The sequence below is a fragment of the Cupriavidus sp. FW305-F7 genome, assembly GCF_058782875.1.
This window is the reverse complement of record NZ_JBYSYC010000014.1, coordinates 1-109,848: the sequence shown is the minus strand read 5'-3', so window position 1 is coordinate 109,848 and position 109,848 is coordinate 1. Positions and strand designations below refer to the sequence as shown.

Sequence of the window (109,848 nt, the reverse complement as noted above, 5' to 3'; positions counted from 1 at the left end):
CGTGGTGTCCGGCCACAGCAGCAACAGGAAGAAGCCGCCGGCCAGCAGCAGCATGCCGGCCGAGACCCGCCCGCGCGCCACCCGCGACGACACGCCGCGCGCCAGCAGCCGTTCAGAGAACCACGCAATGGCCAGCGTCAACGGCAGGTTGGTGCCGATGATCAGCGCGAACAGCTTGCCGCTGACGGCGTGGCCGAAGCCCAGCCCGCTCTGCAGGTAGGCCGGGATCCAGGTCAGGCACAGCGCCAGGCCCCAGTATGCCGCCAGCCGCAGCGCGAAGCAGCCGAGCACCGTGGGATCGCTCAGCAATACGCGGTATGGCAGGCGCTGCGGCGCGCCGGCGGCCGCGGGGGCGTGGGGGGCGCCATGCCCCGCCGGGTGTTCGTCGAGCGTCCCTTCGCGCCCGAGCGTCAGCCAGGCCACGGCCCACAGCACACCCAGCGCCGCCAGCACGTAGAAGTTGGCGCGCCAGCCCCAATGCACGGCGACCGCCGGGATCAGAAAGCCCGCCAGCACGATGCCGATCCCGGCCCCCTGCGTCAGCACCGCCACGGGCAGGTTGCGCCGGCGGTCCGGAAACCACTTGTAGCAGGCGTGGATCGCCACCGGCGCAGCCGGCCCTTCCATGAAGCCCAGCAGGATGCGCGAGATGATCAGCACCGCCAGGCTGGACGACAGCGCCAGCGGGATCTGGCACAGCGACCATGCCAGCGCCATGCAGACCAGCAGCCGCGAGGTCGGCGTACGGTTGGCAAGAAAGCCGCCCAGCACGCCGGACACCGCGAACAGCCAGAAGAAGCTGCTGCCGACCAGGCCGAACTGCGCCGGCGTCAGCCCCAGTTCATCCATCATCGGCGCGGCCAGCAGGCCCACCACCATCTTGTCCATGGCGTTGACCACCAGGAAGAAGAACAACAGCACTGCGGTCAACCACGCGCGGCGCGGCTGGTAGGACATGGTCATGCGAGGTCTCCCTAAGGGCGGACATCGGTCTCCGGGCGGCACCTGATAGGCACGGCGCCGCTCAATTCGTAATATGGATTACGTTTTCGGGCCAGTATGTTGGCCGGATACGGTTCACGACATCCGTAAAAACACGGACATGCCGGGGCGGGCCCAAGCCACGCCCTGCGGGGAGAAAGGGTCGTCATGGAAAACAAGCTGACCGGGCTGGAAGGCCACGCCGGCTATGCCGCACCGCGCTATTCGCGTGGCCTGCGCACCACGCTGCTGCTGCTGGAAGCCGGCCGCCGGCTGCTGCGCGAGCGCACGCTGGAACAGGTCTCGATCCAGGAAATCTGCGCGCACGCCGGCGTCACGACTGGCGCGTTCTACAGCCGCTTCGAAGGCAAGGAGAGCTATTTCAAGGCTTTGCAGGCCCTGGTGCTGACCACGCTGCGCAAGGCCATGGCCGAGCGCCTTGCGCAACTCGACACATGCCCGCCGACGCTGGAAGACGCCGTGTGCACGCTGGCGCGCGACAGCCGCATCTGGGCCTACCGCAATGCCGGGGTGCTGCGTGCCTCGCTGGTGGCCCGCGTCACCAGCGGCGAGGATCCGATCCGGCAGCTCAACCGGCAATACATGGACGACCTGGCTTCACGCCTGGCGCGGCTGCACCCGGCGGGCGCCTCGCCGGAACTGGAACTGCGCATCCGCTTTGCGCACCAGGCCCTGGCCGGCACCCTGCTGTACGCGCTGATCAACCGCGACAGCACCTTTGCGCTGTCGGACCGGCGGCTGGATATGGAGATGGCGCGGGCGTTCCTGCTGTACGCGGCATAACGGCCGGCCCTCGCCACGGAGCACGACGCACAAGGGCTTGAGCCGCGACTACTTTGGCCAATTGGCCTCACACAGGTTGGCAATGAGCGGGCACAGGACCTCATCGCGATTGTCGCGGCATTGCCCAACAAGACTTCTCAACTCGGTCCGCAGCATCCGCAAATCGCGCAGCCGTTCCTCGACGACTTGCAGCGTTTGTTCGGCCAGCGCACGCGCAGTTCCGAATTTGCTGCCGTCGTTCAGTTGCAGCAGCGTACGAACCTCGTCCAGGGTGAACCCAAGTGCCTGGGCCCGGCGAATGAAATGATGCCACTGCAGGCTGTCCCCGGAATACTGACGAATGGCGCCATGCACGCGTTCGGGTATCGACAGCATTGCGCATCGTTGGTAATAGCGAACCGTTTCCACGCCAACGTTGGCCACCTTGGCCAACTACCCATTTATCAGGGTCGACTCCATCACTTGACTCCGTACTCAGAGGGCGATGCAGTGCCCTGCATACGGCGAAGGAATCATCGAAGACCGCGAACTCCGCCATGCAGTCGGCGAGCCCCGACGTCATGAATTGGCATGGGAAAGCCCCCAAACGTGACAAGCGCGGAGAGACCAGGCTGGCATTCCGGCTAACCTGCGCTCTCCGCAAAGCTCCTGCACTCAGGCTTCATCGCCACGGCTTTCGCCCTGGCAACGGCCCCTCGGTACGCCCGATAGGAGCAGCTTACTGGTTCTTCGTCTTGTCCACGCTGGCCGCGGCCTTCGCGGCGTCGGGCTGCGCCACAGGCTTCGCCACATCCGCCTTGGTTTTCGCCGTGTCGGAATCATTCTTTGCGTCAGCCTTCGCCATACCAGCCTCGGTATGGGCGGCCTTCGTCTTGCTCGCATTGTGGTGGCTGCCCTTGGCGGCTGACTTACTGGCATCGGCCTTTACGTCAGCCTTCTCCTTATTGGTGCTGGCTTGGGCCTTTACTTCATGCGCACCGGCACTCTTGTGGTTCTTGTCGGCCTTTGCCTGCGTGGCGCTCTTCTCCTTGACGACCTTCGCCTGGTCTTTCGACGCCCCGCCCTGCGGCTGAGTCGCGGAAGCTGGCACAGCAGTCTGCGCGAAAACGGTACCGACGAGGGCGGCGGAAGCGAGTGCAGCGAACAGCTTCTTCATGACGTGGACTCCTGGGAAAAATTCAGCAGCTCGGCGATGCGCCTTGCTTACCGGAACAAACGGTACGGTCGGCGTCCGAGTTGACCCACAAGTCGTGACAATCCGTAAGTTCTGCAACCAGCAAACTTGAATCACGAGCCCATCAAACTCCACGAGCAATTTGCTGGCCGGAAACCTCAACCGCTGTCGGCCGGCGGATGTCGAGGCTTCCTTTCGCCTGATAGTCCACGGGATGGTGCGTACGACCTACTATTGCTTCGTGGCGTCCTTGCTCATGGAATCCTTTTCCATCGTACCTTTGCTCATGCCCTCCTTCTTTTCGTGGGGCTTCTTGGCGTGACTCTTGCTCATTTTTTCTTTTTTCATGTCCATATCGTCCTTCCCCATGGACTCTTTCGCCATGCTGCCGCTGGCACCCATGGCGCCCTTTCCCATCTCGTCCTTCTTCATCGCGCCCTGTGCCCATGCATGGCTGGCAAGCAACACCGCGGAGGAAAGCAGCAAAACCAGGCGTTTGTTCATGTTGTACCCCTTGATTGGATTGGTAGGGAGAAGCCGGCAGACTTGCCGGTCAGGTTTCGGGGGGTCAGGAGCCCCCAAACCAGTTGTATCCCTGGTCTTCCCAGTAACCGCCGGGATACTTGTTTGTGACGTAAATCGCGACAATGTGCTTCGGGTTCTTGTACCCAAGCTTGGTGGGCATGCGCAGCTTTATCGGAAACCCATACTTCGGCGGCAGGCGTTCGCCATCGTAGGTGAAAGTAAGCAAGGTCTGTGGATGCAGCGCAGTGGGCATGTCGATGCTTGTGTAGTAGTCATCGGCGCAGAGAAAGCCCACGTATTTTGCAGTGGTATCGGCTCCGACGCGCTGGAGAAAATCAGAGAAGCGTGTACCGCCCCACTTGCCGATGGCACTCCACCCCTCGACACAAATATGGCGAGTCACCTGCGCCGTCTGCGGTAACGCGTAGAGTTCTTCGAGGGTCCATGCCGTCCTGCGCGAGACCAAGCCACCGACTTCCAGTTGAAACGCGTTGGCATCTACCTCTGGTACATCAGCGAGGCCGTAGTAGGCATTGAAAGGAAACGGCCGCGTCAGCCTTGACTCGGGATAGGTCGGCGCCAGCCGGTTAGGGTCGAACAGCCAGCCCTGCACGCGGTCATTGAAGCGCGAAACTGCCATCAGAAAGGACTCAACCGACGGTTTGTCGGTAATGCTGCAGCCCGTCAGCAGTAGCAAGCCACCAAGCGTAATGGCACGCTTTCCGAACAGTCGGCGAGATGGCATGCTCAGCTCGCGCGTTGCATCGTGCAATATCAGCTTGCGGTCGAGCCTGACGATTTGCTCAGCTTTGCTCATGACCATTCTCCGCATCGAGAACTAGCGTCCGCGCAACATGATGATGAGTGTGCGTGGTACCAGCAACACCATCACCACATGGATGACAAGGAATAGCGCAATCGCGCTCATGCCGATGAAGTGCACCCAACGCGCAGCGTCGTAGCCTCCCATCAATACACGCAGCAAGGGAAATTGAACCGACTTCCAGATTGCAAGGCCAGACAGCACCGTCAGCACAATCACCACCACCACGCCCACATAGAAGAGCTTCTGGGCAGCGTTGTATTCGGCCAGATTGGGGTGCGCGAGCTTGCCACGCATGGCTGCTGCAATGTCACGCAGTGCCGCTGGGACGGAAAGCGGAAAGAAGCGCCGCCGGAAACGGCCCGTGACGATATTCATCACCAAATAGAACAGGCCATTGGCGACAAGGAGCCACATCGCTGCAAAATGCCACTGCAGGCCCCCGGCAAGCCAGCCGCCCAGAGTGATTGCATTGGGAAAGTGGAAGCCGAACAGCGGCGATGCGTTGTAGATGCGCCAGCCGCTAAGCATCATGATGAGCACAGCGATGAGATTCAGCCAGTGCGTGATGCGAACCCATGCAGGCTGGATGGACTGGCTGTGCGGCGCCAGCTTATCGGGCGGCACATGGTGGGCATTCTTCACTTGCTTTCTCCGACGCCAGGCGGCACATCGGTGACCGCCTTCTTCACCACGTTCGTCGTCCCAGACGCCGAGACCTTACAAGGTCAGTGCATGCTTGCCCTGCCACCCTAGGTTCCGCTGCTGGCGAATGCGGCAAACGACACTTGTCAGCTCAGGAAATCCACACCGGTTCGGCTTTTGAAATAAGAGCGACACGCACATTCACGATAGGAGCAAATCCCGGAGGAGGCAAAGCAGGCCTTCGCTCTCCGTCCGGCCCTGCATGGGGTGTATCGACCGTGGACGCGAAGCCCCGATCGGAGGAAGCAGAACCGACGTATTGGCGGCCCCGAAACTGAAGCCTCGCTCGCCCGCGGCCGGGCTGGAAGATTCCCGAACTCGTTCCATGCTGGTAGAGCCAGCGCCGCTGCTGTCAGGGAATGACCAGTCGGTTCCCGCCTTCGGAGGGTACATCTGGTACTCAGCGCCGGCGTCGACGATGAGCGCCTCGGCGCTTCACGTTGAGCACCACGCTTGCCTTTGACGCTTTGTCGAAGTTACTGAAGTCAGGAACGAATGCTATCGGCCTTCTCCCGACAGGATGTGGTCGGGAGTCAGATGAGGCGTCGTTGCAGGAGGCCCCCATGCCTGCGTGGATTTCGAAGCCGGAGGATACGGCCGGCGACGCAACGCTAAAAGAATGGCGAGTGCTGCAGACCTATAGCGGGAGCCGGCACTTTGTTGGCATTTGCACTCGTACTGGTCCTTACCGCGTCACCCCGCCTATTACGTCTTTCAATTGGGATACGCGGACAGGTGTTACCGAGCAGGGGCTTCGCTTTGTTCTAGCCGGTCCCCCGGGTCGGGAGAATGGGCTATGGTCGCTCTTCTGGCTGGTGGCGACATGGGATAACAAAGTCACGGGCACGAAAGATATTACGGGCGAGTATGTGTGGATGTAACGCTGCACTATTGCTGTAGTGCGGTCCTCTTTTTGCATCCATGGGTGCAGGACGTGAAAGAGGGCGAACCAGGAGTTTCAGCATGCCGACGGTCATTGCATTGCGGTCGGCCCAGGTCAAGCAGAGGTATGTCGAAAATTGGCGCTTGCTGGAGACCTACCGTGGCGAACGGCATATTGTTGGGAGATTCTCAGACACCGGCAGATACTGGGCAACCCCTCCAATCAGTCAATTGGACTTCGCTCGCCGCAGGGGCTTCACGCTTGATGGACGACAGTTCCTGCTTGTCGGAGCGCCCGGGCCCGCGGCAGCAGCCGAGTACTTCGTCTCGCTATGTGCGGTGTTTGATGAGTGCCTCTTGACAACAAAGGACGTCACTGCGGAGCTTCTTTCGCATGCTCGAGGTATTTGAGCCGAACCCAACGGCGCCGCATGACACCTCCACGCTCGGGCATGTCACCATGATTATGCCGCTGCCCCTCGATGGCATCCGGTCCGTGGTCGGCGAGTTGTGCCTCGAACCAGTTGTGCAATGCCGCAACCAACTTGGCATCTGATGTTCGGTAGTCGAGTTCGGCGCCGTCGGCGACCTCCCGGTACCCAATGGTAAATTGCCCCGGTTTTGCTGAAGCTCTTCAATCTGGAACCGGAGTTCCGGCTCGACGGGTCGCAGTTCGACCACCTGTTTGAAGACGGAGAGACGTTTGCCATCGGTGGCCTGACCGGCAGGGCGATTCATGTGCCAGGGCATACACCCGCCGACATGACTTACCAGATTGGGGATGCCTTCTTTGTCGGCGATACGCTGTTCATGCCGGACGTCGGCACGGCTCGCTGCGATTTCCCGGGCAGCGACGCGCACGAGTTGTATCGCTCCATCCGCAAGCTGCTGGACTTGCCGGCCAATACCCGGCTCTATATGTGCCACGATTATCCGCCCGAGGGCCGTGCCCCGACATGGGAAACCACGGTCAGTGCCCAGCGCGGACGCAATATCCACGTGCACGACGGGGTGAGTGAAGAGCAGTTCGTAGCCATGCGCCAGGCACGCGATGCGACGCTGGCGATGCCCACCCTGATACTGCCGTCGGTGCAGGTCAACATTCGGGCCGGAGAGTTGCCGCCGCCCGATGCGAATGGCATGCGCTATCTAAAAATCCCGCTTAACGTCATCTAAGCCAAGTCAGTGACCGACCATACCGATGGGTGGCGGATGAGAGCAGCACCTCGATGGGCGACAGTGGACCGGTCCGCGTTGAGGCGGGCTGTTTTCAATTGTTGTCTTGCATCAACTCTCTTTGCCTGAGGAGACTATCCTTTGCATAGGAGAAGGGACGCTCATATGTTTTGAGCTTTGTCCTGGCTTCGAATCAGTAGCCTTGAGACTGACCGACGCCGTCGACTGGGGTAGAAAGGCCAATAGGAGAGACAAGATGAAGAAGGAACTCATAGGGGCAGCGTTATCCGCAATCGTGCTTTGCGTTACTCCTGCGCTAGCTCAACAAAGTAAGCCTGCTGCCAAGAGTGCCCCAGCAAAACAGGAGCAACCCAACGTCGCCGAGTTTGATAAGCAGGCGGCGCAAATTCAGGAAAACATGCGGAAGATGCAGGAGCAGATGGACAAAATCCGCCAAACGCAGGACCCGCAAGAGCGCCAGAAGTTACTTCAGGAGCACTGGGCGGCCATGCAGAGCACGATGGGCATGATGCACAGCATGTGGGGGCCTGGGATGATGGGCGGGCACATGATGGGCGGCCCCATGATGGGCGGCCCCATGATGGGGTGGGGACAGATGGGCGGCTACTATTCGAAGCTCACCCCTGAGCAGATGAAGCAGCGGCAGTACATGACGGACCAGTACATGGGCATGCAGCAGATGATGATGAACCACATGATGATGCACCAGAACTGGATGCAGCCGCGCCAACCTTGAGGGCTACCGCGATTTCTCAGGGGGAGATATTGTGAAATAGCGCGTTCTAAAACGCGCTATTTCATTAGGGCGGCACACATTTGCCCCCATTGACCTGCCATGGTCAAGACGGGCAGCCTTCCAGACTGCTCGATTTCGTCAAGGGCTTCCCAGTCCTCGACAGGCTAGCCCGCCAACGCGGGCACGACGTACCCACCGCAGCGCCGACTTGCGCGCTGGCGAGGGTGGCCATGCCCAGCGACCGCGTCGTGCCTCGCAGGGGTTACGACCATCTGCCAGAACTACGGAATGTTGATGGCCATCATCTTCCTCAGCCACGACAGCTAAAGCTGGGCATGGTTGAGGCCCTGGGAAGAGCACGGAACAGCTGGCTATGAGAGTTTGGCAGATTCTGAGATGGGCCAGTACCGTGCTGGCCACGGTGGGCGTCATTGCAGCATTGATTTCCACGCTGAACTGGAGGGGCGGCGGAGAGGGCTTCCCAAAGCTAGACGCCGGGGACAGAGTGCTGGTTGGCAGAGGGAAAGTCGTCTACGCAAGCCATTGTGCCGCGTGTCATGGCGCAAATCTCGAGGGCCAGCCGGACTGGCGCAATCGCCGACCAAACGGACGATTGCCGGCGCCGCCGCACGACGCCAGCGGCCACACCTGGCACCATCCGGACCAAATACTATTTGCCATTACCAAGGATGGCCTGGTTCCTGGCGTAACAGTGCCAGCTGGCTATGAAAGTGATATGCCAGCATTCAAAGCTTCCTTGTCGGACGCGGACATCGCCGCCGTCCTTGCCTATATCAAGAGCACGTGGCCTGCTGAATTGCGGGCTGCCCAGCAAGAGGCAACCACGGAATACCGGAACCGTTAGGTCTCGTAGTTATCGCCATTGTCAGCTGAGCTCGCGCTGCCCAGCCTTGCAACGGCGTGTGGCACATCGGCTCGTTGATGCAAATCAACTTCTCTCGAGAGCAATATCGTACCTTCGTTAAAGGGCGAATCAGCCTAATCCTAACCAGCAAAGGAATATCATCATGGCGAAGAATCGGTGCGCTTCTCTCCTTGTTACGCTCGCCGCCGTGGTCTGGACTCCATTGGTTTTCTCCGCACCGCCTGCCAAAGACGCCGCCCACGAGAAGCACCATGCCCCGGAGCGTCCTGAGTCGCCGGCCGCAGCGCCTCAGGGGAACCCTGACCTTGACGCCCAGATTGCCCATCTGCGCGCAATCCGGGAGCGGTTGTCGCGGGCTAATACTCCGGAAGAGCGGCAAGCGCTCATGGCCGAACGGGCAAAGGTCATGCAGGAAGCCATGGCTACCGTGCACAAGGCCAGCGGAATGCCCGGGCGCGCTGGAATGCGCCCACCAACGGGTACGAGCAAGGTGAGGACCGCTCAGGCGGGCATGTGCAATGAGATGACGGAGCAGCACGTGGCCCTGATGCAGGAAATGATGCAGGCGATGACGGACTACCAGGGGATGGGCGGTGGAATGGGGCCTGGGATGGCCCAGCCGATGGGCGGCGGCATGATGAGGAAGTAGCAAGCCGGTTCGCAGCAGAGGCCCACACCCTCCCACAGTAGGAGGGTCAAGTCTTATATTGACTGTCCCACGGGAGTGGCGTGTTGCGAACGATTCCTATTGGAATGCCGGGCCACGTTCGCTAAACTACGAGTCCGCAGTCACAGGGCTGCTACCGCCCCCGATGCTTCGACTCGTCACACGTTTCCTTCTCTTGCTCCTGATTGCTGCGCTTCCGCTGCAAGGAGTGACTGCGGCCACGATGATGGCAAAGGGCGTGACGCAGGCTTACGCGGGCGGGGTGCAGGTGCAGTCTGATGGCCAAGAAGGCGTCAATTCAGTATCTTCAGATGAAGACGACGACCACTGCATCGCGCACATGAGCGATGCAGATACTAAGCAGCAAGGCAAATCTGGAAAGCATGCAGGCCATGCGTGCTCAGGCTGCGCCGCTTGTTCGCTTTGCTCGGTCGTCCCCTACGCTACCCCGCTTTTTGTTCACCTCGACAATGCGCCAGCTCAGGCTCCTTCTGGCCTGACGGAAGCATTCGTCAGTCATATCTCGGACGCGCTCCAGCGTCCGCCTGCCTCGGTCGTTTGATGCCCTAGGTGCGTCCATTTTTGGGCGCACACACCGGGCGTTGCCACAGCAGTGGCTAACGCGACACTCCAAGCTTTCCATTTGTAAGGATTGACATGTCTCTGACACGCATGCTGGCCGGCGCCAGCCTGGCGGTTGTCTGGGCTTCCGTATTTGCGCAGGCCGTGGCCCTCGGGGGGCACAACCGATTCTTTGAAATGCCTCGCTTATTGGAGTCGCTGCAAAACTGGTCATCAGTATCGCGCACTCGATACATCAAGCGCTTTGCCGCTGTCTTACATGTGGAGTCCTGGGTGCTCGCGGGGGTGTTGGTTACTGCTGCAGTGCTTGCAGCAAGCCCGCTGCCTGGTACGACCTGAGATATGCCTACGCTTTTTACAATCAGACATTGAAGGAGGGGTTCAATGAAGCTATTGATGAAGCTCCAACTGGCTGCCTTTATCGCTGCCACAGCGCTGTCAAGCGTGGTGTTGGCAGCCGGCGAGCAACCGGCATGGTGGCACAGCCACGGGCACGGTGGTGGTGGAGTGACAGCCTTCGGAAAGCCGGGCGACCCGGAAAAAGTAAGCCGGACCGTCAATGTGGACATGACCGATGACATGCGCTTCACCCCCTCCAAGATAACGGTTAAGAGAGGCGAGACAATCCGCTTCATCTTGAAGAACTCTGGAAAGGTAAAGCATGAGATGGTGCTCGGGACCGAGGGCCAGTTGGAAGAGCTCTATCACACCAGGATGCAAACGCCGGAAAAGGAATATGCGACCCCAAGCGCCCTCACAGTTGAGGCGGGTCAGTCCGGCCACATCATTTGGCAATTTACAAAGCTTGGTACGGTGTCATTCGCCTGTCTATTGCCAGGCCATTATGATGCGGGTATGAGCGGCACGGTCATTGTAAAGTGAAGCTGCGGCCTACCGCAAATGGAAACGCCGCCCTCAAGGTACCCCTTTTTCAGGGTTCCTCGTAGGCAAGACGTAGTTCGACCAGCCTGCTCGTGGGCAACGCCGGGCAATATCGAACCCCATGCAATCATAGGCCTCTGGTCTGGCTCTCAGCGTGCGCAGTTGCACGTTGTGGGGTTGTCCCGTTGAGCCGGCAGGTATGACCATGGTTGTCCATATAGCCATAGAAATGTTGCCTTGGCGACTGAATCACGTGTCGAGTCGTGCGACCTCTTAGACAAATGTGCGCAAAGCATGGAGGACATCTCCGATGGTCTGTCCAGGGCACGCAATCGGGAAGAAGATTACGAAGTAGACGGGGTGTCCTTCGGCGAGTGCCATGTCGACTTCGGAGTCAGGAAGCCTCCGATACCAGGGACGTGACCAGCACGTGGGTCGATGATAATGACTGGCGTTGCGTCAAGTCGTACGAGTTCCTCCAAATGGTCCGTGCCACAGCGCGTGATACGGAGCAGCGCGTAGTTAGCCGGGCGCTCGAACGTTCTGGCATCGAGCAACATCTCGTAGTCGAAGTGCAGCAATGGTGGAAGTCGGCCTCGGCCTCTTCATGAGCGAGCATATTGTTTGCTCGCTGCCGCAGGATATCCACGAAGAGTATCCAGCGCTGAGCCAAATCGGTGGAGTAGTCCCACCACTGCCGCAATGCATCCACGGCTGGAACGGAATGTTGCGAGGCATCGTCAATCAGTGGGCAGCGACTAATTCCCCTTCCTGTGCCCCGCTGGGCGACGAGGGACGCACTTGGCGTCGATTACGCAGTATCGTGTCTTCGGCCATGAGGCTCCTAGTCACTCTTCTTTGAGCTTCCGGCATTGGAATGCGGCTCATCCGGCAATCGGTGCAGCTACATCCGTGGACGGCACCGGCGGCAATGTGGCGCGGATGCCGGCCAGCTTGGTGCGCTTGAGCAACAGCGCATTGACTGCCACTAAGGCGGAGCTACCCGACATGGAGAGTGCTGCAATCTCGGGGCTTAAGGTGAAGGGATAGAGCAGACCCGCTGCCAGCGGAAAGGCGACCAGGTTGTAGGCCACAGCCCACCAGAGATTCTGGTGCATCTTTCGCAAGGTGGCGCGCGACAACTCGATGGCGCCCACCACGTCGAACGGGTCGCTCTTCATCAAGACGATATCAGCGCTCTCCATTGCGACGTCGGTGCCTGCGCCGATAGCAAAGCCCACGTCCGCCTGAGTTAGCGCAGGAGCGTCGTTGATTCCGTCGCCGACCATACCAACCTTCTTGCCTTGCGCCTGTAACTCCTTGACCTTTTCTGCTTTTTCCCCGGGGAGAACATCGGCAAGCACCAGTTCGATGCCGAGGCCGGCTGCGATGCGTTCTGCAGTGGCCTTGTTGTCCCCTGTCAGCATGGCTACCCGTACACCTCGCTCGCGCAGTTTTTTTACTGCCGCTGCTGAGGTTGGTCGTGGTGCATCGGCGATGGCAATCAAGCCAATCAATTTGCCACCGTGTGCGACATAAATGACCGTTCGGCCTGCGCCTTGCATCAGGTCCGCCTTCGCGGTAAGGCCGCTCATGTCCACCTCTTGTGTGGCCATCAGCTTGCGGTTGCCAAGCAGAGCTAGCCGCCCGTTGACCTCCGCTTTGGCTCCCATTCCATCGATATTGGTAAAGCCGGTAGAGACCGGCCTGGCCAGGGTGCCACTCCGCTTGAGGATAGCTTGGGCTAATGGATGCTCAGAGCTCTGCTCGACAGAGGCCGCGAGTGCGAGCATCGCATTCACGTCCACATCCTGCGGGGTAAAAATGTCCACCACCTCAGGTTCACCCATGGTCAGCGTGCCAGTCTTATCGAAGACGACAACATCCAACTTAGTGGCGTCCTCCAAGGCTGAAGCATTCTTGAACAGAATGCCGTTCATTGCACCAAGCCCCGTTCCGACCATCACCGCCATTGGAGTTGCCAGTCCGAGTGCGTCGGGGCAGGCAATGACGAAGACTGTAATCGTAAGCGTAAGAGCGAAAAGTAAAGGCTGGCCTAACCACCAATACCAGGTAACAAACGTCACTATGCCAATACCAAGCGCCGCGAGCACCAACCACTGCGAGGCGCGGTCCGCCAGCAATTGCGCAGGTGCCTTGGAGTTCTGCGCCTCCTGCACCAGCTTGACGATTTGCGCGAGTGCGGTGTCACTGCCGACTCTTGTGGCGCGATAGCGGAAGCTGCCACTCTTGTTAATCGTCGCGCCGATGACGTTATCGCCTGGCCCCTTTCGAACAGGCAGGGACTCGCCGGTCAGCATCGATTCGTCCACTTGGGAGACGCCATCGATAACAGCACCGTCCGCCGGAATCTTATTGCCCGGGCGAATGATGATGACGTCGCCTACTTGGACTTCTGCTGTGGGTATCTCGATTTCGCGACCATCGCGCAGCACTGTGGCCTTTGGCGGGGCCAGGTCCATTAGCGTGCGGATAGCGTCTGAGGCGCCGGCCCGTGCGCGCATCTCCAGCCAATGCCCTAGCAATATGAACACCAGGAGTACCGCCGATGCTTCGTAGAACTGCTCGCCGGCAAAGAAGAAAGTGGCCCCGACGCTGAACAGATAGCCTGTGCCGACAGATAGGACAACCAGCGTCGCCATGTTGAGCGTGCCATCCCGGAGTGCTCGCCAGGCGGAAACGAAGAAGGGCCAGCTTGGGTAAAGAATGGCAGCGCTTGCCAGCAGAAATAGCCACTGGTTCATTGCTAGGCCAAATGGCGGAGCCGGCATGGGAATCTGCATTCCCATCGGCGCGTAGAGAAAGATGGGAATCGTGAATACCAGGCAAATCCAGAAACGGTTACGCATATCGCGAACCATCTCCTTCATGTCCATACCGGCCCCGTGACCCATCTCGTGGGCCATCTGGTCGTGTGCCGCGTGCGCGTGGGCTCTCCCTTTGGCATCGTGGGCGGCCGGATGTACATGGTCCCGCCGTCTGCCAAGCGCAGCCAGCCGGGGTGTAGTGCTTGCTGCGAGTTCGACAGGCGGGTCCTCGGGCATGCAAATATGCCGTGGAACCAGCTCGCCATGGCAATGATGACCGCACTCCTCCAATCTCGCCTTTATCTCCATCAGGCTGGTTACGGCTTCGTCATACTCCACCGTAGTGCTGCCAGTGACGCAGTTAACCTCCGCCCTGACAACGCCGGGTAGTCTGGTAAGGCGCTTCTCCACCCCGCGAGCGCTCAGAACGGACAGCAGGCCTCCAACTTCAATGATGCTGGTCTTCATCTCATCCATCCTTGCAGTTCACAGGCCCGTGGTGGACTATCGCCTCATTTCGCCATCGCGCCGCTCAGCAGATGTTCCTCTGCATAAGGAAACACAACTTCCGGATTAGGGCGAATCAGTTCAGCGTCCTTGTGCGCATAGTGAAGATGGGTCAGTAAATCCTTGATGACACTGAGGCGCGCGACGCGCTTGTCGTCGGCGCGCACGACGTTCCATGGCACGATGTCGCTGGTTCGAGCAAACATTTCGTTCCGTGCCTTGCTGTATTTCTTCCAAAGCGATACCGCTTGTTCGTCAATGGGGCTGACTTTCCACTGCTTTAGCGGGTCCCGGTGACGCTCTTCGATGCGCTTCTTCTGTTCGGCCTTGCTGATGTCAAGGTAGTACTTGATAAGACGTATTCCTGAACGTACAAGCATCTTTTCGAACTCCGGGACGCTTGCCATGAACTCCTCATGCTCATCATCGGTGCAGAAGCCCATCACATGCTCCACTCCCGCGCGGTTATACCAACTGCGATTAAAGAGTGTGAACTCGCCGGCCGCAGGCAGTTCGGCCGCATAGCGCTGGAAGTACCATGAGTCTCTGTCGCGGTCGGACGGCTTACCAAGCGCGACGACTCGGGTTTCACGAGGGCTGAGATGCTCGACAATACGTTTGATGGTGCCGTCCTTCCCGGCGGCGTCCCTGCCTTCGAAAATCACCAGAATCCGGTCGTCGCAGGAAATGAAGTGCTTCTGTAGTTTGACCAGCTCAATTTGAAGCAGGTGGAGATTCTCCTCGTAGGCCTCATGGGAGATTGCGCTCACCTCAGACGGAGCATCCTTTTTACTTGTCTTCATTTTCATGGTTCACCTTCCGCGAATCGGGCACATTGGGCGTGCCTGGGTGAGGCTTTCCGGGGGTGAGCGGCGTGACCTTTTCGGAGAGCAGCAACTCCAGGGCAGGTCGGTCTACGACCTCCTGTTCGAGCAGCAGCTTTGCCAGCGCGTCCAGCTTATGCCGGTTTGCCAGCAGCGTCCGCTTCACTCGCTGGCTCGCGTCGCCCAGAATCGTCCGGACTTCTGCATCGATAATTTGCGCCGTACTCTCGCTATATTCCTTGCGTTGCCGAGGCATCAGTTCTGGTCCAGTAAAGAGCGGGTTCGGCCTGTCCTCGTAAGTGGCAAGTCCAAGCTGCTCGCTCATGCCGAACTGCGTAATCATCTGGCGGGCCATGTCTGTTGCGCGTTGCAGGTCATTTTGCGCGCCAGTCGAAACGTCTCCGTAGACAATTTGCTCGGCAATGCGGCCACCGAGCAGGACATCGAGCCGGTCGAGCAGCTCGCTTTGCTTCAGGAGATAGCGGTCCTCTGTCGGGGTCTGCTGCGTGTACCCCAATGCCGCGACGCCTCTGGGAATGATAGAGACCTTGGAAACTCTGTCAGCATGTGGCCGCGACTCAGCCACGATGGCATGACCGGCCTCGTGGTAGGCGATGGTTTCCTTCTCCTGCGGATTCATCACGCGGTTCTTCTTCTCCAAGCCGCCTACGATGCGGTCCAGCGCCTCGTCAAAATCAATCATCTCCACGGCATCCTTGCCCTTCCGGGCCGCCAGGAGTGCGGCCTCATTGACAAGGTTGGCGAGGTCGGCGCCCGCGAATCCGGGCGTGCGCCCGGCCAGCTTGGTCAGGTCGACGGTCGGGGCAAGAACGACATTTTTGATGTGTACCTTGAGAATCTGCTCGCGCCCTTTCAGGTCAGGGCGGTCCAGGGCGATATGGCGGTCGAAGCGGCCGGGGCGCAGCAACGCCGGGTCCAGGATTTCTGGCCGGTTGGTGGCCGCCATGATGATGACGCCCTTGTTGGTATCAAAGCCGTCCATCTCAACTAACAACTGGTTCAGGGTCTGTTCGCGTTCGTCATTGCCGGTAACTGCACCGAGGGCACGGGTCTTGCCTAGCGCGTCGAGTTCGTCAATGAAGATGATGCAGGGTGCCTTGGTTTCGGCCTGGTTGAATAGGTCGCGCACCCGCGCCGCCCCTACGCCAACAAACATTTCAACGAACTCCGAGCCGCTCAAGCTAAAGAACGGCACGCCAGCTTCCCCGGCGACTGCCTTTGCCAGCAATGTCTTGCCTGTGCCGGGAGCCCCCAGGAGCAGTACGCCCTTTGGAATCTTTCCACCCAGGCGCCGATAGCGTTGAGGGTCTTTCAGAAAGTTGACGATTTCAGCAAGTTCTTCCTTGGCTTCGTCGATGCCGGCGACGTCGGCAAACGTCACGCCGGTTTCTTTCTGCATGTAGACCTTTGCCTTGCTCTTGCCTATTTCCATCATCCCGCTGGCAGCCCCGCCCATACGCTTAATCATGAAACTCCAGATTGCAAAGAACAGGAGGGCTGGCACAATCCACGAGAGCAGGACACCAATCCACTTATTGTCAGCTTGCCCAACGAAGCGCACTTTGGCCGCTTCGAGGTCTTGAACCAGATTGGGGTCATTTACCCGGAGCGTGGAAAACTGATGGTCGCCTTTCCCCTCGCGCAGCATCTCGTCGACCTGCTGCTTGGGAAGTAGCTTCTCGATGCCGTCGGTGCTGAGCGTACCGGTAATGGCCGCCTCCCCAAGCGCGACGTTCTTGAGCTTGCCAGCCTTGAGCAGCACTTTGAAATCGCTGTACGGCAGCGTTTCGACATGAGAGGTGCCTACGTAGCTCTGTATGGCGAGCATCATCAGGACCGCCGCAAGTACATACAAGAGGGAGAACTGTTGTTGACGCGGTTCCATTGGGGCCTTTCAAGTTAGCGGGTAAAGGCAAGAAGAATCGGCGGTCGCTGCTGTTCGCAGCCGGCCGCCGGTCGGGGCGCGGTGCTACACCTTGCAGTCATACACTCCAGGCCCCGGGGTCAGTTTTCTCCTCGGAGGTTGTTGTGCAGCCACGCAAAGAATGCACCGGCAGCAAAGAACCACACTGCAAACACAAAGGCCGGGTAGATGATGGACCACCACGACAACGGTTCACCCGTCTGCAGGCGCCGGAAGTCGAGACCGTGAAACAGCGCGTTCATGAAATTCATGAAAGGCTCAGGAAGAGCCATCCATACAACCGTGCATAGAGCGTAGAAAAGCACGACCGTGGCAGATAGCGTCACACCTGTTTTGAAGGGCTTCATAGCAGCCTCCGTGTGCAGGGAAGATAGCGATTGACTTCAATGAGGGCGTGTCCGAGGAACATCTCCGCCAGAGATGTGCGAAATGAACGCTGGAGTCTTTCGGCGGTATTCGTAATACTCCTGCCCGAATTCGGCTAGCGCGTCGTGCTCCTCCGCCTTGGCGAGCCGAACGTACATCCAGACCAGGATAGGGAACATCACCAGGGTGACTATCGTCGGCCATTGCAGCAGGAAGCCGAACATAATCAGGACGAAGGCGACATACTGGGGGTGCCTCATGCGTGCATAGAGACCAGTGGTCGCCAGGCGGTGCTGCTGCTGGGCCAGGTACAGAACGCGCCACGCGGCAGACAGCATGACGAAGCCGCCGAAAATCAGGATGTCGCTGGCGAGGTGAAATGGCCCCAGGTGGGGGTTGCCGCGCCAGCCGAAAATCATCTCCGGAAGGTGACCGGCATCGTGGGACAGAAAATCGATACTAGGGAACTTCGCCGAAAGCCACGGCAGCAGGAGATAAATAGTCAGGGGAATGCCATACATCTCCGTAAAGAGCGCCACGATGAACGCCGAGAATGCGCCGAAGGACCGCCAGTCACGCTGGGTCTTCGGCTTGGTGAAGCTGAAGGCGAAGATGATGAAGACGGCTGAGTTGATAATGACCAGAGACCACAGACCGTAGCCGGATTGCGTATCGTGTTGCATCATCGCTCTCCCTTAGTGTTCATATCTTTCGGCGTTTCGTCTTTTCCATGGCCTTGACCGTGACCATGCCCCCCGTGCATGAAGAGGTGCATTAGCGGACAGGCGGCCAGCAGGAGGAATGGCAGGAACTGAATGAAGTGCGCCCGGTGTTCTGTCCACAGGAAGTATCCAATTACCAGTAGAAAGCCAATCGTAACGACCTTGGACCTTGAAACCGTTCGTTGGGTATGCTCCGGTCCTTCATGGTTGTCGTGGTTCATACTTTCCTCCGATGGAATGGACACTATTCACGGTGCCGGCTAACTGCAGCCGTGGTGGCGATGGTGCTGGTGGGCGAATCGTTCAGGGTTTTGCTGAAACACCGCGCGCGAACTCTCGGATTCGAAAAAGAACGTCTTTCCTTCGAAATTCGCCGTGATGGCGTGGGCGGCATCTACCTTGTTGCCGGTGACGGGGTCGTGTGCATCGTTCCCGCTCCCTTGACTTGTGTACGAGACGTCGCGATGCTCGCTGTTTGGGCGGGCCATGAATCGACGCCACATCAATAACGCCAATGCCGCAGCAATCAGGAGCCATACAGAGTTCTGTGTAAGCCAGTCCATTGACGGACCTCCTCTTCAAGGTTTGTCGCGACTTTTGAGTTCACCTTCTACTGCGTTTCGGATGTCCTGTTCGCACTGTCGAGAGAGTCGAAGACTTACCCAGACGACCACGACTGGACAGGAAAGCAGGAGTAGCGCGACCAATATCGTGAGTGGCGAAATCCCAAACCGGTAGACGATAGCCGCCGCGAGCAGCGTTGCAAGGGCGGCGCAAATCCAGGCCAGTGCGTGTTTCATCTCGCCTCCGGGCTGGTAATCAAGGAGCCGAGTCGTACGCGCTTCAGCAGTGCCGAGTTGGCCACCACACTCAACGAAGACAGCGCCATCGCCGCTGCTGCAAAGATGGGGTTCAGGAGTCCAAATGCGGCGACAGGGATGCCGATGGTGTTGTAAATGAACGCCCAGAAGAGGTTCTGTTTGATTTTCCGCATCGTCGCGCGGGACAGCTCAATGGCGGCGACCACGTCACGCACGTCATCACGAATGAGAATGATGCTGCCAGTTTCCTTGGCAACATCCGAGCCTGAGCCGATGGCAATGCCGATGTCCGCTGCGGCCAGCGCCGGTGCGTCGTTGACCCCGTCCCCCACCATGGCCACGACTTCACCTTGCTTCTGCAATGCGTGAATAGTTTCGACTTTGTCTTCCGGCATCACTTCGGCAATGACATGCTCGATGCCAACCTGCCGGCCGATTGCCTCGGCAGTGCGACGGTTGTCACCGCTCAGCAGCACAACCTTGATGGCGCGCGCCTTCAATGCTGCGACCGCTTCGGCGGCCTCGGGTTTTACGGTGTCAGCCACGGCTACTACGCCGAGCAGTTGTGTGCCAGCGCCGACCAGCATGGCCGTCTTGCCATCGGCTTCGAGCTTCCCTAGTACGGGTTCGGCCGCATCGGCCGGGATGCCTTGGCGTCCAAACAGGCGCCGATTGCCTAGCCAGACCAGCTGACCGTCGACCTGGCCCTGAATTCCCATGCCTGACAGGGCCACGATACCGTTGGCTTTCGGGATGGTTAAACCGCGATGTTGCGCGGCGCGGACGATGGCTTCGCCCAAGGGGTGCTCAGACCCACTCTCGACAGCGGCAGCCAAGGTCAATAGCGTTGATTCCTCATGGTTCGACAATGAGAGGACATCAGTCACGGTGGGCTCTCCGCGCGTAATCGTCCCCGTCTTGTCAAAGACAACCGCCGTGAGCTTCTCGGCCCGCTCAAGCACCTCGCCGCCGCGTATCAGGATGCCATTGTCTGCGCCCTTGCCGACACCGACCATCAGTGATGCCGGTGTTGCAACACCTAGAGCGCACGGGCACGAAATAATCAGTACCGCCACAAACGCGAGCAGCCCATGGGGGAAGTGACCTGCTACCGTCCATCCAACCAGCGCCAGCACGGCCACCGAGACAACGGCCGGCACGAAGTATCCGGTGACCTGGTCGGCCAGTCGCTGAATCTGCGCGGTGCTGGCCTGGGCGTCCTCGACCATCCTGATAATCTGAGCAAGCGCAGTGTCTGCCCCGATTTTTGTGGCTTGGAAACTGAAGGCACCACTGCGATTGAGGGTACCGCCAATAACGGCAGCGCCAAGCTTCTTTTCCACGGGCATTGACTCGCCGGTCAGCATTGATTCGTCGACACTGGACTGGCCCTCGATAACCTTGCCATCCGTGGGAATCTTCTCGCCGGGGCGTACAACGACGGCTTCGCCCACCATGATGCTTTCGGCCGGGATTTCCACCTCCTTCCCGTCGCGAAGCACGTGAGCGATGGCGGGGCGCAGGTCGAGCAGACGTCGAACGGCAGCGGAGGACTTCTTCTTGATGATTTCCTCCATGTACTTGCCCAGCAGCACGAAGGCGATAATGACCGCCGAGACCTCAAAGTACACGTCCCGCTCTTCGACCTTGACGGGCAGCCAGGAGGGGAAGAACAGCACTACTACGCTGTAAAAGTAGGCGACGGACGTCCCTAGGGCGATGAGGAAGTCCATGTTGATATTGCGCGTGCGTATCGCGTTCCACGCGCCTTTGTAGAAGCTCCAGCCGCCAATGAACTGGACCGGCGTGACCAGGAGGAATAGCCACATACCCCAAGTGAACCAAGGTAAAGCGGGAATCGGCGCCCATGTCAGCAGGGTCGCTCCAGCCGCCAACGCCAGGAAAGCACCTGCCCGCAGCACCGCCAGCGCTAGGACGCCCGTGAGGGCAATCGTCACGCGCGTCTTCATGGCTTTCAACTCGCTCTCTGGCGATTCGAAGGTCCGAAGGCAGCTCTCGCTGCAGAAGTAGTACTTGCGGTTGCCACGCTCGGTGGACAGGGCCGTAGCTTTGTCCACCATCATTCCGCAGATGGGGTCCTTGGCGAGTTGCTTGGCGGCGCTGGAAGCAAGCGCGGGCGTCGCCGCCGCAGAGGTAGGAGTGCCGACCGGCGGAGCAGCACTACGGGAGCGCCCAGCCGAGCTACGCTTATCAACGGGGTGAGGGATATATTGCGCCGGGTTGGCAAGGAAAGCCTGCTCACAGTGTGAGGAGCAGAACCAATACCGCTTCTGGTCAAAATCCGCGCTGGCAGCGGCTTCCCGTGAGGAAATCTCCATGCCACAGACGGGGTCACGCACGAGTTGCTGAGAGGCAGCTGGGCCCTCGGCGGTCGTTTGGACTGTCTGGGTGTCGGTAACGCCGTAATTCCTCGAGTTAGGGGTAGCGGACCTGGTCGGCATTCCATCCTCTCCTTGGGGGCGGTTAGGAGGACAGCACATAATTTCTATTCTCATTCTGGGCGACCAGTCGATTTGCCCCTTGATTTCAATCAAGGGCCCATGGGACAGCCGGGGACGCTGCGGGCGCTGGCTTGGGGATGAATGTAGAACGCCACATGACGCACGTGGCAGGAAGCTGCTGAAGCCAGCTCGGCTGGCCGATGCAGACGCCGAGATTGCTCTGCCGCCGAGATTGCGGGGCTAGAAGACCGCTACCGTGCCGTGGACTAGCTCATTGACCAAGGCGGGAAGCTCCGCCAGCTGTCGCGTGGCGAGTTCACGAATTTGCTGCTCCTGGGCGCTCGAGAGGCCGCGCTCGGCCACGACATCGATGGCAACCAGTTGGGGCTGGTCGATGGGGCGTCCAATTCCGGAGAGGAGCCGAACAATGACTTCATCCGCGCCATCCACGTTTACTTGAATATGGGTGGCTAACCGGTGGGCGAGCACGTTGTAGAGCTTGCCGACATGTGACGCGGGGTTCTTGCCCGCTGCCGCCTCCAGCGACATTGGCCGATAGGGGGTAATCAGGCCGTTGACCCGGTTCCCCCGGCCGACCTGGCCGTCATCACCATGCTCGGCACTTAGGCCAGTGACCGTCAGGTAAATCCCGCTTTCGTCGGTGGCATCTCGATTATCGAGGGTATTGATGGCAATCTCACACTCAATGCCGATGCGCTCGGCTAGATGCGACCCAATTTCCTCCTTGAGCGTGAAATACTCGTCGACGCCGTGCACGCATCGGTCCACAAACGCCAGCGCAATAGTGAGGCGCTGATGCTCATCCAGCCGACTCCCCATCACCTTGTAATCGAGCCCCGCCGCCTCAAACGTTTCTCTAAATGCACTTGAGCGCAGGAGGTGCGCGGCCGACAGCACCGCTTTTTCCAGCGATGTATGTGGCGCATAACCCACACCAAAGGATGTGTCATTGGACAGTGGGATAGACGGGGAGTCCGTCACCCGCCGAAGGTTCGGCGCCGAGGGACGGAGGATTGGCTCGATGCGGATGTCATTGCCAATCCCGCCCAAGCACGTTGCCAGGTACTCGCGAATGGCCTGCTCAACAACCTGCTCGGCCTTAGCCGACGGAAGTTCTGTAACCGGGCCAGATACTATCAATCGTATTGGGCGCAGCACTTTGCCACCGCCGAACTTTGGCGCGCTCATGCCGCCGATGAGTAGCGCCTTGTCCAGGTTGAAGTGCTGGACTGCTCCATAGGCTTCGAGGTAGGCGCAACACAAGGCGCGAGCCGCTGCTTCGACAGCCCCATCGCATAGGCTATCGGGATGTCCGATGCCCTTGTGCTCACACATCTCGGTTTGCTCCTTCGGTCGAGACGGCACGCTCGAGATGGCCAACGCAATGGTCTCCGTGGTGGGCATCAGAAAGCTCCTTCACGCAGTTGGCATGCAGACATTCTAGGCATCGATTTCGAACCAATTGCCAAGCATTTGTTTAGGCGAAACGTACAGGCGTGTGCCTATGGGTGCATGTGCGGCGAAGGCCAAGGTCGAGACGTGCGCCGCCGGGAGCTTGACACGCCCGGTCCAATCGTTCTTGAGGGAAATCAATAGAGCTGCCGTCCACGTCACCTACCATAAATGCTGAAAACCCGATTTTGGGGCAGGCCTTTCGGCGGATTATTGAGCCCATGCGGCTTGCATTGGGGACCGCAGAGCGACGGAGGTGTTTTGTGCGCAAACTATGGTTGTTTCTTGCAGCGATGCTGTCAGTCAGCCTCACAGGGTGTGGGTACAACACGATTCAGACCCAGGATGAGCAGGTCAAGGCAGGCTGGTCGGAAGTGGTGAACCAGTACCAACGCCGTGCTGACTTGGTCCCTAACCTGGTGAACACTGTGAAAGGCTACGCGAGCCATGAACGTGAAGTCCTGACGCAGGTGACAGAGGCTCGTGCGCGTGTCGGCGCAATCCAGGTCACACCGGAGTTGCTCAACAACCCGCAAGCCTTCGCTCAATTTCAAGCGGCACAGCAGCAGCTCTCCGGCAGTTTGTCGAGGCTGCTGGCGGTCTCAGAGAACTATCCCCAGCTGAAGGCCGATGCGGGATTCAGGGACCTGCAGTCCCAGCTTGAGGGTACGGAGAATCGGATAACCGTCGCGCGAAACCGGTATATCCAATCGGTTCAGGCCTATAACGTCACCGTGCGGTCGTTTCCCTCAAACCTGACGGCAATGGTCTTCGGTTACAAGGAGAAGCCCAACTTCACGGTCGCTAGCGAAGCGACAATTGCCAAGCCGCCGCAGGTGGACTTCGGTGCCGCGCCGGCAAGCGCGCCTGGGGCTGCCAAGTGAAATGGTTTTCGGCCGTCAAAGGCTTGTTTCTTGTCCTACTGGCATTTGCGTGCCTGGGGGCTGCCGCTGACATTGCGGTGCCTTCCCTTCGCGAGCTTGCTGCTGCTTCTGCTTCAGCCTATAGCGAACTTGCGTCTCATCACTGTCCGAGCCAGATACTTCAAGACGAAATGCCTCCTCGAGGTCATCGGGATTGCTCGACGCCGGAGCAACGTAATAGTCGGCACCGGTCCTCGTCTCGCAGCGAGCTACCCCAACAAGCTCCTTAAGCTCATCCACCGCGGCAAGCGCAATAGCGTATGCACCGTCGCGCTTCGCATCGTCAGCATTCAGGTAGGAGCGCTTGAGCTTGTTGTCCACAGGCACCCACTCCAGCGCGTAGGTTCTCGCGACGCCCTCTGACTCCATTTGAAACTCCACCGGAGCAGTATGGTGTGCATCCAACCGGACCCGCGCAGCGTTCGAACATGTATCGAGCTGAGCTGGGTCAATTGCGTGCCGCTCACCTAGGTTTTCGAATATGAGATAGGTCTTGTCCAGCACGGCCTGTTCTTCTTGTTGATGGATTTCGACAATCTATCTCGTAGCCGTGACAGCGTAAATATGCCGATGGTGGGGGGCGCCATTGTTGGCAGATTAGACGCAACTGCTCCCCATACAAATAGGGGCAAATGCGGTGGAAAGGAATCAGTACAGGGGAAAAGCGCTCGCGTCAGCGGTCGAGACCCTCTTAGCTAAGTGGAATGACCGGTGACCAGGAGATTTGGCTTGGGTGTGGGTGGGCGACCTGCACACGAGCACCATAAATCACTCTTCGTAGTCATGCGGTATATTCATACCCTACGAGAGGCATTGCACTATTTCAGGAAATTTTTCGCAATACGAAATTTTATCGCGCGGATTGCGAAAATTGGCGGGTGGTACCGAGAGCCCAAATTTGGGGGTAACGGCCTATTAGCACATCCCCCGGAAAGCCTTATGGCGCAAGGCTTTCCGGGTTCATGTGTGCGGTTTTCGTGAGATGCTTTTGTGCACTAGTGTTACAAAGCCGCAATCTGACGATGGTAGGAGTGCCTTACTCCACCGTTACCGACTTCGCCAGGTTACGCGGCTTGTCCACGTCGGTGCCGCGGGCGCAGGCCGTGTGGTAGGCCAGCAGCTGCAGCGGCACAACATGCAGGATCGGCGAGAGATCGCCGTAGTGCTCGGGCAGGCGGATCACCTGGATGCCGTCGGACGACTGGATCTGGGTGTCGCTGTCGGCAAACACGTACAGGCGGCCACCGCGGGCGCGCACTTCCTGGATGTTGGACTTGAGCTTTTCCAGCAGTGCGTCGTTGGGGGCGACGGTGACTACCGGCATTGCTTCGGTGACCAGTGCCAGCGGGCCGTGCTTCAGTTCGCCCGCCGGGTAGGCCTCGGCGTGGATATAGGAGATTTCCTTGAGCTTGAGCGCGCCTTCCAGCGCGATCGGGTAATGCAGGCCGCGGCCGAGGAACAGTGCGTTCTCGCGGCGCGCGAAGTCTTCCGACCAGGCGATGATCTGCGGCTCCAGCGCCAGCACGCCATGCAGCGCGACGGGCAGGTGGCGCAGGTTGGTCAGGGCCTTGGCCTCGGCGTCTTCGGTCAGCAGGCCGCGCACCTTGGCCAGCGCCAGCGTCATCATGTAGAGCGCGGCCAGCTGCGTGGTGAAGGCCTTGGTCGAGGCCACGCCGATCTCGGTGCCGGCGCGCGTCAGGAAGCGCAGCTCGGTCTCGCGCACCATGGCGCTGGTGGCCACATTGCAGACCGCCAGCGTGTGCACGTGGCCAAGCGCGCGCGCATGGCGCAGCGCGGCCATGGTGTCGGCGGTCTCGCCGGACTGCGAGATCACCACCACCAGCGCGCGCGGGTTGGGCACGGTTTCGCGGTAGCGGTATTCGCTGGCGACCTCGACCTGGGTCGGGATCTTGGCAATGCTCTCCAGCCAGTATTTGGCGGTGCAGCCGGAGTAGTAGCTGGTGCCGCAGGCCAGGATCAGCACGCTGTCGATGCCGGCAAAGACCTCGGTGGCGCCGCTGCCGAACAGCTCCGGCGAAATGCTTTCAATGCCTTCCAGCGTGTCGCCCAGCGCGCGCGGCTGCTCGAAGATCTCCTTCTGCATGAAGTGGCGGTACGGGCCCAGTTCCACCGATGCGGCGTGCGCTTCGACCACGCGCGCCTCGCGCTCGACCGGGTGGTCGTCGACGTCGTGGATGGTCACGCCGTCCAGCGTGATCTCGACCACATCGCCCTCTTCCAGGTAGATGATGCGGTTGGCGGTGCCGGCCACGGCCAGCGCGTCGGAGGCCAGGAAGGCCTCGTTCTCGCCCAGCGCCACCACCAGCGGCGAACCGGCGCGCGCGCCGACCACGCGGCCGGGCTGGTCCTTGGCGAACACGGCGATGGCGTAGGCGCCGTGCAGGCGCTTGGTCACCGCGCGCACCGAGGCGAACAGGTCGCCGCGCGTGGCACTGCTGGGATAGGTGTAGGCCTGGTGGATCAGGTGGGCGACCACCTCGGTATCGGTCTGCGATTCAAAGCCGTAGCCGACCGCGCGCAGTTCTTCGCGCAACGGCTCGTAGTTCTCGATGATGCCGTTGTGCACCAGCGCGATGGTCTCGCCCGACAGGTGCGGGTGGGCGTTGACGGTATCGGGCTTGCCATGCGTGGCCCAGCGCGTATGCGCAACGCCGGTGAAGCCGGACAGGCCGGAAGCCTGCGTCTGCGCGTCCAGGTCGGCCACGCGCGACACGGTGCGCGCGCGCTCGACCGCATCGTCGCGCACGACGGCGACGCCGCACGAGTCATAGCCGCGATACTCCAGGCGGCGCAACCCTTCGATCAGGACCGGAACGATATTGCGCGTGGAAACCGCGCCGACGATGCCACACATGCTGAACCCCCGTTTGCTGGCGCCTGCCCGTAGACCTCAGGCGCCGGTATGAATCCTGTGGCGCCGCCTCACCGAGGCGGCGCGTGCCCTGGCCGCCCGCGGACGGCCCTCTGACGCTTACTTCTTCGGCTGCTTGACCGGGCGCTGCCAGGCGTCGATGGTCAGCTGCTTGGCCCGCGACAGCGTCAGCTTGTCGGCGGGCGCCTCCTTGGTCAGCGTGGTGCCGGCACCCAGCGTGGCGCCGCGGCGCACCGTCACCGGGGCCACCAGCTGGGTGTCGGAGCCGATAAAGACATCGTCCTCGATCACCGTGCGGTGCTTGTTCACCCCGTCATAGTTGCAGGTGATGGTACCCGCGCCAATATTGACGCGCGACCCCACCGTGGCATCGCCCACATAAGCCAGGTGGTTGGCCTTGCTGTGCGCGGCTACCTGGGCGTTCTTGACCTCGACAAAGTTGCCGATATGCACGTCCTCGCCCAGCTCGGTGCCAGGGCGCAGCCGCGCGTACGGCCCGATGCGGCCGGCGGGGCCAACCCTGGCCTCGTCGATATGGCAGAACGGGTGCACCTGGGCGCCGGCGCCGACGGTGCTGTTGCGGATCACGCAATGGGCGCCGATGCGCACACCGTCTTCCAGGTGCACGCGCCCTTCGAATACGCAGCCCACGTCGATGGTAACGTCGCGCCCGCAGCTCAGTTCGCCGCGCACGTCGATGCGGGCCGGATCCAGCAGCGTCACGCCGGCTTCCAGCAGGCGCCGGGCCTGGTTGCCCTGGTGGATGCGCTCGACCTCGGCCAGCTGCAGCTTGCTGTTGACGCCGAGCGTCTCCCAGATCGCCGCCGGCTGGGCCGAGACGGTCTCCACGCCATCGGCCACGGCGCGCTCGACCGTGTCGGTCAGGTAGTACTCGCCCTGGGCATTATCGTTGCGCAGCGTCGACAGCCACTTGCGCAGGTGGCCGGTGGGGCACACGATAATGCCAGTGTTGATCTCGCGGATCGCCTTCTCGGCGTCGCTGGCGTCCTTCTGCTCGACGATGCGGACGATGCTGCCCGCGGCATCGCGCACAATGCGGCCATAGCCGGTCGGGTCGGGCATTTCCACGGTCAGCACGCCAAAGCGCTGCGTGCCGGCTTCGGCTACGAGTGCCTGGAGCGTGGCAGCGCTGGTGAGCGGCACGTCACCATACAGAACCAACGTGGGCTGGCTGTCGTCCAACAAGGGAAGTGCCTGCATCACCGCATGGCCCGTGCCAAGCTGCTGGGGCTGTTCGGCAAAGGCGACATCGTCGGCGGCAACGGCCTCGCGCACGCGCCCGGCACCGTGGCCGACCACGACCACCAGCCGCGACGGCGACAGAGCACGGGCCGTGTCCAGGACATGCGCGAGCATGGGCCGTCCGGCTACCGGGTGCAGTACCTTGGGCAAATCGGAATACATCCGCTTGCCCATGCCCGCGGCGAGAATGACGATATTCACAAGGAGACCCCTAAGTGAGTGTGTCCGAAAATATTCTTGAAAACGCCAGCCGGGTGTTTGGCGGACTGCGCCGCCAGGTTTGGCGAAAACGTGCGGCCAGGCCTGCGCATAACCCCGCAAACCCTTGCCAGGACTTGGCTGGCGGCCACCTGGGCAGGCCGGCATCAATGCGCGCCGATTTTAACATGGCGGTTTCTGCGCATCGGGGCGCCGTTTCTGAATTTCACAATTGCTGGGCCCGGCGGATTTTCGCGATTCTGGGCGCAGCGGCCTTGTGCGCCTGCAGCGCCATGAAGCTGGGATACCAGCAGGGTGACCACCTGGCGTACTGGTGGATCGACAACTACGTCGATGTCACCACAGCCCAGGAGCCGCTCACGCGCGAGGCCATTGCGCGCTTTTTTGCCTGGCATCGCAAGGCGCAATTGCCGGAAATCGCCACCTTGCTGCAACAGGCCAAGGCCGAGGTGCGCCAACCGGTGACACCGGCCACGGTCGAGCACTTCCAGGACGCCTCGCAGCAACTGGCGCGCAAGTCCTTCGAACAAGCGATGCCCGACCTCGCCGACCTGTTGCTGACGCTGACGCCTGAGCAGATCGGCCGCATGGAGAAGAAATTTGGCGAGGGCAATGCCAAGTACCGCAAGAAATTCCTGAATCCCAACCCTGCCGAGCGCGAGGAAGCGCGCTATGACAAGGTGATGGAGTACGCGCGGCTGGTCTACGGCAACTTCTCCAGCGATCAGGAAAAGGCCATCCGCGCCAGGATAGGCCCGGTGGCGCAGAATGCCGAGGCGCGCTACGCCGAGCGCGTCGCCCGGCAGCAGGAATGGCTCAAGATGGTGCGCTACGTGCAGGCCACGCAGCCACCCAAGGCACAGGTGATAGACGTGCTGCACCGCTTCCGCGAATACTGGCAGAACCCGCCAGCCAGGCTTGCCGCCAGCCATGAAGCCAGTGACAACGCAGGCATCGCGCTGACCGTGGCCATCGCCAACATGACCACGCCGCAGCAGAAGGCGCATGCGCAAGACCGGTTCCAGAAATGGATCGACGACACGCATGCATTGATGCGCGATAAGGCAAACGCCCCGGTGCGGGCGGCGGCTGCGAATTAGGGCAATTGAAAAATGCCGATTGTTTTCTCCCTCTCCCGCTTGCGGAAGAGGGAGAAAACAGGCGGGGCAGTCTTACTGCGTGCCGGCCTGCTCAGCCGCCGGTGCCGCGGCAGCCGCGGGCGGGCGCTCGAAGCGCACGAACTCCATCCGGTTCTCTTCCACGTTGCCGGCAAACATCAGCGGCTGCTGCTGGAAGGTGGTTTCGCCGAACAGTGACGCTTCATCCACCTTGGCCAGCCCAGTGGCCAGCCCGGTGAACGGGAACAGGTCGGTATCGGCCAAGTGCGACGGCACCACGTTGCGCAGCGCCGAGAAGATATTGTCGATACGGCCCGGGTTCTGGCGCTCCCAGTCCTGCAGCATCTCGCTGACCTTCTTGCGCTGCAGGTTTTCCTGCGAGCCGCACAGGTTGCACGGGATGATCGGGAATTCCATGGCACGCGCGTACGACGCGATGTCCTTCTCCGAGCAGTACGCCAGCGGGCGGATCACGATGTGCTGGCCATCGTCGGTCGACAGCTTGGGCGGCATCGCCTTCATCTTGCCGCCGAAGAACATGTTCAGGAAGAAGGTCTGGACGATGTCGTCGCGGTGGTGGCCCAGCGCGATCTTGTTGGCGCCCAGCTCCTTGGCGGTACGGTAGATCACGCCGCGGCGCAGGCGCGAGCACAGCGAGCAGGTGGTCTTGCCCTCGGGCACCTTCTCCTTGACGATCGAGTAGGTATCCGCCTCGACGATCACATATTCCACGCCGACCGATTTCAGGTACTCCGGCAGGATGTGTTCCGGGAAGCCGGGCTGCTTCTGGTCCAGGTTCATCGCGATCAGCTTGAACTGGATCGGCGCGCGCTTCTGCAGCGCCATCAGGACAGACAGCATAGTGTACGAGTCCTTGCCGCCACTCATGCAGACCAGCACGGTATCGCCGTCCTCGATCATGCCGAAGTCACCGATGGCCTTGCCGGTTTGCGATTGCAGCCTCGTCTCGAGGCGGTAGAAGTTGTTCGAGTGGCTCATGGAGCATCCTGTTGCGTGGCGCCCGCCGGATGGAATGGCCGGCGCGGCGCGAAGGGGCAACATTTTACTTTAGGCGCCCGCACGGTGCTGGCGCCAGTGGAACCGCGGCTCAGGCCTGCTTGATATGGAAGACCTCGACCCCGACCGAATCGCAGTCCGGGTAGACGTCGGGCTTCTCGGTCGAGACGCGCACCGCGCGCACCTTGGGATGCTTCAGCATCGCGCGCGCGACGTCGTCGCACAAGGTTTCCTGCAAGTGCACGTGGCCCTGCGCCATGCGCTCGGCCACGGTGTTACGCATGAAGTCGTAGTCGACCACTTCATCGAGCTTGTCGGCCTGCGGGGTGCTCTGCGCCAGCGGCACGAACAGGTCGATATTGATCAGCACCCGCTGCTCGCCCTTCTTCTCGAATTCGTGCACGCCGATATTGATCTGCACTTCGTAGTTGCGCAGGAACATGCGTCGGCAGTCTTGCAGGCTGGGGTGGGAAAGGGCGGCGAGCATGGTCATGAGCGGGCTGCTGAGGGGAAAAAGGAAGCCGCGCCCGGCGGACGCGGCACATCAGGCACTACGGTATTCGGTTGCTGGCTTCCAGCTTACTCGGTCAGGAACATCACGTCGCGCGCCAGCGGCATCAGGTGCTGGCCGCCGTCCACGTACAGCGTGGTGCCCGTCACGGCGCGCGCCTGCGCCAGGTAGGCCACCGCCTGGGCGATATCCTCGGGCGTGGACGACTGGCCCAGCGGCGTCACGCGATGTGCGCGGCGGAAGCTCTGCTCGGACTGCTCGCCCGACACCAGCGTGATGCCGGGGGCCACGCCCACCACGCGCAGGCGCGGCGCCAGCGCTTGGGCCAGCTGCACCGTGGCGGTCTGCAGCGCGGCCTTGGACAGCGTGTACGACAGGAAGTCCGGGTTCAAGTTGTCCAGCTTCTGGTCCAGCAGGTTGATCACCACGCCGCGCGGCTCGATGGCCTTGTCGTTGCCGGCAGCGGCGCCCAGCGCCTTGTGCAGTTCGCGCGCGAGCAGCAGCGGCGCCGCCACGTTGGTGCGCATATGCGTATCCAGCGACGCATATGAGAAGCTGGTCGCCACATCGTACTGGAACAGCGAAGCGTTGTTGACCAGGCAAGTGGGCGCGCCCAGCGCGGCGGTGCAGTCCGCCACCAGGCGGCCGGTGGCGGCTTCGTCGGCCAGGTCGGCGCGCAGCACCGCGGCACGGCGGCCCAGCGCGCGGATCTGCGCGGCCAGGGCTTCGGCCTCGTCCACCGAGCGATGGCAGTGCACGGCCACGTCCCAGCCCTGCGCCGCCAGTTCAAGCGCGATGGCGCGGCCCAGGCGGCGCGCGCCGCCGGTCACCAGCGCCACGCCGCGGGCGGTGGCGCGCTGGCTACCAGTCTGGCTATGGGTCTGGTCACCGGTCTGGCTGGCAGGAGTCTTGGATGCGGGCATTGCTACAATCGCAGGATGCAGAAAGCCGCTAGTTTACCCCTTCCCCCCGCCGACGCGCAGGCCGCGTCCGATACCCTTACGGCCCGCATTGGCGAATCCATTGACGCGGCCGGCGGCTGGATCGGTTTTGACCGCTATATGGCGCTGGCGTTGTACGCGCCCGGCCTGGGCTATTACAGCGGCGGTTCGGCCAAGTTCGGGCGCGATGCCCGCGACGGCAGCGACTTCATCACCGCCCCGGAGCTGAGCCCCTTTTTCGCGCGTACGCTGGCGCGCCAGTTCGCGCCGCTGCTGGCGCAGGGATTGCCGCGCATGCTGGAATTCGGCGCCGGCACCGGCCGGCTGGCGGCGGACCTGCTGCTGGGGCTGGAGCAGGAAGGCCAGTTGCCGGACACCTACGCCATCGTCGAGCTGTCGGGCGAACTGCGCGCGCGCCAGCAGGCCACGCTGGCGCAGCGCGCGCCGCACCTGGCGGACCGCGTCACCTGGCTCGATACGCTGCCTGCCAGCTTTGAAGGCGTGATCGTCGGCAATGAAGTGCTCGATGCGATGCCGGTACAACTCTACGCACGTAGCGGCGGCCGCTGGCATGAGCGCGGCGTAGTGCGCGGCGACGATGCCACATCCGCCTTCCGCTTCGAGGACCGCCCGCTGGCCGATGCCGACGTGCCCGAGGCCCTGCGCGACATCCCCGGCGACCACGAGCTCGTCACCGAGACCCATGCCGAAGCCGAGGGCTTTACCCGCGCGGTCGGCGCCATGTTGGCGCGCGGCGCAGCCTTCTTTATCGACTACGGCTTCCCGGCGGGCGAGTACTACCACCCGCAGCGCGCCGGCGGCACGCTGATGTGCCACTATCGCCATCATGCGCACCCGGACCCGTTCCTGTACCCGGGCCTGCAGGACATCACCGCCCACGTGAATTTCAGCGGCATTGCGCTCGCCGCGGTGGATGCTGGACTGACCGTGGCGGGCTTTGCCTCGCAGGCGCGCTTCCTGATGAATGCAGGCATCACCGAGCTGCTGATGGCGCTGGACCCGTCCGACGCGCGCGCTTTCCTGCCGCAGGCCAATGCGGTGCAGAAGCTGTTGTCAGAAGCCGAGATGGGCGAGCTGTTCAAGGTGATCGCGCTCACGCGCGCCCTGGACGACAGCGAACCGATGGACGGCTTTGCCCGCGGCGACCGCTGCCATACCCTGTAACGGCACCGGAGCCCCCATGCTGCGCTGGACCCTGACGATTTTCCTGAGCGTGATCATCCTGTCCGCGGCGCTGCCCTGGCTGCAGAAGGTCGGGCTGGGACGGCTGCCGGGAGACGTGCGCTTCCGGCTGTTCGGGCGTGAGTTTGTACTGCCGTTTGCTTCGACAATCCTGCTGTCGATGGTGGCGCTGGTGATCGGCAAGCTGCTTTAGCCCACCTGATCACTTGATCGCGCCGACGGTAAACCCGGCGACGAAGCGATCAAGGAAACTGTTGTAGAGCGCAGCCACCGGCACGCTGACGATCAGGCAGGCGCCCATCAGCGAACCCCAGAAATAGACATCGCCCCGCACCAGGAAGGTCGGCACGCCGACGCTCACCGTGTACTGCGACGAACTGGTGATAAAGGTCAGCGCATAGACGAACTCCTGCATCGCCAGCGTCGCGCTGAAGATAACCACGGTCAGTATCCCGCTCGACGACAGCGGCACCACCACCTTCAGGAACGCGCCGAAGCGGCTCAGGCCGTCCATCATCGCGGCTTCCTCGATGTCGCGCGGCACCGCCTTGAAGAACCCCATCATCAGCCAGCTGCAGAACGGCACCGTGAAGCTGGGATACACCAGCACCAGCGACCAGAGCGAATCCTGCAGTCCGAGTGAGCCGATGATGCGCGAGAACGGGATGAACAGGATGGTTGGCGGAATCAGGTAGGTCAGGAAAATGCCGATGGCCCACTGCCGGCCCCAGCGGCCCGACAGCCGGGCCAGGCTGTAGCCAGCGGGCACGGCCAGCAGCAGCGTGATCAGCACCACGCCCACTGCCACGACCAGGGTATTGAGCACCCAGCGCAGGTAGCGGGTCTCGCCGAACAGGATCCGCAGGTTCTCCATCGTCGGCGGCAGGTTGAACAGGAACGGGTTGTTGGCGGTGTTGATCAGGTCGTGCACATCCTTGAAGGTCGTGATCAGCATCCAATAGAAGGGAAACGCGCAGAACGCCACGAAGGCGGCAAGCAGGCCGAAGTGGGCACCGCGCGCAGCCCAGCGCCGGTAAGTGATGGCAGCGGCGCGCATTTCAGGTCACCTCCGCGCGGCGCGCCACGGTCAGCAGCACAATCACGACCGCCACCAGCACCGGGAACAGGAACAGCGAGATGGCGGCCCCTTCCGCCAGGTCACCGCCCTGGATGCCGGTGAAGAAGGCCAGGCTGGCCAACACCTGGGTGGTGTCGTACGGCCCGCCGCGGGTCAGCACGTAGATGATGATCATGTCGGTGAAGGTGAAGACGATGCCGAACAGGAGCGCCACCAGCATGATGGGCATCACCAGCGGAAGGTTAATGAGGAACAGGTGCCGCCAGAAGCCGGCGCCATCCATGGCGGCGGCGTCGTGGATGTCCTGCGGGATGCCGCTCAGGCCGGCGAGGATGATCACCGTGGCCAGCGGCAGCAGGCGCCAGACATCCACCACGATGACCGAGGCCATCGCCAGCTCCGGCTGGCCCAGCCACACCGGCCAGTTGCGCGGCCCCAGCACGCCGACGGCGGCCAGGGTCCAGTTGATGATGCTGTAGACCGGATCGAAGATCCACAGCCAGCCGATGGTGCCGAGCGAGATCGGCGCCACCCACGGCAGCAGGATCAGCAGGCGCACCAGCCATTTGCCGCGGAATTCCTGGTACAGGGCCATTGCCAGCATCTTGGCCAGCACCACCACCAGCACCTGCGACACCAGCGTGAAGACCAGCGCGTTGCGCAGCGAACGCCAGAACGTATTGCTTTCCAGCACGCGCCGGAAGTTCTCCAGGCCGACGAAGTGCAGCACCTGGCTGCCCACCGTGGCATCGGAGAGGCTGTAGTAGATCGACAGCATGAACGGAAAGCCGACCAGCAGCGCGATGTAGATCACCGCCGGGGCCAGCATGGCGCGGCCGAGCCAGCGGTCGTCGTCGGCCAGGCGCTGCGCGGGCTGGCGCGCCTGGTCCTGCGCGGGCTGCCCGGTGGCGATATGCAGCGGCTTCACGGCGCGGCCCCCAGGCTGGCCCCGGATTTCGCATCGAAGCGGCGCAGGTCGCGTTCGCGCACCACGAAGCGGTGACCGGCGCCGGGCTCGATCGGGACCGTCACCGTGCAGGGAATGCGCGAGACCACGCTGGCCGGCGGCAGCGGCGCTTCCAGCTTGCCGTACACCAGGCGGTCCGAGCCCAGGTTCTCGATGCGCGTCACGTCCATGGCAAAGGCGCGCAGCGCATCCGCCGCGGGATAGGCTTCGCGCGGCAGGAAATGCTCGGGCCGGAACCCGGTCACGACCCCGTCGGCCTCGATCAGGTTCATCGGCGGCGAGCCGATAAAGGTGGCGACAAAGAGATCGGCGGGACGTTCATAGACCTCCTGCGGCGTGCCGATCTGGTGAATCCTGCCGTGGTCGAGGATGGCGATGCGGTCGCCCAGGCCCAGCGCCTCGATCTGGTCATGCGTGACGTAGACAGTGGTGATGGCGAGCCGGCGCTGGAAGCGCTGCAGCTCGTCGCGCGCCGAGGTCCGCAGCTTGGCGTCGAGATTGGACAAGGGCTCGTCGAGCAGGAACGCCACCGGCTCGCGCACCACCGCGCGCGCCAGCGCCACCCGCTGGCGCTCGCCGCCGGACAGCTGGCGCGGCTTGCGCTGCAGCAGATGTCCGATGCCGAACAATTGCGCGGCCCAGTCCACCTTGCGCCCGACCTCCTCGCGCGACATGTGCCTGGCCCGCAGCGGGAAGGCGATGTTGTCGAACACATTCAGGTGCGGGTACAGGGCGTAGCTCTGGAACACCATCGCCATGTTGCGCAGCCTGGGCGGCAGCGCCGTGACGACGCGGCCGTCCACCAGGATATCGCCGTGGCTGGGCGTCTCGAGCCCGGCAATCAGGCGCAGCAGCGTGGTCTTGCCGGAACCGGACGGCCCCAGCAGCACCAGGAACTCGGCATCACGGGCGCCAAGGTCGACGTTATCGACCGCGTTGGCACCGTCGAAATGCTTGGTGAGCGAGCGAACCTCTACTGAAGCCATATCCTGCCGCGAGCTACACCATGCCCTTGTCGCGCCACTTCGAGAAAATGCGCTTGCACGCGGCATCGGCGATCCGGACTGCGTTCTCCGGCGTCTCGTCGCCCGTGGCTGCCTTGGCGAACATGGTATTGAGGACCCAGGTATTGAAGATCTCGTCGACGGCCGCGTTGGCGTAGCCGGGATAGCCGACATTGGTCGCCTGGTTCATCAGCGCGCCGAGCACCTTGTACTTGTCGCGCGGCGTGGCTTTCTGGTCGTCGGCGATCAGCTTCTGCAGGTCTGGCACGGTACTGGGGAAGCAAGGGAAGTTGTAGAACTCGCTGCCCAGGAAGCCCTGCCGGAAGTTATCGATATAGTCGACCAGGAACTTCTTCGCGCCGGCGATGTTCTCGGCGAATTTCCAGATCACGTAGCAGTCCATCACGTGTTCCAGCGCGATGCGCCGCACCGGCCCCTGCAGCGCCTGCGTGAGCCAGATGTCGCGCGCGATCGGCAGGTTCTTGTTCTCGGCCTCGCGGGTGATGGAGATGGCGTTAAGGCAGAGCGAGATCTTGCCCGCCAGCATGGCGCGGTTGTTGGACGACGGGTCCCATGCCAGCACATCCGGCGTCATGGCCTCCTGGTACAGCGCCTTGACGAACTTCACCGCTTCGATCGTGTTCTTCGAGTTGAGCACCACGGTGTGCCGGTCGTCCTGCACCGAGCCGCCGAAGGCATACAGGATGGCGCGCATCGCCATCGCGGTATCAAGTTCCGCGGACAGCCCCACGCCGACCGGGATGCCGCTCTTGGCCTTGATCTTGCGCCCGGCGGCCAGGACATCCAGCCAGGTGTCTGGCGGCTTCATACCGGCCTCGTCCCAGAGGTCCTTGCGGTAGTTGATCGGGTCCGGCACGAAGCTGTCGGAGAAGCCGAAGTACTTCTTCGTCTTCGGGTTGTAGGTACTCTTGATCGCCAGCTCCATCGGCTTGCCATGCTTGCGCTGGCATTCCTCGTAGAGTTCGCGATGGTCGATCACCTGCTCCTCGTAGACCGGGGGCGGCGACAGGAACATGAACAGATCGTGTCCCTTCTGCGCCGACACTTCGGCGGCGGCACGCGTGGCCAGCGCCGGGATGCCGACGTGGTCGACCACCACCTCGGTGTCGTTCTTCTGACCCCACTCCTTCACATAGGTGTCGTCGAACCACTTGTCGTAGCCCGGCACGAAGTGGTTCCACTGCAGGATCTTGAGCGTGTGCTTTGCCGCATGGGCATAGCGCGGGATCACGAAAGGTCCGAGGCCGGCGGCAAGCCCGACCGCGCCAGTGGCCCGGATGAATCCGCGCCTGCCGGTATTGGTATTTGTATTGGGGCTGGTGGCGACTGCCACGTGGGTACCACCTGGATGCGCTGTCTTGGCCATGGCTATCTCCTCATGCGAGAAAGCGGTCGGCTCCCATCCCGGTCGAGCAACGATCTGCCTGATCACCTCAAGCGTAGGCCTCATTTCATGAATAGGGAATCCCGGGAACACCTCATGGAGTGATGGACCCGTGACATACGGGCACTTCCGCTTTCAGAAATGAGTCCTACGTTGGAGAGAGTGAGGAGGTGCCATGAAAAACGCATCCAAACAGGACTCACCAGGCGATCCCAGGCCCGCTATCCATTTGCGCCATGCCGCCGTCTGCGCCCTGGCCGGTCTTGGCCTAGCCGTGTCGGCCCCCGCCGCCGCCAAGGTGGAGGGCGACACCATCGTCCTCGGTGCCGCGGTTTCCCTGACCGGCAAGTACTCCACCAATGGCAAGAACACCCAGGACGGCTACAACCTTGCCGCGAAACGCGTCAATGAGATGGGCGGCGTCAAGGTTGGCGGCAAGGCCTATCAGTTGAAGGTCCTCTACTACGACGACGAATCCACCTCGGCCCGCGGCGCACAGCTGGCCGAACGGCTGATCAACCAGGACGGCGTCAAGTACGTTCTGGGGCCCTACAGTTCGGGGCTCACCAAGGCGATCGCCCCGGTCACGGAGAAGTACAAGATTCCGATGGTCGAGGGCAACGGCGCGGACCGCAACCTGTTCACGCAGGGCTACCGCTACATGTTCGCGGTGCTCAACACCTCCGACTACTACCTGCGCTCGGCCATCCAGCTCGCCGCCGAGGAAGCGCAGCGGGCAGGCAAGTCGCCGAAGAGCCTCAAGGTGGCCATCGCCATCGAGAACGACAACTTCTCGCGGGACGTGCGCGACGGCGTGGAAGAGGATGCGAAACGCCTGGGCATGCAGGTGGTAATCGACGACAAGCTGCCGCCTGAGCTGAACGACATGTCGGCCACGCTGGCCAAGGTGAAGGCGCTCAAGCCGGACATCCTGGTGGTATCTGGCCATGAAAAGGGCGCGGCGCTGGCGGTGCGGCAGGTAGCGGAGATGCGTATCGACGTGCCGATGCTGGCGCTGACCCATTGCGACTCCGCGCAGGTCATCGAGAAATTCGGCAAGAGCGCCGAATTCGCGGTGTGTGGCTCGCAATGGGACCGCACGCTTGGCTACAAGGACCGCTGGTTCGGCACGGCTGACCAGTACGCGCAGCGCTTCGAGAAGGAGTACCACTACGAGGCGCCATACCAGGCGGCCGAGTCCACCGCCGCGGTGCTGGCGTTCGCCGACGCCTTCGAGCGTGCCGGCTCGTTCGATACGGAGAAGGTCCGCGATGCCCTGGCAAAAACCGACCTGATGACGTTCTACGGCCCGCTCAGGTTCGACCAGAGCGGCAAGAATATCGCCAAGTCGATGGTGCTGTACCAGGTGCAGGACGGCAAGTTCAAGGTGGTCGCGCCGGGCAAGTGGGCGTCGTCGAAGGTCATCTATCCGGCACCTGCCTGGGCGCTGCGCAAATAGGGGGCTGCTGCGCGGCCTGACGCAGATGAGCAATCTCGCGGTCCTCTTCCAGAGTCCCGAGCTGAACCTGCAGCTCGTGGTGGATGGCCTGCTGGCCGGCGCGATCTTTGCGCTGGCGGCCTACGGCATGGCGCTGGTATGGGGCGTGATGAATCTCATCAACATAGCCCAGGGCGAGCTGGTGATGCTGGGCGGCTATATCGTGATCTGGCTGGTTGGCAAGGGCGTGCCCCCGATGCTGGCCGTGCCGGTTGCCGCGGCGGTGATGTACTGCGTGGGCTGGGGTCTCTATCGCATCGTTATCTTCCGCCTGGTCGAGCGCGATCTCTTTGTCTCGGTGCTGGCCACCTTCGGCCTGAGCATCGTGCTGCAGCAGCTCGCCAACCTGGCCTTCGGCGCCAATGTGCGTACGGTCGATGCGGGGCTGGGCAGCCTGTTGCTGCCGGGCGGACTGGTGGTGCCGAAGATCAAGCTGGCAGCGTTCGCCGCAGCGCTGGCGCTGGGCGCCAGCCTGATGCTGTTCCTCAGGCATTCGCGCCGCGGCCAGGCGATCCGGGCGACCGCCCAGAACGCGCGCGCTGCCCGTGTACTGGGGGTGGACGCCGATCGCATCTATGCCTCGACCTTCGCTCTCAACGCCGCCATCTGCGGCGCGGCGGGCGGGCTGGTGGCAATGACCTGGATTATCCACCCCTACCTGGGCCTGCCCTATACCGTGCGCGCCTTCATGATCGTGGTGGTGGCCGGGCTGGGCAGCATGCTGCCGGTGCTTGGCGCCGGCGGCGGGCTGGGCATTGCCGAGAACTATGCCGGCTTCCTGCTCGGCACCGAGTACCAGACCGCCTTCCTCTACGCCCTGCTGGTGGCGATCCTGGTAAGCCGCAACCTGATGCTGCGCCGGCGGCGCGGCTACCTGCGATGAACCCGCACCTGCGCGGCGCACGCCGGCCCGAATCGGATCTCCCGGTCACCTCGGCCGCCGGGGCGGCCTGGATGGCGCTGCTTGCGGGCAGCGTGGGCGCGCTGATCGCGCCGTGGCTGTTCGCCGGCATCACCACGCAGCTGACCTTTCTCTGGCTGATGGTTCTATTTGCGCTGACGTGGGATGTGATGGGCGGGCAGATGGGCTATAACTCGTTCGGCAACATCGTGTTCTTCGGCGTGGGTGCCTATGTCTGCGCGGTGGTGCAGCGCGACTTCGGGCTGGGCTACTTCGCCGGGCTGGCGGTGGGTACCGGCCTGGCGGCGCTGGCGGCCGTGGCGGCGGCGCTTGCGCTGGGCCCGGCCATGCTGGGCTTGCGCGGCCACTACTTCGCCATCGGAACACTGGGCCTGGGCATCGCCTGCGCCGATGGTGCCGCCGGCTGGGATTTCATCGGCGCGGGATCGGGCATGACGCTGCCGCTGTTCCCGGGTGCTGCCGGCAGCCGCGAGCCGTTCTTCTACTACGCGATGCTGGTGCTGGCCGTAGTGACCCTGCTGTCGCTGCGCTGGCTCTATGCGCGACCGTTCGGTCTCGCGCTCAATGCCATCCGCGATGACGAGGACAAGGCCGAGGCGCTCGGCCTGCACACGACGCGCTACAAGATCCTGGCGTGGTGCGTGTGCGCCCTCTTCCTCGGCATGGCGGGCGCCCTGACGGGCAACCTGGTGGGCTTCATCGATCCGCGCGAACTGGCCTTTGCCGGCGCCACCTTCGGCGTGTGGATGGTGGTGATGGCAATCCTGGGCGGCAAGGGCACGCTGTGGGGGCCGGTGATCGGCGCCGCGCTGTTCCACCTGACCCAGGAACTGTTCTGGACTTACCTGCTGAACTGGCAGCGCGTTGCGCTGGGCGTGCTGATCGTGCTGATCGTGGTGCTGTTCCCGACCGGCATCATGGGCTGGCTGCGCGACTACAGTGCCAACCGCCGCCGCATCACGGGGAGTCCCGCGCCATGAACAACCTGCTTGCGGTGCGCGGCGTCACCAAGCGCTTCGGCGGTGTCGTCGCCAACCATGACATCTCCCTGCAGGTGCCGCACGGCAGCATCGTCGGCCTGATCGGGCCGAACGGTTCGGGCAAGACGACCCTGTTCAATTCGATCGTCGGCTACCACCCGATCGACGGCGGGTCGATCGCGTTCGACGGACGCGAGATCTCGCGGCTGCGCGTTCCCGAGATCGCCCGCCTGGGCCTGGTGCGCACCTTCCAGCAGACGCGGGTGTTCGGCAAGATGAGCTGCCTGCAGAACCTGCTGGTCAGCGTGCCGCATATGCATGAAGGACTCGCCGCCATGTGCACGCGGCAGGCACCAGCAGTGACGGAGCGGGCCCGGCAGACCCTGCGCATGGCCGGGCTGGAGGACCACGGGGACCAGCGCGGCGCCGACCTCTCGTTCGGGCAGCAGAAGCTGCTCGAGATCTGCATGGCCCTGATGAACGAGCCCAGGCTGCTGCTGCTCGATGAGCCCACCGCCGGCGTGAACCCGGTGATGATCGACAGCCTGATCGCGCTGCTCAGGGACATCAACGCGCGGCTCGGCATCACCCTGCTGGTGATCGAACACAATATGCGGGTAATGATGCAGCTGGCCGGCCACATCTATTGCCTGGCGCATGGCGAGGTGCTGGCGCAGGGATCGCCAGCGCAGATCACGGCCAACCCCACGGTGATCGAGGCCTACCTGGGAGGACAGCCATGATCAGCGCGCACACCGCGGCCCAGCCGGCTGTCCACGCACCAGCCGCCACGCTCGCCGCAGCGCTCTCGCGTCCCCGGCCAACGATCGGGCAACTCGAGCAACTGGCCGGCGGCACGCCGATGGTCGCGGTGGACAACCTGGTCGCCGGCTATGGCGCCATGGAAATCGTGCACGGCTTCAGCCTGCGCGTGGCGCGCGGCGGTTCGCTGTGCCTGATCGGCCCGAACGGCGCGGGCAAGTCCACCGTGCTACGCGCCATCTACGGCCTGGCCCGGGTCATGTCGGGGACCATCACCGTGGCCGGCGCGCCGGTCACCCACCTGCGTGCCGAGCAGAAGCTGCGGCAGGCAGGCGTAGCCTATGTGCTGCAGGAGGGTTCGATCTTCCCTGACATGACGGTCGAAGAAAACCTGCTGATGGGCGGGTACCTGATGCCGCACCCGCGCGACGCCAGGGCTGCGGCCGAGCGCATCTTCCAGCGCCATGGCGCGCTCGCGCAACGGCGCGGCGAGCGCGCCAGCGTGCTCTCCGGCGGGGAGCGCAGGCTGCTGGAAATCTCGCGCGCGCTGATGATGGACCCCGCCGTGCTGCTGGTGGACGAGCCCTCGATCGGGCTGGAGCCGCGCTTTGTCGACCTGGTGTTCGAACACCTGCGCCAGCTGCAGCAGGATGAGGGCAAGACCATCATCCTGGTCGAGCAGAACGCCCGCAAAGGGCTCGCCTTCGCCGACCTCGGCTATGTCCTGGTGGCCGGGCAGCTGGCCATGGCCGGCACCGGTGGCGAACTGGGCCGGGACCCGGAGGTCGGCCGGCTATTTCTTGGCGCCTGAGCCACCGCTGCGGTGCGGCGCCGGCTTACAAGGAGACCAAAATGTTCAAGCATCTGCTCGTGGCGGTCGACGGCTCGGACCTGTCCGATACGGCCTACCGCAAGGCCATCGAGCTGGCCAGCTCGATACAGGCCCGCCTCACCGCGATCCAGGTCGTCGCGCACTATGACGTGATGCGCCTGCAGACCGCCATGCTCCAGGAAACCCGGCAACGCTTCATGCAGGAAGCCTACCGGCAGGCCGAGGCCTACCTGGCAACGATCGCGCAGGAGGCCGCCGCGGCGGGCGTGCCGTGTGAAACCGCCTGCCCCACCGGCGACCACATCTTCCAGGCCATCATCGACGAGGCTGAGGCGAGGAAGTGCGACCTGATCGTGATGGCCTCGCATGGGCGGCGCGGGCTACAGGCGCTGCTGATCGGCAGCGAGACGCACAAGGTGCTGACACACGCGACGATTCCAGTGCTGGTTTTTCGCTAGCACCCGAGCCGCTGCGCCACTGCCGCCACGCGCGCCGCATGAACGCGGTCGCGGATCTGGCTGACATCATCGCCGCATGCGCGCGCGACGGCGCCGGCGTCGACGGCCGCCGCCGCGTCCAGCGCGGCCAGCAAGCGCGCCGCCTGGGGATACGCGCTCGCCTCAAAGCCCTTGCGTCCGCGCATGTCGGCCTCGCAGGCCTGCAGTGCTTCGGCAAAGCGGGCCGGCTTGCGCAGCGCATCGCAGCGTTCAAGCAGGCGCACCACGGCCGCCGCGCTGAATTCCAGCGAGCGGTGGATATTGCCATGCTCGCGCGCCACCACCACCGCCAGGTCGCGGCAGTCGTTGGGTATGCGCAGCCGCGCGCAGACGGCTTCCAGCAGCTTGACGCTGCGCATCTCGTGGCCGGTATGGCGCGGCAGCACGTCCTCAGGCGTGGTGCCCTTGCCCAGGTCATGCACCAGCGCGGCAAAGCGCGCCGGCAGCGGCGCGCCCAGCGCCGCGGCGCAGTCGATCACCATCATCACGTGCACGCCGGTATCCACCTCGGGGTGGTAGTCGGCGCGCTGCGGCACGCCCCACAGCCGGTCCAGCTCGGGCAGCAGCCGCGCCAGCGCGCCGCATTCGCGCAGCACCTCGAACATGCGCGACGGGCGCGCCTCCATCAGCCCGCGCGCCAGTTCCTGCCAGACGCGCTCGGGGACCAGGGCATCGACTTCGCCCGCGGCCACCATCTCGCGCATCAGGCGCATGGTCTCGGCGGCAACGGTGAAGTCCTGGAAGCGCGCGGCAAAGCGCGCCAGCCGCAGGATGCGCACCGGGTCTTCGGCAAAGGCATCGGATACATGGCGGAACAAGCGCGCGGCCAGGTCGCGCTGGCCGCCATGAGGGTCGATCACGGGACCAGCCAGGTTGCCGTCGGCATCGACGGCGCGCGCCATGGCGTTGATGGTCAGGTCGCGCCGGACCAGGTCGTCCTCGAGCGTGACATCGGGCTCGCAGTAGAAGGCAAAGCCCTTGTAGCCCATCGCGGTCTTGCGCTCGGTGCGGGCCAGCGCGTATTCCTCCTGGGTGCGCGGATGCAGGAAGACCGGGAAATCCTTGCCCACCGGGCGAAAGCCCGCGGCCTCCATCTGCGCCGGGGTCGCGCCAACGACCACGTAGTCGCGGTCCTGGCTGGGCTTGCCCAGCAGTTCGTCGCGGATCGCGCCGCCGACGGCATACACCTGCATCGTTCTGGCCTCGTCGTGGGCTGGTGCCGGGCTGGCGCTCGGCACCAGCGGTATTGCTAGTGGTTGATGATTATCGCATCGGGACGATCCGGGGCCAGCCGGTAGGGTTCGTCGTCGGCCAGGAAGTCGCGTTCCTCGCGTGCGCCGGCAATCCATTCCTGCATTGCCGGCAGCGCCAGCATGAAGTCGGCATAGGCCTTGGCGTCCTCGGCTTCGTCGGGCAGGTGGATGCCGTAGGTGGCAAAGCGGCTCACCACCGGCGCGAAGAACGCGTCGGCCACGGTGAACTCGCCGAACAGGAACGGCCCGTTCGCGCCGTGCTGCTGGCGCAGCCCTTCCCAGATCGCGGCGATGCGCTCCACGTCGCGCTGCACGGCCACGTTCCAGCCGCGTCCGGGCAGCACCGCGGTCACGTTCATCGGCAACTGGTTGCGCAGGTTGCCGAAGCCCGAATGCATCTCGGCGCAGACGGCGCGCGCCACCGCGCGCTGGGCACGGTCGGCCGGCCACAGGTGCTTTTCCGGGAAGCGCTCGGCCAGGTATTCGGAGATCGCCAGCGAATCCCACACCGTGACCTCGCCATCGACCAGCGCCGGCACCTTGCCCGCGGGCGAGTAGCGCGCGATCTCGGCAGCGAAGCTGCCGGTGAACAGGCGCACCTGCACTTCTTCGAAATCAATGCCGGCCTGGCGCAGCAACAGCCACGGGCGCAGCGACCAGGAGGAATAGTTCTTGTTGCCGATGACGAGCTTCATCGTGGGTCCTTGGGGGAGGAAACGGAGGGAGACGGCGCAGGCGCGGCGCCTGCCGCCTGCAGGACGGCGTGGCGGCCGCGCGCCGGACTGGTCATTCTGCCAGCGCGGCCGTCCGCGTCAAAGTGAATTGCGCTAGCAACCGATATGAAATCCGGTCACATAGGGCGCACCGGCCGCCGGGCCCGTCAGCGGTGCACGCTCGCGCGCATATGGGTCAGCGTGGTATCGCGGTTGCGCCCGGCCAGCGCGTCGGTCATGATCGACTCCAGGCTGGCCGGATGCAGGTTCAGTTCGGGTGCGACCGGGTGTTCCAGCACATTGTCGAGCTGCATCGAGTCGAGGTTGTCACGCGACAGCAGCGGTTCGCCCGGCATATGCTCCATGATGCTGGCCTGCACCCGTGCCAGCGCATCGGGCAGCGCGATCACCGGGCGCGGATGCCCGGACGCGCGGCCGGCAAAGCGCACCAGCTCTTCCAGCGTATAGACCTGCGGTCCGCCCAGCTCATAGCCGTGGCCGATCGTGGCCGGGTTCACCATGGCATTCAGGTAGGCCTGCACCACATCCTGCACGAATACCGGCTGGAAGCGTGCATGCGCGCACGCCAGCGGCACCACCGGGGCCATCTGTTGCATGTGGGCGAACAGGTTCAGGAAATGGTCGTCGGGGCCGAACACCACCGAGGGCCGGAAGATGGTCCAGTCCAGCCCGCTGGCGCGCACCACGCGCTCGCCGTCGCCCTTGCTGCGCAGGTACATCGACGGCCCGTTGCTGTCCGCGCCCAGCGCGCTCATATGCAACAGCCGGCGCACGCCGGTGGACAGGCACGACGCCGCGATCTGCCGCACCATCTCCACATGCGCGCTGGCAAAGGCTTCGCCGTAGGGGTCGGCGCGCTCGCCGTGCAGCACGCCCACCAGGTTGACGACGATGCCATCCACGCCCAGCGAGCCGATGGCGTCGTCCAGCGCGGCATTGTCGGCCAGGCCCAGCTCCACCACTTCCACGCGCGGCAACAGCAGCAGGTGCTGCGCGTGCTCGATATTGCGCGTGCCGACTACGATGCGGTCCGGGGCGATGGGGGAATCGGGGTTGGCGCCGGGCTCCAGCGGCGCGCCCGAGGCCGAGGCAGCCCCGGCCAGGCGCGAGACGAGGTGGCTGCCGATAAAGCCGGCACCACCGATGACGAGGACGTTGCTGGTCTGCATGATGCCTCCGTGCCAAGAAAACTGCACGCCGCGGCACCCTGCGCCAGCCCGGGCCCGCCGGATCGTCCCGGCAGGGCCCGTCCTGCCCGCCCCCGCAGGGGCAACTTCAGGGCAGGCTGGTAGTGGTCACCGCCGACGGCGCGACCATGCCCAGGCGCGATTTCAGCGACTGCGGCCGGCCACTCATCAATGCAGCATAGTACGTGGCGTTGGAAAGCACATTCTTCACATAGCCGCGCGTTTCATTGAACGGAATGGTCTCTGCAAAGATCGCGCCTTCCACCGGCCGCGCCAGCGTGCTGCGCCAGGCCTTGGGCCGGCCCGGGCCGGCGTTGTATGCAGCCGAAGCCAGCGTCCACGAGCTGTCCAGGTCTGTCAGCACCATGTTCAGGTAGTTCGTGCCGAGCAGGATGTTGATATTGGGATCGGCCATCATCGACGGCGAAAAGTCGGCCATGCCGATCTTGCGCGCGACGTACTTGGCCGTGGCCGGCATCACCTGCATCAGGCCATGTGCGCCCGCCGACGAGCGCGCGTTCATGAGGAAGCGCGATTCCTGGCGGATCAGGCCGTAGACCCACGCCATGTCCAGGCCGACATCGTCGGTGGCACGCTGCATGATGTCGCGGTACGGCATCAGGAAACGCAGCGTGAAGTCATGTTCGTTGCGGGTGCGGTCGGCGGAGTTGACGGTGCGGTCCAGCAGTTCCAGGCGGCGCGCATATTCGGCCGCGGCCAGCAGCTCGCGGTCGCTCATATTGCGCAGTTCCCAGTTCCACTCGCGGTTGCCTTCGAAGCGCAGGTTCATGGCATAGAATTTCTGCGCCCGCTGAAAACCGGCGCGCGTGCGCATGGCCATGGCCTCGGCGTCGCTGACGGCGGTGCGCGCTGGCAGCGTGATGCGGTTGCCCAGCTCTTCGCTGGCCAGCTGGCCGTAGAAGTTGAACTGGCCGGCGATCTGCTGGAAGTTCTGCTGGGCCTCGGTGTCGCGGCCGTCGGCCTTGAGCGCGCGGCCATACCAGTAGATCCAGGCCGGATCCTTGGCGCGCAGTTCGGGGCGCATCAGCTCCACCGCCTGGCGCACCTGCTTCCAGTCGCCCTGGCGCAGCGCGGCGCGCACGCGCCATTCCTGCGTGTCGTCGGAGAGCCATTGGTTGCCGCCCAGGTCCATCTGGCGGCGGTAGTAGCCGGCCGCATCGGGTAGCAGCTTCTTGGCCGCGAACTGGCCGATCACGCCCCAGGCCGCACCCTGCTCGTCGCGCGACAGCGCACCCTGGGCCGTGCCGAGGTAGGCGGCGGCCTGCGACGGGTCGTTGCGCGCCATCTTGACGACGGTGGCCAGCGTATCGCCATCCGCACGCGCGTCGGGCACCAGCGCGGCGATCTTGCCGGCCAGCGTGACAAAGTTCTGTTCCAGCGCCAGCCGCGCCTGGTAGGCGACATCACTGCGCTGGATCTGCTGGCTTTGCGCCAGGTAGCCGATCAGGTCGACACAGCCTTCGCCGTAGTATTTGGGGTCGCTCAGCACATTGCGCGCATCGGCGGCCACGTTCTGGCCCTTGAGTGCACGCGACAGCAGCGCATAGCACTCGACCTGGGTATCGTCCTTGAGTGCGAACTGCGGATACTCGACATCGAAATTGGCCCAGTCGCGCTTCTTGCCCAGCACCAGCAGCCAGTCATTGCGCATGCGGTCGGCAATGGCGTCGCCCTTGTAGCGCTGCAGGAATGCGCGCACCTGATCGTCGGGCGCATCGATGCGCGCCAGGCCGCTGGCGTCGAACAGCTGCGGCTTGATGCGGAAGTACTCGACATAGGACGGGACCGGGTAGTCCACCAGCGTGGCCGAGATCGCGTAGGCGCGCTCTACGTCGTTCTTGCGCGCGGCTTCGCGCAGCGCGGTGAAGGCCTCGTCGGGATCGCTCGGGATCACCGCCGCCTGCGGGCGCGACACCGCCTGCGGGCGCTTCTGCGCATGGACGGGCGTGACAAGCAGTGCACATGCCAGCGCGATCCAGGCGGCCCGGCCGGCACGCTGCAGATATACTCCCTTCAGCATTCTTTGCTTCCTTGTCGATGACGGCGGCGCCGGCGCCTGCAACCTTGTGCCCAGCCGCGGCTCCGCCGTCCGTGTTTGGTTCGGACGAGGGGCATTATCCCACGCCATGTCATCCACTCCTGTCACGACCGCACCCAACCCTGCCGCCGACGACCGTCGTGCACTGCGCACGCAGTTGCTGGCGCAACGCGCCGCCCTGCCCGCACGCGCCGAAGCCGACGCACGCATCGCCGCCGCGCTGTCCGGATTGCTGGCCGGCCTGGCCGTGCGCTGCCTGGGTTTCTACTGGCCGATCCAGCAGGAGTTCGATGCGCGCGACGCGGTCGGCCGCTGGCTCGCCGCCATGCCTGGCCGCAGCGCCGCGCTGCCGTCGGTCAGCCGCCCGGGCGCGCCGCTGGATTTCCACCTGTGGACACCGGACACGCCCATGGCCACCGGCCACTACGGCATCCCGGTGCCGGACGGCACCGAGGCCGTGACGCCCGATGCGCTGCTCATACCCTGTGTCGGTTTCAGCCCGGACAAGTTCCGCCTGGGCTACGGCGGTGGCTTCTACGACCGCACGCTGGCGGCCATGGCGCAGCGGCCAGTAGCGATCGGCATTGGCTACGAAAGCTGCCGGCTACCGTTGCAGGCGCAGCCGCATGACATTGCCATGGACTGGATCGTTACGGAATCCGGCCAGTTCTAGTGTCCTGTTCCGTAGATAGCTTTGCCAAAATGAAATCGTCCAGTTGGTCGTCAGGCTAGGCGCGAGGAGGCGCCATAGCCGTAGCTATGGCAACGACGAGCAACGACGCTTGGCGGCCAACTGGGCGATTCCATGGCAAGGTATTTGCGGAACAGGACACTAACCCGGCCCGGCCTCGGCGCCCCGCACCAGCTCATCCACCAGCGCACGCATGCAGCGCCAGTGCGAGCCCTCCCAGAACACGCGCCGGCACTGGTCGCAGGTAACAAAGCTGCGATGGCGCTCGAGCACCCCCTCCGGCACGCGCCCGGCCGCGCCGGCCGCATCCAGCGCGCGCAGCGGCGCGTTGCAGTCCAGGCACAGCGAGAACGGCCGTGCGCTGCGCGCCAGGTCCAGCCGCGCAAAGATCTCCCGCACCTGCAGTTGCGACTTGATCGCGCGCACATAGCAGCCGTGGGTGATGCCGCGGCGCTTGAGCAGCTCGCGGTCGCGCGTCAGCACCACGCGGCCCTGGTCGACGGCGATGCGCTCGATCTCGCTGTCTTCGAAATGGTTGTCATAGAGGGTGTCGAAGCCGGTCATGCGCAGCAGGTGCGCCAGGCCGCCCAGGTGCGCGTCGGCGACAAAGCGCATCACCCGCAGCGGCTGCTCGCGTACCCGCAGCAGCGGGGACACGTCGAGCCGTTCGAACTTGGGATAGACCGAGACCCGGTCGCCATCGCGCAGCTGCCGCTCGAAGCCGGACGATTCGCCATTGACCAGGATCAGCTCGACTTCGGTATGCGGCACGCCCAGCGCCTCGATCATGTGCTTGACCGTGGCGGCGCGCGCGCAGGCGCAGGACAGGTCACGCCGGCGCTGGTCCGGCGCGAGGAAGTCGTTCAGTTCCTCGTAGAAGCGGAAGGTGGCGGTGACCATGGTGCCGAGTATGGCACTGTCGGCAGATCGGCGCGATAGCGGCACCTTGCCTCAGCCCGCATTCCCCAGCCGCAGCGCCGCCTCTACCGCCAGCTTCGCCCAGGGTGTCATCGCGCCGGGCGACTCCAGCGCCGCCGGCGGCAGGCTCAGGTAGTGGCGCATGGTGACCTCGCGCTTTGCCGACTGGTAGCGGAAGGGCTCGCTGCCCTCGGCCTCGAACTTGCCGCGCGTGGCGTCATCGGCCTTCAGGTAGCAGGTGCCGCCCGACACCAGCGCAAACATCAGCCCGTCATAGAACAGGCCATGGCCGCCGAACATGCGCCTGGCGCTGACAGGGCCGATGCGCGCCGCCAGCGGCCCCATCAGCTCGAGCAGATGTTCGATGAAGGGATCGGGGCGGCGCGTGGCCATGGCGGGCGTTACAGCTTCAGGCGCTGCCAGATCGCCTTGGTGGCGCCGGCGGCATTGAGCGTGTAGAAGTGCAGACCCGGCACGCCCGCGGCGAGCAGGCGCTCGCACAGCGCGGTGACCACGTCCAGGCCGAAGGCGCGGATCGATTCGCGGTCGTCGCCGAAGCTCTCCAGCCGCTTGGCCACCCAGCGCGGCACTTCGGCGCCGCACATCTCGGAGAAGCGCATCAGCTGCGAGTAATTGGTGATCGGCATGATGCCCGGCACGATCGGCACCTCCACGCCCTGCGCACGCACATCGTCGACAAAGCGGAAGTAGGCGTCGGCGTTGTAGAAGTACTGCGTAATGGCGGAGTCGGCGCCGGCCTTGACCTTGCGCACGAAGTTGTCCAGGTCGTGGCGCGGCGACTTGGCCTGCGGGTGGTACTCGGGGTAGGCGGCGACTTCGATGTTGAACCAGTCGCCGGTCTCGGCACGGATGAACTCGACCAGTTCGTTGGCGTAGCGGAACTCGCCGATCTCGCCCATGCCCGAGGGCATGTCGCCGCGCAGCGCGACGATATGGCGGATGCCGCCGTCGCGGTACTGCTGCAGGACGGCGCGGATGCTCTCGCGCGACGAGCCCACGCACGACAGGTGCGGCGCGGCCTCGATGCCTTCGCGCTGGATTTCCAGGACCGCGTCCAGCGTGCCCTGCTGCGTGGTGCCGCCGGCGCCGAACGTCACCGAGATGTACTTGGGCTTGAGCGGGGCCAGCTGCGCACGCGTGTTGCGCAGTTTCTCCGTGCCCTCCGCCGTCTTGGGCGGGAAGAATTCAAAGCTGAAGTAGCGGTCTTGCATGATGGTGGCGCGCCGCGTTGGCGCGGCGCGCGGTATGGGATTCGTGACAGTGCAGGCCGCGTCAGGCGGTGCGTTCGCCCAGCAGCAGGCTGGCCAGCAGCCACGAGATCACGCTGTACAGGATGGAGCCCAGCAGGGCCGCCCAGAAGCCGCCGACGGTAAAGCCCGACAGCAGGTTGCCGACAAACAGGAACAGCAGCGCGTTGATGACGAAGATAAACAGCCCCAGCGTCAGCAGCGTGACCGGCAGCGTCAGGATCACCAGGATCGGACGGATCAGCGTATTGACCAGGCCCAGCACCAGCGCCGCCAGCATCGCCGAGCCGAAGCTCTTGATGTGGATCGACGAGATGAGGTACGGCAACACGAACAGCGCAACGGCGTTGATGACCCAGACGACCAGTAGTCTCATGACGGCTCCTTGAATGTGGTTTCTCCCCCTCTCCCGCAAGCGGGAGGGGGGCCCTGCCTTACCTGCGCGGATCAGTAGCGGTAGTGGTCGGCCTTGTACGGACCTTCCTTCTTCACGCCGATATACGCGGCCTGCTGTTCGGTCAGTTCGGTCAGCTGCGCGTTCAGCTTGCGCAGCTGCAGGCGCGCCACCTTCTCGTCCAGGTGCTTGGGCAGCGTGTAGACGCCGACCGGATACTTGCCGCTGTCGCGTTCCTGCCAGAGTTCGATCTGGGCGATGGTCTGGTTGGCGAACGAGCTGCTCATCACGTACGACGGGTGGCCGGTGGCGCAGCCCAGGTTCACCAGGCGGCCCTTGGCCAGGATGATGAGCTTCTTGCCGTCGGGGAACTTAACGTGATCGACCTGCGGCTTGATCTCATCCCATTCGTACTTCTCGATCGAGGCAATGTCGATCTCGTTGTCGAAGTGGCCGATATTGCAGACGATGGCCTGGTCCTTCATTTTGGCCATGTGGTCATGGGTGATGACATGGTAGTTACCGGTGCAGGTGACGAAGATATCGCCATGCTCCGCGGCGTAGTCCATGGTCACCACGCGGTAGCCTTCCATCGCGGCCTGCAGCGCGCAGATCGGGTCGATCTCGGTCACCCACACCTGCGCCGACAGCGCGCGCAGCGCCTGTGCGCTGCCTTTGCCCACGTCGCCGTAGCCGGCCACGATGGCCACCTTGCCGGCGATCATCACGTCGGTGGCGCGCTTGATGCCGTCCACCAGCGACTCACGGCAGCCGTACAGGTTGTCGAACTTGCTCTTGGTCACCGAGTCGTTGACGTTGATGGCCGGGAAGCGCAGTTCGCCCTTCTGGGCCATCTGGTACAGGCGGTGCACGCCGGTGGTGGTTTCCTCGGTCACGCCGCGGATGGCCTCCAGGTTGCGGCTGTACCAGCTCGGATCCTTGGCCAGCTTTTCCTTGATGGCGGCGAACAGGTAGGTTTCTTCCTCGCTGCCCGGCTTGGCGATGAGCGACGCGTCCTTCTCGGCGCGCGCACCCAGGTGCAGCAGCAGCGTGGCGTCGCCGCCGTCGTCCAGGATCATGTTGGGGGTGCCGCCGTCCGACCAGTCGAAGATGCGGTGCGTGAAGTCCCAGTATTCCTTCAGCGATTCGCCCTTGAAGGCGAACACGGGCGTGCCGCCGGCGGCAATCGCGGCAGCGGCGTGGTCCTGGGTCGAGTAGATGTTGCACGAGGCCCAGCGCACGTCGGCGCCCAGTGCCTTGAGCGTCTCGATCAGCACGGCGGTCTGGATCGTCATGTGCAGCGAGCCGGCGATGCGCGCGCCCTTGAGCGGCTGCGCGGCGGCAAATTCGTCGCGGATCGCCATCAGGCCGGGCATTTCGGTCTCGGCAATGGCGATTTCCTTGCGGCCCCAGCCGGCCAGGTTGATGTCGGCGACGAGGTAGTCTTGCTTCAGGTCGGTCACAGCGTTCATGTTTCACTCCCGGTGAAGAGTGGCGCGCAGGTGACGAGTACGGGGAATCTGGCAGCTATGGCATGGCGCAAGGGCACATGCGAAGCTCGCGGATAGGTCGACTCGCCTCCGTGCGGACCACGGATCAGCGAGCGCCGTTGAAGACAGTCCGAGCCTGGCGGATGGCATGGGGCGGCTGTGCCGCCGGCCGTGCGATGTGCTTCGCAGGCCTCCATCCGTTGCAACGCTCCTCGGAGTGGCGGTATTGTAGCGTGCCCGGGCGCCTTGCGCACCGGCTCCCTCCGATTCCTGCACAGATGATCCCAACGCCACCCCGCACCCTGACCATCGCCGGTTCCGACTCCGGCGGCGGCGCCGGCATCCAGGCCGACCTGAAGACCTTTTCCGCGCTGGGCTGCTTCGGCATGAGCGCCATCACCGCGATCACCGCGCAGAACACGCTGGGCGTGACCGGCGTGCACGCCATTCCCGCCGACATGGTGGCCGCGCAGATCGATGCCGTGGCCAGCGATATCGGCGTGGACGCGGCCAAGACCGGCATGCTGGGCACCGCCACCATCGTCGAGGCCGTGGCCGCGGCGGCGGACCGGCACGGCATCCGCAAGCTGGTGGTGGACCCGGTGATGATCTCGACCTCGGGCGCGACGCTGTCCGATGACGCCACCACGCAGGCCATGGTGCGGCTACTGTTCCCGCGCGCGCTGCTGGTCACGCCCAACCTGCCCGAGGCTTCGTACCTGCTGGGCCGGAGGATCGCGCGCCGCGCCGAGATGGAACAGGCTGCCGCCGACCTGATCGCGATGGGCTGCCCTGCCGTGCTGCTCAAGGGCGGCCACCTCGAAGACGGCGCCGCCGCCGGCGGCCTGGATGACCTGCTGATGCTGGCCGACGGCAGCGTGCGCGTGTTCACGCATCCGCGTGTCGATACCCGCAACCTGCACGGCACCGGCTGCACGCTGGCTGCCGCGATTGCCGCGCAGCTGGCGCGCGGCGATGCGCTGGAGGCGGCAGTGGGCACGGCGCTGGACTATGTGGCGCATGCCATCGCCGCGGGCGCGGGGCTGCGGCTGGGCGCCGGCAACGGGCCGCTGAACCATTTGTTCGCGCCGCGCGCGCTGGGTTGACAGACATGACGATGCTGGCCGATATCGACCTGCGCAGCGACCCCGAAGCCGCGTTCTACCTCAAGCATGAAATCGTCGACGTGCTGTTCGCCACCGAACCCGGCGAGCTGATCAGCCGCGAGGGACCCAACCGCTACCAACCCGGCGATGCGCTGATCACCAGCCGCGGCGGCGACCGCTGGTGCGTCTCGCGCGACCGCTTCGACCCCAAGTACGAGGCCGTGCCGCCGCTCGCGCACGGCCAGGACGGCGCCTACCGCAACAAGCCGATCCCGGTACTGGCGCGCGAGATGCACGAGGCCTTCAGCATCGCGCGCAGCGCCGGCGGCGACGTGCTGCACGGCAAGCCGGGCGACTGGCTGATGCAATACGCGCCCGGCGACTATGGCATCACCGAGCGCGCACGTTTCGAACAGGTGTACCGGCCGCTGCAGGACTGAGCGGCCAGGCCGACGCCGGGGTCAGTTGCCGCCGGCGGACAGCGGCACCAGCTTGAATGCGGCCCGCGCCACGCACACCACGGTGCCGGCAGCATCCTTGACCTCGCCCTCGCAGAATGCAATGCGCGCGCCGCGGCGCAGGCAGCGCGCCTCCAGCGTCAGCTCGCCGCGCGCTGCCGCCAGGAAATGCGTGGACATATCGATCGTGATCACGCCGGTTTCCAGCGGCGCATGCGAGCGCGCGGCGCCGCTCAGGGTGAAGTCCAGCGTCGCCATCAGCGTGCCGCCATGCACATCGCCGCGGCTGTTGACCAGCGACGGGTGCGCCGGCAACCGCGTGCGGCACAGGCCCTCCTCGATCTGCACCGGCTGCAGGCCGAAATAGCGCATCAGCGGCACGTCGATGCCGAAGTAGGGCTTTTCGGGCGTGCCGGGGGCGACGGGGACGATTTCGGGGGCGGTCTGGGAGGACATGGTAGGGATGGCGGGGGATGGTTGGCGGGGAATGCTGCCCGCCATCATAGCGGCGGGCTGCCGCTCGGTTTCGGCGGCTGGGCGAATGTCGCACAAATCTTGGCGCTAGCGATACACGTCCCTGCGGTTCCCAAGACGCAGCACCACAACAGTGATGCGCGCGTCCTCGATCTGGCAAATCAAACGCCAGTCGCCGACCCGGTATTTCCAGTATTCGCCAAGCTCACTCCCCTTCAGGGCTTCGCCAAGCGAGCGGGGGTCGTCGGATGCCGCGACTCGCTCGCGCAAGAACGTGACAATACGCCTGGCGACCGGCCGATCCAGCTTGGCAAGTTGTTTCTCTGCCGTTTGCGTGACTTCAATCCGCCAGGCCAAGCCGCGCCTCCAGCTCATCCAGCGTTACCGTGGATTCTTCGCCGGCGCGAACACGTGCGGCAATCTTGTCTGCCAGATACAGGTCCTCAAGATCATCAAGGTGCTGCATGATGGCCTCACGCGCATAAAACGTCTTGGTGCGGCCGGTGCGTTTGGCAAGGGCTTCCAGGCGGTCTTCGATGTCCTCTGGTAGTCGGATGGCGAGCATGGCAGCCTCCAAAGTGATTGCTATACAAGTATAGCAACGATGGGTCCTGGCGTCAGAATATCTGCCGCATCGCCACGCGTTGCCGCAATCCCGCCGCCCGTTGCGCCGCCAGTGCATCCGCAAGGAGGGGACAAAGCTCGTCATCGCGCAACTGGCGAAACCCCAGGGATGCATAGAACGGCGCATTCCACGGCAAATGCGCAAACGTGGTCAGGTTCAGCGACCGCAATCCGTCCGCCCGCGCCCAGCCCTGCACCGCCCCAACCAGCGAGCGCCCGATGCCGCGACGCCCGTGGTCAGGGTGTACATCCATTTCATCGAGGTAACCGCATTCGCCTTTGCGGCTGGCCAGCGCAAAGCCGGCCAGTTCGCCGCCGCGCTCGGCCACCCACAGGCGCCGCTCGCGCTGCGCGGCGGCCAGTGCCGATTCCGGCGTACTGACCAGGCGCAGTAGCGCGGGCAGGTCGGCGTCAGGAAACAGCGCCGCCGCTGCCAGCTCAATTTCGGGCAGGCGCGCCAGGTCGTCCGCCACCGCCAGGCGGACGCGGTGCGCGGCGGCGGTTGGCGCCATGGCGAGAGCCGCGTTCAGGCGGCCGGGAACAGGCTGACCAGGTGGGCCACCGCGGCCGGCACGTCATCAGCCTCGGTCACCGCGCGCACCACGGCGGCACTGCCGGCGCCGACGGCCAGCACCTCGCGCATATTGGCCACGTTGACGCCGCCGATGCCCACCAGCGACGGGATCACCGGCTGCATCAGCTTCACATAGGCGCGGAAGCGGCCCATGCCCTGCGGCTGGGTCGGCATCACCTTGGTCGTGGTGGGGAAGATCGCGCCGAGCGCCAGGTAGCTGGGGCGGATCGCGGCCACGCGCAGCATCTCGGCATAGCCATGGGTGGAGACACCCAGGCGCAGACCCGAAGCGCGGATCGCATCGAGGTCGGCATCGTCCAGGTCTTCCTGGCCCAGGTGGATGCCGTAGATGCCGCTGTGCTCGCCACCGTTGGCGGCGCGGTAGTCGATCGCGGCCTGCCAGTGGTCGTTGACGAACAGGCGCGAAGACGAGCCCTGCATGGCCTTCGCCGCGCGTGCGATCTCGGCGCGCACCGCGGCCGGGTCGTCGGACTTGAAGCGCAGCTGCACCGTCGGCACGTTCAGCGGCGCCAGGCGCTCGATCCATTCGGCGCTTGGCACCACCACGTACAGGCCCAGCGCGGGGCACGGCGCGAACGGCGCCGCGGCCTGCTCGGGGGCCGCCAGGGCGGCGTGCCGCACGTGCGGGAAGCGGGCAAAGTCAGACGGCCAGTCGGCCGAGCCCGGCTCCCAGGCACGTGCCAGGCACAGCGCGTCGTGCGCGGGGAAATGCAGCGACAGACTGGCCAGCAGCACCGCAACGAAGGCGGGCGAATGCGGCTGGTCGGTGTCGGCGGCAACGGAGAAGACCCACGTGCCCATCGGCGAGCGCACGGTGTCGATCCACTGGCCACCCTCGCGGTCGGTCTCGATCAGCGTGGCGCCCGCGGCGGCGAGGCGCGCGATCGTGCCTGCGTCGGCTTCGCCGTCGAACAGCAGCACGTCGTGGGCGCCGGGTTGCGCGGGTGCGTCGGCCAGGCGCCAGGCCTGCCACGGCTTGTCATCGACGCCGAAGGTCTCGCCATAGTGTTCCAGCACCGCCTGGCGCAGCGGGCCGTCGCTGGCGGCATGCACGGCGCGGCGGGTCATGCGCGCTGCTCCGTGCTGTCGGCGTGCCAAAACGGCATGCCGACGACAGGGGTGCTGGCCTGCGCCACCTCGCGCTCGGGCATCGGCCCGGCCAGGTAGGCGGTGCGGCCGGCCTCAACGGCCTGCGCAAAGGCGCGCGCCATATTGACCGGGTAGGCAGCCTGCGCCACCGCGGTATTGAGCAGCACGCCGTCGTAGCCCCACTCCAGCACCTGCGCCGCGTGCGACGGCAGGCCCAGGCCGGCATCGACGATCAGCGGCGTGTCGGGCAGGCGCTCGCGCAGCACGCGCATCGCGTGCGGGTTGACCGCGCCGCGGCCGGTGCCGATCGGCGCGGCCCATGGCATCAGCGCCTGGCAGCCCACGTCGAGCAAGCGGCGGCACAGCACCAGGTCCTCGGTGCAGTACGGCAGCACCTTGAAGCCTTCCTTGATCAGGGTCTCGGCCACGGCCGGCAGGTTCAGCGTATCGGGCTGCAGCGTGTAGTCGTCGCCGATCAGCTCCAGCTTGATCCACGGCGTTTCGAAAACCTCGCGCGCCATCATCGCGGTGGTGATCACTTCCTGCGCGGTGAAGCAGCCGGCGGTATTGGGCAGCACCGGCACGTCCAGCGCCTTGAGCATCTGCCAGAAGGCCTGGCCGCCCTCGCCGGCGCCGACCGCGCCCTGGCGGCGCAGGGCAACGGTGATCATGGCGGGCCTGGAGGCCTGCACGGCGGCCTCCAGCGTGGCCGGCGACGGGTAGCGCGCGGTGCCCAGCAGCAGGCGCGAGCCAAACGACTCGCCATACAGCACGAACGGGTCGCGCAAGGTTTCGGAAGGTTCGAAAGTCATGGGTCAGCCTCCCGTCACGGGTTGCACGAGGTCGATGCGGTCGCCGGCCGCGAGAAGGGTGTTGGCGTGGGCGCCGCGCGGCACGAACTGGCCGTTGACCGCCGCGGCAAAGGGGGGCGCGATCTGCGCCGCGCTCACCGCGTCCGCCAGCGTGGCGGAATCGGCAAGGGCGAGCGGTCGGCCGTTGAGCAGGATTTCCATGTCAGTCATGCGTTAGTGCAGCAGTCCGCCAGGTGCGGCCATGGTAGTGGCGGCGGGCGCTTCGGTCACGGCTTCGATCATGCCAGGCCAGCGCAGCGCGGCCGGCACCGCATGGGCCGCGGGATCGCCCTTGAGCAGCGCGCCCACCACCGCGCACGCAGCCTCGGTCACCGCCGGCGCAATCAGAAAGCCATGCCGGTACAACCCGTTGACGCGCACCACGCGCGCGCGCTGGTCCACGCGGATCGCCGGCAGGTGGTCGGGCCGCGTCGGGCGCCGCTGCACGTTCAGCTCCAGCACGCGCGCTTCGCCGAAGGCGGGGTGCAGCGAATGCGCCGCCGACAGCAGCTCCAGCGCGGAACGCACGCTCATGGGCGAATCATCCTCGCTTTCCAGCTCGGTGGCACCGATCACGTACAGGTCGTTGGGCTTGGGCGCGATATAGATCGGGTAGCGCGGATGCAGCAGCCGTACCGGCCGGTGCAGCCTGACGTCGGGCGCATGCACGCGCACCACTTCGCCGCGCAGGCCGCGCAGCCCCGGCTGGGTGCCGCCGGGTTGCGCCGGCCACGACGCGCGCGCGCCCAGGCCGCGGCAATCCAGCACCACGTCGGCACGGATACCAAGTTTGGGCAGCGATTCGGCATCGACCTCGCCGGCCTCCCAGAGGCAATGCACGCCTTCGCTGACCGCGCACGACAACAGCGCGCGCAGCGCGCCACGGTTGTCGAGCTGGCCTTCGCCGGCCAGCAGCAGGCCCTGCGGGAAGCGGCCCGCCAGCGCGGGCTCGACTTCGCCCACGCCCTTGCCATCCAGCGCGCGCAGCCGCTGCGACACCAGTTCGGGCGGCGCCACCGCGCGCACGCGGCTGGTGAACAGCGACATCTCGGCGCGGTCGCGCGCATGCCAGACCACCAGCGTGCCGTCCTCCTGGAAAAAGACCGGCTCAGGCAATTCGGCCAGCCAGGCGCGCCACAGGTCGACGCTGGCGATGCCCAGGTCGACGATGCGGCGCTCGGCAATGGCCGATTCCGCCAGCGGCGCCAGCATGGCCGCGGCCACATAGGCGGCCGAGCCCGCGCCGTCCGGCCCGGCCCGCTCCACCAGCGCCACGCGGGCGCCGCTGCGTACCAGTTGCCAGGCGGCCAGGCGGCCGGCAAGACCGGCCCCGAGGATGGCGACGTCAAACGACTGCACTGCTGTCATGAGGGGTGTAGTGCCGGACGCGCCATGCGGCCGCGTCCGGCCTCCTTGTTGTCGGTGCCGCCGCGCGGGGCGCTGCGCGGCGGGGGATCATGCGCGGGCATGGGTTGCGACGCCATGCCCGTACTACCTGTCACGGCATCACGAGTAGATCTTGCTGCCCTTCTTCAGGAACTCGATCGACTTTTCTTCCATGCCCTGCTTCGCTTCCTTGGGCAGCGACGCCGCGTAATCGCGCACTTCCTGCGTGATCTTCATCGAGCAGAACTTCGGCCCGCACATCGAGCAGAAGTGGGCGATCTTGGCGCCTTCGGCCGGCAGCGTGGCGTCGTGGTACGAACGCGCGCGTTCCGGATCCAGGCCCAGGTTGAACTGGTCTTCCCAGCGGAATTCGAAGCGTGCCTTGGACAGCGCGTTGTCGCGCAGCTGCGCGCCGGGCCAGCCCTTGGCAAGGTCCGCGGCGTGCGCGGCGATCTTGTAGGTGATGATGCCTTCGCGCACATCTTCCTTGTCCGGCAGGCCCAGGTGCTCCTTGGGCGTGACGTAGCACAGCATGGCGGTGCCCATCCAGCCGATGTTGGCCGCGCCGATGCCGCTGGTGATGTGGTCGTAGCCGGGGGCGATGTCCGTCACCAGCGGTCCGAGCGTGTAGAACGGCGCTTCATAGCAGTGCTTCAGCTCTTCATCCATATTGGCCTGGATGCGCTGCAGCGGCACGTGGCCCGGGCCTTCGATCATCACCTGCACATCGTGCTCCCACGCCTTGGCGGTGAGCTCGCCCAGCGTGCGCAGCTCGCCGAACTGGGCGTCGTCGTTGGAGTCAGCGATACAGCCCGGACGCAGGCCGTCGCCGAGGCTGAACGACACGTCATAGGCCTTCATGATTTCGCAGATCTCGTCGAAGTGCGTGTACAGGAAGTTTTCCTTGTGGTGCGCCAGGCACCACTTGGCCATAATCGAACCACCGCGCGAGACGATGCCCGTGACGCGGTCGGCGGTCAGCGGCACATAGCGCAGCAGCACGCCGGCGTGGATGGTGAAGTAGTCCACGCCCTGCTCGGCCTGCTCGATCAGCGTGTCGCGGAACATCTCCCAGGTCAGGTCCTCGGCGATGCCGCCGGTCTTGTCCAGCGCCTGGTAGATCGGCACCGTGCCGATGGGTACCGGCGAGTTGCGCAGGATCCATTCGCGGGTTTCATGGATGTGCTTGCCGGTGGACAGGTCCATGATGGTGTCGGCGCCCCAGCGGATCGACCACACCATCTTTTCCACTTCCTCGGCCAGCGACGAGGTCACCGCCGAGTTGCCCAGGTTGCCGTTGATCTTGACGCGGAAATTGCGCCCGATCGCCATCGGCTCCAGCTCGGTGTGATTGATGTTGGCGGGAATGATGGCGCGGCCCGAGGCGATTTCCTGGCGCACGAATTCCGGCGTGATGTCTTCCGGACGCAGCGGCAGGCCGGCGCCCAGCGCGTTGCCGGGGTGCTGGCGCAGCAGCGCCTTGTATTCGGGCTTGTCGTACAGCGCCTGCAGGTTCAGCGACTCGCGCAGCGCCACGTATTCCATTTCCGGCGTGATGATGCCCTTGCGCGCATAGTGCATCTGCGACACGTTGGCACCGGCCTTGGCGCGGCGCGGGTTGGTCAGCTGGGCAAAACGCAGGTGCGCGGTGGCGGGGTCGTTGGCGCGGTCGCGGCCGTATTCCGACGACAGGCCCTTGAGCACTTCGGTATCGCCGCGCTCATCGATCCACTTGGCGCGCAGCGCCGGCAGGCCGGCCTTCAGGTCGATATGCACGTCCGGGTCGCTGTACGGGCCCGAGGTGTCGTACACCGGGATCGGCGGATTGGACATCTCGCCCTTGTCGGTGCGCGTCGACGTTTGCAGGATGGTGCGCAGCGGTACGCGGATATCCGGGCGGCTGCCGGTCAGGTAGGTCTTGCTGGAAGCCGGATAGGCGAATTTCTGGTCGAGGTCGCTTTCGAGCGATTCGAAGGATGCAGCGGGGGCAGTACGGGCCATGGGTGTCGTCCTCTCTCTTGCGGGGGTGGACGAAACCAGGAGCCTTGTGAGCGCTGCCTGGGGCCTGAGGCCTGGGGCGGCGAGTCCCGGAGGGACTGGAGACTTGGTCTTGTGAAACTTCCCACGCCGGTACTAGCCGGATCGGGTTCGAAGGGACTCTCTCAGCCGCACGGCCCATCCGTACGGCACCCCTGTTTCATCCAACGGGGTGAATTTAAGCACAAGCCCCCGGCGGGCGCTAGTGCCAATTGACCTCCATTTGTGGTGCCACAGCTGTGCGCACAGGTATCAAATAACGCATGCTGCAGCGCACGAATCGCACGCAAGGGCATGGCAATGCACTCAAACGCGCGTCACGTGCTCTACCATGCAAGCAGGACGCGTCCACCTTCCATGCCGCCATGACTGAAGCTGCCACCCACCGCGTATTCAACCAGGTGCCCGATCTCGCGCACTACAACCTGTTTTCCACCGACCCGTCGCTGCGCGGCGCACTGGATCGGCTGGGAGGCGGCTGGCATGCCGCGGCGCTGGGCCAGTTCGGCGCGCGCCTGGGCGAGCCGGAAGTCCAGCAATGGGCAGCCGATGCCAACCGGCACACGCCCGAGCTGCACACGCACAGCCGCACCGGCGAGCGCATCGATGCCGTGGATTTCCACCCGAGCTGGCATGCGCTGCTGGGCTTGCTGCGCAGCCAGCAGCTGCAGGCCCTGCCCTTCGCCCAGCCGCGCGCGGGCGCATGGGTGGCGCGCACCGCCGGCTACTTCCTGCAGGCGCAGGTGGAATCCGGCTCACTGTGCCCGCCCACCATGACCTTCGCCAGCATCCCGGTGCTGCGCAAGGAAACCGCACTGTTTGCCGAACTGGAGCCGCGGCTGTATGCGACCGAACACGATGCGCGCGACCTGCCGTGGCGCAGCAAGAGCGCAATCATGATCGGCATGGGCATGACCGAGAAGCAGGGCGGCTCGGACGTGCGCGCCAACACCACCGTGGCGCGCGCGGTGCGCGGCGAGGGCCGCGGCGCGGAATACGCGCTGACCGGGCACAAGTGGTTCTTCTCCGCGCCGATGTGCGATGCGCACCTGGTGGTCGCGCGCATGGGCGCCGAAGACGGCCCGTTGTCGTGCTTCTTCGTGCCGCGCTTTCGCGACGACGGCAGCAAGAACGCGGTGCTGATCCAGCGGCTCAAGGACAAGCTCGGCAACCGCTCCAATTCCAGCAGCGAGGTGGAATTCCGCGACGCCACCGGCATCCTGATCGGCGAGGAAGGCCGCGGCATCCCGACCATCATCGAGATGGCCACCAGCACGCGGCTCGACTGCGTGATCGGCAGCGCCGCGATCCTGCGCGCCGCCTTTGTGCAGGCGCTGCACCATGCGCGCCACCGCAGCGCCTTCGGGCGCCTGCTGGCCGACCAGCCGCTGATGCGCAATGTGCTGGCCGACCTGGCGCTGGAATCCGAAGCGGCCACCCTGCTGATGATGGAGCTGGGCCACGCCTTCGAGCACGCTGACGATGATCCGCTCGCGGCGGCATGGAAGCGCGTGGTCACCCCCGCGGCCAAGTTCTGGGTCTGCAAGCGCGCGCTGGAAGCCACCGGCGAAGCCATGGAAGTCTGGGGCGGCAACGGCTACGTGGAAGAAGGCCCGATGGCGCGGCTGTACCGCGAGGCGCCGGTCAACTCGATCTGGGAAGGCTCGGGCAATATCATGTGCCTGGACGTGCTGCGCGCCATCCAGCGCAATCCCGACGATGCCGCACGCTTGCTGCAAGACCTGTCGCGCCGCGCCGGCGGCCATCCGGCGGTACGCGCAGAACTGGCATCGCTGCAGGCCATGCTGCACGAGAACCCCGAACTGCTGGAAGCCAATGCACGCCGCTTTGCGCAGGGGCTGGTGCTGACCGCACAGGCCGCGCTGATGCTGGCGCATGTCGATACCGAGAATGCGGAGCTGTTCGTCGCCAGCCGGCTGGGACGGCAGCACGGGCGCGTGTTCGGCACGCTGGATGCGGATGCCGACGTGCTCAAGCGGGTGTTCTCGCGCGGCTTCGAAGGCTGACGATTCAAGCCTCCATTGATTCGAGCACCCGCAGCATCACCCGCGGCGCATAGCGGATCAGGTCATGCGCGCGCTCGCCGATCATGATGGCGGGCGCATTGATGTTGCCGCCGACCAGGGTCGGCATCACCGACGCATCGACCACGCGCAAGCCCTCGACGCCGCGCACGCGCAATTGCGGGTCCACCACCGCCATCGCATCCATGCCCATGCGGCAGGTGCCGACCGGGTGATAGATGGTGTCGGCATGCTCGCGGATCATCTCGCGCACGGCAGCGTCGTCGCTGCCATCGGCTCGCAGGCCGGCGGAATAGAGTTCGCGTCCGCCAAAGCTGGCCAGCTGCGGCTGCGCAAAGATGCTGCGCACGATGCGCACGCCAGCCACCATGTCGTCCAGGTCGCGCGCATCGCTCAGGTATTGCGGGTCGATCAGCGGCGCGCGCCGGATATCGTGCGAGGCCAGCCGCACCTCGCCGCGGCTGCGCGGGCGCAGCACGCAGACATGGCAGGAATAGCCGTGGCCGAAGTTCAGTCGGCGCATGTGGTCATCCGCCATGCCGACCACGAAATGCAGCTGCAGGTCGGGCTCGGGCAGATCCGGGCGGCTGCGCAGGAAGCCGCCTGCCTCGGCGAAGTTGCTTGACATCATGCCGGTGCGCTCGCGCCGGTAGCGCAGCATTTCAGACACGAGCCGCGCCAGGCCGCCGAACGACACGCCGAACAATTCAGGCACGGCCACGCGCTTGTGCAGCACGATGTCGAGATGGTCCTGCAGGTTGGCGCCCACGCCAGGCAGGTCATGCACGACGGCGATGCCGTGCTCGCGCAAGTGCGCGGCGGGGCCGACGCCCGACACCATCAGCAGCTGCGGCGAGCCGAATGTGCCCGCGCACACGATCACGTCGCGGCGCGCGCGCAGCAGTTGCCGGCGGCCCTCGCGCACCACCTGCACCCCGGCCGCATGGCGGCCTTCGAAAACGATGCGCAGCGCCTGCGTATCGGTCAGCACCTGCAGGTGCGCGCGGCCGCCGTTGCAGGCCCGGTCGCGCTTGTTGCCACCGTGCAGGTAGGCACGCGCCGCGTTCCAGCGCTCGCCCGCGTGCTGCGTGACCTGGTACCAGCCCACGCCCTCCTGCTCTTCGCCGTTGAAATCGTCGTTGCGCGGGAAGCCCGCCTGCTGCGCGGCCTCGATGAAGCGTTCGGCAAAGGGGTTGGGAGTGCGCAGGTCGCTCACGTGCAACGGGCCGTTGCCGCCGTGCAGCGGGTCGTCGTCGCTGCCGGCCAGGCGTTCATTGCACTCGGCGCGACGGAAGTACGGCAGCACGTCGTCCCACGACCAGCCGTCGCAGCCGGCGGCGGCCCACGCGTCGTAGTCGGCGGCACGGCCACGCGTGTAGATCATGGCGTTGATCGAGGAACTGCCGCCCAGCCCGCGCCCGCGCGGCTGGTAGCCGCTGCGGCCGTTCAGGCCTGGCTGCGGCACGGTTTCATAGCCGTAGTTGCGTGCCCCCGCGCGCGGCAGCAGCGCGGCAAGCGCCGCGGGTGTGCGTATCAGCACATGGTGATCGTGGTGCCCGGCCTCGACCAGGGCAATGGTGTCGTCGCCGCTGTCGGCAAGCCGCCCCGCCAGCGCACAGCCCGCCGAGCCCGCGCCGACGATGACGTAGTCAAAGGTGGTTTCCATCTGTCTCCCCGCGAGTCCGCAGGCGGCGCGCGTGCGTGAGCCGGGCCGCGCCAGTGCGTGCGCGCCCTGTCCGTCCAGCGGATGGCAAGCTGTGAGATTCAGTGTAGGCGCTAGCCCGGACGGTGGAGAAGCCCGGTGGCGCGGGCCGCCGCGCTGCGCAGACGGGCGTTTGAATTGCCCTTCTGGTAGGAAACTTCCATTGCCATGGCTGGCACGCTACCTTATCGTGCGCGGGAACACGCGGACCGTTGCACCGCCACCCGCCGCGATCCGCTTCCACTGTCCCCGCACGTCCCTTGCCCAGGAGCGCAGCAATGCGAGAAGTCCCCGACCTGTCGTCCGTCTTTGGCGCCATGCACGCTGCGTCACGGCGCGACCAGCTGCCCGCCTGGGCCGTGCGCGCCGACCGCCTGCAGCGCCTGCGCCGGCTGGTGACAGAGAACGAGGCTGCCATTGCCGCCGCCATCCACGCGGACTTCACCAACCGGCCGCGGCAGGAAACCGCGCTGCTGGAGGTATTCCCGAGCCTGGGCGGCATCGACGACGCGCTGCGCCACGGCAAGCGCTGGATGCGCGTGCGCCGCGCCGCCACCGGCTTCTGGTTCCGCCCGGGCCGCTCGCGGCTGGTGCCGCAGCCGCTGGGCGTGGTGGGCATCGTGGTGCCCTGGAACTATCCGCTGTACCTGACGGTGGGGCCGCTGGCCGGCGCACTGGCGGCGGGCAACCGCGCCATGGTGAAGCTGTCGGAATACACGCCGCGCTTTGCGGCCTTGTTCGGGCAACTGGTGCCGCAGCACTTTGCGCCGGACGAGATCGTGGTGGTCAACGGCGATGCCGAGGTGGCGAGCGCCTTTACCGCGCTGCCCTTCGACCACCTGCTGTTCACCGGCTCGACCGCGGTCGGCCACCATGTGATGCGCGCGGCGGCCGCCAACCTGACGCCGGTGACGCTGGAACTCGGCGGCAAATCGCCGGCGATTATCGGCGCCGGCGCCGACCTGCCACGTGCGGTGGAGCGCATCCTGGTGGGCAAGCTGATGAACGCGGGCCAGACCTGCATCGCGCCAGACTACGTGCTGGTGCCGGAAGACCTGCGCGGGCAGCTGGTAGAAGCGGCACGCCAGTGCGTGGGCCGGCTCTATCCGGACTTGGCGCGCAACGGGGACTACACCAGCATCATCAGCCCGCGCCACTTCGCGCGCCTGGCGTCGCTGGTGGATGAAGCCTCGGCGCAAGGCGCGACCGTGGTGCCGCTGTCCGATGCGCAGCCGGACGCGCAGGCGCGGCGCCTGCCGCCGGTGCTGCTGCTGGATGTGCCCGAAGGCATCACGGCGATGCGCGAGGAGATCTTCGGGCCGGTGCTGCCCGTGGTGACGTACCGCACCCTGGACGAGGCGGTGGACTACATCAATGCGCGCCCGCGACCGCTGGCGTTGTACCTGTTCGAGCGCGACCGCGGCGCCATCGGCCATGTGATGAAGCAGACCGTTGCCGGCGGCGTCACGGTCAACGACACGCTGTTCCATATCGCCCAGGACGGCCTGCCCTTCGGCGGGGTCGGCGCCAGCGGCATGGGCGCCTATCACGGCCAGGCGGGCTTCGACACCTTCTCCAAGGTGAAGCCGGTGTTCCACCAGGCCGGCCTGAACGGCGCCGGCCTGCTCAAGCCGCCTTACGGCAAGACCTTCGAAACCATGTTGCGCCTGCTTTTGCGTTGATCAGGACACCAGCATCGGCCGCCCGAGCATGCGCGACAGCACCGCCTCGGGCGAGTGGGTGTGGTCGGAAATCGCCTGCGGCGCCAGGTAGATGGTCTGCTCCATCATCGCCCGTCCGCGCATGGCCGCATGCAGCAGCTGGTCGCTGAAGACGATCCAGGTGGAACCCGGCGGGAAGTGGAATTCCTGCTGCGGCACCTTGGCCTGGTAATCCAGGTCGGCCTTGGCCAGGTCATGCAGCTGCAGCATGCGGTGGTCGTATTCCGAGCGCTTGCGCTTGGTGATATGCAGCAGCTTCATCAGCGCCGCCTGCCCGGGCCACATGCCATGGGTCTTGGGCACGAACTTCTGCGCAAAATCGCCGAACGGCTCGCCCACGCGCCACACGCGCGCCGCAGCCGGGTCGATATTGTGGAACACTCGCAACAGGCGCTTGCCCAGCATCGGGTTGGACGGGAACGAGTCCACGTGCAGGCGGGTGTCGTCCTTGCGCCAGCTGACCGGGCGCCCGGCGATCTCGCTGGGCCGCAGCGAGGTGCCGGCGCGCGTCATGTGCGGGATGTATTCCGGGAACAGCGTGCGCACCAGCAATTCGCTGTTGTCGGCGTAGCGGCGGATCAGCGTGTACAGGTCCGCCAGGTCCTGCGGGCTGCCCTGGGCACCGCGCACTGCGGTGTCGTCGGCGCGCAGGTTGATGTTCTTGGACTTGCCGTCGGAATAGCGGCTGTCCAGGAAGCGCTCTTCGCCCGGCTGGAAACGGAAATTCAGGTTCGGGAAGTACAGCACGGCGCCCTGCTCCAGCTCGCGGCGCAGCGTGGCGCGTTCTTCGGCCGTGACCTGCGGCGCCCAGTCGGTATATGGCTGCGGGCGGATCAGGTTGAGCTGGCCGGCGGCGGCGGGCGGCGGGGTTGAAGTCGAGGGGGCAAGGACAGGCGCTTCGGACATGGCATCCTCTGGAAACGGTCACCAGTGTTTGGGGTCGGCCGCCGGCGTGGCGGCTTGGGATGGCGGGATTTTACTCCCTGCTGCTTGCGGTGGCGCCGGCGTCACGCGGCGACTGGACCAAGATCAAGTCCGCGTAAAAAAACCCCGCGGGCCCTTGCGGGCCGGCGGGGCTTGCCGTCAGTGCTGCTAACGCGGGTGGCGCTTACAGGCCAGCCGCGGCGCGCAGCGCAGCCGCCTTGTCGGTGGCTTCCCACGAGAATTCCGGCTCTTCACGGCCGAAGTGGCCGTAGGCGGCGGTCTTCTCGTAGATGGGGCGCAGCAGGTCCAGCATCTGCACGATGCCCTTCGGGCGCAGGTCAAAATGCTCCTGCACCAGTTCTGCGATCTTGGCGTCGGGGATCTTGCCGGTGCCTTCGGTGTAGACGGTGACGTTGATCGGGCGGGCCACGCCGATGGCATAACTGACCTGCACCTGGCATTGGCGCGCCAGGCCCGAGGCCACCACGTTCTTGGCCACGTAGCGCGCGGCGTAGGCGGCCGAGCGGTCGACCTTGGACGGGTCCTTGCCCGAGAACGCGCCACCGCCGTGCGGCGAAGCGCCGCCGTAGGTATCGACGATGATCTTGCGCCCGGTCAGGCCGCAGTCGCCCTGCGGGCCGCCGATCACGAAGCGCCCGGTCGGGTTCACCAGGTACTTGGTTTCCTTCAGCATCTCGGCCGGCAGCACCGGCTTGATGATCTCTTCGATCACCGCTTCGCGGATCTGGGCCTGGGTGATGTCCGGCGAATGCTGGGTCGACAGCACCACGGTATCCACGCTGTGCGGCTTGCCGTCGACATAACGCACCGTCACCTGCGACTTGGCGTCCGGGCGCAGCCAGGGCAGGCGGCCGTCGCGGCGCAGCAGCGACTGGCGCTCGACCAGGCGGTGGGCGTAGTAGATCGGGAACGGCATCAGTTCCGGGGTCTCGTCGCAGGCGTAGCCGAACATCAGGCCCTGGTCGCCGGCACCCTGGTTCAGGTAGTCGTCGGAAGCGCGGTCAACGCCCTGGGCGATGTCGGGCGATTGCTTGTCATAGGCGACCAGCACCGCGCAGCCCTTGTAGTCGATCCCGTACTCGGTATTGTCGTAGCCGATGCGCTTGATGGTGTCGCGCGCGATCTGGATATAGTCGACGTTGGCGGTCGTGGTGATTTCCCCAGCCAGCACCACCAGACCGGTGTTGCAAAGCGTCTCAGCTGCCACACGCGCGTACTTGTCCTGGGCCAGGATGGCGTCCAGGACGGCGTCGGAAATCTGGTCGGCGACCTTGTCGGGATGGCCTTCGGAGACGGATTCCGAAGTAAAAAGGAAGTCGTTTGCCACGAACTTATTCTCCAGGTTGGCTATTGCGTGCCAGCCCGTGCGGTTCATGGCGGCGACGCTTTAGCGGTATTTCAAGCAGCCCGGTCAGAGCCGCATCGCCCCGCAAGTTGTCAGTTAACTCGGCGATACACGCTATTATACGCGCCTGCCGGGCTCGTTGCAGCGCGCCAACGGTACAGCACGGCACCCGGCCAACCTGCCGGGGCACCGTGCCCATATGAATCCCGATGACGGCACGCTGCGCGCGGAACTGAATACCGCCATAGAAAAAACGCTGCCTGTTCGCCTGTTCCCCGGCACAGACCCGCAGCAGACCTGCTTTTCGCGCCTGATGACCTTTTTATTCTGGCTGATCTCCCGTTTTCCCCTGCGGCTGCTGCAAGCCGCGGGCGGCGCGCTCGGACTACTGAGCGCGCGCCTGCCCGGCCGCTACGGCCAGCGCCTGCGGGAGAACTTCCGCCAGGCGTTTCCCGACGCCACCGAGGCGATGATCGACGAAGCGGCCCGTTCGGCCGGACGCATGATCATCGAGATGCCCTACTTCTGGAGCCGCAGCAAGATCGGCGCGAAGCTGTATGGCTTTGACGACTACCTGTGGCCCGAGCTGGGCAAGCTGCAGGCGCGCGGCAAGGGCATCATCATCCTGACCCCGCACCTGGGCTGCTTTGAAGTGCTGCCGCAGTCCCACGCGCTGCAGCGCCCGGTCACCGCGCTATTCAAGCCGCCGCACCAGCCCTGGCTGCGCGACTGGATCGAAAAAATGCGCACCCGCCCCGACATGCACATGGCGCCGGCCACGCCGCGCGGGGTGCGCATGCTGGTCAAGGCACTCAAGCGCGGCCAGGCGGTGGGCATCCTGCCCGACCAGGTGCCCAGTGGCGGCGAGGGCAACTGGGCGCCGTTCTTCGGCAAGCCCGCCTATACGATGGCGCTGGTGCACCGGCTGCAGCAGCTGACCGGCGCGTCGGTAGTGGCGGTCTTTGCCGAGCGCCTGCCGCGCGGCGCCGGCTATCGCGGCCACCTGCGCGTGATCAACGACGGCGGCATGTTGCCGGACGATCCTGCCGCAGCAGCAGCGGTCATCAACCGGACCATCGAGGAACTGGTACGCCTGTGCCCCACGCAGTACCTGTGGGCTTACAACCGCTACAAGCAACCCGCCGGAGCGGGCACCCCGGACGCGCCGGGCACCCCGGGCAACGACACCGAGCCGGCCGCTGATCAATCGATTTCATGAGCCGTGTGTTCACGTGGCTTGGCATCGGCTTGCTGACGGTGCTGGGCAAGCTGCCATATCCGTTCGTCGCGCGCTTCGGCGAGGCGCTGGGAAGCCTGCTCTACCTGGTGCCGAGCGAGCGGCGCCGTGTGGTACAGGCCAACCTGCGCCTGTGTTTCCCGGACCGGACCGAGGCCGAAATCGACGAGCTGTCGCGCCAGAGCTTCCGCATCCTGTTCCGCAGCTTTGCCGAGCGCGGCATCTTCTGGACCGGCAGCGAAGCGCAGATGCGCCGCTGGGTGCAGATCGACGACCGGGCCGACCTGGTGGCGCTGGATGGCACCCCGCATATCCTGGTCACGCTGCACCTGTCAGGCGTGGAAGCCGGCGCGATCCGGCTCACCATCAACCTGCGCGAGCATCTCGGCCGCTCCGGCGCGTCGCTCTATACCAGGCAGAAGAACGACCTGTTCGACCACTTCCTGAAGCACGCGCGCGGGCGCTTCGGCGCCAACATGATCTCGCGCAACGACAGCGCGCGCGACATCCTGCGCTGTCTGAAGAAAGGCGAGGCGCTGCAGCTGATCGCCGACATGGATTTCGGCGAGCGCGACTCGGAGTTCGTGCCGTTCTTCGGCGTGCAGGCGCTGACACTGACCTCGGTGTCGCGGCTGGCACGCCTGACCGGGGCCAAGGTGGTGCCGATCTACACCGAGATGCTGCCTGACTACCAGGGCTATGTGCTGCGCATCCTGCCGCCCTGGGAAGACTACCCCGGCGCAAGCGTCACCGACGACACGCGCCGCATGAATGCCTTCTTCGAGGACTGCATCCGCCCGCGCGTGCCGGAGTACTACTGGGTGCACAAGCGCTTCAAGCATCGCCTGCCGGGCGAGCCCGAGATTTACTGAGCGCGCCGGCACGTCCGGCGCCGCGCAGCTACAATCCCCACCATGAAACTCCAGTTCACCAAGATGCACGGCGCGGGCAACGACTTTGTCGTGCTCGACGGCATCCACCAGCAGATCGACCTGACTCCGGCGCAATGGCGTGCGCTGGCCAGCCGGCATTTCGGCGTGGGCGCGGACCAGATCCTGATCGTTGAAAAGCCGTCCCGCCCCGATGTCGACTTCCGCTACCGCATCGTCAATGCCGATGGCAGCGAGGTGGAGCACTGCGGCAACGGCGCGCGCTGCTTTGTGCGCTTTGTCACCGACAAGGGCATGACCGACAAGCGCTCGGTGCGCGTCGAAGTGATGAACGGCGTCATTACCCTGACGCTGCAGGACGACGGCCAGGTCACGGTGGATATGGGTGCGCCCGAACTGGAACCGGCGCGCGTGCCGTTCCGTGCCGAAGGCCTGCCCACCCGCGCGGAAGGCGCGGACACGGTGTACGGGCTGGAGGTCAACGGCCGCACCGAATGGATCTCGGCGGTATCGATGGGCAATCCGCACGCGGTGCAGGTGGTGGACAACGTGGAGAACTTCCCGGTGCTGCAGGACGGCCCGGTGGTGGAGCACCATGCCGCCTTCCCCAACCGCGTCAATGCCGGCTTCATGCAGGTGCAGGACCGCCACACCATCCGGCTGCGTGTCTACGAGCGCGGTGCCGGCGAGACCCTGGCCTGCGGCACCGGCGCCTGCGCGGCCGTGGTGGCCGGCATCCGGCGCGGCCTGCTGGACTCGCCGGTTCGGGTGCATACCCATGGCGGCGAACTGACCATTGCCTGGGAAGGCGGTGCGGAACCGGTGCGCATGACCGGCCCGGCCACCACCGTGTTTGAAGGCAGCATTGACCTGGCAGCCCTGCCGACCTGACCATAGGGGCTGTGCGCCCCTTTCCACACGCCCCGCATTCCTTGTCGCGGAGCCCCGGCGGGGGCGCCCATTCCCTTGATCTTGCTGGTCAGACCGATGGAGCGCCCATGCCGCTGGACGATTTCCGCATCACCTCGGGCAAGCGTTTTCGCCTTGCCGACTTCGACCCGGGCAGCAAGCCGCTGTCGTGCGGCAAGAAAGAGGAAGACCTTGCCCGCATCATCGAGTTGAGCAACGCCCTCGACGCGCAGCAGGACATCTTCTACGCCGAGCACCGGCGCAAGCTGCTGGTGGTGCTGCAGGGCATGGATACCAGCGGCAAGGACGGCACCGTGCGCGGCGTGTTCCGCAGCTTCGATCCGCTGGGCATCCGCGTGGTGGGCTTCAAGGCCCCGTCGCCCGAGGAACTGGCGCGCGACTACCTGTGGCGCATCCACCTGCAGGTACCGAAGACCGGCGAGATCGTGGTCTTCAACCGCAGCCACTATGAAGACGTGCTGATCACGCGCGTGCACGACTGGATCGACGCCGCCGAGTGCGAGCGGCGCTTCCGCCAGATCCGGGACTTCGAGTCGATGCTAACCGAGACCGGCACCACCATCGTCAAGTGCTTCCTGCATATATCCCGCGACGAGCAGAAGGCACGGCTCGAAGCGCGCCTGGCGGACCCGGAGAAACACTGGAAGTTCGACACCACCGACCTTGCCGAGCGCAAGCACTGGAAGGCCTACATGGACGCCTACGAGGCTGCCATCATGGCGACCAGCACGCCCGAATGCCCGTGGTACGTGGTGCCGGCCGACTCCAAGACACACCGCAACCTGATGGTGGCGGAGATCCTGACCAAGGTCTTCGAGGACCTGAAGCCGGCCTACCCGCCGGCCCGGCCGGAACTGGCCACGATCAAGGTCGACTGAGCCGCCCGGCCGCCTCAGCCGCCGTTGCCGCGGTGCACGTCGTGCGTGACGAAGGGGTGCTCGCGGCTGGGCATCGCCAGCCATTGCGGGTGGCGCAGGGTCTGGCGGATATCGTCCAGCCCGCTGGTCCAGTGCTCATGCATGGTGAGCGCGCCGAACTGGTAGTCCTTGGCCAGGTTCTCGAACGACTTGTCGCGGTAGATCAGCTGGATCACATTGCGGCGCGCGTCGCAGGCCTGCTCCGCCGCGCGGCGGTACCAGGCGTTGTCGCGCTTTGACGGCGGTACCAGCGCCATCACCTCGTTGAGCATGCGGCGCAGGTTCTGCTGCTCGCGCATGTAATCGGTAATGGCCCGCGTGCGGCTGGAATACTGGATGTCCTTCTGGCGCTCGGCCACGTCGACCAGGTCGTGCGGCAGCTTGCCGCGCGCGCTCCACAGGTCGACCTGGAAGATCAGCGCGTCGCGCCGCGGCTGCGCGGTCAGCACCTCGGCCAGCGGTGTGTTCGACACCAGCCCGCCATCCCAGTAGTACTCGCCACCGATCTCCACCGCCGGAAAGCCCGGCGGCAGCGCGCCCGAGGCCATGAAGTGCTCGGGGCAGAGCTTGTCGCGGGTATTGTCGAAGTAGGCGAAATTGCCGGTGCGCACATTGACCGCCCCCACCGAGACGCGCATCAGGTCGGGGCGGTGGTTGATCAGGTCGAAGTCGGCAAAGCGCTCCAGCGTCGCCTTCAGCGGCGTGGTGTCGTAGAAGCTGGCATGGCTCGGATCCGAGTAGCGCGACATCAGCTCCGGCCAGCTGCGCGGCTGGAAGAAGCCACGCTGGCCTTCCAGCATGGCACGCGCCGCATGCAGGCCATCGAACCAGATCCGCATCGGCTCGGGCCAGCCTTCGGCATGGTCGGCGAACCAGGTGTGCGACAGACTGGGCATCCACGGCTGCGCGCAGATGTACTCCCAGAAGGCGCACAGCTGTTCCACGCGGCGCTGGGGCGGATTGCCGGCGATGATGGCGGCGTTGAGCGCACCGATGGAGATGCCGGCAACCCAGTTCGGGTAGATCCCGCCCTCGGCAAGGCCCTGATACACGCCGGCCTGGTAGGCCCCGAGCGCGCCGCCACCCTGCAACACCAGCGCGCGCACGGCATAGGCCTCATGCGCCGCCCGGTCCGGGGCCTTGGCAGCCTGGCGCACCGGCTTGCGCGGCAGCACCTGCGCGCCGCGCTCGGCCAGGGACTCGCCGTTGCCGGCTGATTCCGCCGTTGTGGATGGCGTTGCCGCCTGCCGCCCTGCCCGTTCCTGCCGCTCTTTTGCCGCCACGCCGCGCTCCCTCCCAGTCTGAAAGTCAGCCGTCCGTCCGCTGTCCGCCGAACGTGCGGAATGAGGGCGCAGGCTGGCAGCGCCCCGTTGTCATCAACGGCTTCAGACGCCGTAGCGCTGACGATAGGCCGCCACGGCCTCGCGCGAAGCCCCCAGCGCCGGGTCCTGCGACGCATCCAGGTAAGCCAGCAGGTCCTTCAGGCTGGCGATCGCGATCACCGGGATGCCGAATTCGCGCTGCACGTCCTGCACGGCGGAATGGGTGCCGACCTGCTCGGCGGTACCGCTCTTTTCCATGCGGTCCAGTGCGATCAGGACCGCGGCCGGGTCGGCGCCGGCGGCGCGGATCATGTTCACCGATTCGCGCACCGAGGTGCCGGCGGAAATCACGTCGTCGATGATGACCACCTTGCCCTGCAGCTTGGCCCCGACCAGCGTGCCGCCTTCGCCGTGGTCCTTGGCTTCCTTGCGGTTGTAGGCGAAGCCGACGTCACGTCCCATGCCCGCCAGCGCCACCGCCGTGGCCGACGCCAGCGTGATGCCCTTGTAGGCCGGCCCGAACAGCACGTCAAACTGCACGCCCGAGGCCAGCAGCGTTTTGGCATAGAATTGCGCCACCTGGCCCAGCATCGCGCCCTGGTTGAACAGGCCGGCGTTGAAGAAGTAAGGCGACTTGCGGCCGGCCTTGGTGACGAACTCACCAAACGACAGCACGCCCGCATCGAGCGCAAAGCGGATAAAGGTCTGGCTGAGATCGGCACCCGCGGGCGGTTTCTGCTGCGTCATCATTTCTCTCTGAATTCAAAATTTCCCCGAATGTTACGGATTATCAGCGCCAACCTCAACGGCATCCGCTCCGCGTCGAAGAAGGGCTTTTTCGACTGGATGGGCAAGCAGGACGCAGACATGGTCTGCGTGCAGGAATTGAAGGCGCAGGCCGCCGACATGACGGAAGCGTTCCTTGCGCCACATGGCTACCATGGCTATTTCCACTATGCCGAGAAGAAGGGCTACAGCGGCGTGGGCCTCTACACGCGCCATCAGCCCGAGCGCGTGGTCACCGGCTTCGGCATTCCCGAGTTCGACAACGAAGGCCGCTATGTGGAAGTGCAGTACCCGCACCTGGCAGTAATCTCCGTGTACGTGCCGTCCGGCTCCAGCGGCGAGGAGCGCCAGCAGGCCAAGTTCCGCTTCATGGAGGCCTTCCTGCCGCATCTTCTGCAACTGAAGGCAAGCGGGCGCGAGATCGTGCTGTGCGGTGACGTCAACATTGCGCACAAGGAAATCGACATCAAGAACTGGAAGGGCAACCTGAAGAATTCAGGCTTCCTGCCGGAAGAACGCGCCTGGATCGGTGAACTGTTCGACAGCCACGGCTATGTCGATGTGTTCCGCAAGCTGGATCCGCGCCCCGACCAGTACACCTGGTGGAGCAACCGCGGCCAGGCCTATGCCAAGAACGTCGGCTGGCGCATCGACTACCACCTGGCCACGCCCAAGATCGCAGACACGGCGCACCTGTGCTCGATCTACAAGGACGAGAAGTTCAGCGACCACGCGCCGCTGTCGATCGACTACGACTTTCCGCTCTGAGCACGGCATTTACGCCGCCCGGATCTCTTCGAGCAGTTCCGGGTGGCGATCAAGCAGCTTGAGCAGCTTGACCAGCGCCAGCGGCGGCTTGGTCCGGCCGGTCTCGTAGCGCGAGAACGCGTTGACCCCGCCGCCGAAGATCTCGGCGCCATCGCGCTGGTCGAGGCGGAGCTTCTTGCGAACGCCGGTGATATAGGCCGGATCGACAAGCGTAATCCCATCGGTACAAACCCCTGCGACCAGCCCCCATCCCCGCTACAATGCAGGTTCCCTATCGCATGCGGCAGGGGACGTTTCGCATTTCCCGCACCTCATTGAGTGAGTCAGCCATGGTTTTCAAAGTGTTCGTCGATGGTCAGGAAGGCACCACCGGTCTCCGGCTGCTTGACTATCTATCCGGCCGTTCCGACGTGGAACTGCTGCGCATTGCCGATGACAAGCGCAAGGACCCGGCCGAACGAGCACGATTCCTGAACGCCGCCGACGTCGCCTTCCTGTGCCTGCCCGATGCGGCCTCGCGCGAGGCGGTGTCGCTGGTGACCAACCCGAACACCTGCGTGATCGACGCCAGCACGGCGTTCCGCACCTCCGACAGCTGGGCCTACGGCCTGCCCGAACTGGCGCGCGGCCAGCGCGAGAAGATCCGCGACAGCAAGCGCATTGCGGTGCCGGGCTGCCACGCCAGCGCCTTCGTGCTGGCAGTGCGTCCGCTGGTGGACGCCGGTGTGCTGCCGTCCGACTACCCGGTTTCGGCGTTCTCGCTGACCGGCTACAGCGGCGGCGGCAAGTCGATGATTGCCGAGTTCGAAGCCGGCGGTAACCCGAAACTGGACAGCCCGCGTCCATACGCGCTGGGCCTGGAACACAAGCACCTGCCCGAGATGCGCGTGCAGGCCGGCCTGGCGCAGGCGCCGATCTTCAACCCGATCGTCGGCAACTTCCTGAAGGGCCTGGCGGTGACGGTGCCGGTGTTCACGGACCGGCTGGCGCGCAAGGTCAGCCCCGAGCAGATCGTCGAGATCTACCGCAAGCATTATGAAGGCGAGCAGTTCGTGCGCGTGATGCCGTACAACAGCGCCGACAACCTCGACGGCGGCTTCTTCGACGTTCAGGCCAACAACGACACCAACCGTGTCGACCTGTTCGTGTTCGGCAATGCCGAGCGCCTGAACCTGGTGGCCCGCCTGGACAACCTGGGCAAGGGCGCGGCCGGCGCGGCGGTGCAATGCATGAACGTGCATGTGGGCGCTGACGAGGCCACGGGGCTGCGCGCCTGACGCGGCAGCAGGCCCCGAATGAGGAAAAAGCCGGCATTGCCGGCTTTTTTCATTGGCGTCAGCAGACCGCTCAGCGTTGCAGCGGCTTCTGCCGGTCGTCGTCGCCGCTGTCCACCGGCGCGCCGCCCAGGTTCGCCATATTGGCGCGGTATGGCGGCAGCCTGTCCACCGTGGTATTGCTCGCGCGCGCATAGAGCGGCAGCACTTCCGGCAGGTGCTTCTCCAGGTCGGCGATGCGGCTGCGCCCGGACGGATGCGTGGACAGGAACTCTGTGCCGGACTGGCTCACCTTGCCCATCTTCTGCCACAGCGACACTGCGGCGCGCGGGTCGTAGCCGGCGCGCGCGGCGATATCCATGCCGATCAGGTCCGCCTCGGACTCATCCGCGCGCGAGAAACGCAGCGTCAGCAGGTGGGCGCCGGTGCCCAGCGCCATATTGCCAAGGTTGCCGAAGCCGAACAGCTGCGAGATCACGTTGGCACCGAGGTTGGTGATCTCTGACTTGGCGGCGCGCTCGCGCGCATGCTCCTGCAGCGCGTGGGCGATCTCGTGGCCCATCGCCATGGCGATCTCGTCGTCGGTCAGCTTGAGCTGGTCGAGCAACCCGGTATAGAAGGCGATCTTGCCGCCCGGCATGCAGAACGCATTGACCTGCCTGGAGCCGATCAGGTTGATCTCCCACTGCCACTGCCGCGCGCGCTCGTTCCAGCGTGCGGTCTGCGGCAGCAGCCGCTTGCCGATCGTGCGCAGGCGCACCAGCTGCGGGTTGTCGGCGGCGGCCAGTGCATGCTTGGCGATGGCTTCCTGCTTGAGCTGCTCGTATTCCTGCGCGGCCTGCTGCTCGATGGCCTCGACCGGCACGATCTTGCGCACGGCCGAGCCGCTGCGGTCCAGCCGGATGCCGCCAGCCTCGCTGTCCTGCGCCTGGGCGGGCATGCACCAAGCCATGGGCGCCGCCACCGCGGCCAGCGCCAGCGCGCGGACCAGACGGTCACGGGTAGGACGCTGAACACCTTGCAGGCGGCGGAGCATTTGCGGTTCCTCGGACGCAGTGGAAGACCAGGCAGGCGGATCGGTGATCCGCGGCAACGATGCCCTGCCGTGCCACATGTGGCGGGCAGGCAAACAGGTGATGCAATAATACACGGCGCCCGCGCAGCCGCGCGGCGCTTCACGCCGGCCCGTTCATGACCTTCCAGACCTATCTCGATATCTTCCGCAACCGCCGCATCGGCGCCATGCTGGCGCTGGGCTTCGCCTCCGGGCTGCCGCTGGCGCTGACCTCCGGCACCTTGCAGGCATGGATGACGGTCGAGGGGCTGGATATCAAGACCATCGGCTTCTTCTCGCTGGTGGGCCAGGCCTATATCTTCAAGTTCCTGTGGGCGCCGCTGATGGACCGCTACACGCCGCCGCTGCTGGGGCGCCGGCGCGGCTGGCTGCTGGTGACGCAGCTGGGGCTGGTGCTGGGCATTGCCGGCATGGCCTTCTGCCCGCCGCGCGAGGCGCTGTGGATGCTGGCGGCGCTGGCCACGCTGGTGGCCTTCCTGTCGGCGTCGCAGGACATCGTCTTCGACGCCTACAGCACCGACGTGCTGCGCCCGGCCGAGCGCGGCGCCGGCGCAGCGGTCAAAGTGCTGGGCTACCGGCTGGCGATGCTGGTCTCGGGCGGCCTGGCGCTGTGGCTGGCCGACCGCGTGCTCGGATGGCAGCAGACCTACCTGCTGATGGCGGCGCTGATGGGCGTGGGCATCGTCACGCTGCTGTGGGCCCCGGAGCCCGACGTGCCCGCGCGCACGCCGCATTCGCTGGAAGAGGCGGTGGTCGGCCCGCTGCGCGACTTCTTTGGCCGCCAGGGCGCGTGGTGGCTGCTGCTGCTGATCGTGCTGTACAAGCTCGGCGACGCCTTTGCCGGCAGCCTGTCGACCACCTTCCTGATCCGCGGCGTGGGCTTCTCGGCGGGCGAGGTGGGCATCGTCAACAAGACCCTGGGGCTGGCCGCCACCATCATCGGCGCGCTGTTCGGCGGCACGCTGATGGTGCGCCTGGGCCTGTACCGTTCGCTGATGCTGTTCGGCGTGCTGCAGGCGGTGTCGAACCTGGGCTACTGGATCCTGGCGGTGACGCCGCCGCACCTGTGGACCATGGGGACGGCCATTGCGGTCGAGAACCTGTGCGGGGGCATGGGCACGGCGGCCTTCGTCGCGCTACTGATGACGCTGTGCAACCGCTCGTTCTCGGCCACGCAGTACGCGCTGCTGTCGGCGCTGGCGTCGGTGGGCCGGGTCTATGTGGGGCCCTCCTCGGGCTATATGGTCGAGGCCTGGGGCTGGGCGCCGTTCTACCTGGGCACGGTGGTGGTGGCGCTGCCTGGCGTGATGCTGCTCTGGGCCATGCGCCACACCGTGCATCGCTACGAGGCCCAGGCGCGCGAAGCGATCGCCTGAGCCCGCGCCTGCCTCACTCCTTGTAGTAGACGATCTGGTGCGAGCTGGCGATCAGCTCGCCGCCGGCGCTCCATAGCTGCGCGCGCTGGTCGAAGAAGCCCTGCCTGAACACCTGCGCCTGCGCGCTGGCCAGCACGTGGCTGTCGCCCAGCGCGGCCAGCGTGTCGGCATCGGCATGGAAATAGGTGGTCATCGACACCGTGCCGGCCGGCACGAAGCCCGCGCGCTTGAGGAAGATGCGCGGATAGAAGCTGTCGGCCCAGGCCGCCAGCGCGGCGAAGTCCGGCGTGCGCGCCGGCGCGTCGCGCAGCCAGAACTGCGTCAGGCTGTCCGGATGCTCGGTGCCGGGCTCGGTGGCCGGCTTGGCGCCGCGCACCGGGCGCATGTCGTAGGACTTGAGCCAGCGCACCGGCGCAAACCCGCTCATGGCCGGGAGGGTGTCGGCCGCTGGCACCTCCGGCATCAGCGCCTCGCCGCAGACCCAGGTCTCGCGGCGCACCGCAAACATGGCGGTGGCGGTGGTGGCCACGGCATCGCCCTGGCGCAACTCCAGCGTCCAGTGCTGGGTCGAGCGGTTGGTGCGCACCGGGCGCGCCTCGATCTCGAACGGCCCCTCGGCGATCGGCCCGGCAAAGTTGACCGTCAGCGAGACCGGGTCGCCCAGGCGCTGCGGATGGTCCAGCGCCGCCTGCAGCAGCGTGGCGGCGGTGATACCGCCGAACGGGCCGATCATGTTCCAGTACTCGGGCGTGGTGCGGCCCAGGAAGCGGTGGCCGCCGGCCGGCTCCAGCGCCAGCGCGTCGTCAAAGGGATGGAGCGGGCTGGCGGCAGTGGCCGCCTGGGTCTGGGGCGCAGTGGACATGGCTGGTATGGGTTGGTGACTCGCAGGGAATAGCACGATCGTTCGATCCACTGCCTACACTAACCGTAGTCAGCGTTCGGGTCAAGACGGCAGTCCTCCAGCCGCTGGCACCGTCGCACCCGCATCAGCCTTGCGCCCGCCGCCGCAGCGGCAGGCTCCAGCCCAGTTGGTTGGCGACCACGCCCAGCAGCACCAGCGCCATGCCGGCGATCTGCAGCGGCCCCAGCACCACGCCGAACACCATCACGTCGATCACGATCGCCACCAGCGGATAGATGAAGGACAGCGTGGCGATCGACACCACGGTAAGGCGCTGGAAGGCGCCATACAGTAGCGTGTACATCACGCCCGTATGCACCAGCCCCAGCGCCAGCAGCGCGGCCCAGGTGCCGGTGCCATAGCTGCCCGCAGCAGGATGCGCCAGTGGTGCCAGCATCAACACGCCCAGCACCATCTGCAGCCCGGCAATCTGGCCTGGCGGGATGGCCTGCAGCCGGCGCGTGGCCAGGGTCGTCACCGCATACAGCAGTGCGGCCAGCAGGCCCAGACCGATGCCGGCCAGCATCGCAGTGCCAGTGGCGCCATGCTCCAGCCCGGTGATCAGCATCACCCCGGCAAAGGCCAGCACCAGCCATGGCAGCCGCGCGAACGGGAACGGCTCGCGCTGGATCACCGAGGTCAGCATCAGCAGGAAGAACGGCTGGGTGTGGTAGACCACCGTGGCAATGGCGATGCCGCTGTACGCATACGCCGAGAACAGCGCCAGCCAGTTGAGCACCAGCGTGACGCCGCCCAGCACCAGCCAGCCAAGCTGCGCACGGGTCATCCGCACCCAGCCGCGCTGCAGCGTCAGCACGCCCAGCAGCGCAGCGCCGCCGAACAGGCAGCGGAAGAAAACCACATCGAGCGGCGGTTGGCCGCTGGTGACCACGAACCAGCCGATGGTGCCAGACAGCAGCATGGCCGCTACCATGCGCCAGGCGCCACCTGGCAAGGGTTGTTGCGAGGGCATGACGGACTCCGGTCAGACAATGGCTGCATTGTTCCATCATGCAATCTGCTCAACAATCCCGTCGTCGTTCAATTAGTATTTGACCTGAAGTCAAAGGATGGGGACGCGCAATGCCGGATATGCCACTTAATGCGATGGCCGTGTTTGCACGCGTGGTCGAGTGCGGCAGCTTCTCGGCCGCCGCGCTCGACCTGGGCATGACCCCATCGGCGGTCAGCCGGCACGTCTCCCGTCTGGAAGCCACGCTCGGTGCCAGCCTGCTGCAGCGGACCACGCGCGCCTTTGCGCTGACTGAGCTGGGCCAGTCGGTCTACGCCGCCTGCGCCCGCATGACCGCCGCCGCGCGCGAGGTCACCGCGCTCGCCGGCGAGCACGGGGGCACGCCGCACGGCGTCCTGCGCGTGAGCGCTCCGGTCTCGTTCGGGCAGGCCTGGCTGGCGCCGCGGCTGCCGGCGCTGCTGGCCAAATACCCGGGGCTGGACCTGCAGCTGACGCTGGCCGACCGCATGGTCGACCTGGTCGAGGAAGGGATGGACGTGGCCGTACGCATCGCGCGCGAACTGGCGCCCGGGCTGGCCGCGCGCCCGCTGCGCGAGGTGCGCTACCGGCTGGTGGCCTCGCCCGGCTACCTGGCCCGCCACGGCACGCCGGCCACGCCCGCCGACCTGCCCGCCGCACGCTGCCTGTACCTGGGCTACGGCAACTTCGGCGAGCGCTGGACCATGCGCCACCACGCCGGCGGCGAGAAAGTGGAGGTGCGCATCCCGCCGCGCCTGACGCTGAACAACAGCCTGGCGATCATGAGCATGGTGGAACGCGATGCCGGCATCGGGCTGGTGCCGGACTTCTCATTGGGCAATGCATTGGACCAGGGCCGGGTCGTCACCGTGCTGGCCGACTGGGACATCCTCGAGCCCTACATCGGCACGGCCTACGCGGTCTACACGCCCACACGGCATGTACCGCCCAAGGTGCGCGCCTTTGTCGATCACCTTGCAGCCACGGCCGCCGACGCGCCAGCCTGATCAGGCCGCGCAGACCCGGTACACCGCCAGGCTGCCGCGCCAGTTGCCGCCCCAGTTGACGGTCACGCCCTCGTGCATCACCACGCGGTCGATCACGCGCAGGCCGACCTTGGGCGCCAGCGCCTCGAAGTCGCTGATGGTCAGCACGCGCACGTTGGGCGTGTTGTACCACTGGTAGGGCAACGATTCCGACACCGGCATGCGGCCGCGGAACACCGACAGCCGGTGCGGCCAGTAGCCGAAGTTCGGGAACGACACGATGCACTCGCGCCCCACCCGCAGCGTGTCGCGCAGCACCTGCGCGGTGTTGTGGATGGTCTGCAGCGTCTGCGACAGGATCACCGTGTCGAAGCTCTTGTCCTCGAACAGCGCCAGGCCGCCTTCCAGGTTCTGCTGGATGACATGCACGCCCTTCTGCGCGCAGGCCAGCACGCCTTCGTCGCGGATCTCGATGCCGTAGGCCTGCACGTCGAGCTCGTCCTGCAGCACGCGCAGCAGGCTGCCGTCGCCGCAGCCCAGGTCGAGCACGGTGGAGTTGGGTTCGATCCAGCGCGCGATTGCGCGGAAGTCGGGGCGCAGCGCCAGGATATTGGGATTGGCCAGGGCGTTCATGCGCCGATCTCCTCTGCGATGCGGTCGTAGTAGGCGCGCATCAGGTTGTGATAGCGCGGGTCGTCGAGCAGGAAGGCATCGTGGCCGTGCGGCGCGTCGATCTCGGCGTACGAGACCGGGCGCTTGTTGTCCAGCAGCGCCTTCACCAGCTCGCGGCTGCGGCTGGGCGCAAAGCGCCAGTCGGTGCCGAAGCTCGCCACCAGGAAGCTCGCCTGGGTCTGCGCCATCGCGCGCGTCAGGTCGCCGCCGAAGGCCAGCGCCGGGTCGAAGTAGTCGAGCGCGCGCGTGATCAGCAGGTAGGTGTTGGCGTCGAAGTACTCGGCGAACTTGTCGCCCTGGTAGCGCAGATAGCTCTCCACCTGGAACTCGACATCGAACGAGAAGCGGATGTCGTCGGTCTTCAGCTCGCGGCCGAATTTCTCGGCCATGTCCTCGTCCGACAGATAGGTGATATGGCCGATCATGCGCGCCACGCGCAGGCCGCGCTTGGGCTTGACGCCATGCGCGTAGTAGTTGCCGCCGTGGAAGTCGGGGTCGGACAGGATGGCGCTGCGCGCGACCTCGTTGAAGGCGATGTTCTGCGCCGACAGCTTGGGCGTGGACGCGACCACGATGCAGTGGCGCAGGCGGTCCGGGTACAACAGGCTCCAGGCCACCGCCTGCATGCCGCCCAGGCTGCCGCCCATCACCGCGGCGAATTGCGTGATGCCGAACGCATCGGCCACGCGCGCCTGCGCATTGACCCAGTCTTCCACCGTCACCACCGGAAACGCCGCGCCGTAGGGCGCACCGGTGGCCGGGTTCAGGCTCATCGGCCCGGTCGAGCCGAAGCACGAGCCCAGGTTATTGACGCCGATGACGAAGAAGCGATTGGTATCGAGCGGCTTGCCGGGCCCGACCATGTTGTCCCACCAGCCCACGTCGCGCGGGTCTTCGGCATAGACGCCGGCCACATGGTGCGAGGCATTGAGCGCGTGGCACACCAGCACCGCGTTGGAGCGGGCCGCATTGAGCGTGCCATAGGTCTCGACCATCAGGTCGTAGCCGGCAATGGACGAGCCGTTGCGCAGCTTCAGCGGCTCGGCAAAGTGCATGCGCTGCGGCGTGACCACGCCGACCGAATCGGGCGGCAGGTCGAACGCGGCAGGCGCGGCGGTCGGCAGGGCGACATCAGTCATGGAATCCGGCCCGTGGCGAACGGGCATAAAAAAACCCGACCGGCATTTGCGTATGAAGCGTCGCAGCCAAGTCGGGATTCACTGGATTCCTTGCGGGATTCCGCGTGCCGGCGCCATCCACTACCGTGGTGGCATGGGGCGCCGACCCAACCTCTTTAGCCGCATTTATAGTGGCAACCCGGAACTTGGTCCCTTGGCTGCCGCGCGCCCGCAAGCCAGTCATCAAATCGGCGCGACCGGGCAATTATAGAGCAATCGGCCCGGCGTGTTGTTTTCAGCTCAGCAAGACCCGCAGGTGCGCCTCGGCATGGTCCGACGGCGACTTGCGGAAGCCGCTCTTGGCATAGCGGTGCCACTGTCCCTGCACCGCCGCCATGATCAGCGCCGCGCGCGCCGGGATGTCGGCATCCGCGGGGAACGCGGCCTGCGTCACCGCCATCTTCAGGCACTGGCGCAGCGAGGCCTCGATGCGGTCCACCAGCTGGTTGATGCGTTCCTGCAGGCGCTCGTGCTCGCCCACCAGCGCCTCGCCGGTCAGCACGCGCGTCATGCCCGGGTTCTTCTCGGCAAACGACAGCAGCATGCGCACGATGGCGTGGGCCTGGCGCAGGCCGTGCTCTTCCTTGTCGGTGATCTGGTTGATCAGGCCAAACACGGTCTGCTCGATAAAGCCGATCAGGCCTTCGTACATCTGCGCCTTGCTGGCGAAATGGCGGTACAGCGCCGCCTCGGACACGCTCAGGCGCGCAGCCAGCGCGGCCGTTGTGATCTTCTCCCCGCGCGGGTGCTCCAGCATGGTGGCCAGCGTCTGCAGGATCTGCACGCGGCGCTCGCCCGGGCGCGGGCGCTTGCGCGCCGGCGTGGCGGGCGGCTGGCCTCCGTCCTGCGCATCCTGCGCACTGCCTGAAATGACCGCCTCCGGCTCGCGCCCGTTGCTTTGCGTCATGACCCGATTCTCCGCATTCGTCGTTGGAGTTGATGCATCGATTGTACTTTTATGTTCACATAGGCCGGCCGGTTCGGCACGCGGGCGCGCACGCGCGGCACGTTGTCGGGCTGCGCCTGCGGTGCCTGGGTCTCCGCGGCCACCAGCGTCACCGACTGCTCCTGCGCGGCATGGCCGACATGGCGCCGGTCCTCTGCCTCCAGCGTCGAGCGTACCGCGGCATCGCGCCGGCTGCCGTCGTCGCGCACCGCGGGCACCTCATGCGGGCGCGATGGCGCGATCGTGCGCAGGTAGCCCGTCACCCAGGCGGTGCGGATGCCAGTGCCGGCATAGCGCTTCAGGTGCGACACGGTGTCTTCCACCAGCACCGCGCGATGCGGGGCAATGCGGGTCTGCACCAGCAGCCGGCGCAGCATGCGGCGGTCCGGCTTGGGCCGCAGGTGGCCATGCACCCACATCTGCTCGATTGCCACCACGCGCTCGAAGCAGTGCCGTATGCCCGCTATCTCCAGCACCGCCCGCGCGTAGTCCTGTGGCGCATTGGTGACCAGGATCTTGCGCCCCGGCAGGCGCCGCAGGTGCGCGGCCAGCCCGCGCCGCACCCGCACCATGTCGGCCAGCTCCGGGAATTCATGCGCGGCGCGCAGGAAGTCAGCCGGATCCACGCCGTGGTGCCGGATCATGCCGAGCAGCGTGGCGCCGTAGCGCTGCCAGTAGTCCACGCGCACGCGGCTGGCGGTGGCCTCGTCGCAGCCGAGCACGCGCGCCACGTAGTCGGTCATCAGCCGGTTGATGGCCGGGAAGATCGCGTGCGAGGCGTCGTGCAGGGTGTTGTCGAGATCGAACAGCCAGACCGTATCGCCCGAGGTATTGCCCGCGGGGCGGCGGCAGAGGCGAGCGCGGACACGGCGCGGAGAAGGAAGACTGGAAGGCACGCCGGGCAACTCGGAGGGTGATGGGATGATCGGGGCGGCCGGCCGCTGCCGGCACCGCCCCGAGGCTCCGCTCAGTGCGAGCGGATCATGGTGCCGAAGGCCTGCTCGGTCAGGATTTCCAGCAGCAGCGAATGCTCGATGCGACCGTCTATGATGTGCACCGAATGCACGCCGCTCTTGGCCGCATCCAGCGCCGACGAGATCTTCGGCAGCATGCCGCCCGAGATGGTGCCGTCGGCGAACAGCTCTTCGATCTCGCGTGCGGACAGGTCGGTCAGCAGGTTGCCCTTCTTGTCCATCACGCCCGGGATGTTGGTCATCATCACGAGCTTCTCGGCCTTCAGGATCTCGGCCATCTTGCCGGCAACCACGTCGGCGTTGATGTTGTAGGCCTGGCCGTCGTCGGAGAAGCCGATCGGCGAGATCACCGGGATAAAGGCGTCGTCCTGCAGCGCCTTGACCACCGCGGGGTTGATCGCCTCGATGTCGCCCACATAGCCGATATCGATGAAGGCGCCCGGGTTCTCGCGGTCAGGCATCTGCAGGCGCTTGGCGCGGATCAGGCCGCCGTCCTTGCCGGTCAGGCCCACGGCCTGGCCGCCGTACTGGTTGATCAGCATCACGATGTCCTGCTGGACTTCACCGCCCAGCACCCACTCGACCACTTCCATGGTCTCTTCGTCGGTGACGCGCATGCCCTGCACAAAGGTGCCGACCTTGCCGACCTTCTTCAGTGCCTCATCGATCTGCGGGCCGCCGCCGTGCACCACCACCGGGTTCATGCCGACCAGCTTGAGCAGGATCACGTCGCGCGCGAAGCCGTGCTTGAGCTTCTCTTCGGTCATGGCATTGCCGCCGTACTTGACCACGATGGTCTTGCCGTGGAACTTGCGGATATACGGCAGGGCCTCGGCGAGAATCTCGGCTTTCAGCGCGGGAGCAATGGCGGCCACCGTGGTTGCGGCAGGCCCGGGGTTGTCGGCGTTCATGGGGGACATCCGTGAGAATCAACAGGTATGATGGCTAATCGGCCACGTAGCCAGGGATAACCAACGGGGATCGCCCGAAAGTGCGCCATCCGGCCATGGCAGGCGCCGATTTTACAAGAAACCGCGCGGGGCGCGAGTCAACCGGCCGAACGTGGTCCCGCGAATTGCCTGCAAGCGGCCTGCAAGCGCCCCACGGGGCACCAACGCGTTCCGTCCGCGCAACAACGTGCCGCCACCTCAGCCGTTTGGCTTGCGCCGCGGCTCAGCGTTCCCCAGCCTTGACCATCATGCCCGCCGCCAGCCGCCTCTTGCCAGCCCGGATCCCCAGCTTCCTGCCAGCGCCGGGAGGCCAGCCATGAGCGACGCCTCGGCCGTGCTGACCGGCCAGCTGCGCCCGGTCGAACATTGCAGCCACTGCGGCGCGGGCTTTGTCTGCGGCTACGTGGCGGGGCTGCCCGAGTGCTGGTGCGCCAGCCAGCCGCTGCTGCCGGCGCGGCGCATCGTGCCGGGCCAGCACTGCCTGTGTCCGGCCTGCCTGGCGGAGCGCCGGCAAGCCGCTCAGGAGCCCGCTCAGGAACCCGATTCCGCCGCCGGCTGAGACGCCGGCCCGGATGCCGTCGCGCTGCCCCACTGCATCACCAGCATTCCCGCAACGATCAGCGCCGCACCCGCCAGCCGCGCCGGCGTCAGCGCGCGCACCGCAAAGCCGGCCAGCCCGAACTGGTCCACCAGCAGCGCGGCCAGCACCTGGCCCGCCACCACCGCGGCGATAAAGCCGGCGGCGCCCAGCCTGGGCGCCATCATCAGCGCGGCCGAGATATAGAACACCCCCAGCACCCCGCCGATCCAGAGCCAGCCCGGCCCGCGCGCCAGTGCCGACGGCGCCGGCAGCGGCACGCGCATCAGCCACAGCACGGGCAGCAGCGCCGCCAGACTGACCAGCAGCGACACCAGCGTGGCCGACAGCGGATGCCCGAGCGTGCGCCCGAGGGTGGCATTGGCGCCTGCCTGGAAAGGGATCGCCGCGCCGGCCAGCACGGCCGTACCAAGCGGCAGCCAGAGTGAAACCGGGAGGGAAAACGGCAACTGGGTGCCTGACATGACGCGCTCCATAGGGCAAGATGCGATGCCGGCAGTTTGAAATATCGCAATGCGAATTTCCAATTCTGCTTTCGTACGTTTAATATTCGCCGAATGAATAGCCTACGCGGAATCGACCTCAACCTGCTGGTGGTGCTCGAAGCACTGCTGGCCGAGCGCCATATCTCCCGCGCCGCGCTGCGGCTGCACCTGAGCCAGCCGGCGGTCAGCCACGCGCTCGGGCGGCTGCGGCAGCTGCTCGACGATCCCATCCTGGTGCGCGGCAAGGGCGGCCTGGTGCTGAGCGCGCGCGCCCATGAGCTGTCCGGCCCGCTGGCCGAGGCGCTGGCGCAGGTGCGCATCCTGCTGGGGCCCAGCGGCTTCCAGCCGGCTACCGCGCGGCGCAGCTTCCGGCTGGCCATGTCCGACTACGGCGCGCTGGTGGTGCTGCCGCGGCTGCTGCGCGCGGTGCGCAAGGCCGCGCCCAATATCGACCTGGTGGTGTCGCAAGCCAGCCGCGAAGGCATGACCGCCCAGGTGGCCGATGGCGAAATCGACATGGCCCTGGGCGTGTTCACCCACCAGCCGGAAGGCGTGAAATCCGCGGAGCTGTTCTGCGAGAGCTATGCCTGCGCGGTGGATGCCGCCACCGTGCGCGATACTGGCCGGCTCGACCAGGTGGCCTACCTGGCGCGCTCGCACGTGCTGGTGGCCACGCACAGCGAACGCATGGACGCGATCGACACCGCGGTGGCCAAGCTGGGGGGACGGCGCAAGATCGCCTGCGTGGTGCCGCACTGGAGCGTGGCGCCGGCGCTGATCGCCGGGACCAACCTGGTGCTGACCACGGCGCGGCGCAGCCTGGCCGCGCTGGAGGAAGACCCGCGCTACGCCGTGTTCGCGCCGCCGTTTGCGCTGGACGACTTCACCTTCAGCATGATCTGGCACGAGCGCACCGAAGCCGATCCCGCCCACACCTGGCTGCGCGAGCGCGTACTGGCCGCGGCGGCCAGTCAGGAATCGGAAGAGCCGATCAGCTTGCGCGGCTGACGGCGCACCCCCGGCTTGGCTGGCGCCGGGGGCTGGGCATCACGGCGCTGCGCGGGAACAGCAGGTGGCCTGGCGGGGCGCGTATCCCCACGAAAGACCAGCTTCTGCCGGGTGCCGTGCTGCTTGTTGGCCATGATGACTGGGTGGGTGGATGGACGAGGCCGGGCCCCGTCAGGCGCTCAGTGCTTGTGTTCGCCGTGGCCGCCGCTCGCGCCGGCGATAGCGGGCACCATGTCGCGCACTTCGGCCGTGACCTTCTGCTCGGTCACCTTGCCGCCCTGCTCGATCTTCAGCGTGATGGGCACGGTGTCACCCTTCTTCAGCTGCGACTTCAGGTCCATCAGCATCACATGGTAGCCGCCCGGCTTCAGCTCGACGTCCTTCATCTTGGGCAGGTCCAGCGACTTGACCTGGCGCATGCGCATCACGTTGCCTTCCATCTTCATTTCGTGCAGCTCGGCCGCGCCCACCGGCGACGATACGCCGACCAGCTTCGCGTCGTCGTGCGCGTGCAGCACCATGAAGGCGCCGGAGGCAGTCTGGGTCGGCACCGTGCCGCGCACCCAGGCGTTGCTGACATCGACCTGGGCCAGCGCGGCGCCGGACGCCAGCGCCGCTGCGAGGGCGACCGATGCGGCCAGCGTGGCCGAGCGGAATTTGGCTTGCATGAAAGGCTCTCCTGAAAGCAGACATTAGACCATGGCGATGCCCGCCCGTGCATGCCCCAGGCAACCCCGCCATGCGACGCACAGCCGGCTAGTCTGGCAGCCCGCCCGGCGCGGCGCCAATGCGGCAAGGTGTCGCACGCACCGGTGCCCCGCGGCCGCATTGATACACTCGCGCCATGACCACCGCCGCAGCCGTGACCCGCTTGCCCGACCTCCCCTTCCTGTCGCCACTGCCGGCGGGCACCTCCGCCCGCCATGGCCAGGTGACGCTGCGCCGGCTGTTCTGGCTGCGCTGGGCACTGCTAGCGGGACAGGCGCTGACCGTGCTGAGCTGCGAGCCCATCGCCGGCATCCGCCTGCCCTACGGGCCGCTGCTGGTGGTGTTCGGCCTGCAGGCGCTGTTCAACCTGCTGACCGGCCTGCGCCTGCGCCAGCACACGCGGCGCAACAGCGCCCCCGGCGAGGCCGAGCTGATGGGCCAGCTGCTGGTGGACCTGACCGCGCTGTCGGCCATCCTGTTCTACACCGGCGGCGCGACCAACCCCTTTGTCTCGTTCTACCTGCCGGGGCTGGCCATTGCCGCCGCCATCCTGCCGTGGCGCCAGGTGATCGCGCTGGCGCTGTACGCGCTCGCCTGCTACACGCTGCTGCTGTTCGAATATGTGCCGCTGGACCTGCACAACCCGGACAACGCGGTGAACTACCACCTGGCCGGCATGTGGCTGAACTTCGTCGCCAGCGCGGTGATGATCGCGCTGTTCGTGGCGCGCCTGTCCGGCGTGCTGCGCCAGCGTGAGGCGCAGCTGAACCTGGCGCGCGAGCAGCTGCTACGCGAGGCGCGCGTGGAAGACCTGAACGGCCAGGCCGCCGCGGTCGCGCATGAGATCGGCACGCCGCTGGCCACGCTGGCGGTCATCGCCGGCGAGCTGCGTGCCGATGCCTCCGACGCGGGCCGCGGCACCTCCGCAATCAACGGTTACCTGCCCGACCTGCAGACCATGGAACAGCAGCTGGCGCTGTGCCGCACAACGCTCGCGCGCCTGCGCGAAGACCCGGCCACGCTCGCGCCGCAGCGAATCGACGGCTGGCTGCCGGCCTTTGCCGAGCGCTGGCAGCTGCGCCACCCCAACGCCAGCCTGCAGGCCAGTGCCACGCCGGGCGCCGGCGCGCAGGCGGTGGAAACCGCGCGCGTGGGCCAGATCCTGACCATCCTGCTGGACAACGCCGCGCGCAGCCAGCAAGCCGCGAGCCGCGGCCAGGAGCCGCTGCAGCTGCAGATCGCCATGGCGCCCGGCAATACCGCGCCGTGGCTGTCGTTCCGCATCGCCGACCACGGCGACGGCATTCCCGAGATGCTGCGCGGCCAACTGGGCGAAACCCCGGTGGCCAGCCAGCACGGCGGCCAGGGCATCGGCCTGTACCTGGCGCAAAGCGCCGCCCGGCAGATGGGCGGCGAACTGGCCTGGCACGACCGCGCCGGCGGCGGCACCGTTGCCGAGCTGCGCCTGCCCGCGCTGTCCACCCTTTCCGCATCCGCCGCCACCGCCGCCATGGCACCACGAATCCCATGACCGACACCCTCCCCCCGGTACCCGAAGCCATCGCACCGGCTGGCACGCCCTTCCTGGTCATCGACGACGACGAAGTCTTTGCCGGCACCCTGGCACGCGCGCTCACGCGACGCGGCTATGCCGTGCAGGTGGCGCACGACAGCCGTACCGCACTGGCGCTGGCATCACGCATCGAGTTTGCCTATGTGACGCTGGACCTGCACCTGGAGCCGCCGCCGGATGCCGGCAGCACCGTGCCCGCCGAATCGGGGCTGCAGCTGGTGTCGCCGCTGCGCCAGGCGTTGCCGGACGCACGCATCCTGATCCTGACCGGCTACGCCAGCATCGCCACCGCGGTGGCGGCGGTCAAGCAAGGCGCGGACGAATACCTGGCCAAGCCGGCCAATGTCGATTCGATCCTGACCGCGCTGATGGCGGGCGTGTCCGAAGACGCGGCGCAGGCCGCGCTGGAAGAACCGGTGCCGCTGTCGGTGGCGCGGCTGGAATGGGAGCATATCCAGCGCGTGCTGGCCGAGCATGACGGCAATATCTCCGCCACGGCACGGGCGCTGAACATGCACCGGCGCACCTTGCAGCGCAAGCTGGGCAAGCGGCCGGTGTCGCGGTAATTGTTACGGCAACAAGCGAAAAGGCCGCGCCTTGCGCGGCCTTTCACATGCCCGATGGCAAGCGCCATCCGGGTTACAGGCGCAGCTGGACATAGTCCCAGTCCAGGCCCTCGGCACGGTCCTGTGGCGTGCTGCCTTGTGCGATGCGCATGGCATCGCCGGCATGGCGGTCCGCCAGCGTGAACAGCGCGCCCGAGTCCAGCGCCAGCGTCGCCGCCGCGGCAGCGGCCGCACCGACCGTGCCCGATTGCGCCGCTTCGGCAGCCGGAATGGCCGGACGCACACACAGGAACGCGGTCGCCGCGGCCAGCGCGGCCAGCAGGCCACCCGTGGTGAGCACAACTCGGCGGGTCTTGTAGTTGACCATCTGATTTCTCCTGCCAGTGAGTTGATGGGGATGCGGTGGCTCCCGCACCGGTCAATCGACCGTCAAGGTGCGCAAGGGTCGCATCGGCCGGCAGGGGTGCGCCAGCGGGCTTACCAATGCTTACGATGGTTACCGGGGTGTGGCAGGTGGAAACGCCTGGACATGAAATACGTCCCGTGCGGGTGACGGGCAGGTGAGGCCTTCGCGCATGGTGGTTTTTGGCTTGGTGTCATTACGGTCGGGTGTCTCGCTTGGCACCAAGCCAAAAATCACGAGCCCCGAATACCCACAAAAAAAGGCGCACCATGGTGCGCCCTGCATCGTGTCCCAGCCGCCGGCTTTACAACACGTAACGCGACAGATCCTCGTTGCCAGCCAGATCCCCAAGCCGCTCATCCACATACGCCGCATCGATCGTCACAGTCTCGCCCGACGACCTGGTGGCGTGGAAAGACAGGTCCTCCAGCAGCCGCTCCATCACCGTGTACAGGCGCCGCGCGCCGATGTTCTCGACCTTCTCGTTGACCGAGAAGGCGATCTCGGCCAGCCGGCGGATGCCGTCCGGCGCGAACACCAGGCTGACCACTTCGGTGCTCAGCAGCGCCTGGTACTGCTTGGTCAGGCTGGCATCGGTCTGCGTCAGGATGGCCTCGAAGTCCTGCACGGACAGAGAATCCAGCTCGACCCGGATCGGGAAGCGGCCCTGCAGCTCGGGAATCAGGTCGCTCGGCTTGGACAGGTGGAATGCACCCGAGGCAATGAACAGGATGTGGTCCGTCTTGATCATGCCGTACTTGGTGCTCACCGTAGTGCCCTCGACCAGCGGCAGCAGGTCGCGCTGCACGCCCTGGCGCGACACCTCGCCGCCGCCGATCTCGCTGCGGCTGGCGATCTTGTCGATCTCGTCCAGGAACACGATGCCGTTCTGCTCGACATTGGCGATGGCCTTGTGCTTGAGCTCCTCGTCATTGACCAGCTTGGCGGCCTCTTCGTCGATCAGCAGCTTGAAAGCCTCCTTGACCTTCATCTTGCGGCGCGTCTTCTTGCCCTGGCCCAGCCCGGCAAACATGGTGCGGATCTGCTCGGTCATGTCTTCCATGCCCGGCGGGCCCATGATGTCCATGCTCGGCATGCCGGCGGAGAGTTCCAGCTCGATTTCCTTGTCGTCGAGCGAGCCTTCGCGCAGCTTCTTGCGGAACACCTGGCGCGTGTTGGAGTCCTTCTCCTCCGGCTGTGAGAAGCCGATATCGCGCGCCGGCGGCAGCAGTACGTCGAGCAGGCGGTCCTCGGCCGCGTCCTCGGCCTTGGTGCGCACCTTCTTCATCTCGGACTCGCGCGTCTGCTTGATCGCCATCTCGGCCAGGTCGCGCACGATGGTGTCGACATCGCGGCCGACGTAGCCCACCTCGGTGAACTTGGTGGCCTCGATCTTGATGAAGGGCGCGTCGGCCAGCTTGGCCAGGCGGCGCGCGATCTCGGTCTTGCCGACGCCGGTCGGGCCGATCATCAGGATGTTCTTGGGCGTGATTTCCTGGCGCAGGGGCTCGGCCACCTGCTGGCGGCGCCAGCGGTTGCGCAGCGCCACCGCCACGGCCTTCTTGGCCTTGTTCTGGCCGATGATGTGCTTGTCGAGTTCGGAAACGATTTCCGACGGGGTCATGGTGTGCGACATGGTATCCGTTCAGTGGGGGCGCGCCGGCCTGCGCGGTGGCCGGCCTGCGCTTATTCCAGCGTCTCGATGACGAAGTTGGTGTTGGTGTAGATGCAGAGCTCGCCGGCAATGGTCAGCGCTTTCTCGACCACGTCCTTGGGCGCCATTTCGGTGTTCTCGACCAGCGCCTTGGCGGCCGACTGCGCATACGCGCCACCCGAGCCGATCGCGGCGATGCCGCCCTCGGGGTCGAGCACGTCGCCGTTGCCGGTAATGACCAGCGTGGTGTCGCGGTCGGCGGTGATCAGCATGGCTTCCAGCCGGCGCAGGGCGCGGTCCGAACGCCAGTCCTTGGCCAGGTCGACCGCGGCGCGGGTCAGGTTGCCCTGGTACTTTTCCAGCTTGGCCTCGAAGCGGTCCAGCAGCGAGAAGGCGTCGGCGGTGCTGCCGGCAAACCCGACCAGGACCTTGCCGTTGTAGATGCGGCGCACCTTGCGCGCGGTGCCCTTCATCACGATATTGCCGAGCGTGACCTGACCATCTCCGCCAAGTGCGACCTGATTGCCGCGGCGGACGCTGACGATGGTAGTGCCGTGATACTGTTCCATGGTGGCTTCCGTGAATATGTCAGGACCGTAGTTGGCGACGCCCCTGGCCGGTTTCAAGGCCTGTCGCGTGCTCTGGGAAGCGCCGCCCGGTCTGACCCAATATAGGATGCCTGCTGGCAGGCTGCCGGAGGTCCCGCCAGAAAACAAAAAGGGCCATGCGGTGCCGCATGGCCCTTGTCCGGCGACGCGCGGGCCAGGGCCCGCGCGCCTTATGCATCACGCCACCTGATCAGTCGGCATATACGCCGGCCTTCTTGATCACCGGCGTCCACTTGTTGATTTCGGCGGTCAGGTAATTGCGCAGCGAATCCGGCGTGGCGCGCTGCGCCGGCACCGCTTCGGCACCCAGCTCGGCCATCTTGGCGCGGAAGGCCGGGTCGGCCACGGACTTCTGCAGCGCCGCCGACAGCTTGTCGATCACCGGCTTGGGCGTGCCCTTGGGCGCGTACATCGCGTGCCAGACCTTCACTTCCACGCCCGGCATGCCCTGCTCGGCCGCGGTCGGGACATCCTTGAACGCTTCCACGCGGCGTGCCTGCATGGCCGCGTACGGCTTGACCGAGTGGGCCTTGAGATGGCCGGCAAGATTGGTGGTCTGGTCGCACAGCAGGTTGACCTGGCCGCCCAGGATATCGGTCAGTGCCGGCGCAGCGCCCTTGTACGGCACGGTGGTCAGCTCGGTCTGGATCGCGCTCTGGAACAGCAGGCCGCACAGGTGTGAGGCCGAGCCGATGCCGGCATTGGCCAGCGACAGCTTGCCGGCGTTGGCCTTGATGTACGGCAGCAGGTCCTTGAAGGTGTTCGGCGGCAGCGACTTGTTGCCGACCAGGATCATCGGCACGTCGGCGATTTCGCCGATCATCTCGAAGTCCTTGAGCGGATCAAAGCCCAGGTTGCGGTACAGCGCCGGGGCCGTGGCCATGCCGATATGGTGGATCAGCACGGTGTGGCCGTCGTTCTTGGCCTGGGCGACCTTCTTGGCGCCGATGGTGCCGCCGGCGCCGCCCAGGTTCTCGATCACGATGGTCGAGCCCAGGTGCTTGGACATGATCGCGGTCAGTTCACGCGAGACCTTGTCGGTCGGGCCGCCCGCGGAGAACGGCACCACGGCCGAAATCGGCTTGCCGCCCGGGAATTCCTGCGCATACGCGCCCGCCGCCACACCCATCGCGCTGACTGCCAGCGCACCCGCGACCATCTTTACCACTCGTTTCATGCTTTCTTCTCCTGGTTCCCTTTAATACCCGTCTTGCAATGCGTTGCCGCCGGCCCGGCCCCTGCTCTTGTGGGGGGCGCATCTGGCGCGGTTTCTGTGACCGCGCCCTTGGACCATGCCGGCTGGCTCCGCTGCCCTGCCGTAAACGGCAAGGGCGGGCCTTGATGTTAGCAACACCAGACAATACGCAGGTATAGGGGCTAACCCGCCTGCAATCAGCCGCATATGGCGGAAAACGAGGAAGATATGGGAGAGATCGGCTACAAAGGCGTGCGTTTGTGATACTCGGTGCGGCCTAACGGAAGAAACCGAGCATTTCCTCAAGCAGCGGCTCGGCGGCCTCTTCCGGGATGTAGTGCCCGCACGGCAGCGCCTGGCCGCTAATGTCGGTGGCCACCTCCTGCCACAGCGCCAGCGGCTCGAAGCAGCGCGCCACCACGCCGTGCTCGCCCCACAGCACGCGCAGCGGCAGCGCCAGTCGGCGCCCGGCCTCGCGGTCGGCGCGGTCGTGCTCCAGGTCGATGGTGGCGGCGGCGCGGTAGTCCTCGCACATGGCATGCACGCGCGCCGGGTCGCGCATCGCCGCGGTGTAGGCCGCCATGGCGTCGGGGGCGAAGGGCGTCAGGCCCGCGTGGCGCAGGCCCATCAGCTTCTCGATGTAGAAATCGGGCTCGGCGTTGATCAGCGTCTCGGGGAACGGCGCCGGCTGGATCAGGAAGAACCAGTGCCAGTAGGCGGCGGCAAAGGCCATGCTGGTGCGCTCGTACATCGCCAGCGTGGGCGCGATGTCCAGCAGCATGGCGCGGCTGACCGCCTCCGGATGGTCCATGCACAGCCGGTGCGCGACGCGGGCACCGCGGTCGTGGCCGCACAGCGCAAAGTGCTCGAAGCCAAATGCCGCCATCAGCGAGACCTGGTCCTGCGCCATGGTGCGCTTGCTGTAGTGCTCGTGGCCGGCATTGCCGGGCGGGGCCGAACTGCTGCCGTAGCCGCGCAGGTCGGTGGCGATCACCGTGAAGTGATCGGCCAGCGCCGGCGCCACCCGGTGCCAGATCAGGTGGCTCTGCGGGTGCCCGTGCAACAGCAGCAGCGGCGGCCCCGAACCGCCGCGCACGCCGGCGATCTCGACCTCCCCGACACGCTGCCGGAAAGTTTCGAAGTTCGGGAACAGCAGCGCGCTGGCGTCATTCAGCATGGGTCGTCTCCGCTCTGGGGCTTATAGGTCGTCCTGTGCCGATCATAGGCGCAAACCGCCCCATCGGCGTGGCTGCGCCGGCTTCGCCATTCGGCCTGCTGACGCAACTGAATTGCATCAACCGGGGGCCTATGGTTAAATCTGCCCATGACCCGTCCCAGTCCGGACCGGCCGGCCGCTGTGCCGGAACCGGCGATCCCCACCCCTGCGTCCCTGGAAGCCGCCCACGAGCGCCTGCGCCAGCTGGGCGCGCGCGTGACCCAGCCGCGGCTGTGCATCCTGGCCTGCCTGATCGGCAGCGATGAGGCGCTGACGCACCAGGCCGTGATCGACCGCCTGCCCGAACCGGGCGAGACCATCGACCGCGTCACCGTCTACCGCGTGCTGGACTGGCTGGTGGAACAGGGCGTGGCGCAGAAGCGTGCCGGCAACGACCGGGTGTTCCGCTTCAGCCTGGTCGAGCACGAGGCCGCGCGCGCGCAGGAGCACCGCCAGCACAGCCATTTCCACTGCACCCGCTGCGACCGCACCTTCTGCCTGGACGATGCCAGCGCACCGGTGCAGCCGGCCGCGCCGCGCGTGCCCAGCGGCTTTGCCATCGAACATGTCGAACTGACCGTGAACGGCGTCTGCGCCGAGTGCGGCAAGCGTGCGCCCGCCTCGCCCGGCGGCGCTTCGCACTGAACGGCAATCTCTCATACCCGGAGAACAACAATGTCCAAACTGACCCCGGTCACGATCCTGACCGGCTTTCTCGGCAGCGGCAAGACCACCCTGCTCAAGCGCATCCTGAACGAGCAGCACGGCATGAAGATTGCCGTCATCGAGAACGAGTTCGGCGAAGAGAACATCGACAACGAGATCCTGGTGCAGGACGGCCGCGAGCAGATCGTGCAGATGAGCAACGGCTGCATCTGCTGCACCATCCGCGGCGACCTGGTGCAGGCGCTGTCGACGCTGCTGACGCGCCGCGACGCCGGCGAGATCGGCTTCGACCGCGTGGTGATCGAGACCACCGGCGTGGCCAACCCGGGCCCGGTGGCGCAGACCTTCTTCATGGACGAGGAAATTGCCTCGCGCTACCTGCTCGACGCGGTGATCACGCTGGTCGACGCCAAGCACGCCCACCTGCAGCTGGACAAGCAGGAAGAGGCGCAGCGCCAGGTTGGCTTTGCCGACGCCATCTTCATCACCAAGTCCGACCTGGTGACCGAAGCCGACGTGGCCGAGCTGCGCCACCGCCTGCTGCACATGAACCCGCGCGCGCCGATCCGCCTGGTCAACTTCGGCGAGGCGCCGATCGACACCATCTTCGACCTGCGCGGCTTCAACCTGAACGCCAAGCTGGAGATCGACCCGGAATTCCTGCGCGCCGACGACCATGACCACGATCATGACCATGAGCACGGCGAGCATTGCGGCGACGACTGCGGCCATGATCACGGGCACGACCATGCGCACGGCCATGGCCACGCGCACGACCACCATCACCACCACCACCATACCGACCGCATTGCGTCGTTCGTCTTCCGCAGCGACAAGCCGTTCCACTACGGCAAGCTGGAGGAATTCCTGTCCGGCATCCTGGCCGTGTACGGGGAAAAACTGCTGCGCTACAAGGGCGTACTATATATGGACGGTGTGGACCGCAAAGTGGTGTTCCAGGGGGTCCACCAGCTGATGGGCAGCGACATCGGCGCCAAGTGGGAGGAAGAGACCCCGGGCACGCGCATGGTGTTCATCGGCGTGGACCTGCCCCGCGACGCCATCCTCAAGGGCCTGGAGAACTGCCTGGCCTGAGTGCACCAGTCGCCCCATCGGCGACGCCCCCTCCGGACACCACTGCGCGGCCGCCCCCCGTTCGGGGTACCGGGGAAATACCGAAGCGCCAGCCGGTTTTCCCGGTATCTCGGAGAAATTTGTTCAAGTACAATAGGCCGGATTTGATACCGGTGGCGCACCTTTTTCCCGCTGCCGGCATTTGGTCCATCGGATCTGGTGGACTTGCAGGGCGGCGGTTGTCGTCAGCATGAGGCAGGCCGCCGGCAGGTGCGGTCGCAGTGCTTCGTGCGGAGACCGCCTTTTTTCCGCCTGGGGTGCCCCGACGCGCGCCGTCACTGACTGACGCGAGAGAGAGGTGTCCCCATGACAGCCGCAACGAAGACGAAAGAAAGCCGCAGCAAGACAGGTAGTGCGGCGGCAGAGACGCTCAAGGCGCAGCCTGTGAAGGCCGCGCCCGCTCCCCGCGGCAGTACGGCGAACGCCGAAGCGGGCGCAACGAAGGGAGGCCCGCGAAGCAGCAAGACTGCAGCCAGCCAGAGTGAAACAGCCGTGGCGCGCAAGCGCGCGGACAGCGCACCCGAGCGGACCCAGACGCCGCCGGCCGCATCAACAAGAGAATCAGCAGCAACCATGAGCAGCAACAAACTTCTGACTGAAGCTGAAATCCTGAAGATGAGCGACAAGGATTACATGAACGAAGCGCAGCTCGCCTTCTTCAAGCACCGTCTTGAGCAGCTGCGCGACGAAATCCTGAAGAACGCTGACCAGACCACGGAACACCTGCGCGAAACGGTCATCGTGCCGGATCCGGCCGACCGTGCCACCATCGAGGAAGAGCATGCGCTGGAACTGCGCACGCGCGACCGCGAGCGCAAGCTGCTGAAGAAGGTGGAGCAGTCGCTGCAGCGCATCGAGTCCGGCGACTACGGCTGGTGCGAGGAAACCGGCGAGCCGATCGGCGTGCCGCGCCTCCTGGCCCGTCCCACGGCCACGCTGTCGCTCGAAGCGCAGCAACGCCGCGAACTGCGCCAGAAGCTGTTCGGCGACTGAAGCGCCGCGCACCGGCACGGCCGGTGCGGCAGGCGTAACGTGACGGCCCGGTTACCCGGGCCGTTTGCTTTGGCGGGGCCGCGTCTGCCTTGTCGTGCCGTCGCCACGGCCTACCATTGAGCATCGTCCGGCTGTTGCCGCCCCGGCCTTTCTGGTAAATTCGCAACCTTGTTGCAACAACGCAGCCAGCATCTGGGCTGCGTAGCCCGTCGTCACTTCCACCACTCCTGCCATGGCTGATCGCCTGCCCGTCACCGTGCTGTCCGGCTTCCCCGGCGCCGGCAAGACCACGCTGCTGAACCACCTGCTCGCGCACAGCGCGGGCCGGCGCATGGCCGTGCTGGTCTGCGGGCCGCAGGACGGGCAGGCGCTGGCGCCGCTGCCGCCCGGCTGCGAGGCCGCGGTGCTGCCCGCGGGCGACGCCCTGCTCGGCGAAGTCGCCCGGCTTGCCGCCGAGGGCCGCTTTGACGCACTGCTGATGGAAGCCGACGGCCTGGACGAGCCGCTCGCGATTGCCGAAGGCTTCCTGTTCGAGGCCGAGCATGGCGCCGGGCCCGACGCGGCGGTGCAACCCGACACGCTGGTGACGGTGATCGATGCCACCACCTTCCTGCGCGACCTCAACGAGGCCGAGTTCCTGGCCGACCGCGGGCTGGCGCAGGCCACGGACGATGACCGGACCGTGGCCGAAGTGCTGGTGGCGCAGGTCGAATGCTGCGACGTGATCGTGCTGAACAAGGCCGACCTCGCCAGCGCGGCTGAACTGGCGCGGCTGCACGCAGTGCTGCAGGCGCTGAACCCGCGTGCCGACATCGTCGAAGCCAGCTTCGGCAAGGTGCCGCCGGAGCGCGTGCAAGGCACCGGCCGCTTCGACTTTGAAGCCGCAGCGGACGCCCCGGGCTGGCTTGCCGCGCTGCGCGGCGAGGCGCCGGCTGCCAACGCCAGCGGCGTCTCCACGCTGGTCTACCGCCGCCGCCGCCCGTTCCACCCGCAACGCTTCGCTGACCTGATCCATACCGAATGGCTGCGCGAGCACGGCAGCGTGCTGCGCTCCAGGGGCCTGTTCTGGCTGGCCAGCCGCATGGATACCGCGGGCGACTGGAACCAGTCCGGCGGCGTCTGCCGCCATGGCGGCGCCGGCGCCTGGTGGGCCGCGCTGGATCCGGCCGAATGGCCGGCCGACAGCGCCGAACGCGCAGAAGTCGAAGCCGACATGCAGGTCGACGGTGCTCCGGCAGCCTTCGGCGACCGCCGCCAGGAACTGGTGCTGACCGGCCTGGACCTGGACCATGCGGCGCTGCAGGCCCGGCTCGACGCCTGCCTGCTGACCGATGCCGAGATGGCCGCGGGCGCACAAGCCTGGGCGGCCTACGAGGATCCGTTCCCCGGCTGGGTCGACGACTTCGACGACGACCACGAGCATGACCATGGCCACGACCATGGCGATAGCCATGGCAACGACTGCGGCTGCGGCGATCCCGACCACCACCACGGCAACCACGCCGGCCATCCGCATGCGCACTGACTGGTTCGCCCGCCTGCGCACGCACGGCCCGGGCCTCTGGTCCGCGCTGTGGCTGGCGCTATGCCTGCTGCTGGCGCAGTACGCCGGGCTGACCCACCGCATCGTGCACGGCGGGCTGCTCGCGCCGTCGGCCACCGTGACAACGGCCGACGCCGCCTCGGCCAACGACCCCGAGCCGCACCCGCTGGAGCAGAAATTCAGCGGCCACTCGTGCGTGCTGTTCGATGGCGCCACGGTTGCCGACACCCTGTGCGGCAAGCTGCCGCTGCCGCAGCTTGCCTTTGGCAAACCGGTCAAGCCGGCCAACCTGGCCTGGCGCTGGCCCGACCTGCCCGCCACCCACCCCTTCCAACCGCGCGCGCCGCCGGCGCCGGCCATCGCCCTCGCCTGATCCGGGACGCGGCCCTCGCCGCGCACCCGCCTGACCAATTCCGAGCTGAACGCCTGCCCATTGCGGCTGCGCGGCCACGCCCATCGCGGGTGGCCGGCGCCGTGCCGGGCAGTTGCCGTGCCAGCCGGGCCGATTGCCATTGCCTCACTCCGCGCGCCATGTCGAAGAATCGTTACACCGCACCAACCAGCGCACCGCGCCTGACCCCGCTGGCGGCCCTTGCCGCTTCCCTCACCGCCACCATGGCCACCGCTTTCGTCGCGCCCGCCGCGCTGGCACAGGCCGCCACGGCACCTGCCGCCGACAGCGCACCCGCCACAACCACTGCCACCGCGCCGGCCGGCGCCACGCTGCGCGAAGTCGTCGTCACCGCCAACCCGCTCGGCAGCGACCTCAATGACATGGTCGCGCCGGTATCGACGCTCGGCGGCGACGCCCTGGCCGTGCGCCAGGGCAGCACGCTGGGCGATACGCTCGACAAGCTGCCCGGGGTCTCGTCCAGCTACTTCGGCCCCAATGCCAGCCGGCCGGTGATCCGCGGCCTGGACGGCGACCGCATCAAGGTGCTGCAGAACGGCGGCACCACGGTCGACGCGTCTACGCTGTCCTACGACCACGCAGTGCCGGTGGACCCGCTCGTGGCCGAGCGCATCGAGGTCGTGCGCGGCCCGGCGGCGCTGATGTACGGCGGCAACGCCATCGGCGGCGTGGTCAACGTGATCGACAACCGGATTCCGAAGGAGCCGATCGAAGGCATCGGCGGCGCGGTCGATGCCAGCGCCACCGCGGGCGGCGACCAGGCGCGCAACGCCAGCGCGCTGATCGAGGCCGGCAACGGCAAGTTCGCCGTCCACGCCGACGCCTTCGCGCGCAAGACCAGCGACCTGCACATCCCCGGCTACGCCCGCAGCGACCGCCTGCGCACCACCGATCCGCTGCCCGCAGGCGAGACCGAAGCCTATGGCCGCCTGCCCAACACCAGCGCACAGCAGGAAGGCGGCGCGATGGGCGGCTCCTACACCTGGGCCGACGGCTTCGTCGGCGCCAACTACAGCGCCTACCGCAATGAGTACGGCACGCCCGCCGAGGACGACGTGCGGCTGAAGATGCGGCAGGACCGCTTTGCGCTCGAAGGCGAGGCGCGCAACCTGGCCGGCAACACCGCCGGCTGGCTCGAATCGGTCAAGGGCAAGTTCAGCTATACCGACTATGAGCACAAGGAAATCGAGGGCGGCGAGACCGGCACCATCTTCAAGAACCGGGGCTGGGATGCGCGCCTGGAGGCCAGGCACGCGAAGATCGGCAACATGACGGGCGTGATCGGCACGCAGTTCGGCCATACCGACTTCTCGGCGCTGGGCGAAGAGGCATTCGTGCCGAGCACCAATACGGATAACGCGGCGCTGTTCGTGTTCGAGGAACTGCCGCTGACCGCTTCCGGCGACCTCAAGCTGAACCTGGGCGGGCGCCTGGACCACAGCAGCATCAAGGCCAGCGCCAACGGCAACGACCGCTTTACCGATGCCAACCGCAGCTTCAACGCCACCAGCGCCTCGGCCGGGCTGCTCTACAAGGTCAACCCGCTGTGGTCGCTGACCAGCAACCTGTCGTACACCGAGCGCGCGCCGACCTTCTACGAGCTGTATGCCAACGGCCCCCACGTGGCCACCGGCGCCTGGGAGCTGGGCGACCCCAATGCCAACAAGGAACGGGCCACGTCGATCGACCTGGGCGTGCGCTTCAAGTCCGGGGCGCACAGCGCCGGCGTGTCAGGCTACTACAGCCGCTTTGCCAACTACCTGGCGCTGAACGCCACCGGCCGCACGCGTGACGAGGCGGGCGACGTGATCGCCGCCGGCAGCCCGGGTGCGCTGCCGGAGTTCCAGTACCTGGGTGTGCCGGCCACACTGTACGGCTTCGAGGCCGAAGGCAAGACGCGGCTGCTGCAGAAGATGCTGACCACCAGCGACACGCTGGACTTCGAGGCGCGCGCCGACTATGTGCGCGGCGAGAACCGCGATACCGGCGAACCGCTGCCGCGCCTGGCACCGCTGCGCCTGGGTGGCGCGCTGGTGTATGGCGCGGGCCCGTGGGGCGCGCGCGTGGATGTGACCTACGCCGCAAAGCAGACCCGCGTGCCAACCAACGACACGCCGACCGATGCCTATACGCTGCTGAGCCTGGCGCTGACCTATAAGTTCAAGGTGTCGGGCACGCAGACGCTGGTGTACCTGCGCGGCGACAACCTGACCAACCAGGATGCGCGCAACTCGGCGTCGATCCTGCGTGATATCGCGCCGCTGGCCGGGCGCAGTGTCAAGGTGGGGTTCAGGACGTCGTTCTGAGGACGCGGGCAGGCGTGGTGAATCAATCCCAGTTCACCACCCACTCCCCCTCCACCGCCAGCGCCTTCACCCCCGCCAGCGCGCGCACCGTCTGCGCGCAGATCTCGGCTATCGCCAGCCCCGGCATGAAGCGCTGGCGGATGCGCACCATCAGCGGCGCGGCTTCCATCCATGCCACCAGCGCGTCCTGGGTCATGCGCTGCTGCTCCAGCAGCTTGAACTTCACCAGCACCTTGACCGCATGGCTGGCATTGCGCGCCGGATCGGCGCCCAGGTAGGCCAGGCGCCCCTGGGCGCGTTCGACCGCCGCCGCCACATCGGTGAACATCCGGCCATGGCCCGGGATCACCAGCCGCGCGTCGAGCTGGGCGATGCGTTCCAGCACCGCCGCCTGCTCGGCAAAGCCGCTCTCGCCATCCAGCTCGGGGAAGATCACGCCGAAGCCGTTCTCCCACAGCGCATCGCCGGAAACCAGGATGCGCTCGGCCGGCGCGAACAGCATCACCGCGTGCGGGTCATGGCCGGGGGCGGCCACGACTTGCCAGTCGATGCCGCCCAGGCGCAACCTGTCGCCGTCGCTCAGCACGCTGTCGAAGGTGAAGCGGTCGCACTGCTGGCCGGTGGCGTTGTAGCTGAGCGCTTCCGTATCCCACGCGGCAACGGCTGCGGCCTCGGCCGCGGGGATCGCGGTGCGCGGCTGCCAGCGCGCCTGCAGCGCGGCATTGCCGCCGCAGTGGTCGGAGTGGAGATGGGTATTGATCACGCGTGCAAGCCGCCGGCCCTGCAAGGCAGCCGCCACCAGCGCCACCGTCTGCGGCGCGTGGGTGACGTAGCCGGTATCGACCAGCACCGTATCGTCGCCCTCCACGAACAGGATATTGTTGGCCGACAGCCAGCCGCGCTCGAACACGCGCATGGTGGCCGGCAACTGCGGGACCGGGCTTTCGTTCAAGGGGATGTCTCCTCGCCTGCCAGCCATGCGGCGCGCTGCGGCAGCTGCGCCCAGATGCGGCGCTTGTCTTCGTCGCCGGCGGACGACCAGCCGGCAATCTCTTCGATGGTGCGCAGGCAGCCCTCGCAGTAGCCGCTGGCAGGGTCCATGCGGCAGACGTTGCGGCATGGCGATGGCACCGGCGAGGCTTGCCGCGCGGCGTCGGCCTGCGCGGCCAGTTCCGCGGCCAGCAAGGCAGGCGTGATGGGTGTGGGGGGCGTAGAGGCCATGGCGTTGCGCTCGCTCGGCACTCAGCCCGCCGCGCGCGCGGCCTTGGCCGCCACTTTCTCGTTGAAGCGGCCGGCGTCGATCAGGTGGCGCTCATGCACGCCCTCGGAGATCTTGTCCTCGCCGTCCCAGGCGCTCAGCTGGAAGCGCAGGCGGCGCCCGTCCACCGCCACCAGTTCGCCCTTGACCGTCACCGTCATGCCCGGCGGCGTCGGCGCCAGGTGCGAGAAGCTGACCAGCGTGCCGAGCGACTGCTCGCGCGGCCAGTCCAGGTGCTCGCGCAGCATCTGCAGGCAGGCACATTCCATGATGCCGACCATATAGCCGGTGGCCAGCACGTCGGGCATCTCGGGGCAGCCCGGGATATCGTCGTACAGGCGCGGCACGGTGGCCTTGGGCGGCACCGTGTATTGCCAGCTGAAGGTCAGGCCGGGGCGCAGGTCGGGACTCATGCCACCGAGCCTGCCGCGACGTCGGCCACTTCAGCGCCCGTCATCTGCTGCAACTGCTGCGGCGTCAGGTTGAAGACCGCATGGGGATGCCCCGCCGCGGCCCACAAGCTGTCGTAGCGGAACAGGTCCTGGTCCAGCAGCATCACCGGCGCCACCGCATGGCCGATCGGGCAGACGCCGCCGATGGCATAGCCGGTCTTCTCGCGCACGAAGCGCGCGTCGGCCTTTCCGAGCGCGCCCACGCGCGCGGCCACCTTGGCCTCGTCGACGCGGTTGCTGCCGCTGGCGATCACCAGCACCGGCGCATCGTCGGCCACGCGCCGGAAGATGATGGACTTGGCGATCTCCGCCACGCTGCAGCCCAGGCCCGCCGCGGCCTCGGCCGAGGTCTTGCCGGTGGCCGGCAGCATCACTACGGGCCGGTCATGGCCAAGCCCGGCCAGCAGGTCCGCGACGCGCTGCGCGGACTCGGGCAGCGCTTCGTCATTCACCGTCATGCGTTCTTCTCCTTGTTCTGTCGCCCGCGCCTGATCCGCACTTACGCGCAGGCGGGCGCAGCATCGCTGGCGGCGGCCCACCTGGTCAGCAAGGCACGGCCCACGCGCGAGCTGTTGGCGCGGCCGATTGCCTGCGAGATATAGTCGCCGGTGCGCACCACCGCTTCCAGGTCGATGCCGGTGTGGATGCCCATGCCGTGCAGCATGTACAGCACGTCCTCGGTCGCCACGTTGCCGGTCGCGCCCTTGGCGTACGGGCAGCCGCCCAGCCCCGCCACCGACGCATGGAAGATCGAGATGCCCACTTCCAGGCTGGCCAGGATATTGGACAGCGCCTGCCCGTAGGTATCGTGGAAGTGGCCCGACAGGCGGTCCAGCGCAAACTCCGCGGCCGCGGCGCGCATCACCTCCTGCACGCGCACGGGGGTGCCCACGCCGATGGTGTCGGCGATATCGATCTCGTCGCAGCCCAGCTCGCGCATGCGCCGCACCACGTCGACCACCGCGTGCACCGGCACCTCGCCCTGGTACGGGCAGCCCAGCGCGCACGAGATGCTGCCGCGCAGGCGCACGCCCTTCTCCTTCGCTGCGGCGGCCACCGGCGCAAAGCGCGCGATCGACTCGGCAATCGAGCAATTGATGTTCTTCTGCGAGAACGCCTCGCTGGCGGCGCCGAAGATCACCACCTCGTCGGCACCGGCCTCGATCGCGCCTTCAAACCCCTTCATATTCGGCGTCAGCGCCGAATACAGCGTGCCGGGCCGGCGCTGGATGCGCGCCATCACGTCGGCACCGTCGGCCATCTGCGGCACCCACTTGGGCGACACGAACGACGCCGCCTCGATATTGACGAAGCCGGCATCGGTCAGCTGGTTGATCAGCGCGACCTTGACCTCGGTCGGCACCATCGCCTTCTCGTTCTGCAGGCCGTCGCGCGGGCCGACTTCAACGATCTTCACGTAGTTCGGCATGGTCATGGCTGTCTCCTGTCTCTAGTTCGTCTTGGTCGGGGCGCTCAGTAGCCCCGCTGCACGTCGACCACGCCCGCGATCGGCTGGCCCGCGCGCAGCGCGCGGATCTTGCCGGCGATCTGCGCGATGCTGTCCTCGCGCAGCGTGAGCGCAGAGATATGCGGCGTGAGGGTGATGCGCGGCTCCTGCCAGAACGGGTGTTCCGCCGGCAACGGCTCGGTGCGGAACACGTCGAGCGTGGCACCGGCAACCTGCCCCGACTGCACCGCGGCAAGCAGGTCTTCCTCGGCCAGGTGCTGCCCGCGCGCGACGTTGATCACATATGCGCCCTGCGCCAGGCGCGCGAACAGCCCGGCGTTGAGGATGTTCTCGGTCTGGGGCGTCAGCGGCAGCACATTGACCAGCACGCGCAGGCCATCGAGGAACGGCGCCTGCCCGGCATCGCCATAGAAGCCGCTCACGCCTTCGATGGCGCGCGCGGTGCGGCTCCAGCCACGCACCGGGAAGCCGAAGCCCGCCAGCGTGCGCGCGATATGCGTGCCGAGCGTGCCCACCCCCATCACGCCGATGGTGAAATCCTCGCGGCGATGCGGCTTCAGGAACTTCCAGTTGCCGGCGCGCTGCTGAGCCTCGTAGGCGTCCATCTTGCGGAAATAGCGCAGCACCGCGTGGGTGACGTACTCGGCCATCTGCGCGGCCATGCCGGCATCGTCGAGCCGAACGATCGGCACGCCGGCGGGCAAGGCGTCAGGGGCTTCATCGCGCAGGCGCAGGATGCCGTCGACGCCGGCGCCCAGGTTGAACACCGCCTTCAGGTCGGTACGGCCACGCAGCATCTCCACCGGCGGGCGCCAGACCACGGCGTAGTCGGCCGGTTCGCCACGGCTGTCCTCCCACGTCACACATTGCGCTTCGGGCAGTGCCTCGGCGAAGCCTGCGATCCAGGGGTCGTAGCGGCCGTCGGGGACGTACAACTGCAACTTCATTTTGTCTCCAGGGGATTCTGGTGGGGGTAAAGGCGTATTTTGGCAGAGGAACCCGGCGTGGGGTTGGTTGGGGCAACGGTGACCGCGCCCCTGCCACCCCTAGCGCGCATCAAGTCCCCGACTTCCCCTCGAACGCCAGAAGCTGCGCCCCCTCCACAACCTGCTCCCCCACCCCGTAAAGCACCTCACTCACCACCCCATCCACCGGTGCGCTGATGGTGTGCTCCATCTTCATGGCCTCCATCACCAGCAACGGCGTGCCGCGCGTGACGGTGCTGCCAGCCTCGACCATCACGGCAATGACCTTCCCGGGCATCGGCGCAGTGAGCTTGCCGCCCTCGCTTTCGGTCTCGCCGGCATGGGCCAGCGGATCGAGCCAGGCCAGGCTCACATGCCGCCCGGCATAGAAGACGTGGAAGGTCTCGCCATCGGCATGCACCTGCCCGTGCGCGCGCCGGGTGCCGAGGTTGATGCGGATATCGTCGGCCTGGCAAGTGCAGGCAAAGGGCGCCGCCTGGTCCGCATAGATCAGCGTGCTGCCGCGCTCATTGGTGCTCAGCGTCACCTCCAGCACCTGCTCGCCATAGCCGAAGCGCAGCGCGCGCGACACGCCGCCGTTCAGCCGCCACGTGCCGCCATGGGTCCACGGCGAATGCTGGTCGGCGGCGTCGATGCGGCGCTCGCGGGCCTCGCGGTCGAACAGCGCCGCCACCGCCAGCGCGATGACTTCCAGGCCGACCGGCGCCGGCGGCGGGAACAACACCTTCTCGTTGCGCTCGATCAGGCCGGTGTCGAGATCGGCGGTGCGGAACGCCTGGGACGACACCAGCCGCTGCAGGAAAGCCACGTTGGTCGACAGCCCAACCACGTGGTAGGCCGCCAGCGCCTGGCGCATGCGCGCCAGCGCCTCGTCGCGGTCCTTGCCCCAGACGATCAGCTTGGCGATCATCGGGTCGTAGAACGGGCTGATGGTGTCGCCTTCGCGCACGCCGGCATCGATGCGGATACCCGCCGGGCCGTGTGCATCCTCTCCGCGCATGAACTGCACCGCCGGCGGCGTGCGCAGGAAACGCAGCGTGCCGGTGGACGGCAGGAACTGCTTGTCGGGATTTTCCGCGTAGATACGCGCTTCCAGCGCATGGCCGTCGATACGCAGCTGGTCCTGCGTGAGCGGCAGCGCCTCACCGGCGGCGACGCGCAGCTGCCACTCGACCAGGTCCTGCCCGGTGATCATTTCGGTGACGGGGTGCTCCACCTGCAGGCGCGTGTTCATCTCCATGAAGTA

112 protein-coding genes, 3 pseudogenes and 2 riboswitches (1 of these 117 only partly in view) are annotated in these 109,848 nt (G+C 65.8%); of the genes and pseudogenes, 42 read left to right on the top strand and 73 right to left on the bottom strand.

The window, feature by feature from the left end; all coding sequences use genetic code 11:
* On the bottom strand, positions 1–963 hold the 5' portion of the coding sequence (locus AC3WL8_RS15490; RefSeq protein WP_153954944.1) for an MFS transporter. Its footprint begins 315 nt before the window's first position; the window shows 963 of its 1,278 coding nt (coding positions 1–963); its start codon is at positions 961–963; its stop codon lies beyond the left edge, outside the window.
* A gap of 186 nt (positions 964–1,149) precedes the next feature.
* Here AC3WL8_RS15490 and AC3WL8_RS15485 point away from each other — a divergent pair, with 186 nt between their 5' ends.
* Positions 1,150–1,785: a TetR/AcrR family transcriptional regulator gene (locus AC3WL8_RS15485; protein WP_492378403.1), complete on the top strand. Its 636-nt coding sequence runs from the start codon at positions 1,150–1,152 to the stop codon at positions 1,783–1,785.
* A 48-nt stretch (positions 1,786–1,833) separates the two neighbouring features.
* Here AC3WL8_RS15485 and AC3WL8_RS15480 read toward each other — a convergent pair whose 3' ends face one another.
* From AC3WL8_RS15480 to AC3WL8_RS15460, 5 genes are all read right to left on the bottom strand, one after another.
* Positions 1,834–2,208, bottom strand: a complete 375-nt coding sequence (locus AC3WL8_RS15480) for a MerR family DNA-binding protein (protein WP_492378424.1) — start codon at positions 2,206–2,208, stop codon at positions 1,834–1,836.
* Between the two features lie 295 nt (positions 2,209–2,503).
* A complete protein-coding gene (locus AC3WL8_RS15475) occupies positions 2,504–2,941 on the bottom strand; it encodes a hypothetical protein (protein ID WP_492378402.1) in 438 nt (145 codons plus the stop codon).
* Between the two features lie 249 nt (positions 2,942–3,190).
* The gene (locus AC3WL8_RS15470; RefSeq protein ID WP_492378401.1) at positions 3,191–3,463 is read right to left on the bottom strand and encodes a pentapeptide MXKDX repeat protein; all 273 of its coding nucleotides are present in this window, start codon (positions 3,461–3,463) and stop codon (positions 3,191–3,193) included.
* A 64-nt stretch (positions 3,464–3,527) separates the two neighbouring features.
* Entirely contained in the window at positions 3,528–4,301 is a 774-nt protein-coding gene (locus AC3WL8_RS15465; RefSeq protein ID WP_013955352.1) for a molybdopterin-dependent oxidoreductase, read from the bottom strand.
* A gap of 21 nt (positions 4,302–4,322) precedes the next feature.
* Complete coding sequence (locus AC3WL8_RS15460; RefSeq protein WP_013955351.1) at positions 4,323–4,952, bottom strand: cytochrome b/b6 domain-containing protein; 630 nt, start codon at positions 4,950–4,952, stop codon at positions 4,323–4,325.
* Between the two features lie 1,336 nt (positions 4,953–6,288).
* Here AC3WL8_RS15460 and AC3WL8_RS15455 point away from each other — a divergent pair.
* From AC3WL8_RS15455 to AC3WL8_RS15420, 8 genes and pseudogenes are all read left to right on the top strand, one after another.
* Entirely contained in the window at positions 6,289–6,450 is a 162-nt protein-coding gene (locus AC3WL8_RS15455) for a hypothetical protein (protein WP_211980581.1), read from the top strand.
* A 62-nt stretch (positions 6,451–6,512) separates the two neighbouring features.
* A pseudogene (locus AC3WL8_RS15450) lies at positions 6,513–7,070 on the top strand (MBL fold metallo-hydrolase); the annotation flags it as partial.
* A 256-nt stretch (positions 7,071–7,326) separates the two neighbouring features.
* On the top strand, positions 7,327–7,827 hold the full coding sequence (locus tag AC3WL8_RS15445) for a hypothetical protein (protein ID WP_492378400.1): 501 nt from the start codon (positions 7,327–7,329) through the stop codon (positions 7,825–7,827).
* A gap of 373 nt (positions 7,828–8,200) precedes the next feature.
* Positions 8,201–8,692, top strand: coding sequence for a c-type cytochrome (locus AC3WL8_RS15440; RefSeq protein WP_211980579.1), 492 nt, complete (start codon positions 8,201–8,203; stop codon positions 8,690–8,692).
* Between the two features lie 163 nt (positions 8,693–8,855).
* On the top strand, positions 8,856–9,362 hold the full coding sequence (locus tag AC3WL8_RS15435) for a hypothetical protein (protein ID WP_211980578.1): 507 nt from the start codon (positions 8,856–8,858) through the stop codon (positions 9,360–9,362).
* Positions 9,363–9,525: 163 nt separating this feature from the next.
* Complete coding sequence (locus AC3WL8_RS15430; protein ID WP_492378399.1) at positions 9,526–9,942, top strand: hypothetical protein; 417 nt, start codon at positions 9,526–9,528, stop codon at positions 9,940–9,942.
* A gap of 95 nt (positions 9,943–10,037) precedes the next feature.
* Positions 10,038–10,301, top strand: coding sequence for a hypothetical protein (locus AC3WL8_RS15425; RefSeq protein WP_371827385.1), 264 nt, complete (start codon positions 10,038–10,040; stop codon positions 10,299–10,301).
* A gap of 45 nt (positions 10,302–10,346) precedes the next feature.
* The gene (locus AC3WL8_RS15420) at positions 10,347–10,844 is read left to right on the top strand and encodes a cupredoxin domain-containing protein (protein WP_492378398.1); all 498 of its coding nucleotides are present in this window, start codon (positions 10,347–10,349) and stop codon (positions 10,842–10,844) included.
* Between the two features lie 276 nt (positions 10,845–11,120).
* Here AC3WL8_RS15420 and AC3WL8_RS15415 read toward each other — a convergent pair.
* The 11 genes and pseudogenes from AC3WL8_RS15415 to AC3WL8_RS15365 form a co-directional block, all read right to left on the bottom strand.
* Positions 11,121–11,463 (bottom strand): annotated as a pseudogene (locus tag AC3WL8_RS15415) (DUF3141 domain-containing protein); the annotation flags it as partial.
* A gap of 265 nt (positions 11,464–11,728) precedes the next feature.
* Positions 11,729–14,140 carry a heavy metal translocating P-type ATPase gene (locus AC3WL8_RS15410; RefSeq protein WP_492378397.1) on the bottom strand — a complete coding sequence of 804 codons (2,412 nt, stop codon included), beginning with the start codon at positions 14,138–14,140 and terminating at the stop codon, positions 11,729–11,731.
* Positions 14,141–14,184: 44 nt separating this feature from the next.
* Entirely contained in the window at positions 14,185–14,982 is a 798-nt protein-coding gene (gene ppk2 / locus AC3WL8_RS15405) for a polyphosphate kinase 2 (protein ID WP_211982092.1), read from the bottom strand.
* A complete protein-coding gene (gene ftsH, locus AC3WL8_RS15400; protein WP_211980574.1) occupies positions 14,969–16,909 on the bottom strand; it encodes an ATP-dependent zinc metalloprotease FtsH in 1,941 nt (646 codons plus the stop codon). Before ftsH ends, ppk2 begins: the two co-directional genes overlap by 14 nt.
* 119 nt (positions 16,910–17,028) lie before the next feature.
* Positions 17,029–17,295 carry a DUF5676 family membrane protein gene (locus AC3WL8_RS15395; RefSeq protein ID WP_211980573.1) on the bottom strand — a complete coding sequence of 89 codons (267 nt, stop codon included), beginning with the start codon at positions 17,293–17,295 and terminating at the stop codon, positions 17,029–17,031.
* Positions 17,296–17,331: 36 nt separating this feature from the next.
* Complete coding sequence (locus AC3WL8_RS15390) at positions 17,332–17,997, bottom strand: methyltransferase family protein (RefSeq protein WP_492378423.1); 666 nt, start codon at positions 17,995–17,997, stop codon at positions 17,332–17,334.
* Positions 17,997–18,257, bottom strand: a complete 261-nt coding sequence (locus tag AC3WL8_RS15385; RefSeq protein WP_211980572.1) for a DUF2933 domain-containing protein — start codon at positions 18,255–18,257, stop codon at positions 17,997–17,999. Before AC3WL8_RS15385 ends, AC3WL8_RS15390 begins: the two co-directional genes overlap by 1 nt.
* A gap of 39 nt (positions 18,258–18,296) precedes the next feature.
* Entirely contained in the window at positions 18,297–18,599 is a 303-nt protein-coding gene (locus AC3WL8_RS15380) for a hypothetical protein (RefSeq protein ID WP_492378396.1), read from the bottom strand.
* Positions 18,600–18,614: 15 nt separating this feature from the next.
* Complete coding sequence (locus tag AC3WL8_RS15375; protein ID WP_211980570.1) at positions 18,615–18,836, bottom strand: hypothetical protein; 222 nt, start codon at positions 18,834–18,836, stop codon at positions 18,615–18,617.
* On the bottom strand, positions 18,833–21,319 hold the full coding sequence (locus tag AC3WL8_RS15370; RefSeq protein ID WP_492378395.1) for a heavy metal translocating P-type ATPase: 2,487 nt from the start codon (positions 21,317–21,319) through the stop codon (positions 18,833–18,835). The genes AC3WL8_RS15375 and AC3WL8_RS15370 overlap by 4 nt, the downstream gene beginning before the upstream one ends.
* 240 nt (positions 21,320–21,559) lie before the next feature.
* Entirely contained in the window at positions 21,560–22,744 is a 1,185-nt protein-coding gene (locus tag AC3WL8_RS15365) for a methionine adenosyltransferase (protein WP_492378394.1), read from the bottom strand.
* Positions 22,745–23,085: 341 nt separating this feature from the next.
* On the opposite strand from AC3WL8_RS15365, the gene AC3WL8_RS15360 reads away from it, so the two are divergent.
* Positions 23,086–23,676 carry a LemA family protein gene (locus AC3WL8_RS15360; RefSeq protein WP_249221318.1) on the top strand — a complete coding sequence of 197 codons (591 nt, stop codon included), beginning with the start codon at positions 23,086–23,088 and terminating at the stop codon, positions 23,674–23,676.
* A 15-nt stretch (positions 23,677–23,691) separates the two neighbouring features.
* On the opposite strand, the gene AC3WL8_RS15355 is transcribed toward AC3WL8_RS15360, so the two are convergent.
* From AC3WL8_RS15355 to glmU, 3 genes are all read right to left on the bottom strand, one after another.
* Positions 23,692–24,219, bottom strand: a complete 528-nt coding sequence (locus AC3WL8_RS15355) for a hypothetical protein (protein WP_492378393.1) — start codon at positions 24,217–24,219, stop codon at positions 23,692–23,694.
* A gap of 532 nt (positions 24,220–24,751) precedes the next feature.
* Positions 24,752–26,590 (bottom strand): glutamine--fructose-6-phosphate transaminase (isomerizing), encoded by a 1,839-nt coding sequence (gene glmS / locus AC3WL8_RS15350; protein ID WP_153954939.1) that lies wholly within the window; start codon positions 26,588–26,590, stop codon positions 24,752–24,754.
* A gap of 117 nt (positions 26,591–26,707) precedes the next feature.
* The gene (gene glmU / locus AC3WL8_RS15345) at positions 26,708–28,072 is read right to left on the bottom strand and encodes a bifunctional UDP-N-acetylglucosamine diphosphorylase/glucosamine-1-phosphate N-acetyltransferase GlmU (RefSeq protein WP_013955349.1); all 1,365 of its coding nucleotides are present in this window, start codon (positions 28,070–28,072) and stop codon (positions 26,708–26,710) included.
* 290 nt (positions 28,073–28,362) lie between these two features.
* Here glmU and AC3WL8_RS15340 point away from each other — a divergent pair, with 290 nt between their 5' ends.
* A complete protein-coding gene (locus AC3WL8_RS15340; protein WP_153954938.1) occupies positions 28,363–29,190 on the top strand; it encodes a DUF6279 family lipoprotein in 828 nt (275 codons plus the stop codon).
* Between the two features lie 72 nt (positions 29,191–29,262).
* On the opposite strand, the gene ttcA is transcribed toward AC3WL8_RS15340, so the two are convergent.
* The 3 genes from ttcA to AC3WL8_RS15325 form a co-directional block, all read right to left on the bottom strand.
* Complete coding sequence (gene ttcA, locus AC3WL8_RS15335) at positions 29,263–30,207, bottom strand: tRNA 2-thiocytidine(32) synthetase TtcA (RefSeq protein WP_013955347.1); 945 nt, start codon at positions 30,205–30,207, stop codon at positions 29,263–29,265.
* Positions 30,208–30,316: 109 nt separating this feature from the next.
* A complete protein-coding gene (locus AC3WL8_RS15330) occupies positions 30,317–30,718 on the bottom strand; it encodes a dihydroneopterin aldolase (protein WP_011614433.1) in 402 nt (133 codons plus the stop codon).
* Positions 30,719–30,804: 86 nt separating this feature from the next.
* Positions 30,805–31,659: an SDR family oxidoreductase gene (locus AC3WL8_RS15325; protein WP_492378392.1), complete on the bottom strand. Its 855-nt coding sequence runs from the start codon at positions 31,657–31,659 to the stop codon at positions 30,805–30,807.
* A gap of 15 nt (positions 31,660–31,674) precedes the next feature.
* Here AC3WL8_RS15325 and AC3WL8_RS15320 point away from each other — a divergent pair, with 15 nt between their 5' ends.
* Entirely contained in the window at positions 31,675–32,862 is a 1,188-nt protein-coding gene (locus AC3WL8_RS15320; protein WP_153954936.1) for a class I SAM-dependent methyltransferase, read from the top strand.
* A gap of 16 nt (positions 32,863–32,878) precedes the next feature.
* A complete protein-coding gene (locus AC3WL8_RS15315; protein WP_013955344.1) occupies positions 32,879–33,073 on the top strand; it encodes a DUF2905 domain-containing protein in 195 nt (64 codons plus the stop codon).
* Between the two features lie 9 nt (positions 33,074–33,082).
* Here the strand turns inward: AC3WL8_RS15315 and AC3WL8_RS15310 are convergent, their stop codons facing one another.
* From AC3WL8_RS15310 to AC3WL8_RS15295, 4 genes are read right to left on the bottom strand one after another with little or no spacing between them, the layout of a single operon-like run.
* Positions 33,083–33,937 carry a carbohydrate ABC transporter permease gene (locus AC3WL8_RS15310; RefSeq protein WP_013955343.1) on the bottom strand — a complete coding sequence of 285 codons (855 nt, stop codon included), beginning with the start codon at positions 33,935–33,937 and terminating at the stop codon, positions 33,083–33,085.
* 1 nt (position 33,938) lies between these two features.
* Positions 33,939–34,886, bottom strand: a complete 948-nt coding sequence (locus AC3WL8_RS15305) for a carbohydrate ABC transporter permease (RefSeq protein ID WP_249221233.1) — start codon at positions 34,884–34,886, stop codon at positions 33,939–33,941.
* Positions 34,883–35,911 (bottom strand): ABC transporter ATP-binding protein, encoded by a 1,029-nt coding sequence (locus tag AC3WL8_RS15300; RefSeq protein ID WP_153954935.1) that lies wholly within the window; start codon positions 35,909–35,911, stop codon positions 34,883–34,885. Before AC3WL8_RS15300 ends, AC3WL8_RS15305 begins: the two co-directional genes overlap by 4 nt.
* A 13-nt stretch (positions 35,912–35,924) precedes the next feature.
* On the bottom strand, positions 35,925–37,316 hold the full coding sequence (locus tag AC3WL8_RS15295) for an ABC transporter substrate-binding protein (RefSeq protein WP_153954934.1): 1,392 nt from the start codon (positions 37,314–37,316) through the stop codon (positions 35,925–35,927).
* 193 nt (positions 37,317–37,509) lie between these two features.
* Between AC3WL8_RS15295 and AC3WL8_RS15290 the strand changes: the two genes are divergently transcribed.
* Genes AC3WL8_RS15290 through AC3WL8_RS15265 form a run of 6 tightly spaced genes read left to right on the top strand, consistent with a single transcriptional unit; the run spans position 37,510 to position 42,786 of the window.
* A complete protein-coding gene (locus tag AC3WL8_RS15290; protein WP_492378391.1) occupies positions 37,510–38,793 on the top strand; it encodes an amino acid ABC transporter substrate-binding protein in 1,284 nt (427 codons plus the stop codon).
* 25 nt (positions 38,794–38,818) lie between these two features.
* Complete coding sequence (locus tag AC3WL8_RS15285; RefSeq protein WP_013955338.1) at positions 38,819–39,715, top strand: branched-chain amino acid ABC transporter permease; 897 nt, start codon at positions 38,819–38,821, stop codon at positions 39,713–39,715.
* Positions 39,712–40,734 (top strand): branched-chain amino acid ABC transporter permease, encoded by a 1,023-nt coding sequence (locus tag AC3WL8_RS15280; RefSeq protein ID WP_148271556.1) that lies wholly within the window; start codon positions 39,712–39,714, stop codon positions 40,732–40,734. Before AC3WL8_RS15285 ends, AC3WL8_RS15280 begins: the two co-directional genes overlap by 4 nt.
* Positions 40,731–41,477 (top strand): ABC transporter ATP-binding protein, encoded by a 747-nt coding sequence (locus AC3WL8_RS15275; RefSeq protein WP_492378390.1) that lies wholly within the window; start codon positions 40,731–40,733, stop codon positions 41,475–41,477. The genes AC3WL8_RS15280 and AC3WL8_RS15275 overlap by 4 nt, the downstream gene beginning before the upstream one ends.
* Positions 41,474–42,307 carry an ABC transporter ATP-binding protein gene (locus tag AC3WL8_RS15270; RefSeq protein ID WP_492378389.1) on the top strand — a complete coding sequence of 278 codons (834 nt, stop codon included), beginning with the start codon at positions 41,474–41,476 and terminating at the stop codon, positions 42,305–42,307. Before AC3WL8_RS15275 ends, AC3WL8_RS15270 begins: the two co-directional genes overlap by 4 nt.
* 41 nt (positions 42,308–42,348) lie before the next feature.
* Positions 42,349–42,786 (top strand): universal stress protein, encoded by a 438-nt coding sequence (locus AC3WL8_RS15265; RefSeq protein ID WP_013955334.1) that lies wholly within the window; start codon positions 42,349–42,351, stop codon positions 42,784–42,786.
* Here AC3WL8_RS15265 and AC3WL8_RS15260 read toward each other — a convergent pair.
* The 4 genes from AC3WL8_RS15260 to AC3WL8_RS15245 all read right to left on the bottom strand — a co-directional run bounded on the left by AC3WL8_RS15260 (position 42,783) and on the right by AC3WL8_RS15245 (position 48,040).
* Entirely contained in the window at positions 42,783–44,018 is a 1,236-nt protein-coding gene (locus AC3WL8_RS15260) for a multifunctional CCA addition/repair protein (RefSeq protein WP_492378388.1), read from the bottom strand. The two genes, AC3WL8_RS15265 and AC3WL8_RS15260, sit on opposite strands and share 4 nt — an antisense overlap.
* A gap of 56 nt (positions 44,019–44,074) precedes the next feature.
* On the bottom strand, positions 44,075–44,773 hold the full coding sequence (locus AC3WL8_RS15255; protein WP_013955332.1) for a glutathione S-transferase family protein: 699 nt from the start codon (positions 44,771–44,773) through the stop codon (positions 44,075–44,077).
* Between the two features lie 185 nt (positions 44,774–44,958).
* A complete protein-coding gene (locus AC3WL8_RS15250) occupies positions 44,959–45,981 on the bottom strand; it encodes a complex I NDUFA9 subunit family protein (protein WP_153954929.1) in 1,023 nt (340 codons plus the stop codon).
* 106 nt (positions 45,982–46,087) lie between these two features.
* On the bottom strand, positions 46,088–48,040 hold the full coding sequence (locus AC3WL8_RS15245; RefSeq protein WP_492378387.1) for a lytic transglycosylase domain-containing protein: 1,953 nt from the start codon (positions 48,038–48,040) through the stop codon (positions 46,088–46,090).
* A 106-nt stretch (positions 48,041–48,146) separates the two neighbouring features.
* Here AC3WL8_RS15245 and AC3WL8_RS15240 point away from each other — a divergent pair, with 106 nt between their 5' ends.
* A complete protein-coding gene (locus AC3WL8_RS15240) occupies positions 48,147–48,731 on the top strand; it encodes a 5-formyltetrahydrofolate cyclo-ligase (protein WP_013955329.1) in 585 nt (194 codons plus the stop codon).
* A gap of 159 nt (positions 48,732–48,890) precedes the next feature.
* On the opposite strand, the gene AC3WL8_RS15235 is transcribed toward AC3WL8_RS15240, so the two are convergent.
* The 5 genes from AC3WL8_RS15235 to ahcY all read right to left on the bottom strand — a co-directional run bounded on the left by AC3WL8_RS15235 (position 48,891) and on the right by ahcY (position 52,801).
* Positions 48,891–49,649 carry a Mut7-C RNAse domain-containing protein gene (locus tag AC3WL8_RS15235; RefSeq protein WP_013955328.1) on the bottom strand — a complete coding sequence of 253 codons (759 nt, stop codon included), beginning with the start codon at positions 49,647–49,649 and terminating at the stop codon, positions 48,891–48,893.
* 51 nt (positions 49,650–49,700) lie between these two features.
* The gene (locus AC3WL8_RS15230) at positions 49,701–50,060 is read right to left on the bottom strand and encodes a TfoX/Sxy family protein (RefSeq protein ID WP_013955327.1); all 360 of its coding nucleotides are present in this window, start codon (positions 50,058–50,060) and stop codon (positions 49,701–49,703) included.
* A gap of 8 nt (positions 50,061–50,068) precedes the next feature.
* The gene (gene metF, locus AC3WL8_RS15225; RefSeq protein WP_114131115.1) at positions 50,069–50,899 is read right to left on the bottom strand and encodes a methylenetetrahydrofolate reductase [NAD(P)H]; all 831 of its coding nucleotides are present in this window, start codon (positions 50,897–50,899) and stop codon (positions 50,069–50,071) included.
* A gap of 61 nt (positions 50,900–50,960) precedes the next feature.
* Positions 50,961–51,311: a phage holin family protein gene (locus AC3WL8_RS15220; protein WP_013955325.1), complete on the bottom strand. Its 351-nt coding sequence runs from the start codon at positions 51,309–51,311 to the stop codon at positions 50,961–50,963.
* Between the two features lie 71 nt (positions 51,312–51,382).
* Complete coding sequence (ahcY, locus tag AC3WL8_RS15215; protein ID WP_010813332.1) at positions 51,383–52,801, bottom strand: adenosylhomocysteinase; 1,419 nt, start codon at positions 52,799–52,801, stop codon at positions 51,383–51,385.
* A 122-nt stretch (positions 52,802–52,923) separates the two neighbouring features.
* Positions 52,924–53,039: riboswitch (S-adenosyl-L-homocysteine riboswitch) on the bottom strand.
* 58 nt (positions 53,040–53,097) lie between these two features.
* On the opposite strand from ahcY, the gene thiD reads away from it, so the two are divergent.
* Together thiD and AC3WL8_RS15205 are read left to right on the top strand one after the other, a co-directional pair.
* On the top strand, positions 53,098–53,925 hold the full coding sequence (gene thiD / locus AC3WL8_RS15210; RefSeq protein ID WP_492378386.1) for a bifunctional hydroxymethylpyrimidine kinase/phosphomethylpyrimidine kinase: 828 nt from the start codon (positions 53,098–53,100) through the stop codon (positions 53,923–53,925).
* Between the two features lie 5 nt (positions 53,926–53,930).
* Positions 53,931–54,365, top strand: a complete 435-nt coding sequence (locus tag AC3WL8_RS15205) for a PGDYG domain-containing protein (protein ID WP_013955323.1) — start codon at positions 53,931–53,933, stop codon at positions 54,363–54,365.
* Between the two features lie 21 nt (positions 54,366–54,386).
* On the opposite strand, the gene AC3WL8_RS15200 is transcribed toward AC3WL8_RS15205, so the two are convergent.
* The 9 genes from AC3WL8_RS15200 to thiC all read right to left on the bottom strand — a co-directional run bounded on the left by AC3WL8_RS15200 (position 54,387) and on the right by thiC (position 61,403).
* Positions 54,387–54,839, bottom strand: a complete 453-nt coding sequence (locus AC3WL8_RS15200) for a PaaI family thioesterase (protein ID WP_013955322.1) — start codon at positions 54,837–54,839, stop codon at positions 54,387–54,389.
* A gap of 105 nt (positions 54,840–54,944) precedes the next feature.
* The gene (locus AC3WL8_RS15195) at positions 54,945–55,214 is read right to left on the bottom strand and encodes a type II toxin-antitoxin system RelE family toxin (protein WP_153954923.1); all 270 of its coding nucleotides are present in this window, start codon (positions 55,212–55,214) and stop codon (positions 54,945–54,947) included.
* Positions 55,198–55,422, bottom strand: a complete 225-nt coding sequence (gene relB, locus AC3WL8_RS15190; protein WP_013955320.1) for a type II toxin-antitoxin system RelB family antitoxin — start codon at positions 55,420–55,422, stop codon at positions 55,198–55,200. The genes AC3WL8_RS15195 and relB overlap by 17 nt, the downstream gene beginning before the upstream one ends.
* 52 nt (positions 55,423–55,474) lie before the next feature.
* The gene (locus AC3WL8_RS15185) at positions 55,475–55,993 is read right to left on the bottom strand and encodes a GNAT family N-acetyltransferase (RefSeq protein WP_211980562.1); all 519 of its coding nucleotides are present in this window, start codon (positions 55,991–55,993) and stop codon (positions 55,475–55,477) included.
* 14 nt (positions 55,994–56,007) lie between these two features.
* Entirely contained in the window at positions 56,008–57,144 is a 1,137-nt protein-coding gene (locus tag AC3WL8_RS15180; protein WP_211980561.1) for a thiamine phosphate synthase, read from the bottom strand.
* Positions 57,141–57,977, bottom strand: a complete 837-nt coding sequence (locus AC3WL8_RS15175; RefSeq protein ID WP_010813326.1) for a thiazole synthase — start codon at positions 57,975–57,977, stop codon at positions 57,141–57,143. Before AC3WL8_RS15175 ends, AC3WL8_RS15180 begins: the two co-directional genes overlap by 4 nt.
* Before the next feature lie 3 nt (positions 57,978–57,980).
* Positions 57,981–58,178: a sulfur carrier protein ThiS gene (thiS, locus tag AC3WL8_RS15170; RefSeq protein WP_041228272.1), complete on the bottom strand. Its 198-nt coding sequence runs from the start codon at positions 58,176–58,178 to the stop codon at positions 57,981–57,983.
* A 12-nt stretch (positions 58,179–58,190) separates the two neighbouring features.
* A complete protein-coding gene (locus tag AC3WL8_RS15165; protein WP_211980560.1) occupies positions 58,191–59,384 on the bottom strand; it encodes an FAD-dependent oxidoreductase in 1,194 nt (397 codons plus the stop codon).
* A 138-nt stretch (positions 59,385–59,522) separates the two neighbouring features.
* Positions 59,523–61,403, bottom strand: coding sequence for a phosphomethylpyrimidine synthase ThiC (thiC, locus tag AC3WL8_RS15160; protein WP_013955315.1), 1,881 nt, complete (start codon positions 61,401–61,403; stop codon positions 59,523–59,525).
* A 101-nt stretch (positions 61,404–61,504) separates the two neighbouring features.
* A riboswitch (TPP riboswitch) is annotated at positions 61,505–61,606 on the bottom strand.
* Positions 61,607–61,804: 198 nt separating this feature from the next.
* On the opposite strand from thiC, the gene AC3WL8_RS15155 reads away from it, so the two are divergent.
* On the top strand, positions 61,805–63,466 hold the full coding sequence (locus tag AC3WL8_RS15155; protein WP_492378385.1) for an acyl-CoA dehydrogenase family protein: 1,662 nt from the start codon (positions 61,805–61,807) through the stop codon (positions 63,464–63,466).
* A 4-nt stretch (positions 63,467–63,470) separates the two neighbouring features.
* Here AC3WL8_RS15155 and AC3WL8_RS15150 read toward each other — a convergent pair whose 3' ends face one another.
* Positions 63,471–65,150: a GMC family oxidoreductase gene (locus tag AC3WL8_RS15150; protein WP_211980559.1), complete on the bottom strand. Its 1,680-nt coding sequence runs from the start codon at positions 65,148–65,150 to the stop codon at positions 63,471–63,473.
* Positions 65,151–65,464: 314 nt separating this feature from the next.
* Here AC3WL8_RS15150 and AC3WL8_RS15145 point away from each other — a divergent pair, with 314 nt between their 5' ends.
* Positions 65,465–66,868: a coniferyl aldehyde dehydrogenase gene (locus tag AC3WL8_RS15145; protein ID WP_211980558.1), complete on the top strand. Its 1,404-nt coding sequence runs from the start codon at positions 65,465–65,467 to the stop codon at positions 66,866–66,868.
* Here AC3WL8_RS15145 and kdoO read toward each other — a convergent pair whose 3' ends face one another.
* Positions 66,869–67,813, bottom strand: a complete 945-nt coding sequence (gene kdoO, locus AC3WL8_RS15140) for a Kdo hydroxylase KdoO (RefSeq protein WP_211980557.1) — start codon at positions 67,811–67,813, stop codon at positions 66,869–66,871.
* 202 nt (positions 67,814–68,015) lie between these two features.
* Positions 68,016–69,179 (bottom strand): methionine adenosyltransferase, encoded by a 1,164-nt coding sequence (metK, locus tag AC3WL8_RS15135; RefSeq protein WP_029047350.1) that lies wholly within the window; start codon positions 69,177–69,179, stop codon positions 68,016–68,018.
* A gap of 331 nt (positions 69,180–69,510) precedes the next feature.
* Between metK and AC3WL8_RS15130 the strand changes: the two genes are divergently transcribed.
* The 4 genes from AC3WL8_RS15130 to AC3WL8_RS15115 all read left to right on the top strand — a co-directional run bounded on the left by AC3WL8_RS15130 (position 69,511) and on the right by AC3WL8_RS15115 (position 73,132).
* A complete protein-coding gene (locus AC3WL8_RS15130; RefSeq protein WP_153954954.1) occupies positions 69,511–70,416 on the top strand; it encodes a lysophospholipid acyltransferase family protein in 906 nt (301 codons plus the stop codon).
* Positions 70,413–71,306, top strand: a complete 894-nt coding sequence (locus AC3WL8_RS15125) for a lipid A biosynthesis lauroyl acyltransferase (RefSeq protein WP_492378384.1) — start codon at positions 70,413–70,415, stop codon at positions 71,304–71,306. The genes AC3WL8_RS15130 and AC3WL8_RS15125 overlap by 4 nt, the downstream gene beginning before the upstream one ends.
* A gap of 42 nt (positions 71,307–71,348) precedes the next feature.
* Positions 71,349–72,215 (top strand): diaminopimelate epimerase, encoded by an 867-nt coding sequence (gene dapF, locus AC3WL8_RS15120; protein WP_153954916.1) that lies wholly within the window; start codon positions 71,349–71,351, stop codon positions 72,213–72,215.
* 107 nt (positions 72,216–72,322) lie between these two features.
* Positions 72,323–73,132, top strand: coding sequence for a polyphosphate kinase 2 family protein (locus AC3WL8_RS15115; protein WP_013955305.1), 810 nt, complete (start codon positions 72,323–72,325; stop codon positions 73,130–73,132).
* A gap of 14 nt (positions 73,133–73,146) precedes the next feature.
* On the opposite strand, the gene AC3WL8_RS15110 is transcribed toward AC3WL8_RS15115, so the two are convergent.
* The gene (locus AC3WL8_RS15110; protein WP_013955304.1) at positions 73,147–74,454 is read right to left on the bottom strand and encodes a patatin-like phospholipase family protein; all 1,308 of its coding nucleotides are present in this window, start codon (positions 74,452–74,454) and stop codon (positions 73,147–73,149) included.
* Between the two features lie 102 nt (positions 74,455–74,556).
* On the bottom strand, positions 74,557–75,243 hold the full coding sequence (pyrE, locus tag AC3WL8_RS15105; RefSeq protein ID WP_153954914.1) for an orotate phosphoribosyltransferase: 687 nt from the start codon (positions 75,241–75,243) through the stop codon (positions 74,557–74,559).
* Positions 75,244–75,270: 27 nt separating this feature from the next.
* Here pyrE and AC3WL8_RS15100 point away from each other — a divergent pair, with 27 nt between their 5' ends.
* Positions 75,271–76,047, top strand: coding sequence for an exodeoxyribonuclease III (locus AC3WL8_RS15100; protein WP_013955302.1), 777 nt, complete (start codon positions 75,271–75,273; stop codon positions 76,045–76,047).
* 9 nt (positions 76,048–76,056) lie between these two features.
* Here AC3WL8_RS15100 and AC3WL8_RS15095 read toward each other — a convergent pair.
* Positions 76,057–76,260, bottom strand: a pseudogene (locus AC3WL8_RS15095) (type II TA system antitoxin MqsA family protein); the annotation flags it as partial.
* A 116-nt stretch (positions 76,261–76,376) separates the two neighbouring features.
* Between AC3WL8_RS15095 and argC the strand changes: the two are divergent.
* Positions 76,377–77,324 carry an N-acetyl-gamma-glutamyl-phosphate reductase gene (gene argC, locus AC3WL8_RS15090; protein WP_013955301.1) on the top strand — a complete coding sequence of 316 codons (948 nt, stop codon included), beginning with the start codon at positions 76,377–76,379 and terminating at the stop codon, positions 77,322–77,324.
* 70 nt (positions 77,325–77,394) lie between these two features.
* On the opposite strand, the gene AC3WL8_RS15085 is transcribed toward argC, so the two are convergent.
* Positions 77,395–78,357, bottom strand: a complete 963-nt coding sequence (locus AC3WL8_RS15085; protein WP_153954913.1) for a M48 family metallopeptidase — start codon at positions 78,355–78,357, stop codon at positions 77,395–77,397.
* Between the two features lie 155 nt (positions 78,358–78,512).
* Here AC3WL8_RS15085 and AC3WL8_RS15080 point away from each other — a divergent pair, with 155 nt between their 5' ends.
* Complete coding sequence (locus AC3WL8_RS15080; protein WP_013955299.1) at positions 78,513–79,772, top strand: muropeptide transporter; 1,260 nt, start codon at positions 78,513–78,515, stop codon at positions 79,770–79,772.
* A 13-nt stretch (positions 79,773–79,785) separates the two neighbouring features.
* Here AC3WL8_RS15080 and AC3WL8_RS15075 read toward each other — a convergent pair whose 3' ends face one another.
* Positions 79,786–80,634: an acyl-CoA thioesterase gene (locus AC3WL8_RS15075; protein WP_153954912.1), complete on the bottom strand. Its 849-nt coding sequence runs from the start codon at positions 80,632–80,634 to the stop codon at positions 79,786–79,788.
* Between the two features lie 124 nt (positions 80,635–80,758).
* Positions 80,759–81,646: a DMT family transporter gene (locus AC3WL8_RS15070; protein ID WP_013955297.1), complete on the bottom strand. Its 888-nt coding sequence runs from the start codon at positions 81,644–81,646 to the stop codon at positions 80,759–80,761.
* A 110-nt stretch (positions 81,647–81,756) separates the two neighbouring features.
* Between AC3WL8_RS15070 and AC3WL8_RS15065 the strand changes: the two genes are divergently transcribed.
* Positions 81,757–82,671 (top strand): LysR family transcriptional regulator, encoded by a 915-nt coding sequence (locus AC3WL8_RS15065; RefSeq protein WP_153954911.1) that lies wholly within the window; start codon positions 81,757–81,759, stop codon positions 82,669–82,671.
* On the opposite strand, the gene metW is transcribed toward AC3WL8_RS15065, so the two are convergent.
* From metW to argB, 5 genes are all read right to left on the bottom strand, one after another.
* Complete coding sequence (gene metW, locus AC3WL8_RS15060; protein ID WP_013955295.1) at positions 82,672–83,283, bottom strand: methionine biosynthesis protein MetW; 612 nt, start codon at positions 83,281–83,283, stop codon at positions 82,672–82,674.
* The gene (gene metX / locus AC3WL8_RS15055; protein ID WP_153954910.1) at positions 83,280–84,461 is read right to left on the bottom strand and encodes a homoserine O-succinyltransferase MetX; all 1,182 of its coding nucleotides are present in this window, start codon (positions 84,459–84,461) and stop codon (positions 83,280–83,282) included. The genes metW and metX overlap by 4 nt, the downstream gene beginning before the upstream one ends.
* A gap of 274 nt (positions 84,462–84,735) precedes the next feature.
* Positions 84,736–85,407 (bottom strand): nucleoid occlusion factor SlmA, encoded by a 672-nt coding sequence (gene slmA / locus AC3WL8_RS15050; RefSeq protein ID WP_013955293.1) that lies wholly within the window; start codon positions 85,405–85,407, stop codon positions 84,736–84,738.
* Complete coding sequence (locus AC3WL8_RS15045) at positions 85,404–86,342, bottom strand: pyrimidine 5'-nucleotidase (RefSeq protein ID WP_013955292.1); 939 nt, start codon at positions 86,340–86,342, stop codon at positions 85,404–85,406. Before AC3WL8_RS15045 ends, slmA begins: the two co-directional genes overlap by 4 nt.
* Before the next feature lie 71 nt (positions 86,343–86,413).
* A complete protein-coding gene (gene argB / locus AC3WL8_RS15040) occupies positions 86,414–87,331 on the bottom strand; it encodes an acetylglutamate kinase (RefSeq protein WP_010813296.1) in 918 nt (305 codons plus the stop codon).
* Between the two features lie 355 nt (positions 87,332–87,686).
* Between argB and AC3WL8_RS15035 the strand changes: the two genes are divergently transcribed.
* Complete coding sequence (locus AC3WL8_RS15035; RefSeq protein ID WP_153954908.1) at positions 87,687–87,929, top strand: cysteine-rich CWC family protein; 243 nt, start codon at positions 87,687–87,689, stop codon at positions 87,927–87,929.
* Here AC3WL8_RS15035 and AC3WL8_RS15030 read toward each other — a convergent pair.
* Entirely contained in the window at positions 87,902–88,432 is a 531-nt protein-coding gene (locus AC3WL8_RS15030; protein WP_153954907.1) for a DMT family transporter, read from the bottom strand. The genes AC3WL8_RS15035 and AC3WL8_RS15030 overlap by 28 nt on opposite strands.
* Positions 88,433–88,525: 93 nt before the next feature.
* Here AC3WL8_RS15030 and AC3WL8_RS15025 point away from each other — a divergent pair, with 93 nt between their 5' ends.
* Positions 88,526–89,461, top strand: coding sequence for a LysR family transcriptional regulator (locus AC3WL8_RS15025; protein ID WP_013955288.1), 936 nt, complete (start codon positions 88,526–88,528; stop codon positions 89,459–89,461).
* Positions 89,462–89,640: 179 nt separating this feature from the next.
* Here AC3WL8_RS15025 and AC3WL8_RS15020 read toward each other — a convergent pair whose 3' ends face one another.
* Positions 89,641–90,129 carry a copper chaperone PCu(A)C gene (locus AC3WL8_RS15020; RefSeq protein WP_013955287.1) on the bottom strand — a complete coding sequence of 163 codons (489 nt, stop codon included), beginning with the start codon at positions 90,127–90,129 and terminating at the stop codon, positions 89,641–89,643.
* Between the two features lie 176 nt (positions 90,130–90,305).
* Between AC3WL8_RS15020 and AC3WL8_RS15015 the strand changes: the two genes are divergently transcribed.
* Entirely contained in the window at positions 90,306–91,700 is a 1,395-nt protein-coding gene (locus tag AC3WL8_RS15015; RefSeq protein WP_153954905.1) for an ATP-binding protein, read from the top strand.
* Entirely contained in the window at positions 91,697–92,308 is a 612-nt protein-coding gene (locus AC3WL8_RS15010) for a response regulator transcription factor (protein WP_013955285.1), read from the top strand. Before AC3WL8_RS15015 ends, AC3WL8_RS15010 begins: the two co-directional genes overlap by 4 nt.
* A 73-nt stretch (positions 92,309–92,381) precedes the next feature.
* Here the strand turns inward: AC3WL8_RS15010 and AC3WL8_RS15005 are convergent, their stop codons facing one another.
* From AC3WL8_RS15005 to AC3WL8_RS14985, 5 genes are all read right to left on the bottom strand, one after another.
* On the bottom strand, positions 92,382–92,675 hold the full coding sequence (locus AC3WL8_RS15005; protein WP_013955284.1) for a hypothetical protein: 294 nt from the start codon (positions 92,673–92,675) through the stop codon (positions 92,382–92,384).
* Between the two features lie 340 nt (positions 92,676–93,015).
* Positions 93,016–94,347, bottom strand: coding sequence for an ATP-dependent protease ATPase subunit HslU (gene hslU, locus AC3WL8_RS15000; RefSeq protein WP_211980555.1), 1,332 nt, complete (start codon positions 94,345–94,347; stop codon positions 93,016–93,018).
* A 50-nt stretch (positions 94,348–94,397) separates the two neighbouring features.
* The gene (gene hslV, locus AC3WL8_RS14995) at positions 94,398–94,934 is read right to left on the bottom strand and encodes an ATP-dependent protease subunit HslV (RefSeq protein WP_010813287.1); all 537 of its coding nucleotides are present in this window, start codon (positions 94,932–94,934) and stop codon (positions 94,398–94,400) included.
* Between the two features lie 229 nt (positions 94,935–95,163).
* Positions 95,164–96,150: a tripartite tricarboxylate transporter substrate-binding protein gene (locus AC3WL8_RS14990; protein ID WP_013955282.1), complete on the bottom strand. Its 987-nt coding sequence runs from the start codon at positions 96,148–96,150 to the stop codon at positions 95,164–95,166.
* Positions 96,151–96,445: 295 nt separating this feature from the next.
* The gene (locus AC3WL8_RS14985) at positions 96,446–97,345 is read right to left on the bottom strand and encodes an alpha/beta fold hydrolase (RefSeq protein WP_153954904.1); all 900 of its coding nucleotides are present in this window, start codon (positions 97,343–97,345) and stop codon (positions 96,446–96,448) included.
* A 147-nt stretch (positions 97,346–97,492) separates the two neighbouring features.
* On the opposite strand from AC3WL8_RS14985, the gene AC3WL8_RS14980 reads away from it, so the two are divergent.
* From AC3WL8_RS14980 to AC3WL8_RS14955, 6 genes are all read left to right on the top strand, one after another.
* The gene (locus AC3WL8_RS14980; RefSeq protein WP_013955280.1) at positions 97,493–98,029 is read left to right on the top strand and encodes a Fur family transcriptional regulator; all 537 of its coding nucleotides are present in this window, start codon (positions 97,493–97,495) and stop codon (positions 98,027–98,029) included.
* Between the two features lie 30 nt (positions 98,030–98,059).
* Complete coding sequence (locus AC3WL8_RS14975) at positions 98,060–99,145, top strand: CobW family GTP-binding protein (protein ID WP_013955279.1); 1,086 nt, start codon at positions 98,060–98,062, stop codon at positions 99,143–99,145.
* Between the two features lie 612 nt (positions 99,146–99,757).
* A complete protein-coding gene (gene dksA / locus AC3WL8_RS14970; protein WP_010813282.1) occupies positions 99,758–100,177 on the top strand; it encodes an RNA polymerase-binding protein DksA in 420 nt (139 codons plus the stop codon).
* 232 nt (positions 100,178–100,409) lie between these two features.
* Positions 100,410–101,702, top strand: a complete 1,293-nt coding sequence (locus AC3WL8_RS14965; RefSeq protein WP_211980554.1) for a GTP-binding protein — start codon at positions 100,410–100,412, stop codon at positions 101,700–101,702.
* Positions 101,629–102,093, top strand: coding sequence for a hypothetical protein (locus tag AC3WL8_RS14960; RefSeq protein ID WP_371827384.1), 465 nt, complete (start codon positions 101,629–101,631; stop codon positions 102,091–102,093). Before AC3WL8_RS14965 ends, AC3WL8_RS14960 begins: the two co-directional genes overlap by 74 nt.
* Before the next feature lie 158 nt (positions 102,094–102,251).
* Positions 102,252–104,438, top strand: coding sequence for a TonB-dependent receptor (locus AC3WL8_RS14955; RefSeq protein WP_211980553.1), 2,187 nt, complete (start codon positions 102,252–102,254; stop codon positions 104,436–104,438).
* 22 nt (positions 104,439–104,460) lie between these two features.
* Here the strand turns inward: AC3WL8_RS14955 and AC3WL8_RS14950 are convergent, their stop codons facing one another.
* From AC3WL8_RS14950 to AC3WL8_RS14920, 7 genes are all read right to left on the bottom strand, one after another.
* Positions 104,461–105,417 (bottom strand): MBL fold metallo-hydrolase, encoded by a 957-nt coding sequence (locus AC3WL8_RS14950; protein ID WP_211980552.1) that lies wholly within the window; start codon positions 105,415–105,417, stop codon positions 104,461–104,463.
* Positions 105,387–105,659 carry a DUF1289 domain-containing protein gene (locus AC3WL8_RS14945; protein ID WP_085959674.1) on the bottom strand — a complete coding sequence of 91 codons (273 nt, stop codon included), beginning with the start codon at positions 105,657–105,659 and terminating at the stop codon, positions 105,387–105,389. Before AC3WL8_RS14945 ends, AC3WL8_RS14950 begins: the two co-directional genes overlap by 31 nt.
* 21 nt (positions 105,660–105,680) lie before the next feature.
* The gene (locus AC3WL8_RS14940; RefSeq protein ID WP_010813276.1) at positions 105,681–106,109 is read right to left on the bottom strand and encodes a thioesterase family protein; all 429 of its coding nucleotides are present in this window, start codon (positions 106,107–106,109) and stop codon (positions 105,681–105,683) included.
* Positions 106,106–106,606: a YbaK/EbsC family protein gene (locus tag AC3WL8_RS14935; RefSeq protein WP_035820492.1), complete on the bottom strand. Its 501-nt coding sequence runs from the start codon at positions 106,604–106,606 to the stop codon at positions 106,106–106,108. Before AC3WL8_RS14935 ends, AC3WL8_RS14940 begins: the two co-directional genes overlap by 4 nt.
* A gap of 41 nt (positions 106,607–106,647) precedes the next feature.
* Complete coding sequence (locus AC3WL8_RS14930; protein WP_153954899.1) at positions 106,648–107,583, bottom strand: hydroxymethylglutaryl-CoA lyase; 936 nt, start codon at positions 107,581–107,583, stop codon at positions 106,648–106,650.
* A 38-nt stretch (positions 107,584–107,621) separates the two neighbouring features.
* Positions 107,622–108,563 carry a 2-hydroxyacid dehydrogenase gene (locus AC3WL8_RS14925; RefSeq protein ID WP_153954898.1) on the bottom strand — a complete coding sequence of 314 codons (942 nt, stop codon included), beginning with the start codon at positions 108,561–108,563 and terminating at the stop codon, positions 107,622–107,624.
* A 109-nt stretch (positions 108,564–108,672) separates the two neighbouring features.
* Positions 108,673–109,848, bottom strand: a 1,176-nt coding sequence (locus AC3WL8_RS14920) for a biotin/lipoyl-containing protein (RefSeq protein ID WP_492378383.1), incomplete at its 5' end; no start/stop codon positions are given.

What these genes read in the sequence shown, in the direction of transcription:
- AC3WL8_RS15485 (WP_492378403.1), top strand. Translation starts at nt 1,150, where the DNA reads ATGGAAAACAAGCTGACCGGGCTGGAAGGCCACGCCGGCTATGCCGCA.
- AC3WL8_RS15475 (WP_492378402.1), bottom strand. Translation starts at nt 2,941, where the DNA reads ATGAAGAAGCTGTTCGCTGCACTCGCTTCCGCCGCCCTCGTCGGTACC.
- AC3WL8_RS15470 (WP_492378401.1), bottom strand. Translation starts at nt 3,463, where the DNA reads ATGAACAAACGCCTGGTTTTGCTGCTTTCCTCCGCGGTGTTGCTTGCC.
- AC3WL8_RS15465 (WP_013955352.1), bottom strand. Translation starts at nt 4,301, where the DNA reads ATGAGCAAAGCTGAGCAAATCGTCAGGCTCGACCGCAAGCTGATATTG.
- AC3WL8_RS15455 (WP_211980581.1), top strand. Translation starts at nt 6,289, where the DNA reads ATGCTCGAGGTATTTGAGCCGAACCCAACGGCGCCGCATGACACCTCC.
- AC3WL8_RS15445 (WP_492378400.1), top strand. Translation starts at nt 7,327, where the DNA reads ATGAAGAAGGAACTCATAGGGGCAGCGTTATCCGCAATCGTGCTTTGC.
- AC3WL8_RS15440 (WP_211980579.1), top strand. Translation starts at nt 8,201, where the DNA reads ATGAGAGTTTGGCAGATTCTGAGATGGGCCAGTACCGTGCTGGCCACG.
- AC3WL8_RS15435 (WP_211980578.1), top strand. Translation starts at nt 8,856, where the DNA reads ATGGCGAAGAATCGGTGCGCTTCTCTCCTTGTTACGCTCGCCGCCGTG.
- AC3WL8_RS15430 (WP_492378399.1), top strand. Translation starts at nt 9,526, where the DNA reads ATGCTTCGACTCGTCACACGTTTCCTTCTCTTGCTCCTGATTGCTGCG.
- AC3WL8_RS15425 (WP_371827385.1), top strand. Translation starts at nt 10,038, where the DNA reads ATGTCTCTGACACGCATGCTGGCCGGCGCCAGCCTGGCGGTTGTCTGG.
- AC3WL8_RS15420 (WP_492378398.1), top strand. Translation starts at nt 10,347, where the DNA reads ATGAAGCTATTGATGAAGCTCCAACTGGCTGCCTTTATCGCTGCCACA.
- AC3WL8_RS15410 (WP_492378397.1), bottom strand. Translation starts at nt 14,140, where the DNA reads ATGAAGACCAGCATCATTGAAGTTGGAGGCCTGCTGTCCGTTCTGAGC.
- ppk2 (WP_211982092.1), bottom strand. Translation starts at nt 14,982, where the DNA reads ATGAAGACAAGTAAAAAGGATGCTCCGTCTGAGGTGAGCGCAATCTCC.
- ftsH (WP_211980574.1), bottom strand. Translation starts at nt 16,909, where the DNA reads ATGGAACCGCGTCAACAACAGTTCTCCCTCTTGTATGTACTTGCGGCG.
- AC3WL8_RS15395 (WP_211980573.1), bottom strand. Translation starts at nt 17,295, where the DNA reads ATGAAGCCCTTCAAAACAGGTGTGACGCTATCTGCCACGGTCGTGCTT.
- AC3WL8_RS15390 (WP_492378423.1), bottom strand. Translation starts at nt 17,997, where the DNA reads ATGCAACACGATACGCAATCCGGCTACGGTCTGTGGTCTCTGGTCATT.
- AC3WL8_RS15385 (WP_211980572.1), bottom strand. Translation starts at nt 18,257, where the DNA reads ATGAACCACGACAACCATGAAGGACCGGAGCATACCCAACGAACGGTT.
- AC3WL8_RS15380 (WP_492378396.1), bottom strand. Translation starts at nt 18,599, where the DNA reads ATGGACTGGCTTACACAGAACTCTGTATGGCTCCTGATTGCTGCGGCA.
- AC3WL8_RS15375 (WP_211980570.1), bottom strand. Translation starts at nt 18,836, where the DNA reads ATGAAACACGCACTGGCCTGGATTTGCGCCGCCCTTGCAACGCTGCTC.
- AC3WL8_RS15370 (WP_492378395.1), bottom strand. Translation starts at nt 21,319, where the DNA reads ATGCCGACCAGGTCCGCTACCCCTAACTCGAGGAATTACGGCGTTACC.
- AC3WL8_RS15365 (WP_492378394.1), bottom strand. Translation starts at nt 22,744, where the DNA reads ATGCCCACCACGGAGACCATTGCGTTGGCCATCTCGAGCGTGCCGTCT.
- AC3WL8_RS15360 (WP_249221318.1), top strand. Translation starts at nt 23,086, where the DNA reads ATGCTGTCAGTCAGCCTCACAGGGTGTGGGTACAACACGATTCAGACC.
- glmS (WP_153954939.1), bottom strand. Translation starts at nt 26,590, where the DNA reads ATGTGTGGCATCGTCGGCGCGGTTTCCACGCGCAATATCGTTCCGGTC.
- AC3WL8_RS15340 (WP_153954938.1), top strand. Translation starts at nt 28,363, where the DNA reads ATGAAGCTGGGATACCAGCAGGGTGACCACCTGGCGTACTGGTGGATC.
- ttcA (WP_013955347.1), bottom strand. Translation starts at nt 30,207, where the DNA reads ATGAGCCACTCGAACAACTTCTACCGCCTCGAGACGAGGCTGCAATCG.
- AC3WL8_RS15330 (WP_011614433.1), bottom strand. Translation starts at nt 30,718, where the DNA reads ATGACCATGCTCGCCGCCCTTTCCCACCCCAGCCTGCAAGACTGCCGA.
- AC3WL8_RS15325 (WP_492378392.1), bottom strand. Translation starts at nt 31,659, where the DNA reads ATGCCCGCATCCAAGACTCCTGCCAGCCAGACCGGTGACCAGACCCAT.
- AC3WL8_RS15320 (WP_153954936.1), top strand. Translation starts at nt 31,675, where the DNA reads ATGCAGAAAGCCGCTAGTTTACCCCTTCCCCCCGCCGACGCGCAGGCC.
- AC3WL8_RS15315 (WP_013955344.1), top strand. Translation starts at nt 32,879, where the DNA reads ATGCTGCGCTGGACCCTGACGATTTTCCTGAGCGTGATCATCCTGTCC.
- AC3WL8_RS15310 (WP_013955343.1), bottom strand. Translation starts at nt 33,937, where the DNA reads ATGCGCGCCGCTGCCATCACTTACCGGCGCTGGGCTGCGCGCGGTGCC.
- AC3WL8_RS15300 (WP_153954935.1), bottom strand. Translation starts at nt 35,911, where the DNA reads ATGGCTTCAGTAGAGGTTCGCTCGCTCACCAAGCATTTCGACGGTGCC.
- AC3WL8_RS15295 (WP_153954934.1), bottom strand. Translation starts at nt 37,316, where the DNA reads ATGGCCAAGACAGCGCATCCAGGTGGTACCCACGTGGCAGTCGCCACC.
- AC3WL8_RS15290 (WP_492378391.1), top strand. Translation starts at nt 37,510, where the DNA reads ATGAAAAACGCATCCAAACAGGACTCACCAGGCGATCCCAGGCCCGCT.
- AC3WL8_RS15285 (WP_013955338.1), top strand. Translation starts at nt 38,819, where the DNA reads ATGAGCAATCTCGCGGTCCTCTTCCAGAGTCCCGAGCTGAACCTGCAG.
- AC3WL8_RS15280 (WP_148271556.1), top strand. Translation starts at nt 39,712, where the DNA reads ATGAACCCGCACCTGCGCGGCGCACGCCGGCCCGAATCGGATCTCCCG.
- AC3WL8_RS15275 (WP_492378390.1), top strand. Translation starts at nt 40,731, where the DNA reads ATGAACAACCTGCTTGCGGTGCGCGGCGTCACCAAGCGCTTCGGCGGT.
- AC3WL8_RS15270 (WP_492378389.1), top strand. Translation starts at nt 41,474, where the DNA reads ATGATCAGCGCGCACACCGCGGCCCAGCCGGCTGTCCACGCACCAGCC.
- AC3WL8_RS15265 (WP_013955334.1), top strand. Translation starts at nt 42,349, where the DNA reads ATGTTCAAGCATCTGCTCGTGGCGGTCGACGGCTCGGACCTGTCCGAT.
- AC3WL8_RS15260 (WP_492378388.1), bottom strand. Translation starts at nt 44,018, where the DNA reads ATGCAGGTGTATGCCGTCGGCGGCGCGATCCGCGACGAACTGCTGGGC.
- AC3WL8_RS15255 (WP_013955332.1), bottom strand. Translation starts at nt 44,773, where the DNA reads ATGAAGCTCGTCATCGGCAACAAGAACTATTCCTCCTGGTCGCTGCGC.
- AC3WL8_RS15250 (WP_153954929.1), bottom strand. Translation starts at nt 45,981, where the DNA reads ATGCAGACCAGCAACGTCCTCGTCATCGGTGGTGCCGGCTTTATCGGC.
- AC3WL8_RS15245 (WP_492378387.1), bottom strand. Translation starts at nt 48,040, where the DNA reads ATGCTGAAGGGAGTATATCTGCAGCGTGCCGGCCGGGCCGCCTGGATC.
- AC3WL8_RS15240 (WP_013955329.1), top strand. Translation starts at nt 48,147, where the DNA reads ATGTCATCCACTCCTGTCACGACCGCACCCAACCCTGCCGCCGACGAC.
- AC3WL8_RS15235 (WP_013955328.1), bottom strand. Translation starts at nt 49,649, where the DNA reads ATGGTCACCGCCACCTTCCGCTTCTACGAGGAACTGAACGACTTCCTC.
- AC3WL8_RS15230 (WP_013955327.1), bottom strand. Translation starts at nt 50,060, where the DNA reads ATGGCCACGCGCCGCCCCGATCCCTTCATCGAACATCTGCTCGAGCTG.
- metF (WP_114131115.1), bottom strand. Translation starts at nt 50,899, where the DNA reads ATGCAAGACCGCTACTTCAGCTTTGAATTCTTCCCGCCCAAGACGGCG.
- AC3WL8_RS15220 (WP_013955325.1), bottom strand. Translation starts at nt 51,311, where the DNA reads ATGAGACTACTGGTCGTCTGGGTCATCAACGCCGTTGCGCTGTTCGTG.
- ahcY (WP_010813332.1), bottom strand. Translation starts at nt 52,801, where the DNA reads ATGAACGCTGTGACCGACCTGAAGCAAGACTACCTCGTCGCCGACATC.
- thiD (WP_492378386.1), top strand. Translation starts at nt 53,098, where the DNA reads ATGATCCCAACGCCACCCCGCACCCTGACCATCGCCGGTTCCGACTCC.
- AC3WL8_RS15205 (WP_013955323.1), top strand. Translation starts at nt 53,931, where the DNA reads ATGACGATGCTGGCCGATATCGACCTGCGCAGCGACCCCGAAGCCGCG.
- AC3WL8_RS15200 (WP_013955322.1), bottom strand. Translation starts at nt 54,839, where the DNA reads ATGTCCTCCCAGACCGCCCCCGAAATCGTCCCCGTCGCCCCCGGCACG.
- relB (WP_013955320.1), bottom strand. Translation starts at nt 55,422, where the DNA reads ATGCTCGCCATCCGACTACCAGAGGACATCGAAGACCGCCTGGAAGCC.
- AC3WL8_RS15185 (WP_211980562.1), bottom strand. Translation starts at nt 55,993, where the DNA reads ATGGCGCCAACCGCCGCCGCGCACCGCGTCCGCCTGGCGGTGGCGGAC.
- AC3WL8_RS15180 (WP_211980561.1), bottom strand. Translation starts at nt 57,144, where the DNA reads ATGACCCGCCGCGCCGTGCATGCCGCCAGCGACGGCCCGCTGCGCCAG.
- AC3WL8_RS15175 (WP_010813326.1), bottom strand. Translation starts at nt 57,977, where the DNA reads ATGACTTTCGAACCTTCCGAAACCTTGCGCGACCCGTTCGTGCTGTAT.
- thiS (WP_041228272.1), bottom strand. Translation starts at nt 58,178, where the DNA reads ATGGAAATCCTGCTCAACGGCCGACCGCTCGCCCTTGCCGATTCCGCC.
- AC3WL8_RS15165 (WP_211980560.1), bottom strand. Translation starts at nt 59,384, where the DNA reads ATGACAGCAGTGCAGTCGTTTGACGTCGCCATCCTCGGGGCCGGTCTT.
- thiC (WP_013955315.1), bottom strand. Translation starts at nt 61,403, where the DNA reads ATGGCCCGTACTGCCCCCGCTGCATCCTTCGAATCGCTCGAAAGCGAC.
- AC3WL8_RS15155 (WP_492378385.1), top strand. Translation starts at nt 61,805, where the DNA reads ATGACTGAAGCTGCCACCCACCGCGTATTCAACCAGGTGCCCGATCTC.
- AC3WL8_RS15150 (WP_211980559.1), bottom strand. Translation starts at nt 65,150, where the DNA reads ATGGAAACCACCTTTGACTACGTCATCGTCGGCGCGGGCTCGGCGGGC.
- AC3WL8_RS15145 (WP_211980558.1), top strand. Translation starts at nt 65,465, where the DNA reads ATGCGAGAAGTCCCCGACCTGTCGTCCGTCTTTGGCGCCATGCACGCT.
- kdoO (WP_211980557.1), bottom strand. Translation starts at nt 67,813, where the DNA reads ATGTCCGAAGCGCCTGTCCTTGCCCCCTCGACTTCAACCCCGCCGCCC.
- AC3WL8_RS15130 (WP_153954954.1), top strand. Translation starts at nt 69,511, where the DNA reads ATGACCTTTTTATTCTGGCTGATCTCCCGTTTTCCCCTGCGGCTGCTG.
- AC3WL8_RS15125 (WP_492378384.1), top strand. Translation starts at nt 70,413, where the DNA reads ATGAGCCGTGTGTTCACGTGGCTTGGCATCGGCTTGCTGACGGTGCTG.
- dapF (WP_153954916.1), top strand. Translation starts at nt 71,349, where the DNA reads ATGAAACTCCAGTTCACCAAGATGCACGGCGCGGGCAACGACTTTGTC.
- AC3WL8_RS15115 (WP_013955305.1), top strand. Translation starts at nt 72,323, where the DNA reads ATGCCGCTGGACGATTTCCGCATCACCTCGGGCAAGCGTTTTCGCCTT.
- pyrE (WP_153954914.1), bottom strand. Translation starts at nt 75,243, where the DNA reads ATGATGACGCAGCAGAAACCGCCCGCGGGTGCCGATCTCAGCCAGACC.
- AC3WL8_RS15100 (WP_013955302.1), top strand. Translation starts at nt 75,271, where the DNA reads ATGTTACGGATTATCAGCGCCAACCTCAACGGCATCCGCTCCGCGTCG.
- argC (WP_013955301.1), top strand. Translation starts at nt 76,377, where the DNA reads ATGGTTTTCAAAGTGTTCGTCGATGGTCAGGAAGGCACCACCGGTCTC.
- AC3WL8_RS15085 (WP_153954913.1), bottom strand. Translation starts at nt 78,357, where the DNA reads ATGCTCCGCCGCCTGCAAGGTGTTCAGCGTCCTACCCGTGACCGTCTG.
- AC3WL8_RS15080 (WP_013955299.1), top strand. Translation starts at nt 78,513, where the DNA reads ATGACCTTCCAGACCTATCTCGATATCTTCCGCAACCGCCGCATCGGC.
- AC3WL8_RS15075 (WP_153954912.1), bottom strand. Translation starts at nt 80,634, where the DNA reads ATGTCCACTGCGCCCCAGACCCAGGCGGCCACTGCCGCCAGCCCGCTC.
- AC3WL8_RS15070 (WP_013955297.1), bottom strand. Translation starts at nt 81,646, where the DNA reads ATGCCCTCGCAACAACCCTTGCCAGGTGGCGCCTGGCGCATGGTAGCG.
- AC3WL8_RS15065 (WP_153954911.1), top strand. Translation starts at nt 81,757, where the DNA reads ATGCCGGATATGCCACTTAATGCGATGGCCGTGTTTGCACGCGTGGTC.
- metW (WP_013955295.1), bottom strand. Translation starts at nt 83,283, where the DNA reads ATGAACGCCCTGGCCAATCCCAATATCCTGGCGCTGCGCCCCGACTTC.
- metX (WP_153954910.1), bottom strand. Translation starts at nt 84,461, where the DNA reads ATGACTGATGTCGCCCTGCCGACCGCCGCGCCTGCCGCGTTCGACCTG.
- slmA (WP_013955293.1), bottom strand. Translation starts at nt 85,407, where the DNA reads ATGACGCAAAGCAACGGGCGCGAGCCGGAGGCGGTCATTTCAGGCAGT.
- argB (WP_010813296.1), bottom strand. Translation starts at nt 87,331, where the DNA reads ATGAACGCCGACAACCCCGGGCCTGCCGCAACCACGGTGGCCGCCATT.
- AC3WL8_RS15035 (WP_153954908.1), top strand. Translation starts at nt 87,687, where the DNA reads ATGAGCGACGCCTCGGCCGTGCTGACCGGCCAGCTGCGCCCGGTCGAA.
- AC3WL8_RS15030 (WP_153954907.1), bottom strand. Translation starts at nt 88,432, where the DNA reads ATGTCAGGCACCCAGTTGCCGTTTTCCCTCCCGGTTTCACTCTGGCTG.
- AC3WL8_RS15025 (WP_013955288.1), top strand. Translation starts at nt 88,526, where the DNA reads ATGAATAGCCTACGCGGAATCGACCTCAACCTGCTGGTGGTGCTCGAA.
- AC3WL8_RS15020 (WP_013955287.1), bottom strand. Translation starts at nt 90,129, where the DNA reads ATGCAAGCCAAATTCCGCTCGGCCACGCTGGCCGCATCGGTCGCCCTC.
- AC3WL8_RS15015 (WP_153954905.1), top strand. Translation starts at nt 90,306, where the DNA reads ATGACCACCGCCGCAGCCGTGACCCGCTTGCCCGACCTCCCCTTCCTG.
- AC3WL8_RS15010 (WP_013955285.1), top strand. Translation starts at nt 91,697, where the DNA reads ATGACCGACACCCTCCCCCCGGTACCCGAAGCCATCGCACCGGCTGGC.
- AC3WL8_RS15005 (WP_013955284.1), bottom strand. Translation starts at nt 92,675, where the DNA reads ATGGTCAACTACAAGACCCGCCGAGTTGTGCTCACCACGGGTGGCCTG.
- hslU (WP_211980555.1), bottom strand. Translation starts at nt 94,347, where the DNA reads ATGTCGCACACCATGACCCCGTCGGAAATCGTTTCCGAACTCGACAAG.
- hslV (WP_010813287.1), bottom strand. Translation starts at nt 94,934, where the DNA reads ATGGAACAGTATCACGGCACTACCATCGTCAGCGTCCGCCGCGGCAAT.
- AC3WL8_RS14990 (WP_013955282.1), bottom strand. Translation starts at nt 96,150, where the DNA reads ATGAAACGAGTGGTAAAGATGGTCGCGGGTGCGCTGGCAGTCAGCGCG.
- AC3WL8_RS14985 (WP_153954904.1), bottom strand. Translation starts at nt 97,345, where the DNA reads ATGCTGAATGACGCCAGCGCGCTGCTGTTCCCGAACTTCGAAACTTTC.
- AC3WL8_RS14980 (WP_013955280.1), top strand. Translation starts at nt 97,493, where the DNA reads ATGACCCGTCCCAGTCCGGACCGGCCGGCCGCTGTGCCGGAACCGGCG.
- AC3WL8_RS14975 (WP_013955279.1), top strand. Translation starts at nt 98,060, where the DNA reads ATGTCCAAACTGACCCCGGTCACGATCCTGACCGGCTTTCTCGGCAGC.
- dksA (WP_010813282.1), top strand. Translation starts at nt 99,758, where the DNA reads ATGAGCAGCAACAAACTTCTGACTGAAGCTGAAATCCTGAAGATGAGC.
- AC3WL8_RS14965 (WP_211980554.1), top strand. Translation starts at nt 100,410, where the DNA reads ATGGCTGATCGCCTGCCCGTCACCGTGCTGTCCGGCTTCCCCGGCGCC.
- AC3WL8_RS14960 (WP_371827384.1), top strand. Translation starts at nt 101,629, where the DNA reads ATGGCAACGACTGCGGCTGCGGCGATCCCGACCACCACCACGGCAACC.
- AC3WL8_RS14955 (WP_211980553.1), top strand. Translation starts at nt 102,252, where the DNA reads ATGTCGAAGAATCGTTACACCGCACCAACCAGCGCACCGCGCCTGACC.
- AC3WL8_RS14950 (WP_211980552.1), bottom strand. Translation starts at nt 105,417, where the DNA reads ATGGCTGGCAGGCGAGGAGACATCCCCTTGAACGAAAGCCCGGTCCCG.
- AC3WL8_RS14945 (WP_085959674.1), bottom strand. Translation starts at nt 105,659, where the DNA reads ATGGCCTCTACGCCCCCCACACCCATCACGCCTGCCTTGCTGGCCGCG.
- AC3WL8_RS14940 (WP_010813276.1), bottom strand. Translation starts at nt 106,109, where the DNA reads ATGAGTCCCGACCTGCGCCCCGGCCTGACCTTCAGCTGGCAATACACG.
- AC3WL8_RS14935 (WP_035820492.1), bottom strand. Translation starts at nt 106,606, where the DNA reads ATGACGGTGAATGACGAAGCGCTGCCCGAGTCCGCGCAGCGCGTCGCG.
- AC3WL8_RS14930 (WP_153954899.1), bottom strand. Translation starts at nt 107,583, where the DNA reads ATGACCATGCCGAACTACGTGAAGATCGTTGAAGTCGGCCCGCGCGAC.
- AC3WL8_RS14925 (WP_153954898.1), bottom strand. Translation starts at nt 108,563, where the DNA reads ATGAAGTTGCAGTTGTACGTCCCCGACGGCCGCTACGACCCCTGGATC.